Source organism: Streptomyces sp. NPDC048211, assembly GCF_043202315.1.
GTDB lineage: Bacteria > Actinomycetota > Actinomycetes > Streptomycetales > Streptomycetaceae > Streptomyces.
Genome location: NZ_JBIDAD010000016.1, coordinates 1 through 113642 on the forward strand (window position 1 = coordinate 1; position 113642 = coordinate 113642).

At 70.5% G+C, this 113642-nt stretch carries 73 protein-coding genes and 2 pseudogenes; 41 read left to right on the forward strand and 34 right to left on the reverse strand.

What is annotated here, in order from left to right; genetic code table 11:
* Positions 1-118: 118 nt before the first annotated feature.
* Positions 119-796: a TrkA family potassium uptake protein gene (locus ACGFZA_RS37100; protein WP_148021383.1), complete on the reverse strand. Its 678-nt coding sequence runs from the start codon at positions 794-796 to the stop codon at positions 119-121.
* Entirely contained in the window at positions 796-1464 is a 669-nt protein-coding gene (locus ACGFZA_RS37105; RefSeq protein WP_311309792.1) for a TrkA family potassium uptake protein, read from the reverse strand. Before ACGFZA_RS37105 ends, ACGFZA_RS37100 begins: the two co-directional genes overlap by 1 nt.
* Before the next feature lie 409 nt (positions 1465-1873).
* On the opposite strand from ACGFZA_RS37105, the gene ACGFZA_RS37110 reads away from it, so the two are divergent.
* The 3 genes from ACGFZA_RS37110 to ACGFZA_RS37120 all read left to right on the forward strand — a co-directional run bounded on the left by ACGFZA_RS37110 (position 1874) and on the right by ACGFZA_RS37120 (position 6306).
* Positions 1874-3922, forward strand: a complete 2049-nt coding sequence (locus tag ACGFZA_RS37110) for an APC family permease (RefSeq protein ID WP_385285591.1) — start codon at positions 1874-1876, stop codon at positions 3920-3922.
* A gap of 155 nt (positions 3923-4077) precedes the next feature.
* Complete coding sequence (locus ACGFZA_RS37115; RefSeq protein ID WP_393685010.1) at positions 4078-5511, forward strand: class I SAM-dependent RNA methyltransferase; 1434 nt, start codon at positions 4078-4080, stop codon at positions 5509-5511.
* A gap of 327 nt (positions 5512-5838) precedes the next feature.
* Positions 5839-6306, forward strand: a complete 468-nt coding sequence (locus tag ACGFZA_RS37120; RefSeq protein WP_393685012.1) for a hypothetical protein — start codon at positions 5839-5841, stop codon at positions 6304-6306.
* 464 nt (positions 6307-6770) lie between these two features.
* On the opposite strand, the gene ACGFZA_RS37125 is transcribed toward ACGFZA_RS37120, so the two are convergent.
* From ACGFZA_RS37125 to ACGFZA_RS37135, 3 genes are all read right to left on the reverse strand, one after another.
* Complete coding sequence (locus ACGFZA_RS37125; protein WP_393685117.1) at positions 6771-7007, reverse strand: helix-turn-helix domain-containing protein; 237 nt, start codon at positions 7005-7007, stop codon at positions 6771-6773.
* A 35-nt stretch (positions 7008-7042) separates the two neighbouring features.
* A complete protein-coding gene (locus ACGFZA_RS37130) occupies positions 7043-7810 on the reverse strand; it encodes a hypothetical protein (protein ID WP_393685014.1) in 768 nt (255 codons plus the stop codon).
* A 304-nt stretch (positions 7811-8114) separates the two neighbouring features.
* Entirely contained in the window at positions 8115-8273 is a 159-nt protein-coding gene (locus ACGFZA_RS37135; RefSeq protein ID WP_389216335.1) for a hypothetical protein, read from the reverse strand.
* Positions 8274-8542: 269 nt separating this feature from the next.
* On the opposite strand from ACGFZA_RS37135, the gene ACGFZA_RS37140 reads away from it, so the two are divergent.
* Positions 8543-11278 (forward strand): tetratricopeptide repeat protein, encoded by a 2736-nt coding sequence (locus ACGFZA_RS37140; protein ID WP_393685017.1) that lies wholly within the window; start codon positions 8543-8545, stop codon positions 11276-11278.
* Positions 11279-11308: 30 nt separating this feature from the next.
* Here ACGFZA_RS37140 and ACGFZA_RS37145 read toward each other — a convergent pair whose 3' ends face one another.
* On the reverse strand, positions 11309-12211 hold the full coding sequence (locus tag ACGFZA_RS37145; RefSeq protein ID WP_393685019.1) for a serine/threonine protein kinase: 903 nt from the start codon (positions 12209-12211) through the stop codon (positions 11309-11311).
* A gap of 39 nt (positions 12212-12250) precedes the next feature.
* On the opposite strand from ACGFZA_RS37145, the gene ACGFZA_RS37150 reads away from it, so the two are divergent.
* From ACGFZA_RS37150 to ACGFZA_RS37165, 4 genes are read left to right on the forward strand one after another with little or no spacing between them, the layout of a single operon-like run.
* A complete protein-coding gene (locus tag ACGFZA_RS37150; protein WP_393685021.1) occupies positions 12251-13813 on the forward strand; it encodes a PD-(D/E)XK nuclease family protein in 1563 nt (520 codons plus the stop codon).
* Positions 13814-13869: 56 nt separating this feature from the next.
* Entirely contained in the window at positions 13870-14955 is a 1086-nt protein-coding gene (locus ACGFZA_RS37155; protein ID WP_393685023.1) for a hypothetical protein, read from the forward strand.
* Entirely contained in the window at positions 14948-18457 is a 3510-nt protein-coding gene (locus ACGFZA_RS37160; RefSeq protein ID WP_393685025.1) for a hypothetical protein, read from the forward strand. The genes ACGFZA_RS37155 and ACGFZA_RS37160 overlap by 8 nt, the downstream gene beginning before the upstream one ends.
* A 31-nt stretch (positions 18458-18488) precedes the next feature.
* Complete coding sequence (locus tag ACGFZA_RS37165; RefSeq protein ID WP_393685027.1) at positions 18489-21257, forward strand: pPIWI_RE module domain-containing protein; 2769 nt, start codon at positions 18489-18491, stop codon at positions 21255-21257.
* A gap of 437 nt (positions 21258-21694) precedes the next feature.
* Here the strand turns inward: ACGFZA_RS37165 and ACGFZA_RS37170 are convergent, their stop codons facing one another.
* The gene (locus tag ACGFZA_RS37170; protein WP_393685029.1) at positions 21695-23281 is read right to left on the reverse strand and encodes a CBS domain-containing protein; all 1587 of its coding nucleotides are present in this window, start codon (positions 23279-23281) and stop codon (positions 21695-21697) included.
* 228 nt (positions 23282-23509) lie between these two features.
* Here ACGFZA_RS37170 and ACGFZA_RS37175 point away from each other — a divergent pair, with 228 nt between their 5' ends.
* The 3 genes from ACGFZA_RS37175 (at position 23510) to ACGFZA_RS37185 (ending at position 33897) form a co-directional block, all read left to right on the forward strand.
* The gene (locus ACGFZA_RS37175) at positions 23510-24898 is read left to right on the forward strand and encodes a protein kinase (RefSeq protein WP_393685031.1); all 1389 of its coding nucleotides are present in this window, start codon (positions 23510-23512) and stop codon (positions 24896-24898) included.
* A gap of 124 nt (positions 24899-25022) precedes the next feature.
* Positions 25023-28283, forward strand: coding sequence for an SNF2-related protein (locus ACGFZA_RS37180; protein ID WP_393685034.1), 3261 nt, complete (start codon positions 25023-25025; stop codon positions 28281-28283).
* A 73-nt stretch (positions 28284-28356) separates the two neighbouring features.
* Positions 28357-33897: an Eco57I restriction-modification methylase domain-containing protein gene (locus ACGFZA_RS37185; protein ID WP_393685036.1), complete on the forward strand. Its 5541-nt coding sequence runs from the start codon at positions 28357-28359 to the stop codon at positions 33895-33897.
* A gap of 74 nt (positions 33898-33971) precedes the next feature.
* Here ACGFZA_RS37185 and ACGFZA_RS37190 read toward each other — a convergent pair whose 3' ends face one another.
* Positions 33972-34160: a DUF397 domain-containing protein gene (locus ACGFZA_RS37190; RefSeq protein ID WP_393685038.1), complete on the reverse strand. Its 189-nt coding sequence runs from the start codon at positions 34158-34160 to the stop codon at positions 33972-33974.
* The gene (locus tag ACGFZA_RS37195) at positions 34157-35044 is read right to left on the reverse strand and encodes a helix-turn-helix domain-containing protein (protein WP_393685040.1); all 888 of its coding nucleotides are present in this window, start codon (positions 35042-35044) and stop codon (positions 34157-34159) included. Before ACGFZA_RS37195 ends, ACGFZA_RS37190 begins: the two co-directional genes overlap by 4 nt.
* 146 nt (positions 35045-35190) lie before the next feature.
* On the opposite strand from ACGFZA_RS37195, the gene ACGFZA_RS37200 reads away from it, so the two are divergent.
* The 8 genes from ACGFZA_RS37200 to ACGFZA_RS37235 all read left to right on the forward strand — a co-directional run bounded on the left by ACGFZA_RS37200 (position 35191) and on the right by ACGFZA_RS37235 (position 57427).
* On the forward strand, positions 35191-35691 hold the full coding sequence (locus ACGFZA_RS37200; protein WP_393685042.1) for an ATP-binding protein: 501 nt from the start codon (positions 35191-35193) through the stop codon (positions 35689-35691).
* A gap of 175 nt (positions 35692-35866) precedes the next feature.
* Entirely contained in the window at positions 35867-42958 is a 7092-nt protein-coding gene (locus tag ACGFZA_RS37205; RefSeq protein WP_393685044.1) for a DEAD/DEAH box helicase, read from the forward strand.
* A complete protein-coding gene (locus ACGFZA_RS37210) occupies positions 42955-45363 on the forward strand; it encodes a UvrD-helicase domain-containing protein (RefSeq protein ID WP_393685046.1) in 2409 nt (802 codons plus the stop codon). The genes ACGFZA_RS37205 and ACGFZA_RS37210 overlap by 4 nt, the downstream gene beginning before the upstream one ends.
* Before the next feature lie 610 nt (positions 45364-45973).
* Positions 45974-49051, forward strand: a complete 3078-nt coding sequence (locus ACGFZA_RS37215; RefSeq protein WP_393685048.1) for an AAA domain-containing protein — start codon at positions 45974-45976, stop codon at positions 49049-49051.
* Positions 49052-49225: 174 nt separating this feature from the next.
* Complete coding sequence (locus ACGFZA_RS37220) at positions 49226-50836, forward strand: TIGR02677 family protein (protein ID WP_393685050.1); 1611 nt, start codon at positions 49226-49228, stop codon at positions 50834-50836.
* The gene (locus ACGFZA_RS37225) at positions 50833-52065 is read left to right on the forward strand and encodes a TIGR02678 family protein (RefSeq protein WP_393685052.1); all 1233 of its coding nucleotides are present in this window, start codon (positions 50833-50835) and stop codon (positions 52063-52065) included. The genes ACGFZA_RS37220 and ACGFZA_RS37225 overlap by 4 nt, the downstream gene beginning before the upstream one ends.
* The gene (locus ACGFZA_RS37230; RefSeq protein ID WP_393685054.1) at positions 52062-56177 is read left to right on the forward strand and encodes a TIGR02680 family protein; all 4116 of its coding nucleotides are present in this window, start codon (positions 52062-52064) and stop codon (positions 56175-56177) included. The genes ACGFZA_RS37225 and ACGFZA_RS37230 overlap by 4 nt, the downstream gene beginning before the upstream one ends.
* Positions 56168-57427, forward strand: a complete 1260-nt coding sequence (locus ACGFZA_RS37235; RefSeq protein WP_393685056.1) for a TIGR02679 family protein — start codon at positions 56168-56170, stop codon at positions 57425-57427. The genes ACGFZA_RS37230 and ACGFZA_RS37235 overlap by 10 nt, the downstream gene beginning before the upstream one ends.
* 379 nt (positions 57428-57806) lie before the next feature.
* On the opposite strand, the gene ACGFZA_RS37240 is transcribed toward ACGFZA_RS37235, so the two are convergent.
* Genes ACGFZA_RS37240 through ACGFZA_RS37250 form a run of 3 tightly spaced genes read right to left on the reverse strand, consistent with a single transcriptional unit; the run spans position 57807 to position 60102 of the window.
* Complete coding sequence (locus ACGFZA_RS37240) at positions 57807-58475, reverse strand: hypothetical protein (protein ID WP_393685058.1); 669 nt, start codon at positions 58473-58475, stop codon at positions 57807-57809.
* Positions 58472-59626, reverse strand: a complete 1155-nt coding sequence (locus ACGFZA_RS37245) for a hypothetical protein (RefSeq protein WP_393685060.1) — start codon at positions 59624-59626, stop codon at positions 58472-58474. Before ACGFZA_RS37245 ends, ACGFZA_RS37240 begins: the two co-directional genes overlap by 4 nt.
* Positions 59572-60102: a hypothetical protein gene (locus ACGFZA_RS37250; protein WP_393685062.1), complete on the reverse strand. Its 531-nt coding sequence runs from the start codon at positions 60100-60102 to the stop codon at positions 59572-59574. Before ACGFZA_RS37250 ends, ACGFZA_RS37245 begins: the two co-directional genes overlap by 55 nt.
* Before the next feature lie 959 nt (positions 60103-61061).
* Between ACGFZA_RS37250 and ACGFZA_RS37255 the strand changes: the two are divergent.
* The 6 genes and pseudogenes from ACGFZA_RS37255 to ACGFZA_RS37280 all read left to right on the forward strand — a co-directional run.
* Positions 61062-61580 (forward strand): annotated as a pseudogene (locus ACGFZA_RS37255) (carbohydrate binding domain-containing protein); the annotation flags it as partial.
* Positions 61581-61622: 42 nt separating this feature from the next.
* Positions 61623-62666, forward strand: a complete 1044-nt coding sequence (locus ACGFZA_RS37260; RefSeq protein ID WP_393685119.1) for a chitinase — start codon at positions 61623-61625, stop codon at positions 62664-62666.
* A 642-nt stretch (positions 62667-63308) separates the two neighbouring features.
* Positions 63309-63863: a DUF6328 family protein gene (locus tag ACGFZA_RS37265; RefSeq protein WP_385285633.1), complete on the forward strand. Its 555-nt coding sequence runs from the start codon at positions 63309-63311 to the stop codon at positions 63861-63863.
* A gap of 159 nt (positions 63864-64022) precedes the next feature.
* The gene (locus ACGFZA_RS37270) at positions 64023-64190 is read left to right on the forward strand and encodes a DUF6411 family protein (protein ID WP_385285676.1); all 168 of its coding nucleotides are present in this window, start codon (positions 64023-64025) and stop codon (positions 64188-64190) included.
* Between the two features lie 29 nt (positions 64191-64219).
* Positions 64220-64427, forward strand: a pseudogene (locus tag ACGFZA_RS37275) (hydrophobic protein).
* A gap of 281 nt (positions 64428-64708) precedes the next feature.
* Positions 64709-65926 (forward strand): phosphatidylserine/phosphatidylglycerophosphate/cardiolipin synthase family protein, encoded by a 1218-nt coding sequence (locus ACGFZA_RS37280; protein WP_393685065.1) that lies wholly within the window; start codon positions 64709-64711, stop codon positions 65924-65926.
* A 596-nt stretch (positions 65927-66522) separates the two neighbouring features.
* On the opposite strand, the gene ACGFZA_RS37285 is transcribed toward ACGFZA_RS37280, so the two are convergent.
* The 3 genes from ACGFZA_RS37285 to ACGFZA_RS37295 form a co-directional block, all read right to left on the reverse strand.
* A complete protein-coding gene (locus tag ACGFZA_RS37285) occupies positions 66523-67701 on the reverse strand; it encodes an MFS transporter (RefSeq protein WP_385285636.1) in 1179 nt (392 codons plus the stop codon).
* 273 nt (positions 67702-67974) lie between these two features.
* Entirely contained in the window at positions 67975-70011 is a 2037-nt protein-coding gene (locus tag ACGFZA_RS37290; RefSeq protein ID WP_393685067.1) for a DUF1524 domain-containing protein, read from the reverse strand.
* Positions 69975-70547 (reverse strand): DUF262 domain-containing protein, encoded by a 573-nt coding sequence (locus ACGFZA_RS37295; protein ID WP_393685069.1) that lies wholly within the window; start codon positions 70545-70547, stop codon positions 69975-69977. The genes ACGFZA_RS37290 and ACGFZA_RS37295 overlap by 37 nt, the downstream gene beginning before the upstream one ends.
* Positions 70548-71046: 499 nt before the next feature.
* On the opposite strand from ACGFZA_RS37295, the gene ACGFZA_RS37300 reads away from it, so the two are divergent.
* On the forward strand, positions 71047-71907 hold the full coding sequence (locus tag ACGFZA_RS37300) for a hypothetical protein (protein ID WP_385285640.1): 861 nt from the start codon (positions 71047-71049) through the stop codon (positions 71905-71907).
* A 283-nt stretch (positions 71908-72190) separates the two neighbouring features.
* Here ACGFZA_RS37300 and ACGFZA_RS37305 read toward each other — a convergent pair whose 3' ends face one another.
* Together ACGFZA_RS37305 and ACGFZA_RS37310 are read right to left on the reverse strand one after the other, a co-directional pair.
* Positions 72191-73174: a polysaccharide deacetylase family protein gene (locus ACGFZA_RS37305; protein WP_393685071.1), complete on the reverse strand. Its 984-nt coding sequence runs from the start codon at positions 73172-73174 to the stop codon at positions 72191-72193.
* Positions 73175-73263: 89 nt separating this feature from the next.
* Positions 73264-74298 carry a glycoside hydrolase family 11 protein gene (locus ACGFZA_RS37310; RefSeq protein WP_393685073.1) on the reverse strand — a complete coding sequence of 345 codons (1035 nt, stop codon included), beginning with the start codon at positions 74296-74298 and terminating at the stop codon, positions 73264-73266.
* A 424-nt stretch (positions 74299-74722) separates the two neighbouring features.
* On the opposite strand from ACGFZA_RS37310, the gene ACGFZA_RS37315 reads away from it, so the two are divergent.
* The 3 genes from ACGFZA_RS37315 to ACGFZA_RS37325 all read left to right on the forward strand — a co-directional run bounded on the left by ACGFZA_RS37315 (position 74723) and on the right by ACGFZA_RS37325 (position 77552).
* Positions 74723-75304, forward strand: a complete 582-nt coding sequence (locus ACGFZA_RS37315; protein WP_393685075.1) for a TetR/AcrR family transcriptional regulator — start codon at positions 74723-74725, stop codon at positions 75302-75304.
* 118 nt (positions 75305-75422) lie between these two features.
* Positions 75423-76769 carry an MFS transporter gene (locus tag ACGFZA_RS37320; protein WP_393685077.1) on the forward strand — a complete coding sequence of 449 codons (1347 nt, stop codon included), beginning with the start codon at positions 75423-75425 and terminating at the stop codon, positions 76767-76769.
* A gap of 24 nt (positions 76770-76793) precedes the next feature.
* On the forward strand, positions 76794-77552 hold the full coding sequence (locus ACGFZA_RS37325; RefSeq protein ID WP_393685079.1) for an SDR family NAD(P)-dependent oxidoreductase: 759 nt from the start codon (positions 76794-76796) through the stop codon (positions 77550-77552).
* A 111-nt stretch (positions 77553-77663) separates the two neighbouring features.
* On the opposite strand, the gene ACGFZA_RS37330 is transcribed toward ACGFZA_RS37325, so the two are convergent.
* Positions 77664-79322, reverse strand: coding sequence for an acyl-CoA dehydrogenase family protein (locus ACGFZA_RS37330; RefSeq protein WP_393685081.1), 1659 nt, complete (start codon positions 79320-79322; stop codon positions 77664-77666).
* 32 nt (positions 79323-79354) lie between these two features.
* The gene (locus ACGFZA_RS37335) at positions 79355-79972 is read right to left on the reverse strand and encodes a TetR/AcrR family transcriptional regulator (RefSeq protein ID WP_385285651.1); all 618 of its coding nucleotides are present in this window, start codon (positions 79970-79972) and stop codon (positions 79355-79357) included.
* Between the two features lie 73 nt (positions 79973-80045).
* Here ACGFZA_RS37335 and ACGFZA_RS37340 point away from each other — a divergent pair, with 73 nt between their 5' ends.
* The 5 genes from ACGFZA_RS37340 to ACGFZA_RS37360 all read left to right on the forward strand — a co-directional run bounded on the left by ACGFZA_RS37340 (position 80046) and on the right by ACGFZA_RS37360 (position 86627).
* Complete coding sequence (locus tag ACGFZA_RS37340) at positions 80046-81566, forward strand: class I adenylate-forming enzyme family protein (RefSeq protein WP_393685083.1); 1521 nt, start codon at positions 80046-80048, stop codon at positions 81564-81566.
* 51 nt (positions 81567-81617) lie between these two features.
* Positions 81618-82220 (forward strand): TetR/AcrR family transcriptional regulator, encoded by a 603-nt coding sequence (locus ACGFZA_RS37345; RefSeq protein ID WP_385285654.1) that lies wholly within the window; start codon positions 81618-81620, stop codon positions 82218-82220.
* A 291-nt stretch (positions 82221-82511) separates the two neighbouring features.
* Entirely contained in the window at positions 82512-83441 is a 930-nt protein-coding gene (locus ACGFZA_RS37350; protein ID WP_393685085.1) for a TauD/TfdA dioxygenase family protein, read from the forward strand.
* A 112-nt stretch (positions 83442-83553) separates the two neighbouring features.
* The gene (locus ACGFZA_RS37355; RefSeq protein ID WP_393685087.1) at positions 83554-84849 is read left to right on the forward strand and encodes an MFS transporter; all 1296 of its coding nucleotides are present in this window, start codon (positions 83554-83556) and stop codon (positions 84847-84849) included.
* Between the two features lie 65 nt (positions 84850-84914).
* Complete coding sequence (locus ACGFZA_RS37360) at positions 84915-86627, forward strand: aldehyde dehydrogenase family protein (protein WP_393685089.1); 1713 nt, start codon at positions 84915-84917, stop codon at positions 86625-86627.
* Between the two features lie 338 nt (positions 86628-86965).
* Here the strand turns inward: ACGFZA_RS37360 and ACGFZA_RS37365 are convergent, their stop codons facing one another.
* Together ACGFZA_RS37365 and ACGFZA_RS37370 are read right to left on the reverse strand one after the other, a co-directional pair.
* Positions 86966-87880, reverse strand: coding sequence for a hypothetical protein (locus ACGFZA_RS37365; protein ID WP_393685091.1), 915 nt, complete (start codon positions 87878-87880; stop codon positions 86966-86968).
* Between the two features lie 44 nt (positions 87881-87924).
* Positions 87925-88335, reverse strand: coding sequence for a hypothetical protein (locus ACGFZA_RS37370; RefSeq protein WP_393685093.1), 411 nt, complete (start codon positions 88333-88335; stop codon positions 87925-87927).
* A 267-nt stretch (positions 88336-88602) separates the two neighbouring features.
* Here ACGFZA_RS37370 and ACGFZA_RS37375 point away from each other — a divergent pair, with 267 nt between their 5' ends.
* A complete protein-coding gene (locus tag ACGFZA_RS37375; RefSeq protein WP_393685121.1) occupies positions 88603-89163 on the forward strand; it encodes a response regulator in 561 nt (186 codons plus the stop codon).
* Positions 89160-89387 (forward strand): hypothetical protein, encoded by a 228-nt coding sequence (locus ACGFZA_RS37380; protein WP_393685095.1) that lies wholly within the window; start codon positions 89160-89162, stop codon positions 89385-89387. Before ACGFZA_RS37375 ends, ACGFZA_RS37380 begins: the two co-directional genes overlap by 4 nt.
* Positions 89388-89624: 237 nt before the next feature.
* Here ACGFZA_RS37380 and ACGFZA_RS37385 read toward each other — a convergent pair whose 3' ends face one another.
* The 4 genes from ACGFZA_RS37385 to ACGFZA_RS37400 form a co-directional block, all read right to left on the reverse strand.
* Positions 89625-90929 (reverse strand): BNR-4 repeat-containing protein, encoded by a 1305-nt coding sequence (locus tag ACGFZA_RS37385; RefSeq protein ID WP_385285667.1) that lies wholly within the window; start codon positions 90927-90929, stop codon positions 89625-89627.
* Positions 90930-91150: 221 nt separating this feature from the next.
* Positions 91151-92458 (reverse strand): ABC transporter substrate-binding protein, encoded by a 1308-nt coding sequence (locus ACGFZA_RS37390; protein ID WP_393685098.1) that lies wholly within the window; start codon positions 92456-92458, stop codon positions 91151-91153.
* Positions 92459-92530: 72 nt separating this feature from the next.
* Complete coding sequence (locus ACGFZA_RS37395; RefSeq protein WP_393685100.1) at positions 92531-93448, reverse strand: carbohydrate ABC transporter permease; 918 nt, start codon at positions 93446-93448, stop codon at positions 92531-92533.
* Positions 93448-94374, reverse strand: a complete 927-nt coding sequence (locus ACGFZA_RS37400; RefSeq protein WP_385285672.1) for a carbohydrate ABC transporter permease — start codon at positions 94372-94374, stop codon at positions 93448-93450. Before ACGFZA_RS37400 ends, ACGFZA_RS37395 begins: the two co-directional genes overlap by 1 nt.
* Before the next feature lie 432 nt (positions 94375-94806).
* Here ACGFZA_RS37400 and ACGFZA_RS37405 point away from each other — a divergent pair, with 432 nt between their 5' ends.
* Positions 94807-97107: an FAD-dependent oxidoreductase gene (locus ACGFZA_RS37405; RefSeq protein WP_393685102.1), complete on the forward strand. Its 2301-nt coding sequence runs from the start codon at positions 94807-94809 to the stop codon at positions 97105-97107.
* An 82-nt stretch (positions 97108-97189) separates the two neighbouring features.
* Here the strand turns inward: ACGFZA_RS37405 and ACGFZA_RS37410 are convergent, their stop codons facing one another.
* From ACGFZA_RS37410 to ACGFZA_RS37445, 8 genes are all read right to left on the reverse strand, one after another.
* Positions 97190-97978: an IclR family transcriptional regulator gene (locus tag ACGFZA_RS37410; RefSeq protein ID WP_393685104.1), complete on the reverse strand. Its 789-nt coding sequence runs from the start codon at positions 97976-97978 to the stop codon at positions 97190-97192.
* A 163-nt stretch (positions 97979-98141) separates the two neighbouring features.
* Positions 98142-99671, reverse strand: a complete 1530-nt coding sequence (locus ACGFZA_RS37415; protein WP_393685106.1) for a glycoside hydrolase family 43 protein — start codon at positions 99669-99671, stop codon at positions 98142-98144.
* Between the two features lie 182 nt (positions 99672-99853).
* On the reverse strand, positions 99854-101086 hold the full coding sequence (locus tag ACGFZA_RS37420) for a cytochrome P450 (RefSeq protein WP_385288605.1): 1233 nt from the start codon (positions 101084-101086) through the stop codon (positions 99854-99856).
* Positions 101087-101098: 12 nt separating this feature from the next.
* Positions 101099-102307, reverse strand: a complete 1209-nt coding sequence (locus ACGFZA_RS37425) for a cytochrome P450 (protein ID WP_385288602.1) — start codon at positions 102305-102307, stop codon at positions 101099-101101.
* Positions 102304-102930: an ATP/GTP-binding protein gene (locus tag ACGFZA_RS37430; RefSeq protein ID WP_385288599.1), complete on the reverse strand. Its 627-nt coding sequence runs from the start codon at positions 102928-102930 to the stop codon at positions 102304-102306. The genes ACGFZA_RS37425 and ACGFZA_RS37430 overlap by 4 nt, the downstream gene beginning before the upstream one ends.
* Positions 102908-103261, reverse strand: a complete 354-nt coding sequence (locus ACGFZA_RS37435; protein WP_385288597.1) for a DUF742 domain-containing protein — start codon at positions 103259-103261, stop codon at positions 102908-102910. The genes ACGFZA_RS37430 and ACGFZA_RS37435 overlap by 23 nt, the downstream gene beginning before the upstream one ends.
* Positions 103258-103686 carry a roadblock/LC7 domain-containing protein gene (locus ACGFZA_RS37440; protein WP_385288594.1) on the reverse strand — a complete coding sequence of 143 codons (429 nt, stop codon included), beginning with the start codon at positions 103684-103686 and terminating at the stop codon, positions 103258-103260. The genes ACGFZA_RS37435 and ACGFZA_RS37440 overlap by 4 nt, the downstream gene beginning before the upstream one ends.
* Before the next feature lie 2 nt (positions 103687-103688).
* A complete protein-coding gene (locus ACGFZA_RS37445) occupies positions 103689-105065 on the reverse strand; it encodes an ATP-binding protein (protein WP_385288591.1) in 1377 nt (458 codons plus the stop codon).
* Positions 105066-106081: 1016 nt separating this feature from the next.
* Here ACGFZA_RS37445 and ACGFZA_RS37450 point away from each other — a divergent pair.
* The 4 genes from ACGFZA_RS37450 (at position 106082) to ACGFZA_RS37465 (ending at position 111279) form a co-directional block, all read left to right on the forward strand.
* Positions 106082-107437, forward strand: coding sequence for a lipase family protein (locus ACGFZA_RS37450; protein ID WP_393685123.1), 1356 nt, complete (start codon positions 106082-106084; stop codon positions 107435-107437).
* Between the two features lie 332 nt (positions 107438-107769).
* Positions 107770-108423, forward strand: coding sequence for an RNA polymerase sigma factor (locus ACGFZA_RS37455; RefSeq protein ID WP_385288589.1), 654 nt, complete (start codon positions 107770-107772; stop codon positions 108421-108423).
* The gene (locus ACGFZA_RS37460) at positions 108420-109538 is read left to right on the forward strand and encodes a CU044_5270 family protein (protein ID WP_393685111.1); all 1119 of its coding nucleotides are present in this window, start codon (positions 108420-108422) and stop codon (positions 109536-109538) included. The genes ACGFZA_RS37455 and ACGFZA_RS37460 overlap by 4 nt, the downstream gene beginning before the upstream one ends.
* A gap of 562 nt (positions 109539-110100) precedes the next feature.
* On the forward strand, positions 110101-111279 hold the full coding sequence (locus ACGFZA_RS37465; RefSeq protein ID WP_393685113.1) for a macrolide family glycosyltransferase: 1179 nt from the start codon (positions 110101-110103) through the stop codon (positions 111277-111279).
* Between the two features lie 112 nt (positions 111280-111391).
* Here ACGFZA_RS37465 and ACGFZA_RS37470 read toward each other — a convergent pair whose 3' ends face one another.
* Positions 111392-113296 carry an alkyl/aryl-sulfatase gene (locus ACGFZA_RS37470; protein WP_393685115.1) on the reverse strand — a complete coding sequence of 635 codons (1905 nt, stop codon included), beginning with the start codon at positions 113294-113296 and terminating at the stop codon, positions 111392-111394.
* Between the last annotated feature and the right edge of the window lie 346 nt (positions 113297-113642).

The following is a 113642-nucleotide window of genomic DNA, read 5'->3' on the forward strand; positions in this document are numbered from 1 at the left end:
ATCGGCCCGTTCGGGCCCCCCCCGGCCTGGGCCCCGGGTTCCCTTTCTCCTCAATCCCCCCATATGGGGGGGCGGTCCCCCGCCCCCGGGTTTCCACCGCCCCCCCCTTTCTCGCGTCTCAGCTCTCCGGATCGCCCTGGCGCACCGACAGCAGGTCCTCCAGCTGCTCCTCACGCGCCTGGGCAGCCACGAACAGCAGCTCGTCCCCGGCCTCCAGGGTCTCCTCCGTGCTCGGCGTCAGCACCCGCTGCCCGCGGATGATCGTGACCAGCGAGGTGTCCTCCGGCCAGGCGACCTCCCCGACCTGGGTGCCCGCCAGCGCCGACTCCGGCGGCAGCGTCAGCTCGACCAGGTTCGCGTCCCCGTGGCTGAAGCGCAGCAGCCGGACCAGATCGCCGACACTCACCGCCTCCTCGACCAGGGCCGACATCAGACGCGGGGTGGACACCGCCACGTCGACGCCCCAGGACTCGTTGAACAGCCACTCGTTCTTCGGGTTGTTCACCCGGGCGACGACGCGCGGCACGCCGTACTCCGTCTTGGCGAGCAGGGAGACGACCAGGTTCACCTTGTCGTCGCCGGTCGCCGCGATCACGACGTTGCAGCGCTGCAACGCCGCCTCGTCCAGCGAGGTGATCTCGCACGCGTCCGCCAGCAGCCACTCGGCCATCGGCACCCGCTCGACCGAGATGGCGGTCGGCGCCTTGTCGACGAGCAGCACCTCGTGCCCGTTCTCCAGCAGCTCGGCCGCGATGGAACGACCCACCGCACCGGCCCCGGCAATCGCGACGCGCATCAGTGACCGCCCTCCTCGGGGCCCTCGGCGAAGGCCGCCTCGACCTTCGCGATCTCGTCCGTACGCATCATCACGTGGACGAGGTCGCCCTCCTGCAGCACCGTCTGCGACGACGGCAGTATCGCTTCGCCCAACCGGGTGAGGAAGGCCACGCGCACGCCCGTCTCCTCCTGGAGGGTGCTGATCTTGTGGCCGATCCAGGACGGCGTCGTGTGCACCTCGGCGAGCTGCACACCTCCGCTCGGATCGCGCCACAGCGGCTCGGCGCCCGAAGGCAGCAGCCGGCGCAGCATCTGGTCCGCGGTCCAGCGCACGGTGGCGACCGTGGGGATGCCGAGGCGCTGGTACACCTCGGCACGCCGGGGGTCGTAGATCCTGGCCGCGACGTTCTCGATGCCGAACATCTCGCGTGCCACGCGGGCCGCGATGATGTTCGAGTTGTCGCCGCTGCTCACCGCGGCGAACGCGCCGGCGTCTTCGATACCCGCCTCGCGCAGGGTGTCCTGGTCGAACCCGACCCCCGTGACGCGGCGGCCGCCGAAGCCGGATCCGAGGCGCCGGAACGCCGTGGGGTCCTGGTCGATGACGGCGACCGTGTGCCCCTGCTGCTCCAGGGTCTGCGCGAGAGCGGCTCCTACTCGCCCGCAGCCCATGATGACGATGTGCACCTTGCGCCTACCTCGCAGTCCTGGTCGTCCGGCTGACCTGCGAAAACACCCTGCTCATACTCATTCCTCGGCTGGCCGGGCAAACAATGGGGCAACGGTTCGTCCCGTTGCCCAGGATGAGCTTAAGCGGCGCCGGGTGCGTTGCCTCATTCGAGTGTGCTCATCTCGGGGGCACTGTGGCAAAGGCGACGTTCCCCGGAGTGTCCGAACGGTCCTTCGGTGCGCGTTCGAAGGACGTCCGGAGATTGTTCGAAGAGTGCCGGGGAGCTGTTCGAAAGGGCTTCCGGGCGGCCGCGGTGCAAGGATTCCGTTAAGGATTTCGTGGCTTTTCCTGCCGAGTGCAGGAGATTACGGGGCCATGGGGGTGGTGCGTGGGCTGCTCCCATACGGAACCCTTACGATCCTCAGCGTGTCCAAACTGACCGACGTGCCCAAACGGATCCTGATCGGCCGGGCCCTGCGCAGCGACAAACTGGGGGAGACGCTCCTCCCGAAGCGCATCGCCCTCCCCGTCTTCGCATCCGACCCGCTGTCCTCGGTGGCGTACGCACCCGGAGAAGTCCTCCTGGTGCTGTCCATCGCGGGCGTGTCGGCGTACCACTTCAGCCCGTGGATCGCGGTCGCCGTCGTGGTCCTGATGTTCACGGTCGTCGCCTCGTACCGGCAGAACGTGCACGCGTACCCGAGCGGCGGCGGTGACTACGAGGTCGCCACCACCAACCTCGGCCCGAAGGCCGGGCTGACCGTGGCCAGCGCGCTGCTGGTCGACTACGTCCTGACGGTCGCGGTGTCCATCGCCTCCGGGGTCGAGAACCTCGGCTCCGCCATTCCCTTCGTCGTCGAGCACAAGACGGCCTGCGCCGTGGCCGCCATCGTGCTGCTGACGCTGATGAACCTGCGGGGCGTCAAGGAGTCCGGCAAGCTCTTCGCCATCCCCACGTACCTCTTCGTGGCCGGCGTGTTCATCATGATCATCTGGGGTGCCTTCCGCGGACTGGTCCTCGGCGACACCATGCACGCCCCCACCTCGGAATACACGATCAAGCCGGAACACCAGGGCCTGGCGGGCTTCGCCCTGGTCTTCCTGCTGCTGCGTGCCTTCTCCTCCGGCTGTGCGGCACTCACCGGCGTCGAGGCGATCAGCAACGGCGTCCCGGCCTTCCGCAAGCCCAAGAGCAAGAACGCCGCCACCACCCTCGCGGCGATGGGCCTGCTGGCCGTCACCATGTTCTGCGGCATCATCGGACTGGCCATGGCCACCGACGTCAAGATGGCCGAGAACCCGGCGAAGGACCTGATCAACAACGGCACCCCGGTCGGCTCGTCCTTCGTCCAGGACCCGGTGATCTCCCAGGTCGCGGCCGCGGTCTTCGGCGACGGCACGTTCTTCTTCGTGATCCTCGCCGCGGCCACCGCCCTCGTCCTCTTCCTGGCCGCCAACACCGCGTACAACGGCTTCCCGCTCCTCGGCTCGATCCTGGCCCAGGACCGCTACCTGCCCCGTCAGCTGCACACCCGCGGCGACCGGCTCGCCTTCTCCAACGGCATCGTGCTGCTGGCCGGCGCCGCGATCCTGCTGGTCGTCATCTACGGAGCCGACTCGACGCGGCTGATCCAGCTCTACATCGTCGGCGTGTTCGTCTCCTTCACGCTCAGCCAGACCGGCATGGTCCGGCACTGGAACCGGCACCTGCGCTCCGAGAAGGACCCGCTCAAGCGCCGCCACATGATCCGCTCCCGCGCGATCAACACCTTCGGTGCCTTCTTCACCGGCCTGGTGCTCGTCGTCGTCCTCGCCACCAAGTTCACCCACGGTGCCTGGGTCGCCCTGCTCGGCATGGTGATCTTCTACGGCACGATGACCGCGATCCGTAAGCACTACGACCGGGTCGCCGCGGAGATCGCCGCCGACGAGACCCCGTCCGACGAGACCGTGCGGCCCTCCCGGGTCCACTCGATCGTCCTGGTCTCCAAGCTCCACCGCCCCACCCTGCGCGCGCTGGCGTACGCCAAGCTCATCCGTACGGACCATCTGGAGGCGCTCTCGATCAGCGTCGACCCGGCCGAGACGAAGGCGCTCAAGGAGGACTGGGAGCGGCGCGGCATCAACGTCCCGCTGAAGATCCTCGACTCCCCCTACCGCGAGGTGACCCGCCCGGTCATCGACTACGTCAAGGGGCTGCGCAGGGAGAGCCCGCGCGATGTCGTGAGCGTCTACATCCCGGAGTACGTCGTCGGCCACTGGTACGAGCACCTGCTGCACAACCAGAGCGCCCTCAGGCTCAAGGGCCGGCTGCTCTTCACCCCCGGAGTGATGGTCACCTCGGTCCCGTACCAGCTGGAATCCTCCGAGGCGGCCAAGAAGCGGGCCCGCAGGCGTGCCGACTGGAACGCCCCCGGCGCGGTACGACGCGGCCCCGTGGAGCGCAAGCCCAAGGAGCCGACGCACAAGGGCTGACGCGCGGCAGCCGTTCCCGCGGCACCTGTCCCTGCGGCACCCGTTCCTGGTAAGCGGCCGGACGACACCCACGTAGACTCGTAGGTTGTTGTCCGGCCGCTTTTCCTTCGCGCTCGTTCCCCCTGTTTCCCTTTGATCTCTGGAGCCACCCCCTCATGCAGAACGAATCCACTTCGCCGCAGGCCGGGGAATCGCAGGCCGGGGAAGCGCAGACACAGGTGACGCAGGCCGAGGAGACGCAGGCACGGGTCACGCAGGCCGAGGAGACGCAGGCCGGCGAATCGCTCGTGGGGCAGGAGTACGAGGTCGAGGTCGGCCCGGTCGCCCACGGCGGCCACTGCATCGCCCGCACCGCCGAGGGCCAGGTCCTGTTCGTACGCCACACGCTGCCCGGCGAGAAGGTCGTCGCCAAGGTCACCGACGGCGCCACCGACTCCCGCTTCCTGCGCGCCGACGCGGTGCGGATCATCGAGGAGTCCAAGGACCGCGTGAAGGCCCCGTGCCCGTTCGCCGGGCCCGGCAAGTGCGGCGGCTGCGACTGGCAGCACGCGAAGCCGGGCGCCCAGCGCCGGCTCAAGGGCGAAGTGATCGCCGAACAGCTCCAGCGCCTCGCGGGCCTCACCCCGGAGGAGGCGGGCTGGGACGGCACCGTCATGCCGGCCGAGGGCGACAAGCTCCCGCCGGGCGAGGTACCCGCCTGGCGCACCCGCGTCCAGTACGCGATCGACGAGGACGGCCGCGTCGGCCTGCGCAAGCACCGCTCGCACGACATCGAGATCATCGACCAGTGCATGATCGCCGCGCCCGGGGTCACCGAGCTCGGCATCGAGAAGCAGGACTGGCCCCAGATGGCCGCCGTGGAGGCCATCGCCGCCACCGGCTCCCACGACCGCCAGGTCATCCTCACCCCGCGCGAGGGCGGCCGCCTCCCCCTGGTCGAGCTCGACAAGCCCGTCTCGGTCCTGCGCGTCGACGAGCGCGACGGCGGCGTGCACCGCGTCCACGGCCGCGGCTTCGTCCGCGAACGCGCCGACGACCGCACGTACCGCGTCGGCTCCGGCGGCTTCTGGCAGGTCCACCCGCAGGCCGCGGACACCCTCGTCCGCGCGGTCATGCAGGGCCTGCTGCCCCGCAAGAACGACACGGCGCTCGACCTCTACTGCGGTGTCGGCCTGTTCGCCGGCGCCATCGGCCAGCGCATCGGCGAGAAGGGCGCGGTGCTCGGCATCGAGTCCGGCAAGCGCGCGGTCGAGGACGCCCGCCACAACCTCAAGGACCTGGACCGGGTCCGCATCGAGCACGGCAAGGTCGACCAGATCCTGCCCCGCACGGGCATCACCGAATGCGACCTGATCGTCCTGGACCCGCCGCGCGCGGGTGCGGGCAAGCAGGTCGTCAAGCGCCTGTCCGGCCTCGGGGCACGCAAGATCGCGTACGTCGCCTGCGACCCGGCGGCACTGGCGCGGGACCTGGCGTACTTCGCCGAGGGCGGCTACAAGGTGCGGACGCTGCGGGCGTTCGATCTGTTCCCGATGACGCATCATGTGGAGTGCGTGGCGATCCTTGAGCCGGTCGCGAAGGGCCTCTGACCTGCCGTTCTGCATTTCACGTGGTCAGCTCGTTCTGTTTTCGCTCGCGGAATGCGTCGACTGAGGTTCGCTTGTGCAGAACGCTCTGAGCTGCAGGTTCAAGGGCTGGCGTGGGTCTCGCGGCAACGTGGCGATGCGCATCTCTTCCCAACCAACACCCGCCGCTGCTTTCCCAGCGGTCACGGAACGCGCTGTCCGTGCCCCTCGCGCCCCCGTGCGCACTGAGCCGGTCCTCTCGCCTCCAACAAGTTGTGTCTGCGGTATACACCGTCCATGTCCACAGCGTGGAGGGGGGACAAGGCGCCGGAGTAGTGGATACGGGCTCTCGTGGCGGACTTCGGATCCGAGTGCAGGGAGTGCCTGCGGGGCAGCGACACGGAGGCGTCCATCAGCCTGCCGGTGGCGAAGCTGGTGGAAACATTCGGGGCGCGCTGGAAGCTGAGTCCTCGCCTTCATCCTGAGCATCCCTTGCCCGAGGCCCGGGTGCGTCCGGACTGCACGGTGGAGACATCGGGGCGCCTGAAACTGAAGGCGCCAGGGCAATACGTCACGCCCGACGGCTTCACGAAGCGGGACCGGGAGCAGTGGGAGCTGATGCGTGGACCGCGGTGGCCCGGTTTCTGCGGGCGCAACTCGGGCGCGCAGGTGCGCCTGGACGAGGGCTCGTGCGGCGGTGACGCGGTCGGGGTTCGCGTCGGCGGCCTCTGCAACGTCGAAGGCCGGGATGCCGCCCAGCCCGTGCTCCGCGTCGTCGAAGTTGTCCAACCTGGTCTCGGTGCGGGAGGCGCCGTGTAGGCGTCGCTTCCCCAGTCCTGCCGGTCGGAGAAGATTGGGTGGGTGCCAGTCCTTCGTGCCCACGACGTCGAGGACCTTCGGGGCCATCCCCTCGAAGGCGGTCGTGGCGAGCGGTGCGTAGGGCTGGGCTGCCGGGTCGTTCAGGATCCGCGCCCCGGCCGGGCGCGGCGATCATGACGCGGGCGCCGAAGCGTGCGTCGACGGCTCACCGGCAGGTTCGGGGTTGACGGGCCTGCTCGCCGTAGCTCGGGTCGGTGATCGCCGGCGGGTTCACGAACTGGCCGACGCACGCGGGCTGTCGGCCGCCGAACCGCTCGGCGAAGAAGGAGGGCATCCCTTCGCCCTCCGATTGCCGAGCAGCCGTGGAGAACTGTGCAGCGCACGTCGGTGGCGAACGGCCCGTCGTAGAAGGCAGGGCCGTGCTGCTCCGTGGCCGATGCCACGGAGCAGCACGGTGGTTTCCGTCAGAAGCCGACGCTCGGGTCGTGCGTGTCCTCTTCCGGCTCCACGCTGTACAGCGGGCGGTCCTCGATGCCCAGGGCACGCATCAGCTCGTTGGTCGGAATCCTGTACCTACGTCCGATGCGGAGGACGGGGCAGGGGAACTCGTGTTCGCGGATCAGCCGGTACGCGGTCGTCGAGCCGATTCCGAGTGCTCGGGCCGCCGTGCGCAGGTCCACTGCGACGGGCAGGTCGAACATCTCCGTGAAACTGAGGCGGCCCTCTGCCGGGTCCTTCACCCTCGCCTCCCCGCAGGGCGGACCGGCCGGGTGTCCGCGCGGCGCCCGGGCCGTCGCCTTTTCCCGGGGCTGTGACCCGCCGAACAGTCCGGCGACCCGTCGTCGGTGTCGATGAAGATTCCCTGTCGGCGCAGATGCTCCGGGCGCACCCGGAAACGCAGCGGTGCGCACAGCCCGTCCGGGCCGTCCGGACGGTCGACCCGTACGTCCAGGCTCTCCGCTGCCGGAGCGTCCGCCTCCTCGCCGGACGCAGTGAGAGCGTGCTCCTCGGTGATGCGTTCGATCTGGGTGGAGGGAAGCTCCCGCAGCCCTTCCCGGGCGAGATGCCACGCCCTGGCGCGCGCCGCGTGCAGCAGGGAGGAGTCGGTGAGACAGCTCGCGCCGTCCCGATCCGCCAGCTTCTCCAGGAGAGCCAGGACCATCTCGGCCTCCACGTCCGACCGGTCGGCCCGCAGGCGCGCGCAGACCCGGTGGACCGTCCCGGTCAACCGGGGCAGGGCCAGCCAGATCGCCAGGAGTTTCCCCGTGCTGTCTGGAGTCAGGTCGCTCTGCGCCGCGCGGATGACCTCCTTCCAGACCGCGGTGGCGAACTGCGGGTCGGAGTCCGGGCCGTACAACGCCTCGTGCGTCTCGGCGGCGGTCAGCCGGACCGGATCAGCCTCGTCGGCGTCCGTGGGGACGAGCACGAAGGTCGCGTCATTGGTCCGGGGATCGTCGAAGTGCCGCCTCACCGAGGCGAACGCACTGCTATGCGGTGGATACATAGGGAAATATCCTCTCTTTGGACTGCGGAAACCTGAGTCCGGAGGTGCTGGAGATACCGAGATGCTGGACGAGGTGGGTCCTGTAGTGGGGGCGTACCGCCTCATATCCGCGTCAAGCGGAGACGAGTCCCACCAGCCTCACTTTGATGCGTGAGCATGCGGTAGTGGTCTTCTCGACCAGGTAACGCCGCCTTTGGCCACGAGCGTGTAACAAGCGCGGCAGCCAGGCCGAGAGCTCGCCGGTGACGAAGTTCGCGAGGCTGGTGGGTGCCCGTGCAGAACGGGCACCCACGAACTGTTGCGCTCAGGCGGTCTCGGAGGGCGAGGTGTCCGGCGCCTCGGTGGGCGGGGTCGCCGGGGTGGCGTCCTCGCTTTGGACGGCCGCCCGCCGGCGGCGGCTCGGCGGCCAGTCGGGGGACTGGCGCAGACGGGCTGCGCGGCGGTTGCGCTGACGGTTGTTCATCGGATTCGCGGTTCCTCTCTGATGAGTTGATGGATGACTAAGCCGCCGTTTCGTGCTTCGGCGAGCGGCTGGTGCCATCGTGCCCGGGGGTGAAGCGGGGCCGCAGAGCGAAAACTGAGGGATAACTGAGTCCCCGGGGGGCGTGAAGAAGCAAGCGCGTGTGAAGCGGCACAGCGCGGCGCACAGATGAAGGAGCGCCGGCGAGGGGCCGGATCGCTGACTGCGGTGCGGTGAGGGAGAGGGCGATGGAGGGGTGTGTGCTGGGCCCGGTGCGAGCCGAAGGAGACGGCGGCAGGAGGGTGGTCGAAGGGTCGAAGGTGGCGGCCCTGTTCGCGCTCCTGGTGACCTCGCCAGGCTGCCGATGCAGGAGGAAGGACATAGCCGAAGTCCTCTGGGAGGGCGTCGAGGACGTCGGCGATCTGGTTAACCGCGTCGTCGCCGACCTGCGGAAGCGGCTGGGACAGGAGTCCGTGCCCCATAGCGGCAAGTCGGGTTACTGCACGCTCCGCGTGCCGGTGGGAGACATCGACCTGCTCCGTTTTCGCGAAAAGGTGAAGCAGGCTGAGGGACTGACCTGCAAAGCGCAGTTCGAGCTGCTCGGCGCGGCCTTGGAGGAGTGGGACGGCGAGGACGAACCGCTGCACGGACTGTCCGAGACCGGCTTCCACTTGCGTCGGGAGGGGCTACGGGCCGAGTTGATGGCCGCCGTGTACGCGCGGCTGGACGCAGCCTACAAGTCCAGGGAGGTCAAATGGCTGCGCGAGGAGACGGAGAAATGGTTCAAACGCGCGCCGGAATTGCCCCAGATCTTCCGGTTCTACCTGCTCGCCCACGCAGACCTGTCGGAGTCCCATCGTGAGCGGCTCATCGAGAGGTGGGAAAAGCGCAACGGAAGAGCGGATGTCGATGTACAGAGCGCCATTGACCAGGTTCGGGGAGAGAGCCGCCGACCGGGTGGGGTGCTTCTGCCTCCCGTTCCCGACCAGTTGCCCGGCGGCAGGCGCAAGCCGATCGGGCAGGACGAGCTGATCGGCGACCTCTTCGAGGCCGTGTGCGAGGAACAGGATGCCGGCAATCTGGCGCTGGTCCTGATCAGCGGCATGGCGGGTGTCGGGAAGACCACGGTGGCCGAGAACCTCGCCGGTCGGCTACGGGAGCGGTTTCCCGACGGGGTGCTGCGCGGCGAACTGAACGGATTCGCCGACGGAGACGTGCGGCCCGCCGAACCGGACGAGGTCCTGGACGGTTTTCTGGCCGCTCTGCCGCCCTACACCACGGTGACCGGAACGGAGAGCAGGAGCAACGCGTTCCGGTCGGCGCTGGCCCACCGGTCGGTGCTCATCGTCCTCGACGACGCGCTCAGCGCCCAGCAGGTGCTGCCGCTGCTTCCCGGAGACGGTACCTGCGCCGTGATCGTCACCAGTCGTAATGACCTCTTGCGGCTGCAGTCCGAGAGAAAGGTGCTGTTCCGCAAGATGGAGCCGCTGCACGCGGCGGACGCGCTGGAGGTGCTCCAGGAGAAAGTGTCGGCCGAGGACCGGGCCAAGCACGCTGTGGCCTTCAGTGAACTTGTCGACCTCTGTGGCCGACTGCCGCTGGCCCTTGTGGTGGTGGCCCGGCTCCTGGAAGGCGGTGCGCGTCCGCTGCGCACCCTCCCTCTCCTGGTGCAAGAGATGAAGGAGGAGCGGAAGCGGGCGATGTTGGACACCCTGGACCTGCCCGAGCATGAACTGTCGGTCCGCGCAGCACTCAACTGCTCCGTGCGCGTGCTGAATGAGGAATCCCGACTGCTGCTGTGGCAGCTCGCTGTCCACCCCGGGCCCAGCGCTTCCTGGGAGGCGGTGATGAATCTGGGACGGGCAGTGGACGAAGGGACGCGTACCGACCGGGCCCTGGTGGACCTCGTGGCGGCGAACCTCGTCGAACATCACGGCGACCGCTACGGGCTGCACGACCTCGTGCGGGCCTTCGCCCTTCGGCACGTGCGGCCGGTGTCGGACGAAGAGAAGGCGGAGATCGAGCGGGCGACCGTACGGCAGGTGCTGGAACACCAGTTGCACAACGTCCGAGCCTGCGACCGGGTGCTCGACCGCGAACGCACCCTGCCCACCGGCGAGCCCGGAGCGGTCAGGGTCACCGACCCCGCGGACCTCGCGGAGGCGATGGCGTTCCTGGACGAGGAGTACCCAGCCGTCCAGCGAGGCATTCGCTTAGCGATCAATCGGCGTATCGACCGGTACGTGTGGCTGCTTCCGATGTCCCTGGTCATTTACCAGTGGCGCCGTCGCCTGCTCGATGATGCGAGGCAGAACCTCCGGTACGCCGCCGAGGCGGCGGAAACCGTCGCCGGCCCGGTCGATTGCGCCATGGTCTACCGGTCGCTGGCAGGGACCCACTGGCGGCTCGGTGAGTACGACTTGGCTGTGGGCAACCTGCGCAGGGCCGTCCGGCTCAGCGAGGAGGACCGCAGCACGGAAGGCCGGCTGAGTCTGGCCCGTACGCTGCACCGGCTCGGACTCACCCTGCGCAAGCAGGACGACCGGACGGGAGCGGAGGAAGCGCTCGGCCGCGCACTGGAGTTGTGCAGGGAGCTGTCCGACAGGGTCGGGGAGGCGGCTGTTCTGAACGTCCTCGGCGTGATCGACCTCGACCGGGGGGAGCACGAGCAGGCGCTCCGTCGGTGCGCCGACGCCCTGGGCGTGGTGGAGCGTACGCCGGAGCGCAGCGGCCTGGCCGATGTGCTGTTCACCCTGGCCAAGGTGCACCTGGCCCGTTCCGAACGAGACGAGGCCATCACCCTGTACCGGCAGGCCTCCGACATCTACCGCGAACAGGAGAACTGGCCCAACGAGGACAAGGTACGGATGCTCTTCGCTGATGTCCTGGTGTCCGCCGGCGACACCGACGCGGCGGTGCGGGAGCTGGAGAGAGTCATCGCGCTGCGTGAGCGGATGGACGGTGAGGGGATGCGGGGGGTCCGAGAGCGGCTGGAAGGGCTGAGGTGACCTGCCCGGTCGGCGGCCGTCGGCTCACCGTCAAAGCCGGGGCGGATGCGTGCGGTAGTACTCGGTCGGGTCCGGGCGCAGGGGCTTCGATGGCCGTTGCGAGCCGAGCCGGGGTAGGTAGCAGCGGAGCCGATCGAACACCTCACGGACATCCGCGGGGCGTTCCGCCACCTTCCACCGGACCATCCACAGCGCCAGGGAGGCGAACTCCGGGGGCAGCTTGGCGAGCCGGTCGTCCGGCAGTACCGGGGTGCCCTCTTCCGCCCGCTCGTCCTGTCCGCCGTAGGGAAGGCGCATCACGGTCATCTCCAACAGGATGCAGCCGAGTGCGAAGATGTCCGCTTGCCGCGCCAGACCTGACGGGCAAGCGTCGGACTGCTCCGGGGAGGCCCAGCCGCGCGTACCGCGTGCGTATTCCGTCTTCTGATCCGCCACGACCGCGTGGCCCATGTCAATGAGCCGGAGACGGCCGTCCGGCTGCACGATGACGTTCTCGGGCTTGAGATCGCAGTGCACCAGATTCCGGTCGTGGACTTCGGCCAGGATTTCGCACAGTTGGCCGATGACGGCCGCAACGGTCCCAGGATCCTTAACGGGCAGGGCCGCCGACAGGACCTTCTGCAATTGGTGCCCTTCGACAAATTCCATGACCAGGCACCGGCGTCGCCGGTGTGTCCCCGTGGCGATGACCTCGGGAATCGCCTGGATTCCCGTCAGCATCATCATGCGTGATCCCTCTTTGAGGAGTTCATCGCCGGCCCAGTGGAAATCGCTCTCGGGTCCGAGGTCTCGGGCCTTCTGAAGCTTCAACGCCACCTTCTGCCCGCTGTTGCGGTCACGCCCGAGGAAAAGGTCGCCTTGGCCGCCGTCGCCGACCATGTCCAGCACTTCGTAGCGCCTCTCCACCGCGCCGACCTCCTCGATCTCCCTCACGGTCATCCACCTTTCCTCCGTTCGGAAATGGAGCATGAAATGTCACAGCCATGGCTGCCCCCCGACGGGGTGACCCGCACGTCCGACGTCATCACGGTATCCGCCGGAATGTTCAAGGGGGGAGAGTTCCGATGCCCCGCCGCTGACGCTCTCAAGACCCGCGGATACCACACCACCGACCCCGTACCGCGCCGCCGTGAACGGGTGGAGCACTTCGCTCTGGGCCCCTTCATGGCTGCCTGTGACATCCGTTCGGGACCTGCCGGCCACCCGCCCCGGACGCGTACCGGACCCTTGCACGACGGCCTGCGGACCTGGTCGGAGCACGGCGTGACGTTGTACGAGGCGGCCTTTCCCCTCGACCCGGAACGCCCCCTGCACGAGATGCCCGAGGCGTGGACGTACCGCTACCGGCCGACCGGTCCCGACCCGCGCGATGCCCAGGAGTACCGCCTCACCGTGTGGGGCCGCTGCCTGGCCTCCCCCGACGGTGCCTACCGCGAGCTTCGTCTGCCCGTGCACCGCCTGCGGGACCTGCCGCCCGACGGGTTCACTGCGGCCGTCGCCCTGGTGCTGGCCGAGGGCGCCCCCGGACCACCGCCGGAGCACGTACGGATCGTGGAGTTCGCGCTCTTCGACGGCCGTACGCGGGAACTCTTCGCGGGCAGCCGGGAAGAGGCGCGCGCCCGGTACCGCGAACACGGCCCCGCTGCCCTGGCCGGCGTACTGGACGGACGGGAATACCGCCCGGGGTCCGCCTGTGGCGGATGCCCCTACCTGTCGGTGTGCCCGGCCCTGCGTACAGCGCCCGGACTGCTGGGCATCGAGGCGCACGACCGGCCCCGCCGCACCTGGTCGGTCACCAACGGGCGGGCCTACCGAGCCTGCCCGGCACGTGACCATATGCGCCGGCTGCACCTGCCCACGGCGGATTCCGTCGAACGCGCGGTGACGGCCGAGCGCGGCCGGGCGCTGCACGCCTACCTCGCCGAACGGCACGCCCACGGATCGCCTCGGCCCTGCACGGTCGAGGTCTCGAAGGAGTGGGTACCGGAGGGATTCGATCTGCCCGCACACGAACGCGCACTCGGCGCCCTGCTGTTGCGGCGGCACGCCGCGGTCTGTCCGCTGCGGTACGTCGGGGACGGTACGGATGTGCGGACCGAGCCCCGGGTGGTGCGGCACGACACAGCCGCCGACGTGGTGGTCCTGGCCGCGCCCGACCTGCTCTACCGGGATGCCGGGTCATGGGTGTGGCGCGAGACCAAGACCTCCGTCACCGATCGGCGGTCCGACCGCCCCCTTCTGGAGCGCTATCCGCAGTTGGCCTTGGCCGTCGTGCTGATCGCCCGCGGCGACCTGGGCGGTGATCCGTTCCGCGCGCGGGTCGAGCTGGAGGTGCTGCGCCCCGGCGGCGCCGACCTGGAGATCATCGATCCCTTCGCCCCGGCCAATCGGGTCACCGCCGAGAAGGTACTACGGGCGATGGTGGCCGACTGGCACGGGGACGACCAGTACGCCGCCCGGCCCGGACGTTCCTGCGAGCGGTGCGAAGTGGCCCGCTGGTGCACGGCGTCGTCCGTCAGCGAGGCCGCGGCATGAGGGCGGGGTCAGCCGGCCGGGCCGATCGGCCGGACGCAGGCGAGGCGCCCGAGGGCGTGGGCAGTGACCTCTTCGGCGAACTCGCCCGCATGGTGGCGGCCCTCTCCGAGGTCCAAGGGCTCCGCTCCTTCACCCTGCCCTATCCCGGCCTCGCCCAGCGGGCGCTGGACCACACGGTGATGCGCTGCCTCGATGCGGGGGAGGCATCGCCGAGGAGTCTTCCGGAGCTGTGGGAGTGGTGCCGGACCAGGCCGTCCGACGACCCACTCTTCGCCGTCCCCTCCTCCCTGGTTTTGCCGGGCACGACGCTGGTGCACCGGGTCGGCCGGATGCCGACCCGGTCGTGTCTCGAGGTGGCCTCGCACGGACCGGACGGAGGCGTGGCGGCACACGCCCGCGCGCTCCTCGGGGACCTGCACGCGCGGAGTGGAACGGAGGAGCGCTACCGGCAGTGCAGGGCGTTCCTGGCGCGTCACCCGGTCGTCCACCAGCAGGACCGCTTCGCGCCGGGTTGGAACAGGGCGGTCTGGAGCCGGGTCAAGAACCTCTACGGCCCGTTGCCCGAGTTCCTGCTCGTCGACGGAGGTTTTCTGTACTGCCCCTCGTGCGGGCTCCCCGCGCTGCCCCGGGACAGTGCTGTGCCCGTACCCGGACCGTCCGGCACCGGCGCGGAAGTCTGGTGTGAGGGGGAGGACTGCCCGCGCGATGCCTCTCCGCGGCTCATCCGTGAGCCGGACCAGGCGTGGATCCTGCAGCGCTCGCTGCGGTGGTACCTCGTACTGCCGCACCGCACCGGCGAAGCCGCGCGGGAGGCACTGGAGCGCGCCGAAGTCGTGTACGAGACCCTGGCCGGTCTTCTGCCCGCCTACCGGCTCAGGGACACCGGCCCCCGCATCGTGGACATCCAGGTGTACGACCGCCTGCAGCCGGCGCTCCTCGCAGCCCATCTCACCGACAACACACCCCTCGCGGACCGCACCCTCGTCGTGGTCCCCGACGCGCTCGCCGGACGGGATGGCTACCGGCAGGCCTTCACCGGCGCCCTTCCCGCGCTCCTGCGGAACCGGCTGGTGCTCACCACCCCCACGGATCTCGTGCCCGACCTGGGACGGGCCCGGCGAGAGGAGAAGGACGATGCGTAGCCTCACCCCGCCCTTGACCGACGTGTTCAACGCGCTCAAAGCATTTCTGGGGTACTCCGTGCCCCAGCCCGCGCTGGAAGCCCTCTGCCAGGTCGAACTCGGCCTGTACCTCCAGCAGAAGATGATGCCGGGCAGCCCCGCGGGCAGCGCCTGGGTGCTGTTCAGCGGGTACGGGTTCGCCGAGGCGCACCGGGCACCGCTGCCACCCGATGCGGAGAAGACCCTCCGTATCGCCAGGTACTCGCTGTGGACGCTGCGCCGGAGCCGTACCTGGCTCGAGGCGCTGGACACCTACCAGAGGTTCGACGCCAGGGCGCGCGCCTACGACGTACCGGACGCCGAGACATTCGCTGCCCGCCGCGACCTCTCCGTCGCCGGCGACCGCTTCTCCGTCTACGAACAACTGCTGCGTGCCGCACCGCCGCTGGCGGGCAGGCGCCTGCGGGTCGCGGGTCAGGGCCCGCACGCCTTCCCCGTCAATCGCACCATGGCCGTCGTCGACCTGCAGCCGGTCCCCCGCATCCCCCTCGTCGCCCACGACATGGACCTGGAACCGGCCGGCGGCGGCGAGCCCCTGATCTTCACCAGGCAGAACCTGGAGCGCACGGCGGCGGAGATGGACGCCCAGCACGCTCGCTCCGGCAAGGGCCGGGCACCACGGTGGCTGGAGCGGCTACGGTCGTTCGACCTGTCCACCAAGTCGAACGGAACCTTCCACAAGGCGAGGAAGGACGAGGACTTCGCCTTCACGGTCGACGGCATCCAGCACCTGCTCGGCATCGTCGGCGCCGGCAAGAGCACACTGCGCGACATCATCGCCGTCCATCTCGCCAAACTAGGCAAGCGCACCACCATCGTCGTCACTGATGTCGCGGAGGTGCTGAAGCTCGTCCGGCTCTACGACCTCTACACCGATGGGGGTGCCGCACCCGTGCTCGGTTCCTCCGGCCGTGAGCGGCACGCCCAGCGGCTGCACCGCCGGCTGGCGGGCCGGGGCGAGCACCGACTGCTCGCCCACGATGACCCCGCCTTCGCCTACCTCGGCACGTCCTGCCTGCTCAACGTCAGACGGCAGGGCGCCAAGTTGACGACCGAACCACTCGCCTACGGCGAGGCACCCTGCTCCCGGCTCCGGCCCCCCTCGGCCCTGCGGAGTGACCCGAGCGACGGACGACACTCCGAGTGGCAGAAGAGGGTGACGAGCTGCCCGTACTGGTCCGCCTGTCCCCGTCACCACGGAGCTCGCACCCTGGTCGGCGCCCTGATCTGGGTGGCCACGCCGGCCGGGCTGATCGACGCCTCGCCGCCCCGCCCTCAGAACGGCGAGCGCATCCGCTTTCTCGAACTCGCCTGCCGCCGTAGTGACCTCGTGATCATCGACGAGGTCGACCGTGTCCAGATGCAGCTCGACCGGACTTTCGCACCCGCCGTGGTCCTCGCCAGCGATGAGGACAAGGGCCTCATCGACCAGCTGAGCCGGCACAAGATCCGGGAACTCGCGGCCGGCGGACGCATCCAGCTCTCCGAGCGGGACGTCGAGACCTTCGCCGCCGCCCTCAACACCGCAGGCGCGGCCACCGATCGATTGTACGCGATGCTCGTTGCCGGGTACGAGCTGCGCAAGTGGGTGCGGACGGGCTACTTCAGCGCCTGGAGGCTCCAGCTGGGGCTCCTCGACGAACGCTACGAACTCCCCGACGACAGCGGTCAAGACCACTCTCACCACGCCCCCCGTGAGGCTCTCGGGAAACTGCTCGACGCGTTCCGGGACAACCCCTTCGGTGACCGTCACCGCAGGACGGAGGAGGACTTCAGCCGGCTGACCGCTCTCCTCAACGAACTGCTCCACACCGGCAACCCGGAGAACACTCGGCGCCGCCTCACCGAGGTCATGGACGAGGTCTTCGCCATCGACCCGAAGTACATGGCTGCCCGGCAGCGGAAGTACCAAGAGACGTACGACGAGTGGCGGCGCGAGGAGGAGAAACAGGACAAGAAGTGCGGACGCCGCAGGAAGCCCAAGCCTCCGCCCCAGACTCCCGAGGAATGGCGGAAGCGACTCGCGGAGCGCTTCGAGTTCACACTATTGCTCAGCGCCCTGGAACCGCGGCTCGCCATGATCAACGCCATGTGGCCCCGCGTCGAGGCCGCCCTCAGCCTCGGCTTCAACACGATGTACCGCCGGCCGCTCGACTACGGTCCGATGGTGCCCGAGGCCCCGATGGGCAATGTGCTCGGCTTCCAGTTCCGGGTCCCGGGTGAGGACAAGGGCGGAGTCCGCAGCGGTGAACTGACCTTCTTCCGGTGCAGCGGCGTCGGACGTGAGCTGCTGCGCGCCATCCCCGATCTCACCTCCGTAGACCGACGGCCCGGTGCCCACTTGCTGCTCATGTCGGGCAGCAGCTGGGCGGGCGCGTCCAGCCGCTACCACGTCTGCGTCCCGGTCGGTGTGGTCATCGAACCGTCGGTCGAGGTGACCGAACGCATCGCCAACGAGAGCTCCATGCGCTTCGAGTTCATCGACGACGGCGACGAGAAACTGCGCATGTCGGGAACCCATCCGGACGACCGCCCGGAGAAGTTGCGCCGCATCGCGTGCTATCTAGGTGAGGGCGGAGACGAGTATGAGGTCACTGAAGGTGGTCCGCTTCAGCAGGAGTTGCTCTCTCTTCCTCCAGGGCGCGACCAGATCCTTCTGCTGGTCGGCAGCTATGCCGAGGCACGTGTGGTGGCCGACACACTGCACAACCTCAACGTCCGCTGGCGCAACAAGGTGCTGTGCCTGGTGTCGGACGACGAGGAGATCACCGCGGAGGACGAGGCGCCGTCCGCCTACCACGCCCGATCACTGCGCCGGGGCGACGTCGAGCACCTGAAGGACCTCGAGGCGGACATCCTGGTGGCGCCCCTGCTCGCGCTGGAACGCGGCCACAACATCCTCAACGAGGACGACGAGGCGGCCATCGGCACGGTCTACTTCCTGGCACGGCCCCATCCGCACCCAGAGGACCTCCACCTGGCCGTCAATGCAGTCAACGACTGGGTCGTCCGCGCCGTCACCGGCGGTGACTTCGCCACCCTGGTACAGGGACAACCCACCGTCGAAGAAGGAGCGGAGGAGTTCCGCCGCCTCGCCCGTTCGTACTGGTACCAGGTACTCGCCCGTTCGATGGCGTGGAGCCGTCTCGACGACGATGTACGGGAACAGGTCACCTGGGACATGCTGGTCCTGTTGTGGCAGGTGATCGGGCGACTGGTACGCGGTGGCGTACCGGCCCGGGTGGTCTTCGTCGACGCCGCCTTCGCCCCCAACCGCGGCGCCGTACCGGCGCGGCCCGACACCCCCGAATCCAGTCTGCTGCACAGCGTCCTCGCCGTCCTGGACCCGTATTTCGACGGCGGCACGACGACCGCGGAGGAGCAGTTCATCGTCCGCGCCCTGTACGCGCCACTGCGCAGCATGCTCACCCGCCTGCTCGCCGCCGTACCCGCCCACGCGTAAGCGCCGAACCCCTGTCCCAGGAGGTAATTCCGTGTACCACCACATTCGCGTCGCGGCCTACGAACCCGACCCGCTCCACGGACCCTGGCGGGAGGAGATGAAAGTGCTGCGGCTCGGCGAGGACCTGCACGCCGAGCTCACCGGGATGTATGCCGAGGCGGACAAGAACTCCGTCCACCCTCACCGGCTCCCCGTGCGCAGGCTCAACTCCCTGCTCCAGGCGATGGCGCCAGGCGTCATCGCTACCGGCCGCAACGCCGGGACGGATGGCCGTCTGCCGTGGCTCTACGCGCGGGAAGCCGTCCCGCCGGACGTGCTGGCCCCGGTGGTAGGAGCTTGGGCGGCGGGCATGCACCGGGAGGACGACGACTCGGAGGGCGCCGATTTCGAGGAGAGGCTCCGCTCCGGTGACCCGGCCGAGACGGTACGTCTGCCCCACTGGGAGACGGAACCGGTCGATCTCGCCGAGAGCGTGCTCTCGGCGGGCGGAACCGCCGAACCCGCCGCGCGGCTCTACAGCCTGCTGCCCGAGTGGATCGCCTTCCGGCTGGCCGCCCGGGCGTTCCGCACGGGCGGTACCACACTCCACTTCCGCGTCGAGAGCTCGGGTGACGGCGCGCGACTTGTCTCCTGGCCGCCTCAGCGATACGAGCGCCGACGACAGACCTGGTACTACTCGGCCTGCCTCACCATCACCGTCCACACCGTGCCGTTCGCCCCGAGGTTCCGCGTCCATGTGTCCACCCAGGTACGCCGGTGGGCCACCCGACTGGACGTACGCCCCCACCAGCTCGGCGGTACGACCGTCCTGCTCGACGCTCCACTGCCGTGGCCGGAAGGGCCGGACCGGGGCCACCGGCTGATGGTGAACACGCTGGGCTACGACCGGCGGTCGAAGGAACTGGCATGGCGCCGGCACAGCCCCGCACCGCTCGTGCCCGAGCTGGACATCGTGCGCAACTATCCCCGGCCCGAATCGCTCTTCTCCGACCCCGAACGCTGGATCAACGGTTCCGGGGACGTGGCCGCCGGCATTGTCTACCACCCGTCGATCGGCCCGCACGAGGTCGGACCCGGGCTGATGCCACGGGAGCGGGCCGATCTGGACGCCTGGATCGAGGAAGGGCTGCGCCCCCTGCTGACCCGGGTCCCCGACCTCACACGCGTCTCCCGGAGCAACACACCCTCCCTGCTGCCCCGTTCCGGCGCCGGACGCGTCCCGGGCGTCCGCGACGCCCAGCTGGCTCTGCAACGGCGGGCGGCGCTGACACGCGCACTGAACGGCCGCCCTCTGGAGATCGACGTCTTCTGGCAGTCCCCGGAAACCCGTGCGGCGCTGCTCGCCGAGCTGCCCAAGCTCATTGGTCTTCCCGCCGGGCAGCAAGTTAAGTCGGCCGACGGGGAGACCTGGCAGTGGCAGTGCGAGGGGGTCGACATCCGCGTCCGGGCCCGGCCCGCGGGACTCTTGGCCGACGCCCTGCCGACCACCCGAGCCCGCGGGCGCCTCAGGGCCGTCCGGCTGGCCGAGGCCATCGAAGGGCGCTGCGGGCTCGTGGCAGACCGGGCGGACCCGCTCCTCGGCGGGGCCGGAGTCGTGATCACGGAGATCGCCGGCAAGGAGCGCTTTGCCGCCGTCCCGGACTCCGACCCCAAGCACGCGCTGCGCATCGCCTGGGCACGGCAGGGACGGCTGACCCAGTTCGTGAACTCGCCCGACGACACCGACAGCGCTCTGGAACACCGGGCCAGGTGGACCTGGCTGGACGCCTTCCGGCAGCTGGGCGCGATCAGCCCGCCCGCCCATAGGGTGGGAGCCGGCATTCCGGGCGACCTCCAATACGCGGCGCTCTGGCTCGTACGCCACACCAGGAAGGGACCCACGCGATGCCCCGTCCACCGGCTGGTGGCGGTGCGGGTGCGCCCCGGGGACGGACCGGGCGTCATCGAGGGGTGGGACGCAGAACGAGCCGAATGGGTGCCGTATCCGAAGCTGTTGCTGCTGCTCTCCCAGGCACGGGAACCGGCGGCGAGCGGCGGGAAGGAGACCGGCAGGGGGAAGCTCGTCGATGCCTCGGCAGCCCCGGAAGGATCCCGGCCCGCTGCCCGCCCGGGCGTGGAGCAGGACAGGCAGCGGGAGACCGAGCGGCAGATCCGGGCACTGCTCTTCCAGCTCCGCGACCGCCCGACGCTGCTGCTGGCGGACGCCGGCAATCTGCGCCAGTGCTGGCCTGGCCTGCGCAACGGTGCACTGGACCGCGACACGCTCGGCTTCGGGGCCGAACCCGCCCAGCGGCACACGCTGTACGGCCACGACCTGCGGGTGCTGCTCGTACGGGACGCCAACGCCCGGGGTGAAGTGGCGGAGTGGTACGCCCACGACACCGAGGACGGGGTCGGCTTCGCCGAGGGTGTGTGGGGGACGGCGGATACGGGGGGCCGTGTCTTCGCGAGTACAGCATCGAAGCCGCACACGGTGGCGAAACTGCCGAAGGGGCTTATGAAGCTGGTGCCCACGGCGCAGGGCCGGACAGCGCCCGGGAAGACCGCGTGGAACCCCGGGCAACTGGAGATCACCGTGCTCGGCTGTCTGTCGGAGAATGCGCTGACGGACTCGGGGCGTGCGGGTGACCCGCCCGACCGGCCGGCGGAGTGGGCGACGCTCACGCACCAGCTGCGCTACCACGACGACTATCCGCCGCTCGCCCGGCCTCTCCCGCTGCACTGGGCGCGTCTCGCCGGTGAGTACGTGCTTCCGGTGGCCGGAACGAAGTCAGCGGGGAGTGCGTCATCCGCTTCCTGAGCGAGGTGCCGCCTGAATGGGGCGTCCCAAACGATCGACGCTTATAAGGGTCAACAATTCCCTCGTGTGAGCGCCGAAGCTTGAACCTGACCACGGGGACGGCGTCTGGTGCACTCCTTGCCGGGATCACTGGGCGTCCGCCGTGACGCTCGTTTGACGCTCTTCGCACCTGGTGGCCCCAAGACGGAGACGAGGGACGGACCTGACCTGCGGTTTTCTCTGAGTTTACCCGGGTGACATGCCTCCGATGACGCATCATGTCGAGTGTGTTGCGATCCTTGAGCCGGTCGCGAAGGGCATCTGACCTGTGATCCTTCGAAGCGTCCGGGCGAGCCCGCAACGCGGCAGTCGCTCTATTGCGTTGTCCCAGCACACCTCCCTTGCAAGGTGGCGCACGCGCCGGGCGCCACAGTCCGCGCCACCTGTTGACGCGCCGGTCAGCTGCGCGGATCCATGGAGCGCAGCAGCCCGAGCAGCCCCTGAGCGGGCTGCAGTTGGTCATCGGTGACGGGATCGGGACTGAAGTGCATAAGGCCGTTGCGGAAGTTCCGGCATTCCTCGAGTGCGGAGAGGAAGTGCTCCTGGTCGATGGCCCATCCCAGAGCCGACCAGTTTTCGGGCACCTTGAGCAGGTGACCGTACGCGCCGAACGTCAGGTTGGCGGCTGAGTTGACGCGGGAGGCGCGGTGCTTGGGCACGACGGCACGGATGCGCTCGATCGGAATGCTGCGGTCCACGATGCGCCGCAGGCGCTGCTCGATTTCCTCCACGAGCACGAACGGGCGTACCCGAGTGCCGAATTGCACGGTGAGGTCGGAGTCGGTGATCAGGCCGCACACCTTGTGGTCGTGATCGCGCACCAGGACATAGCCCGATTTCTGGATGGTCACGAGCCAGTCGAGCAGGTCGTCGGAGCGGTCCGCCTCCTGCGCCCGTACCGTGGCGGCGGAGAGATCGGCGCCGGGATCGGCCATGTGGGCACGTCCGATCGACTCCCAACTGACCACCCCGCGCAGCCGCCCGTCCGCGTCGAGGACGGGCAGTTGGCTGTAGTCGCGCAGGACCATGAGTGTCATCGCGGACCGGAGACTGTCCCCGACCCGTACGCACTCCGGCATGCGGTTGGCCGAATCGAGGTTGCTCACCCGGTACGCGACGGTGCGCGCCCGCAGGTCCTCCTCCGCCAGGTGACCCGCGGCGTCCGCCACGCTCTGGACCACGGCCGAAAGGCTTGTCGAGCCGGTGAGGCGACTGACGGCGCTCGTACCCGCCTCGTCCGGCTCCGCACCGCCCGCTACGACTGCGATCTGGCTGTCGAGGCTGCCCTCCGTGAAGGGCGGTACGGTGACGAGCCCACGGGTGTCCAGGTCGTTCTGAATCTGTTCGACGGCTGCCGGGTAACGGCGCTGGAGGCCCCAGACGGCGAGAAAGTCCCGCACGGACAGGGTGAGTGGTTCGGCCGCGCTCCTGCGGCGGACCTCCTCGAAGAGCTTGGCCGGCTCGGTCAGTGTTGCGGCGAACTCGTCGGCGTCCGGCCGGCCCGGGTCCGGCTTCCCCTCGGAGAGGGCGGCTATGCGTTCGGCCGCGCCGAAACGGCTGAGCTCGAAGACCGTCAGCAGGGATCCCATACTGTCCTGGAGATCCGACTGGATCGACTGGCGGTCGACATCCTTGACGAGCCAGTCGACGCGCCTGACATGGCGGACCCCGTCCGTTGCGCCCGCGCGGTGCTCGTAACCACCCGACACACGTCCGATTGCCACGAGCATCGACTTCTGGGGGAGGACAACGAGGTCCCCGGGCCGGATCTCGTGGACGAACCGGAACAGCTGCCCGGTCCAGTTCCCCACGGTGTAGGGACCCTCGTCGGGATACGCGGCGGCCACGGCCGCCTTGATGTCGTCCCGCGTGGCGGCGTCGGCCAGATCGCCGAGTTCCCACCAGCCGGCGATCAGTACGCCTTCCCCCAGAGCGGCTTGTTCCCGTTCGCCGTTCTCCCCTGCACGTACCACCCAGGCCCGCATGCGGCCCTCCCCTGAAGAACATGACTCGATCGTCCCGACCGGGTAGCGCGACTGTAGGCCAGGTGGGGACCGCCCGTCCCGGCAGGGGCATATTCGCGCCACTGCGGCTGCCCAGCGGGAACGTGGTTCTCCGACAGGCGCGGTAGGACTCGTCGCCGCAGTCGTAGACTGATCGACAGCCGCGTGGCCGGGGCGCGGGCTGCGACGAGCGTGTGGGGGAGTGCGTCGGTGGAACGCTTGGACCTGGATGTCGACCCGCGTGTGGTGGGTCCCTTCGAACTGCTGGCCCGGCTGGGCGCGGGAGGCATGGGCGTCGCCTACCTGGCGCGGGCGCTGCCGCTGGAAGGGCTCAGCGACGAACTGGCCGCCGCGTACCGGCTTTCCGAGCCGGACGGCGACGGGGATCCGGCGGACAGCCGGCTCGTGGTCGTCAAGATGATCCTGCCCAGCCTGCTGGACGGGCAGCCCACAGCGCTGGAACGGTTCGACCGGGAGATCGACGCGGTGCGCACGGTCGTTAGCGACCGGGTACCCGCGCTGATCGCCGCGGCTCCGCAGCACTCCTCACGTCCGTGGTTCGCCATGGACTACATCGCCGGATCCGACCTGCGCAGGCTGGTGGAGGCGACCGGGCCGCTTGCCCTCGGCCCGTGTGCCGCCTTCGGGCTGGCCCTGGTGGACGCCCTGCGTGCGATCCACGGAGCCGGACTCCTGCACCGGGACCTCAAGCCGGAGAACGTGGTTCTCGGGCCGGACGGTCCCGTGGTCCTCGACTTCGGGCTCGCGGTTCTGGCGGAGCGCCGTACCAGCCAGGCCATCACCAGACCGGGCGAGGCGTGGGGATCCTGGCCCTTCGCCTCCTACGAACAACTCCACGACTTCCAGAAGGTCAAGGAGCCGTCGGACGTGTACGCGCTCGGCGCGGTGCTGTTCTTCGCGTTGACCGGCCGCCCGCCCTACGCGATGCAGCCCCTCCTGACACCGCCCGACTGGGACGGTGTCCACACCGACTTCCTTCCCCTGCTCGGGCAGATCCTGGTGACCGCGGCCGGTCACCGCCCTGACCTCGACGGAGTCGAGATGGGACTGAGGGCCGTCCTCACCACGGCAGATCTGACCCCCGCGATCGCCGCGGAGCAGCTCGCGGCCGTGGTCGAAGCCGCCGGACTCACCCCCGAGCTCCCTCCCGAAGCGCTCACCGGGCAGGCCGACCCGGAGGTTCGGAAGCTGGCCCAGAAGGCGGTCGACGGCGGCGGCGCACCGGACGCGCCCTGGGCGGGAGACAGTCCCACCGTCCCGCCCGACATGGACCCCGGCTTCTACGGGCTCGTCGACACGGACGAGATCGAGTGGGCGGCCGAAAGCGAGCCCCCGGCGCAGGAAGCCGCACCCCGGGAGTACACCCCGACGCTGGTCGACCCCGCGCAGCCGGCCCCGCAGGAACCTGCTGTCGAGGTGATTGCGGCCCAGGGGAATCCGGCGCCGTCGCAGCCCACGAGCTACGTGATCGCACCTCCCCGGACGCCCCACCCGCACCGCCAGCCGGTCCTGCCGCGGGCGGCTCTGCAGGTCGCGGCGGAGCTGCGGAAGGCGTACGCGCACCGGGGCGACCTGTAGGAGGGCCCTCACGGAGGGCTCGCGGCCGCTCCGTGCGGGTGGACCCCGCGGGCCCGGCCTCCGGCATGGCGCGGACCGCCTACCCTTCAAGGACCCCATGACCCGAAAGGCAGGACCATCCCCGATGCCCGACGCAGTGCCCGGCGCCACCGAGGCCCGCACCGAAGCCCAGGCCATGCCGGCACCCGAGGGTCCTCCGCCGGCCGGCACGGTCATCGAGGTCCGCGACGAGGAGTGGATGGTCCGCAGCAGTCGGCAGGTCCGGCCCGGGGAGTACCTGATCGAGGCCGTCGGCGCCTCCGACCTCGTGCGCGGGCAGGAAGCCCGGTTCCTCGCGCCGACGATGGACCGGCCCCGCGTGCTGCTTCCCGAGAACACGAAGCTGATCGCCGATGGTTCGCCGCACTTCCGGCGCAGCCGTCTCTTCCTGGAGGCCGTGCTCCGCAAGACCCCGCTGCCGCAGACCGAGCGCCGCCTGGCCCTGGCCGACGGCTTCCTCCTGGACCGCATGGACTACCAGCTCCGGCCCGCCGCCAAGGCCCTCGCCAACCCGCTGCGTCCGCGCCTCCTGATCGGTGACGTGGTGGGGCTGGGCAAGACCCTGGAGATCGGAGTGCTGCTCGGCGAACTGATCCGCCGGGGCCGAGGCGAACGCATCCTCGTCGTCACGCCCGCACCCGTCCTGGAACAGTTCCAGCACGAGATGTGGACGCGGTTCTCCCTCCCGCTGGTCCGCCTGGACAGCGCGGGCATCGCCCGCATCGAGCGGAGGATCCCGGCCGGACGCAACCCGTTCACCTATTACAAGCGTGTGATCGTCTCCATGGACACGCTGAAGAACCCTCGCCGCTACCGGCCGTGGCTGGAGCACATCCATTGGGACGCCGTCGTCATCGACGAATCCCACAACCTGATCAACCAGGGCAGCGACCGCCGGGCGCTGGCCGACCTCCTCGCCGAGCGCACCGACGCCCTGATCCTGGCCAGCGCCACCCCGCACAACGGCGACATGCAGGCCTTCACCGGACTGATCCGCCTTCTCGACCCCATGGCCGTCAAGGACCCCCGCGACCCGAAGGCCGCCGAGCTGGAGCATCTGATGGTGCGCCGGACCAAGGTCAGCGCCGAGGTCGCCGGCCAGTTGAAGGACTGGGCACCGCGCGGTGACTCCCGCCCGGTCCGCCGCCGGGCGGGGGGCCTGGAGGAGGCGGTCTTCCAGGAGCTCGCCGACCACTGGCTGAAGCACCCCGGGGACAGTGCGGCTACGACGGCCGGTGCGGAAGCCCGGACGAGGGCCGGTGCGACGGCCGGGACGCAAGCCGATGCGACGGCCGGGACGGAAACCCGTGCGGAACCCGGGACGAAGGCCGGTGGGAGGGCCGGCGCCGAGGACCACCTCTTCCCCTTCGTCCTGCTGAAGTCGTTCCTCTCCTCCCACCGGGCCCTGTTCGCCACGGCTCGTGACCGGCTCGCCAAGACCGGGCACGCCCTCACCACCGCGCACAGGATTACCCATGAGCCCCCGGCCGGGATCGAACCCGTCACTCCGGAGGCGGCCTCGCTCCTGCGTCTCATGGAACAGGCCCGAGCTATCGAGCACGCGACCGCCGGGGGCAGCGCGCCCGAAGCGGCCTCGAAGCTGGCCGGCCTCGTCGACGAACTGCGCGCGATCGGCGTCGGAGCGGGCAGCCCCGTCCGCGCGGTCGTCTTCTCCGAACGCCGCGAGACCCTCGACTGGCTGGGCCAGGTGCTGCCGCCGCTGCTCGGCTGGAAGGACGCGGACGACGCCAGGGCGGCGGTCAAGGTGCTGCACAGCACCGGCGTCTCGGACCGCGTGCAGATGGAGTACGTCGACGAGTTTGCCCGGGCCGGCGGCGACGTCCGCCTTCTGCTTTCCGGCGACGGAGCTTCCGAAGGCGTCAACCTGCACCGCCAGTGCCACCATCTGATCCACTGGGACCTGCCCTGGAGCCTGATCCGGGTCGAGCAGCGCAACGGTCGTATCGACCGCTACGGCCAGACCGAGCGCCCCGAGTTCCGCGCCATGATCCTGGAGTCGGCGGTCGAGGGCGCGCTGGACGACACCCATGTTGCCGAGCGGGTCCTTGCCCGGGAACAGAAGGTGCACGCGATCCTCGGCGCCGTGGAGGCCGCGACCAAGGAGAACGACGGCGCTCTGGAGGAACGGCGCGTCATGGAGGCGCTGTTCACGGGTACGTCCCCGCAGGACGCCGTGGCCGGACTGGAGGCCGTACCCCTGGACGGCGAATCCGGGACCTCGCCGCAGGACCTGCCGCTCGCCCAGCAGCTCAACGCCGAATTCGGCACGAGCGGCGACCCGTACGACGATGCGGATTCCGGCTTCGCCTTCGACACCGTCTTCGACGACGAGAGCGGCTTCGACTTCGCGGACGACGGCGGCTTCGACTTCGACGACGCCCCGCCCGCCTCCTCCGGCGAGGCGACGACCGGTCCCGGACCCGCCCCGGACACCCACAGCTCCCTGGCACCGCTCCGGTTCGTCGAGGAACTGCGCCTGTTCGCGGATCGCCGCGACTACGTCCTGACCGGCCTGGAGGAGCTTGCCGACCTGGAGTCCTTTCGCCTCGACACCACCGTCGACGGCACCGACCTCAGCTTCGACACCCCCGACGACCTCGCCGACCGGCTCGATGTCCTGCCGCCCGGCTATCTGCGCGACCACGGCATCACCAAGCGCATGAAGCTGACCTTCAGCGGCAAGGACGCGGCGGACTCCCTCAAGCGAGCCCGTGAGGATGCCGACTCGCCCTCCCTCTGGCCGGACGCCCACTACGTCGGCGAGCTGCACCCCGTCCTGGAGTGGATCACCGACAAGGTCCTCGTCCAGCTCGGCCGCCAGCAGGCGCTCGTGCTCCAGGCCGACCGTGCCCGCGTCCCCGAGCCGGTGTTCCTGACCCAGGGCGTCTGGTCCAACCAGGAGGGCCGCCCGACCGTCGTGGCGTTCCTCGCCGTCGACCGGCTCGGCGGTCACGGAGCGGGACCGCGCGTTCGCAAACTGACCCGGGAACTCCTCACCGAGCTCGGACTGAGCCCGGACATGCCCGACCACTTCGCCCAGGGCGACCCGGCCGCTCTCCAGCAGTACGTGGCCGAAGCCGTGGCCGTCACCCGCCGCCGCATGACCGAGCTGCGGGGCAAGGCGGAGGAGCGCGTCGACCAGCCGCTCCGGGAGTACGAGGAACGCGTCGGCCTCTGGCACGAGCAGCCCCTCCCGGGCTTCAGCGGTGGCCGCAGCGCCCGCGAGCGGGCCGCGGAGAACCTGAAAGAGGCCGCGACCCGTCTCCGTACCGCCGGTGACGATCCGATGGTGCGGGTCCTGGCCGTCCTGGAACCGAGCTCATGACCCTGACCACCGCACAGGGCGCGGCCCGCGCCCCCCGTCCCACTCGTACCGTCATCCGGCAGGAGCGCCACGCGTGAAGTTCGACGCGCTGATCAACGAGGGCGAGTACTTTCCGCCCTTCTACCTGGACACGATCCTGCCCAAGCAGCTCAGGACGGGCCGCCTGAAGGAGTGGGCCACCGACGAGCGCCACGGCCGCCCCACCCCGCGGCAGGGCCTGCGCGACCTGAGCGGCCGCTACTTCGACGTACGCCTCACGGTCGGCGGCGAGGCGGAGAAGTTCAATGCCCTGCCCGATCCCGGAGCACAGGCTGCCCAGCGGCAGGCCGCCGAGCAGCTGAGGGAACACACCGGCCCGGACGAGCCGCCCGCCTTCCACCCCGCGCCCGGACCCCGTACCTACGGAGACGACCCGGAGGGGACGTGGCGGGCAGCCCTGGAGTCCTGGCACACCGCCGTCCTGACCGCCCTCGGCTTCACTCCGGCCCCCGGCCACCTCACCGTTCACGGCGCGGCCGGGCCGGTGGCCGTACCCGTCGCCCATCACGAACCCGGCATTGTCGTGCTGACCGGCGGTTTCGCGGACGACGTCTCCGCCGCGCGCGGCGACGGACACGCCAACCGGCTCACGGCCCCCGTCCGTATCGCCTCCGGCCGCACCCTCACGACCGTCACCGACCTTGCCGCCTGGCTGCTCGCCGCCGACGACGCCCCCCGCTACGCCCTCCTCCTTTTCGGCGGCGTCATGGTGCTCGCCGACCGCGAGAACTACTCCCGGGGCCGGCACCTCGCCGTCAGCCTGGAGGTGGCCCTGCCCCGCAAGGGTATGAAGGGCGCGACCGCCGGCGAACTCGACGTGATCGCCGCCCTCTTCGGCGCGCAGGCGTTCCGTCCGGCCGAGGACGGCGGTGACGACGACATCGCCCGCCTGGTCGCGGAGTCCCGCGACCACTCCGTCGGCGTGACCGACGCCCTGCGCGAGGGCCTGAAGGAATCCGTCCAGCTGATCGCCAACGAGGTCCTGGAGCGAGCGGACCGGCAGGACGTCACCCCCGGCGACCTCCCCGCCTGGCTCCCCGACACTCTCGCCGAGCCCGGCTCCCTCCAGCGCGTCCTCACGAAGGAATCCCTCCGCTACCTTTACCGCCTGCTCTTCCTGCTGTACGCCGAGGCCCGCCCCGAGCTCGACATTCTCCCGATGAAGAGCGAGGAGTACACCGCCGGTTACAGCGTGGCCCGGCTCCGTGAACTCGTTGTCCAGGAGAAGCTGTCCAGCGCCTCCCGTGACCGCTACCACTTCCACGACTCGCTGGCCCTGCTCTTCGAGAAGGTCTTCACCGGCCACCCGGTCGCCGGCACGGTCACCACCCGAGACCTTCCGGCAGGCCCCGACACCGAGGCCGGCGACCTGGCCGAGGACGACGGCCACGCCGGCGTACGCATCGAGGCCCTGCGCTCCCGCCTCTTCGACCCCACGTCGATAGAGCTTGTCGACCAGAAGATCGTCCATCCCGATGACCTGGATCCGGAGGGAAGGCCGCGGGACGGAGCCCGCACCCTCGACCTGCGGCTCCGCAACAAGGTCCTGCACCGGGTGCTGCGCCATCTGACCATCGCCGAAGGCACGGCACGCACCGGCCGGGGCGGCTTCATCTCGTACGCCAACCTCAGCATCAACCACCTCGGCGCCGTGTACGAGGGCCTGATGTCGTACACCGGCTTCATCGCCGACGAGCCGCTGTACGAGGTCGCCAAGGGCGGCAACCCCAGCGGCGGTTCCTGGCTGATCCGCCCCGATCAGGTCCGTTCCGGACGCTACCCCGACGGCCCCGGCGACAGCGTCTTCGTCAAGACCGATGTCGACCCGAAGACCGGGCAGCGGGTCACGGTCCCGCACAAGGTCGGCAGTTACGTCTACCGCCTCGCCGGCCGCGACCGTCAGACCAGCGCCTCCTACTACACCCCCGAGTCCCTGACCCAGGCGACGGTGGAGCAGACCCTGCGCTTCCGCCTCGACGAGAAGGGCGCCGTCGACCCGAAGGAGCCGGGGAACGCGTCGGTCGCCGCCGCCGACGTCCTGCGCTGGCGCGTCTGTGAACCGGCCCTCGGCTCCGGCGCGTTCCTCAACGAGGCCGTCAACCAGCTCGCCGAGCTCTATCTGCGGCTCGCCCAGCGGGAGCGCGGCCAGGACATCGAACCGGAGGACTACCAGGCCGAACTCCAGAAGACCAAGGCCTACATCGCCCTGCACAACGCCTACGGCGTCGACCTCAACGAGACCGCCGTCGAACTGGCCGAGATCTCACTCTGGCTGAACACCATGTACCGGGGCATGAGGGCCCCCTGGTACGGCCTCCACCTCCACCGCGGCAACTCACTCGTCGGCGCCGCCCGAAAGGTCTATCCGGGGAACAGCCTGCGCGACGGCGGCTGGCTGACCTCCAAGGCCCCGCAGAAGCCGAGGCACGCCTTGCTCGCGGAGAAGCTGAAGTCCCGGGAGGTCCACCAGTTCCTGCTGCCGGCGATGGGGTGGGGCTCGATCGGCGAGAAGGTGTCCGTCCGGACACTGAAGAAGGGCACCCCGGACGAGACCACCAAGGCCGTCGTCGACGGCGATGTCGTGGACTGGCTGGACCCGAAACTCGTCGAGGCGCTGCGGAAGTGGCGTTCGGCGATGCGGCGCAACCCGAAGGGCGACCCGAAGAAGACGGCAGGCGCGAAGCCGAAGAAGCGGACGGTCGCGGCGGCGCCGGAGCCCGAAACGGGTGAACTGACCCTGGACCTCGGCCTGGAGATCTGGGACCAGCCGATGCTCGCCGCCGCGGCTCCGGCGACCGGGTCCGCGGCCTCTGCCGCCTCCGTCGCCGACGAGGACCGGGAGCCCGGCGAGAGGACCGAGACGGGCCGCCTCATCCGGCTCGCCCGCCGCGTCGAGTTCCTGTGGGACCTGGTCGTCATGCGGCTCAAGCTCTCGGAGCAGGAGATCTCCCGGCACGTGGACGTGTGGGGGGCGGCGCCGGTGGCGGACGGTGTCGGCGTTCGCGCGCCGGTGGACCGGGACGCGGTCCTGGCCGCCCTGCACCGCCAGGGCCGCCCGTACTGGCGGCTCAAGCAGCTGATGGACACGTGGTGCGCGCTGTGGTTCTGGCCGCTGGAGAAGACCGGCCAGCTCGACGGCTCGGACGACTTCGAATACCGGCCGGGCGGTGAGGACCTGCGCGCCCTGCCGAAGGACAGCCACCGCCGCCGCGTCGCTCTCGCGGAACTCAAGGACTGGCTGGAGTTCGCGGAGTCGGTCGTGGGCCGCGTGGACGCGACGACGGAGAAGGGGAGGCAGGGGGCCCTGCTCTCCTTCGACGGGGTCCGGAGCCTGGAGGAGCTGGACGCGAAGGAGCGCGAACTCGACGAGCTGATGGGCGAGCTGGGGGCCTGGTCCGCTCCGATGGACCTCGGGTACACGTTCCCCTGGTACGAGACGGCTGCCCGGATTGCGGGGGAACGGGGGTTCTTCCACTGGGAGCTGGACTTCGCGCATGTGTTCGCGGGGGGTGGGTTCGACTTGATGGTGGGGAACCCGCCGTGGGTCAAGCAGGAGTGGAAGGAGAGCGGGGTCCTCGCGGAGTTCGAGCCGTGGTTCGAGCTTGCGGACAAGCCGAGCAACGAGGCCTGGGACGAGCGTAAGGACGAGGTGCTGGCCTGGCCAGGGGTCCGGTCGGCTTTCATGGGCGAGCTTGCGGACCATGCGGCGATGGGCGGGTTCCTGTCGTCGGTGGAGACGTACCCGGAGCTGGTGGGGACGCAGCCGGACTTGTACCGGGCGTTCATGCTGCTGGCGTGGCGGGCGGTGGGGGAGCGGGGGACGGCGGGGCTGATCCATCCGTCGACGCACTTGACGGGTGCGAAGGAGGGGGCGCTGCGCGCGGCCGCGTACCGGCACTTCCGGTTCCACGCCGACTTCACCAACGAGCTGCTCATCTTCGCGAACCCGGTGGGAAACAGCAGTCACTTCAGCGTCAACATCTATGGCAGGGACAGGGAGATTCACTTTCAGCACATGAGCTGGCTCCTGCACCCGAGCGTGCTCGTCAAGTCGGTACGCCATGACGGGAAGGGCCCCGTGCCCGGCGTGAAGGACGGGGGCAAGTGGGATCTGCGCCCACACAGGGACCGGATCGTCACGGTGGACGCGCACCGTCTTGACAAGTGGCGCGCGCTGGCGGGGGAGGCGAATCCGCCGTCTGTCGAGCGGACCAAGCTGCTGTATCCGGTGACGCAGGCGGAGGAGTCGGCCATTGCGGCGCTCGCGAACTGGCGACGCCGACTGGGGTCGTTTGACCCGCGAATGAGTGCTGGTTTTCATGAGAAGAACGATCGAACAGCGGGCTACTTCTCCTGGACGCCCGGCTGCGTGGCCGGCTGGCAGGAGGTCATCCTCCAGGGCCCACTGATTCACATTGCGACGCCTCTTCACAAGCAGCCACCCGAGGGTGGCTCGAAGAGCATGCGTGACTACGAGGCGTGGGATCACCTCAACCTGGCTGTGGACGCTGTCCCGCGCACGAACTACCGTCCTGCTGGTTCTCGGGCGAGGTTCGTGGCTGCACAGGACCGCTGGGTGGACCACAGCCGACTCGCGCAATTGCAGAGCGATCCGGCGGCGGTTGCCGCGGCGGAGGGTGAGGTCAAGGCTGACGATCCGAAGCTGGAGGGGGACGATCTGGGCAGGGCCGCCGTTGAGCTCTTGCGAGCGGCGAGTATTCGACCGTATTCGGAGTTCTATCGCGTTGCGTGGCGGGTCATGATTGCCGCGAACACCGAGCGAAGCCTCATCGCTGCGCTTCTACCCCGTGGGCCCGCTCACGTCGACCTGATCAACAGCATGGCCTTGCAGAGTAATCGCGCAACTGTTTTGATCTCGGGCGTGCTTGCCGCGCTTCCCAGTGACTACTACCTGAGAGTCAACAACGTTGGACATCTGCGCATCGGTGAGGCGGTGAAGTTTCCCGCCCCCACTCCAGGCCACCCCCTGGAACAAGCCCTCCTTCTCCGCACGCTCCGCCTCAACGCCCAGACCAATGCCTACGCCCCCCTCTGGGAAGAGCTCTACGACTCCACCTGGCAGCAGGACGCTTGGGCTGCAAAGGGGGAGTGGCCCGACGGCACCCCACCCCTCACCGACGGTGTCGAGCGCGCCTGGACCCGGGATACGCCCCTCCGGGCGGAGTTCGCACGTCGAGCCGCGCTCGTCGAGATCGACGCGCTCGTCGCCGTCTGGCTCGGGATCAGTGCCGATGAGCTGGTGGCCATGTACGACGCCCGGTTCCCCGTGCTCCAGCAGTACGAGGAGAACATGTGGTTCGACGCGGCAGGGCGGCGTATCGCGAAGGCGCATCAGCAGTACGGGTTCGGGCAAGCCAAGGAGGCGTGGAAGCAACTGAGTAAGCCCGAGGCGTTCCCGGTCGAGCACGAGGTGCCCGACGGTTACACCGCGCCCCTCTACCGAGCCCGTCGCAAGGACGAAATGAAGGCCGCGCACGCCGAGTTCACGCGGCGGATGCGGGCGGTCGGCTGGGAGCCCGGTGACACGAAGGCCCCGGGGGGTGCCGGAGGCTGACCCGCCCGCGCACACGGGAGCCCTGCCGTCGACTCGGACCGGCAGGGCTCTCGCGCGTACAAACGTCGGTTGTACTACTCGGCAGAGGCGAGTCCGACGAACCCTGCCCACGCCTCAGATGACACGCGAAGGACCGGCCCGGCTCCGACCTTCGAGTCACGGACGTGCACGGTTCCCACGCCTGCCGCGACCTCGACGCACTGGCCACCTTCAGTTCCGCTGTAGCTGCTCTTGAACCACATGAGGGGCTCAGCGTTATTCATAGCTCTCCCAGCAACTTCTCGATGAACTTCAGCGACTCTCGCGGGGTGAGAGCCTGTGAACGGATGATCCCATAGCGTGCGGAAGCGAGAACCGTCTGCGCTGGCTGGGTCTCCAACGAGCTGGTGTTCAGTGCCTCGACGTACAGGAACTTCTTGCCGTCCTTCCTCGTGACGACGGTGAACGGTCCGTTCACGCCTGCGTTGTCATCGCACTCGGTCGGCATGACCTGGAGTTCGACGTTGCGCTTCTGGCCGATGAGGAGAAGGTGCTCCAACTGCCCTCGGACCACGTCCTTGCCGCCGTATCGATGGCGTAACACTGACTCATCCGCAACGAAACTCAGCAGGGGCGTAGGGCGCCGCTCAAAGATGTCCTGTCGCGCTAGTCGCGCAGTCACACGCTGCTCGGTGGTCTCCTGATCCAGGGATGGCCGCCGCATGGCGAGCAGCGCCCGCATGTACTCCTCGGTCTGGAGCAAGCCGTTGACCATGTGCGTGTCATACATCAGCAGCTCCACCGCCTGCTTCTCCAGCTGAGCCATCCCCTGGAAGAACACGGGGTACTGCGCCCTCTCCACCTGTTCCTTCCACACCGACAGCAGGCCCCCCGCGTCCAGCACCTCGTCGGCCCGGTCGATCGCCCTCGGCGGCGGAATCCTCCGGCCCTGCTCGAACGACGCGATACTCGAAGCCGAGTACCCCAGTCGCTTCCCCAGCTCCTCCCGCTCCATCCCCGCCCGTAACCGCAGCGTCTTCAGGCTCTGCCCGAACGCGGCGACCACGCCCTGGCCCGCCTTGTCCGCCGCGGCCCGTGCGCCATCCGCCGTCCCGGCCTCGGGGCCGACCTCCACCTCGGCCTCGCGCTCCGTATGTTCCGCTGTCATCGCACCCTGCCTCCCCGGACGAACGCCCGCGCCCGGACCCCGTCACGCCGTGCCCCGTGTACCGGTGCCGGCACCGCGCGTACAAGAGGTTCGCGTCGGTGCGTCACTGCTGGTCACGCTACGCCACCGCGACGACGCTGGTGGTCATGACGAGCGACATCGGCAGTCTCACCCGAACCACCCAACCCACCAGCACCCCAGCGCACTTGAAGCACCCCTCCTTCGCCATGCGGTTCACCTCCACACCCCGGGGCGCCCGCCTCGCGCGGCGTCTGGTGGCGGTCCGGCTCGACGAATGGGGTGTGCCGTACGGGACGGAACCGCATGAGGCGGTCGTGCTGATCGCGGCCGAGCTGACCGCGAACGCCATCCGGCACGGGCTCGTTCCCGGGCGCGATTTCCACCTCTCGCTCCGGGTCACGGACCGGCCCCGGCCCGCTGCCCGGATCGAAGTGACCGACACCCGGGGTGAGCGTGTGCCGCCGCTGCCCGGACGGCTCCGCGCACCCGGGGTCGCGGACGACGGCCGGGGGCTGGTGCTCGTCGAAGGGCTCGCTGCCCGCTGGGGTTGGTACCCAAGGGCCAAGGGGCCGGGGAAGACGGTCTGGGCCGAGTGCGAGATCCCCGGCGCCGCGTCCGGCTGCTGACCGCGTCCGGCTCCAGGCCGGGCCGGACGGCCGGATTCCGTCGACGGGGGTGGGGTTGTCAGTGTCCCCTCGTAGAGTGGGGCGTGTGATCGATCCTGGTCGCCTGCGGTGATCCACCGGGGGCCGGGTCGTCCACCGCCACAGGACGGCAAGGAAGACGGGGGCCAGGCACGTCATGCGACCCACACTCGCCGCGCAGACACTGCGCGACACCACGGTCGAGTATCTGACGACGACGTTCGCGCTGGCCGAACCCGACACCCAGGAAGCTCTGGAGGACTTCCTCACCGATCCGTCCGACGGCCTCTTCCGCGGCCCCTACCTGCGGATCCGGCGGCCCTTCCGGCCCGCGGCTGACGGCTGGCAGGAGCGGCTCGACTGGTATCCGGACGACTTCCAGCCGTACGCCCACCAGGCCGAGTCCTTCGTGCGGCTCAGCAGCAAGGACGGGCGCAGGCCGGAGCCGACCCTGGTCACCACCGGGACGGGCTCGGGAAAGACGGAGTCGTTCCTGATCCCCGTGCTCGACCACTGCCGGCGGGAGCGGCAGGCCGGGCGGGCGGGGATCAAGGCGATCCTGCTGTATCCGATGAACGCCCTCGCCGGGGACCAGGCCGACCGCCTCGGTGATCTCCTCGACCGGGACACGCGTCTGAACGAGGTCACGGCGGGGCTGTACATCGGGGAGGCTTCCTCCAGGGGCACTTCGCCGTACGGGCGGGTGATGGTGGACCGGGCGGAGATCCGCCGCAACCCCCCGGACATCCTGATCACCAACTACAAGATGCTCGACCTGCTGCTCCAGCGGCAGCAGGACGCCCAGCTGTGGGCGGACGCCGACCTCACATACATCGTCGTCGACGAGTTCCACACCTACGACGGCGCCCAGGGCACCGATGTGGCGATGCTCCTGCGACGGCTCGCCGCCGTCGTCGGCGTCGCGCAGCGCGGGCGTCCGCTCGGCGGGATCTGCCCGGTCGCGACCTCCGCGACGCTCGGTTCCGCAGGCGGCGGGGACCCGGCGGCGGCCGGTCCGCGGGCCATGCTGGACGTGGCCTCGCAGGTGTTCGGGGTCCGGTTCCCCGACGACGCGGTGATCGGCGAGGACCGGCGGGATGCCGAGGAGTTCCTGCTGCCTGTCGACCACAGCCTCCCGCTCCCGTCGCCCGGTGAGCTGGCGGGCCTGCCCGACCCGGCGCGCACGCCCGACGGCATGGACGCCGTCGCGCGCGCCACCCTCGGATGCAACACCGCCGACCCGAGGGAGCTCGGTCGGCGCCTGCTCGCCCACCCGCTCACCCACGAACTACTGCGGGCCAAGGACGCGCCGCTGACCGCCGTGGAGACGCTGGAGGCGTTCCCCGGCACCTCCGCCCCCGGCACCTCCGACTGGCGGGCCGAGGCCGAGCGGGACCCCGGGACCGCCGCCCGCGACCTCGCGCGTTTCGTGGCGCTGATCTCGGTGGCGCGGGACCCGAAGCCCGGCCCCGACGGGCGGGACCGGCCGCTGCTGCTCGTGGAGAACCACCTGTGGTTGCGGGCGATGTCCAGGGTGCTGCGGTTCGTCACCCCCCGGCCGGTGTTCTCCTGGTCGGACGGAGACCAGGCCGCTGTCGCCCAGCAGGACCGCGCGGCGGCGGAGCAGGACCGTGCGGCGGCCGGGCGGCAGGCCGTGACGGTCGCGGCGCAGGCCGAGCGGCGACTCCATGTGCGGGGGGCCGGGCGGCTGCCAGCCGCCTACTGCCGGCACTGCGGACGCTCCGGCTGGGCCGCGATCTGCCCCGACCGCGACCCGCAGAACCTCAACCACTCCCCGGACGACATCTACCGCGCCGCCGCGGCCGGTGGCGCCGCGAAGGGGCGCGTCCGGGCCATGATCGCGGCCACCCCGGCCGAAGCGGCCGAACAGGCCCGTGCCGTGATCGCCCGCCGGGCCGCCCACCGGGCACGCAAGGGCGCCGCCCACGACGCGAGCCTGCTGGTCCTGGAGGACAACGGACGCGCTCTGCGCAGTCTCGATCCGGACGAGGTCCTGCCCGACGGCGACGGGGGCCGGGTCGCCCCCGCGCCGGAGAACGGCGTATACGTGTGGGCGTGGTTCGACAACCACCAGGAGAAGGCCGAGTACGCCCAGCAGGACCGCTGTCCGGCCTGCGGGCAGAACCAGGGCATCCGCTTCCTCGGTGCGGGCGTCGCTCCGCTCGCGTCCGTCGTCGTGACCCAACTCTTCACCGGCGGCGAGCTGCCGAAGAAGGACGAGCGGCAGCGGGACCGCCGCAGGACACTGATCTTCAACGACTCCGTACAGGACGCCGCCCACCGTGCCGGATTCGTCGCCAGCCGCTCCTGGAAGTTCTCCCTGCGCTCCCTCCTCCACGACCAGCTGGTGGCGGGAATCGACGAGAGCCCCGAGCACGCCGCCCACGGTGCTCCGCTCAACGAACTGATCGCCTCCCTGGTGACCCGGGCCGCCGAGCCGGGGCAACGGCTCCTCGCCGCCGTCGTCCCGCCCGACCTGGACACCATCGAACCGGTCAGGCGCCTCCTCGACGGCAAGAAGAACGTCACCAAGGCCACCTGGAAGCTGGTCGGTGAACGCCTCGCCTTCAACACACTCCTGGAGTTCGGACTCCACTCCCGGCTCGGCCGGACCCTGGAACTGACCCGCACGGTCGCGGCCGAGGTGTACCTGCCCGATCCGCAGAGCGCGGCCAAGGCGGCCGAGGCTCTGTTCGAGGTCCAGCTGAAGGGGCAACTGCCCCTGGCGCCCGCCGTGTCCGAAGGCGATGGTGAGGGCATCCTGTCTTCCACGCGGGCGCGGCAGCCCGGACCCCCCGCCGCCGGGGACCCCGGACGACTGCGCTTCTTCGAGGGATACGTACGCGGCCTGCTCGAACACATCCGGCAGTCCGGCGGCATACACCACCGGTGGCTGGACGCGTTCATCGACGACGGAGGCGGCAACCGCTACCTCCTCTCCTCGGCACGGCCCCCGGGCATGCCCGCGTTCGGACGCCATTCCGAGTTCCCGGCGTTCGTCCTCGTCGGAGCACGCGGCGGACGGACCCGGTTCGAGCGCGTCGACACCCGGGAGAGCTGGTACACCGACTTCACCCGCCGCTGCCTCGGCCTGGACCAGGAAGCCGCCGGGACCTACCTCGCCGCCCTGTTCGAGCAGCTCGCGGACAAGGGGATCGGCGCGCTGGCCCGGCGCCGGATCAACGGCGGGGACGGCCGGCCGGGACACGGGGTCTACGGACTCACCCCCGGGCACATCCGCGTCCGGCCCCTGACGGACGAACAGACCGGCCTCGCCGCCCTCACCTGCCCCGAGTGCGGCTGGACCCAGACCGTGCCGCCCGAGCGCGCCGCCGTCTGGCAGGGCACCCGCTGCCCGCTCAAGCGCTGCGAAGGAAGCCTGACCCGCCCCTCGGCGGACGCGGGCGGCCGGGCCGCCCGTGACTACAGCTCCGACTACTACCGGCGGCTCTACCGGGAGGCCGAACCGTACAGCGTGGTCGCCGCCGAGCACACCGGCGTCCTCGGCCGCAAGGAACGCGAAGAGGTGGAGAAGGGCTTCCGGCGCGGCGAGAAGCACACCGACCCCAACGTCCTGTCCTGCACACCCACGTTGGAACTCGGCATCGACATCGGCCAGTTGGAAGCGGTCATCCTCGCCTCACTGCCCCCGACCACAGCCGGCTACGTCCAGCGGGTCGGCCGGGCCGGCCGCTCCACCGGCAACGCGTTCATGGTCTCGCTCGCCGACACCAGCCCGCGCGCCCTGTACCACCTCGCCGAACCCCGGTACCTGATCGCAGGCCCGATCCTGCCGCCCGGCTGCTTCCTGTCCGCGGGCGAACTGCTGTGCCGGCAGTACACCGCCCACCTCATCGACCGGGCCGCCCGGGGAACCCTGGAAGGCGTCCCGCCGCTGCCCGACCGGGCCACCCAGCTCATGGGCCGTAACAGCTGGTTGAAGCAGTTCCGCGAAGCGGCGATCGCCCACGCGGACCTCGTCGAGGACTTCCTGCGGCTGTTCCCCGACATCGACGGTGTTCCCGGCTCAGGAGTCTCCCGCGACGCGCGCGCGGTCGTACGACGGTACGCCCGCGAGAAGATCGCCGACCGGCTGAACGCGGCAGAGGCCGCCTGGGAGGCCGAGCGCGCCGAGCTCGCCCGCCGCCGCCACCTGATCAACGACGCGGTCGAATCCCTCCAGGACGCCGTGGAGGACGAGGCCCGCGAGAAGCGCAACCTCGTCCGGGAAGCGGCCGGAGTCGCCTCACGCCTCCAGACGATGGCTCACGCCGGCGCCCAGGGCCTCCTCGTCGAGCACGGGCTGCTCCCCAACTACAGCCTCGTCGAGGACGGGGTACGCCTGGAGGCGATGCTCAGCCGCAAGGAGCCGGTGCGCAAGAAGCGCGGCCAGGACGCGGCGGCGGACGGCCCGGCAGAACGCTGGCGCAGCGAGCCCCGGGTCTACGACCGGCCCGCCGCCTCCGCCCTGACCGAACTAGCCCCGGGCAACGCCTACTACGTCCGCGGCTACCGGCACGTCGTCGACGGCTTCGATCTCGGCCCCGTACGCGAGGGCTCGCCCGACAAGACCCCCGTCGGCCTCCGGCTCTGGCGGGTGTGCAAGGACTGCGGCCACGTCCGCACCGGCGACCGTGCCGAACAGGACACCTCGGCCTGCCCGCGCTGCGGCGGCACCGGCATCGGCGGACGCACCGCCCTGCACCGGGTCGTCGTCCCCCACAAGGTCACCGCCCACGACAAGCGGGACGACGCCAGGATCGTCGACGACCACGACAGCCGCACACGCACGCCGTACACCACTGTCACCGCCGTCGACATCGACCCGGCCGGTATCAAGGAGACCTGGCGGCACCAGAAGACCACCTTCGGCGTCGACCACGTCCGCGAGGCCGTCATCCGCCGGTTCAACCTCGGCAAAGCCCGGCACGGGCGGCGCAACGACACCTTCTTCGCAGGCCAGGAGACGGTGATGACCGGGTTCACCGTCTGCCCGCGCTGCGGTGGCGCCACCGACCGCGAACCCGGCCACGGCCCCGCCCGGGAATCGATCAGCCAGTCCCTCCTGGGCCGCACCGAACTGGCGCACCACCGGCCCTGGTGCGTGGTCCGGCGCCGCGACAAGCAGGCCAGGCCCGACGACGTCCAGGTGATCACCGCCACCGAGCACCGCACGGAGGCCCTGCGCATCCTGCTGCCCGCGGCCACCCTCAACGTCCCCGAACGCCTGGCCTCGTTCTCCGCGACCCTCCACCTCGGCCTTGCCCTGCGCTACGGCGGCGACCCCGCGCACATCCGTTCCGCCGCCGCCACCGAACCCGACCGGGAGACCGGACTCACCCGCAACTACCTCGTCCTGTACGACGCCCTGCCGGGCGGTACCGGCTACCTCCAGCGCCTCGCGGACCGCGACGGCGAAGAGTTCCGCACCATCCTCGCCGAGGCCCAGAAGCGGCTGCGCGGCTGCCCCTGTAAGGACACCCCGCGCCGCGCCTGCCACCGCTGCCTGCTGCCCTACGCCCCGGAGCGCGACTACAAGGACGTCGACCGGCAGGAAGCCCTGTGGATGCTTGACCACCTGCTCGGCGCCGACGGCGGCAGCGACTGGGACGTCCGCAAGGAGGACCCGGACGCCCGGATCCGCTTCGTCGACCAGGCGGAGAGCGATCTGGAACGCCGCTTCATCGAATGCCTCGACCGCTGGCTCGCCGCCCCCGGCAACGCCGTCGCGGCCGGCCACATACAGACGCCCACCGGCAGGCACGGCAAGCAGATCACCCTGGCCCGGCCGGACGGTCGCCCCGTGCGCTGGGAGGTCGTCGCCCAGAAGGACCTCCACGGCTACCGCACCCGCCCCGACCTGCTCTTCCGCCCCGTCGCCGGGGACACCACCGGCGACGGGGCGCCACCGCTGCCGATCGCCGTCTACCTCGACGGCTACCGCTGGCACGCCTCCTCCCGTACCAACCGCATCGCCTCCGACGCAGCCAAGCGGGCTCGGCTGCGTGCCGACGGGATACTCGTCTGGCAGATCACCTGGGACGACGTCGCCGCATGGGACCACGCCCTCAAGGGCAGCCCCGAACCCGCCGCGGGCGAGCCCGCGGACCCGCTCGCCGCCGTCGTCGCGGGCCCCGCAGCCGACGCCGCCTGGCCGCCGTACGACGTGGCGGACCCGGCCGGTCCCGGGGCCAAGGTGCGGGAGCTGTGGCGGCAGCGGCGGCACGATCCCACCGATGTGGACGCCCTGTACGGCGGAGCCGTTCCCGCACTGCTCGCGTTTCTGCGCGACCCCAGGCCGGACAAGTGGCAGCTGCTGGCCACGCTGGCCGTCAGCGCGCCCGCGGCCCTGCGGCAACGGGATCTCGCCGGCGCCGACCCTGCCTCAGCGGCAGACTGGATCCAGGCCGCCGTACGCGACGAACCCCTGCCGGACGTCAGCGGGAAGGGGCTCAGACTGCTGCGCCTCAAGGACGGCTCCGGGCTGCCCCTCGTCCTTGTGGCCGCGGCGCGCACCGACGGCAAGGCGCTCCGGTGGAGCGCTCTCGCCGTGCTCGACGACCGGGAGGAGGCGGTCGCCGGCGACCGCGCCGAGCACCGGCGCCGCTGGAAGGCGTGGCTGTGCTGGGGCAACATCATCCAGTTCCTCGATCCCACCGGTGCGGGGCAGGCCGACGGGCTGGCGCTGGCCCGCACGACACTCGACGGCTTCGACGCCGCGCTGCTCGCGGCCACGGCGGGCCCGGCCACCGGGCTGCTCCCCGCGCTGCGCGCGCAGACGCCGGGCACCGGGCTCCACCAACCCGAACCCGAATCCGAACCTGACGAGGCGGCCCTGGATGCGTCTCCCGACGCGGTCCGGGCGGCGGCGGCCGATGCCCCGGGGGCATCCAAAGCCGGGAGGACCTCCGTCGAACAGAACCTGTGGCAACTGGTGCTGGGAGAGCTGTCCACGTACGGCGACCCCGACGTCGCGGAGTTCGCCGCACACCTCTCGGCCCGTGGCGACGTCCCCGCAGGCCGGGCCGGCTGGGACATCGACGGAGTGCCCCGCACCGTCGAACTGGCCTGGCCCGGCCACCGCCTCGGGATCGTGCTCGCCGAGGACGCCGAGGACCCGGAGTACATGGCGCGGTGCGCCGCGGCCGGGTGGCACGTGCGCGCACCACGGGAATGGGACGCCGACGAACTCGCCCGCATGTTGGGCGAAGAGAGGGGGACGCGATGACCCAGGCAGCAGGGCGGCCGGGAGGCCCGGCCAGGACCCGTGTCCGGGCGAGCCGTCAGGCCGGCGCCGACATCACCCGCCGGGGCGGTGCGGTCCGGGACGCCGTCGGGACCTTCGTCCGCCGCCTGCGGGCGGACCGTCACAACAAGGCGCTGAGCCTGGTCTTCCTGCGCGCCGCCGGCGACGGGGCCGATCTCCATCTCGGACGTGCGGACGCCCGGTGCATGGTCCTGCTCCTGTCGACCGAGGGCGGAGACGAGATGCAGCTCCTCGCGGTCCGGGACGGCTCCTTCGCCCGCGACGAACTCACCCGGCTCACCGTCGCCATCAACCCCGAGTCGGGTGCCGTCGAGGTCGTCGACCAGAGCGAGGCCACCGCCAACGTCGTCGCCCTCTCCACACGCTCCGACACCACCCCCGCGAAGGCCCCCGCCCCGAAGGTCCCTGCCCTGTCGGCCACCGACGGCACACCCGCCGCTTCGACAAGCAGCCTGCGCCGTCCGCTCTTCGCATCCCACGACGACGAGCTCCTGGTCAAGCTCGGTGTGGTGCGGTCACTGCTGCCCGCCGTCCGGAAGATCACCACGGACGATCAACTGGACAGGCTGCTCACCCACAACCTCCCCGAACTCACCCGCGACGTCCTGCTCGCCCTGCGCGACGGCAAGGATCCGGAGGATGTGGAACGCCTGATCACGAGCACCTGGCGTCCCGAGGGCGAGGAGGTCGATGTCCGGGACTGGGCGGGGGCGGCCCGGCGTGCCGTCTCCCAGGCCGAGACCGATGACGACGCGGTCCTCGAAGCCCTGGGTAACGGGTTCGACGCCTGGCGTCTCTTCCTCCACCCCGAACAACGCCGTCTCGCGAAGGGGGACTTCAAGGGATCGGCCAAGGTGACCGGCGGCCCCGGAACCGGCAAGACGGTCGTCGCCCTGCACCGCGTGAAGCACCTCGTTGACCGGCTGCCGCCCGGCCACAGCCGTGCCGTCCTGTTCACCACGTACAACACCAACCTCGCCTTGGAGCTGCGCGAACGGTTGCGCGACATGGGAGGCGAGGGCCTGCTGCGCCGGGTCGACGTGAAGTCCGTCGACGTGCTCGCCCGCGAGATCGTCCAGGAGTCCCGCACGGACATCGGCAGGCCGCTCGACGACGAGGCCGCGATGAACCTCTGGCACGACGTCCGCCTGGAAACCGGTCTGCTGCATCACGACGCCGAGTTCCTCGACAGCGAGTTCAAACACGTCATTCTCGCGAAGCGATGCGGATCCTGGGACCTGTACCGACGTGTCGGCCGCACCGGACGCCCTCGCATCACCCCACCGCAGCGCCATGAGGTGTGGCAGCTCGTCCAGGCGTACCAGGCTCGTCTGGCTGCCCCGCCGCGAAGGACGACGTACGCCGTCATCGCCGACCAGGCAGCCGGTCTCGAACAGCACCGCATGGCACGCGTCGAGGAGCAGGCCCGTTACAAGGACGAGCAGGGCGGCCGTGACCTGATCCACCGCGAGGCGGGGAGCGGCATGTGGCTCAGGCCCCGGTATCAGCACGTGGTGGTCGACGAGGCCCAGGACCTGTCCGGCTCGCACTGGCGCATGCTCCGGGCCGTGGTCCACAAGGGCCCCAACGACATCTTCCTCGTCGGAGACGCCCACCAGCGCATCTACGGCGGCCGGGTCGTCCTCAGCGACCACGGCATCGTGGTCCGGGGCCGCGCCTCACGCCGCCTCACCCTCAACTACCGCACCACACGCCAGATCCTCGGCAGTGCCAACGGCCTGATCGCCGGTGCGTCCTTCGATGACCTGGACACCGAGAACGACACGCTCGACGGCTACCGGTCTGTGCTCACAGGACTCGCCCCGCAGTTCTGGCGTGCCCCCGACCGTACGAGCGAGATGCGGGCGGTGGCCGTTCTCATCAAGGAGCGCCACGACGCGCACGGCACGCCCTACTCCGCGATGGCCGTCGCCGTGCCCGACGGCGGCTCCGCCCAAGAGTTCGCGTACCGGTTGGCCACCGAGTACCACATCCCGGTGGTGCCGCTCGGCAAGGACGGTGTCCGCTCCGACGAGGACGCCGTACGGATCGGCACCATGCACCGCTTCAAAGGCCTCGAATTCCAGCGCGTCTTCCTCACCTCGGTCGGTGACGGGCAGGTGCCGCGCCAGAACATCGAGCAGTACCGGCTCTCGAACCCCGACCGCTACCGGCTGGAGGAACAGCGAGCACGGTCTCTGGTCTTCGTCGCCGCCACCCGCGCCCGGGACGAGCTCGTCGTCACCTGGAGCGGCAGGGCCAGCCGCTTCCTGCCGCACGACGCGGACACCACCGCGCTCCGGGCGACCGACCTGCTCACCCCGAACGGTCCGTCCTCCGGATCGCCCCCGGCGTCCGTCGCCTGACAACGCTCCGTCCAGAGCAAAGCTCTCGGCGCCGGATCGGGACTCGCCCTGCACTACTAATCCGGTCATAGCGGTGTGAATCAGTCAGATGGTTTGATCCCTTTCCGTCGTCGCCGCGCCTCAGAGACAAAGGTGGGCGATGATCGATATCGGGCGTAGCGCGTACCGAACCCGGGTGCTGCTCAACCACTTCACGGGCGACCTGGTCCACCTACCTGACATCAAGTCTGTGTACGAGTTGAGTCACCGCCGAGCCGGTACAGGTGCTCTCTCAGGTTGGCGGCGAGGTTCGTGTTGCACGTGGTCAGGGGGCCTCGGCATGGGTGGTGATCGTGCTGGACGGGGCTCAGGCCGCCGGGGACGAGGCGGTGCGGCGGTGGCATTCGGGCCGGGCGCCGGATTACTACTACGGCGCCAGTCCGCGGCCGGTATGCGTCACTCCGTCGAACTGTCGTTCCTGATCGCTGAGCGTCGCCCCGCTCCAGGCAACGACTGATCGGGAATGATTCCGGCCACTGACTGGCCAGTGGCTGTCGAGTTCACCGCTCGACGGCGGCAGACTCACGTACAGTCTCCGGACCTGTGGGGCGATGTTGGGGGAGCGGTGAACATGACCGGTGAGGGGCATCCTTATCCCGTCGAGGAACTGTTGACTGCGGTCCATGCCGAGATCCTCGCCGAACAGCGGAGCGACGCCGACGGCGCGGTGAAGGTCGCCCTTTCCAAGGGGCGGCTCCTCTCGCAGTCCGGGGGGACCCGCGAGTATCTCTTCGCGTGCCGCACCTGGCAGGACAGCCTGGACGGTCTTCCCGTCCTCGCCAGGCCGTCACATTCCCGGAAGGCATGGGATCCGGCCGAGGCCACGCGTGCTCCTGACGGAACCGTACGGCTCGTGACGAAAGCCGATTTCGGGGCGACGCCCGCGCACATCCAGATCCGTAAGGACGACTCCGCGAACTGGGCCGTGCTGGCCGAGCGTCTGGAGACGGCCGGCAGCCAGGACAGCCCCATCGACGCGGACCACGCGGGCTGGCTGGTCGGCCGGGGCACCCCGCGCACCGGCCGTGCCGGGAACCCGGGCCGGTGGGTGGCGAACTGGACGGGGCTCCAGCTGAACCCACGTCAGCGTGACGCCGTCGCACAGGCCCTCGCCAGTGAGGTGCTGTTCCTGTGGGGGCCGCCCGGCACCGGGAAGACGGATGTCGTCGGCCACATCGTCGAGGGCAGTTTCCGCCAAGGACTCAAGGTCCTTTTCCTGGCCCCCACGAACGTTGCGGTGGACCAGGCCCTTGAGCGGATGTGCTCCCTGCTGGAGCACGAGGAGGGCTTTGCCGAGGGGATCGTCCAGCGGTCCGGGAGCATCGTCCTGCCGTCGCTGCGCAGCCGTTACGGCGACCAGGTCGACCCGGCCCGGATCGCCGCCCTGCTCGTGGAGAGCATCGACCGGCAGATCAGCACGGCGGCCGATCAGCTCAAGGGCGCGCGGGCGGCGCTGGTCCTGCACGACCGTGTCAGGGACCTGGAGTCGGACCTGGCCACCGGCACACAGGAGACGGCTGGGGCCGGCCGCGATCACGCCGCAGCGGCGAAGGCGGTGGCGGCCGCGGACACCCTGACAGCGCAGCTGCGGCTGAAGATGGAGAAGGTGGGGCAGCCGACCGGACTCTTCGCGGAGCGCAGAGCGGCGAAACTGCGTGACCTCCAAACCGCTCTGGCTCATGAAGAGGACGAGGCGACGCGGGCCAGGGAGGACGTCTCGCGCGTGGCTCGTCGCCACACGGCGGGCGAGAAGCAGGCGGCCGAGGCCCGCCGAGCCCTCCCCGCGGCCTATGCCGCTGTGGCGGGGATTCCGCCCAGGCAGACCGTCGTCGAGTCCGCCGCCTTTCTCCAGGGGCGACTCGACGAACTCGGGCGGAAACGCAAGCGCATCCAGGACGAGGTTCGCTCCCATTGCCGAGTACTCGGAGCGACCGTGGCCAAGGCCGTCCAGTCGAGGAAGCTGCTCGACGAGGTCGATGTCGTGGTGATCGACGAGGCTGGCATGGTCAACCTTCCCTCGGCCTGGTTCGCCGCCGGACTCGCCCGCAAGAGGCTGATCGTGGCGGGCGACTTCCGGCAGTTGCCCGCGGTGACCAAGGGCGACAGCGACCGGGCGGCGAGCGAGGAGGAGCGCGCCCATTCCCGTGAGTGGACGGCGCGGGACGCCTTCCACGCCGCAGGCCTGGTCGATCCTTCCGGTCGGGTACGCCAGGACCCTCGGCTGGTGGCGCTCGACACCCAGTACCGGATGCGGGAGCCTATCTGCGCGGTCGTCAACGAGGTGGCGTATCCGGACGCCCCGCTCAGGACCGGGCGCGGAAACACCAGCCGTCTGCCGTTCGCCCCGCTCATAGACTCCCCGGTGATCCTGATCGACACGTCCGGCCGCCGCATCCCCGGTGGCGGCCGCAAGCCCCACATGACGAACGCCGTCCACGCCGTAGTGATCCACGAATTGGTCCGAGGACTTCAGCACGAGGGCATCCTGCCCGGCCGCAAGTGGCAGGAGGTCCCCGAAGGGGAACGGGCGACCGACCGGCTCGCCGTCATCTCCCCGTACCGGGAGCAGGTCAAGGCCCTCAAGAGCAGCCTGGCCCACCGCTTCGGGGAGGACTACGACGGCCTGGTCGACACCGTCCACCGGTTCCAGGGCAGCCAGCGCCCCGTCGTGCTCCTCGACACGGTGGCGGGCGCCGGCAAGGATGCCGGCTTCTTCTACAGCGGAACGGGGCTGTCCTCGCAGACCTGCCGCCTCCTCAACGTCGCTCTCAGCCGGGCCCAGGACCACCTGGTCGTCGTCGCGGACGTCGCCTTCCTGCGCAAGCACCTGGCCCCGCACAGCGAGGCGCTGGCGATGGTCGACCATCTGGAGGCGCACGCGCAGACCATCTCCGCCGACCAGCTGATCCCGATCCGTGACGCGGACCAGTTGGCCACCATGTCGGCGGAGGAACTGGCACGGCCCGCCTTCTTCGAGCACAGCGAGGTCCTGGAAGCGGTGGAGTGGGACGTGGAGCGAGCGCAGCGCAGCATCGAGCTGTATTCGGCGTTCATGGACGCGACGCCGGTTCGCCGGTGGGCCAGAATGCTCGGGCTGAAGACGGCTGCCGGCCTCCAGGTCACGGTCTTCACCCGCCGGCCGGAGGAGCAGCAGGAACCCACCCGCGTGGCGCGGCACCGGGAGCTGGTCGGGCAGCTGGAGGCCGTCGGCTGCCGGGTCGAGTTCCGCGACCGCATGCACGAGAAGGTCCTGATTCTGGACGGTTCGGTCCTGTGGCACGGCTCGAAGAACCTGCTCGCGAACATCGGACCGACGGACCTGATGATGCGCTACACCGACCCCGCCTCCTGCGACCGCGTACGGCGTCTGATGGAGCACACCCGCATGGAACGTCCGGCGCGCGCACAGTGGCGCCCCGCCGGAGAAACCGCCCCGGTGTCCGAGGTGCCTGCCCAGCGAGCCGAGGCGCGGGACGAGAAGGTGTATCCGGGGCTGGAACGCGACGGCCGGCTGTACCTCAACGTCTCGTACGAGCAGAGGAACGAGGCCAAGCGCCTGCTCAGGGCCCAGTGGGACAAGGAGGCCCGGCACTGGTGGGTCGACGCGGCCAGGGTCACCCGGGAACAGGCGGCGCGCTGGCTGCCGTAGCCGTAGTTCACCACGAGCTGCGTGGGGTCCGTTCATCCTGGCGCTTCGGGTCGATATAGCCAATAAACGGAGCAGCCCCGGGGCTGAACGCCCGAGCCGATCAGGACAGGGCGAATCAGCCAGGTATTTCTGTCTCTTTCCGCGTTCGCCGCGCATCAGGGACAATAGTTGGCGATGACCGATACCGCCCCCAGCGCTTCCCCCGGCCCGCCTTCCGAGCCGTCGGGCTTCGGCCCCTTCGCTCACCTCACCGTGCCGAACACCCCGCTCTACCGCCACGTGATGCGGGCGTTCCTGGCGGCCAAGGAACGGTTCGCGGTCCACCTACGGCCCGAGGACGTGCACACCGCGCTGCCGGCGGACATCCGTCCCGCCGAGCTGGACGCCGTTGCCGGCGCGCTCGACAAGCTCGTCGGCTGGGGCAATCTGCGGGCGGATCCCGACACCGCCCGGGTGACCGCGGTCGAGGACTTCTACCGGAAGCGGTTCATCTACCAGCTCACGCGGGAAGGGGAGGCCGCCGAGGAGGCGCTGTCCGCCTACGACGAGGCACTCGGGCGGCGCGGAGCCCTCCAGGCCGTGGCCCTGCACGACATCGTCACCCAGCTTCGAGCCCTTCTCGTCCTGGCTGCCGAGGAGGAGCCGGATCCTGCCAAGACGCATCTGGCGCTCGACGCGCTGGCCAGCCGGTTCGCCGCGCTCGCCGACAACGCCCGGGCCTTCATGGGATCGCTCCAGCAGACCATCGACCTGCACGATGTCGAGGAGGCGGTCTTCCTCGCGTACAAGGACCGGCTCATCCAGTACCTGGAGCGGTTCATCCAGGATCTGATCACACTGGGCGGACGAATCGCGCGGCTGATCCTGGAGTTGGAGGAGGACGGGAGGGTGGAGCCCCTGCTCCGGGCAGCCGCCGGGCGGGAGGCCGCCGACGCCTCGCCGGAAGAGGCCGCGAACGCGGAGCGGGAGATGTACGAGCGGTGGGCCGCCCGCTGGTCGGGGCTCGGCGCGTGGTTCATCAGCAGGGGCGGGCGCGAGTCGCAGGCCAGGCTTCTGCGCGGCCGGGCACTCGGCGCGATTCCCCAGCTCCTCGCCGTCGTACGAGCGCTGAACGAGCGCCGGGCCGGCCGCTCCGACCGGTCGGCCGACTTCCGTACGATGGCGCGCTGGTTCGCCGAGGCACCTGACGACGACGCCCGGCACCGGCTGTGGCGCGCCGCCTTCGGCCTCTATCCGGCCCGGCACCTCAGCGTCGACGCCGATACCCTCGCCGTCCGCGCGGCGCGGCCCGTCCCGGCCGCCACGCCGTGGGCCGAGGCCGAGCCGTTGCGCATCAGCCCACAGCTGCGCCGCACCGGCAGCTACGAGCGGCGCGGCAAGCCCCGCAAGGTCGAGGACCGGGAGGAGCGGCGGCGCTCGCTCGCCGAGACCGCCGCCAAACAGACCGCCGAAACGGCCGCCGCCCGCGCCCGGCTCGTCACCCATGGCGTCACGCGCCTGTCCGGTCTCGGCGAGCTGGACCCGGCCTCCTTCGGGCTGTTCCTCCAGCTGCTCGGGGACGCCCTGGCCACCTGGCGGCCCGGTATGCGGCACACCATGGCCACCAGCAACGACGGCTGCATGGAGATCAGACTCACCGCACTCGCCGACGGCACGACCGCCGAGGTCCGCACCCCCGGCGGAGTCTTCAGCGGCCCGGACCACCTCATCGAGATCGTCGACCTGATGGCCGGAGACAGTCCGGCTGCCGGAGACGGCCTCACGGACGGAGACCCCGGACCATGACCACCCCACTCGCCGAGGTGCTGGACGGCCAGCACGCCGCCGAGCTGCGCAAGGCGGCCCGTGCCCTGCTCAAGCAGCCGCTTCTGCTCGCGCGCGGCCGGTACGCCGACGAGTTCCGCCTCGCTCGCCGGCACGCATCGGAGCTACGGGAGTGGTTCGACCGCAACACCGGATGGGCGCTCCAGGTGGACACCGAAGCCGCCCGGCTGCGCAAGAGCCCCGGTGTCCTCACCGACCCCACTCATCCCGCGCGGGACACGACCCGCGGTGCGGCCCCCTTCACCCGCCGCCGCTACGTCCTGCTCTGTCTCGCGCTTGCCGCCCTCGAACGCGGCGAGGCCCAGATCGCCCTCGGTCGCCTCGCCGACCAGATCGTCCTCGACGCCGCCGATCCCCGACTCGTCGCGACGGGGATCGAGTTCGCCCTGGAGCGCCGCGACGAGCGCCTCGATCTCGCCGCCGTCGTACGGCTGCTGCTCGACCTCGGGGTGCTGAGGCGGGTCGCGGGCGAGGAAGAGGCCTACGTCAGTGGGGCGGGCGACGTCCTCTACGACGTCGAACGCCGGGTCCTCGCCGGACTCCTGGCCTCCCGCCGCGGCCCCTCCACCGTCCAGGCCGAAGCCTTCGATGACCGGCTCGCCGAACTCGTCGCCGAAACCGCCCTGGACAGCGACGAGCTGCGCTTCCGCGCGATGCGCCGCTCGCTGACCCGCAGGCTCCTCGACGACCCGGTGCTCTACTACGACGATCTGAGCGACGCCGAACTCGGCTATCTCACCCGGCAGCGCGGCTTCCTCGCCGCCCGGATCACCGAGCTGACCGGACTGGTCGCCGAGGTGCGGGCCGAGGGGATCGCCATGGTCGACCCCGAAGACGATCTCACCGACCTCCGCATGCCCGAACAGGGCACCTACGGCCACATCACCCTGCTGCTCGCCGAGCACCTGGCCGCAGCCCACGGCCCCGTCGAACTCGACGAGCTTGCCCTCCGAGTCCGTGAACTCGCCTCCCAGCACGGCGGATTCTGGTCGAAGTCGACCCGTGAACCAGGCATGGAGGCCGAGCTCGTCGAACAGGCCGTCGCCCGGCTCGCCGCGCTCGGCCTGGTCTCCCGTACTCCGTACGCGGTCGTGGTGCGCCCCGCCCTCGCCCGGTACGCGGTCGGCGAGACCATCATCCGCGAACCCGGCTCCGCCCCCGTGCCTCCGCAGCGAAAGGCCACCTCGTGACCCGCCTCCCCACCCCGCGGCGTTCCCGCTGGCAACCCCTGCGCATCGGGCTCGTCGATCTGTTCCACTACGACGTGGAGGAGTTCCACTTCCGGGACGGGCGGCTGTTGCTGCGCGGCAACAACGGCACCGGGAAATCCAAGGTGCTCGCCCTGACCCTGCCGTTCCTGCTCGACGGCGACCTCAGCCCGCGTCGTGTCGAACCCGACGGCGACCCGGGCAAGCGGATGGAGTGGAACCTGCTCCTCGGCGGCGAGCACCCGCACTCCGAACGGCTCGGCTACACCTGGATCGAGTTCGGCAGGCTCGACGACGCGACCGGCGAGCAGCACTTCCGTACGCTGCTGTGCGGGCTCAAGGCCGTCAGCGGGCGGGGCATCGCCCGGCACTGGTACGCCGTCACCCGCCAGCGCGTCGACCACGGCTCCACCGAACGCACGGAGGAGACCTTCCGGCTCCTCGACGCCACCGGCACAGCCCTGTCCAGGGACCGTCTCGCCGAGGCCGTCGCCGGGCACGGCATGGTGTACGACCAGGCCAAGACGTACCGCAGAGCAGTCGACGAAGCACTATTCGGCCTCGGAGAGCAGCGCTACGCCGCCCTGGTCGACCTGCTCATCCAACTGCGCCAGCCCCAGCTCTCCAAGCGGCCCAACGAAGCCGCTCTCTCCCGCGCCCTCACCGAGGCGCTGCCGCCCGTGGACCAGGCCGTCATCGCCGACGTGGCCGAGGCGTTCCGCTCCCTGGACGAGGAGAAGGAAGAGCTGGCCGCCGCGTCCGCCGCCGAGCGGGCCGCCTCCGCCTTCCTGGAGCACTACCGGCGGTACGCCCGGATCGCCACCCGGCGCCGCGCCCGGCTCCCGCGCGCCGAGCACTCCCGCTACGAGCGCGTACAGCGAGATCTGGCCGAGGACCAGGAGCGCCGGACCCGCGCCGAGGAGAAGCGAGCGGCGGCCGAAGAGGAGATCAGCTCCCTGGCCGAGACCGGTGAACGTCTGAGGGCCCAGGAGACAGCGCTGCGCGAGGTGCCCGAGATGCGCGACGCCCGAGAGCTGGAGCACGCCGCCCAGGCCGTGACGCGAACCGGGCAGGCGGCGAACCGGGCGCGGGAGGACCAGCAGCAGGCGGACGCCCTTCACACCAAGGCCCTCGGGCGGCTCGGCACCGCCGACAACCGGCTGCGTGCGGCGCGGGGCCGGACTGAAGAGACCTGTGCCCACGTGCGGGAGCAGGCAGCCGCCGCGCACGTTGCCCTGCCGGCGGACGAACCGCTGCCCGCGCCCGAATCGCGGCAGGCCGTCGAGGAAGCCACGGACCGCGCCCGGCGGGCGCTCGACCACATCGAGGGCCGCCTCGAATCGTCCGAGCGGGCCGCCGCCGCGCACCGCCGGGCGTCGGGCCGTCTCGACGAGGCGGAGACCGACCTCGCGCTGGCCGCCGAGACGCACGGCGAGGCGGAGGAGAACGCGGCGCGGGCGGGCCGGGCCCTCCTGGACGACGTACGCGAGCGCGCCCGCGCCTGGAAGGAGCTGGCCTACCCCGACGCGACGGGCCTCCTGGACGAGCTCCAGGAGTGGACCCGTCACCTCGACGGCCCCTACCCGGCGCGGGTCCGTGCCACCCGGGCGCACACCGCCCGCTCCGTGGACCTTGCCGATCAGGCGGCCGAAGCCGCCCGCGCGACCACGGAGCTGGCAGAGCGCACCACCGAGGCCCGCCGCGAGCTCGCCGCACTGGAAGCCGGCACCGGACGCGAACCCCAGCCCCCGGCGACGCGTACCCCCGGCCTGCGCGGAACGATGCCGGGCGCGCCGTTCTGGCGCCTGGTCGACTTCCGTGACGAACTGCCTGAAGCCGACCGTGCCGGGCTCGAAGCGGCGCTCGAAGCCTCCGGTCTCCTTGACGCCTGGGTGCTGCCCGACAGCTCCGCCCTCGCCGCGGACGGACACGATGTCCTCCTCTCTCCGTCGAACGGACCGGTGAGCGGCCCCTCGCTGGCAGACGTGCTGTGCCCGGCCATGGACCCCGGCGATGGACAAGCCGCTGTCCTGGACGAGACGGCGGTGACCGGACTGCTCGCCGCCATCGGCCTCGACGGTGTGGGAGGAGCCGCGACCTGGGCGGCACCCGACGGGCGCTTTCGGATCGGTGCGCTCACCGGTACGTGGGCCAAGCCCGCCGCCACGTACATCGGCGAGGGCGCGCGCGAGGCCGCGCGCCGGGCCCGTGTCGCGGCGCTCGGCATCGAACTCGCAGCCCTGCGTGAGGAGTCGGAGAAGCTCGCGGCTCGGTCCGAGGCGATCGCGGCACGCCGGCGCACGCTCGACGCCGAGCTCGCCGATGTCCCCGACGAGTCGTCGCTGACCAGGGCACACGCGCTCGTGAGCGCCGCCGCCGAGACCGTACGCAAGGCCCGAGCCCGGTACGAAGGGCGTGCCACCGAGGTCATCGAGGCGGCTGAGCTCGCCGAGCGGGCTGCCGTCGAGCTCGCCGAGGCCGCCGCTGATCTGGGGCTGCCCGCCGACCGGGCCGGACTCACCGCCGTGCGTCACGCCCTCGGGGACCTCGCCACCGCGCTGGCGGCTCTGTGGCCCGCGCTGCGCGAACAGGGGGAGGCTGCACGGCAGGTGGACGACGAGCGTGCCGAGGCGGGCGGGGCGGAGCAGCGGGTCGTCGGCCTCGCCCAGCGCGCCGAGGAGGCGGCGCGCGAGGCGGCGGCGGCCGACGAACGGCACCGGACTCTGCGCTCCACCGTCGGTGCCGCCGTTGCCGAACTCCAACGGCGCCTCGCCGAGACCGACGAGGCCCGGCGGAACTGTGAGACTGACCGAAAGAATGCCCGGCAGCGTTACGCCCAGGCGGACCGGGAGGCGAGCCGGGCCGAGGGGCGGATCGAGCAGCTGGAGAAGGAGCTCTCCGAAGCCGTCGACGCACGTGCGGAGGCCATCGCCGCGCTCCAGCGCTTCACGACCACCGGCCTGGTCGCGGTCGCGCTGCCCGAGGTCACCGTCCCCGCCTCGGACGACGGCCACTGGGCCGCGACCCCGGCCATCGCGTTCGCCCGCGCCATCGACTCCGGCCTGTCGTCCGTCGACGACACGGACGCCGCCTGGGAACGCGTTCAGCGCCGGCTCAGCGAGGAACTCAAGACCCTGCAGGACACCCTGTCCCGGCACGGGCACAGCGCGTCCGCCCGTATGGTCGAGTACGGCATGGTTGTCGACATCGTCTACCAGGGCCGTGAGCGTGCCGTACCCGAACTCGCCGAAGCGCTCGCCACGGAGGTGGGCGAGCTCACCCGCATCCTGTCCGCGCACGAACGCGAGATCCTCGAAACCCACCTGATCACCGAGGTTGCCGGCACCCTCCAGGAACTCATCGGTGCCGCCGAACGACAGGTGCGGGACATGAACACCGAACTGGAAGACCGTCCTACCTCCACCGGCATGAGACTCCGGCTGGTGTGGCGGGCCTCGCGCAAGGCCCCGTCCGGACTGGCCCAAGCCCGCGAGAGGCTGCGCCAGTCCGCGGACGCATGGACTTCGGAGGACCGTGCGGCGGTGGGCGAGTTCCTCCAGGCCCAGATCGCCCGCCAGCAGTCCGACGACGGCTCGGGCAGCTGGCTCGAGCACCTCACTGCCGCGCTCGACTACCGCTCCTGGCACGAATTCGGCGTCGAACGCCACCAGCACGGACGCTGGGTACCGGCCACCGGCCCGGCCTCCGGCGGTGAACGCGTGCTCGCCGTGTCCGTACCGCTGTTCGCTGCCGCCTCCTCGCACTACGCCAGCGCTGGCAGCCCGTACGCGCCCCGCCTGGTCACCCTCGACGAGGCGTTCGCCGGAGTGGACGACGACTCCCGCGCCAAGTGCCTCGGCCTCCTGAGCGCCTTCGACCTCGATGTGGTCATGACCAGCGAACGGGAGTGGGCGTGCTACCCGCAGGTGCCCGGCATCGCCATCGCCCAACTGTCCCGGATCGACGAGGTGGCGGCGGTTCTCGTCACCCGGTGGGAATGGGACGGCACGCGACGGCAGCGCCGCGAGGACCCCGCACGGCACGCGCTCCAGGACGCGCCCGGTGTAGAGGAGCCCGAGCCGCTGTGGAGCTGAACCACGGGCCCGAGACCGGTGCCGAGGCAGTCGACAGTCCGCGGCTCGCCAGGCTGCTCGGCACACCGGACCTCTCCTGGCTCGTCGAACGAGCGCGCCGACGATTGGTGGCCGGGCAGCCCCTGATGGGTTCCGTGTCCCTGGCCGATCCCACTCCGGCCCAGCGAGCGGCGGCCGAACGACTTCTCGCCCGGGCCCCCGGTGGCGGCAGGTCCCTGATCGTACGGCTGGAAGCGGTCGACGCCGTACTGCGCCGTTCGGGCGCAAGCCCGAACGGCCTCGCCGCCGCGGTCGCGGTGCTCACCGGGCCTGTCACGTCGCTTGCCCAAGCCCGTCGAGAGGAGGAGGACGCCTGGAGGCGGGCGCACACCCCGCTCGACGAGCTTGTTGCCTCGGTCCCCGCGCTTGCGGAGTGGGCGGCCCGGATACGCGCCGACGGCCTGGCGCGGCGCCTGGGGCGCACTCCAGACGTCACGTTCCGTCTTCTCACCGGCGTGTGTACCGCCCTGCGCGAACTCCCCGCCGTCCCGGTCGTCTCGCTCCCTGCCTTCGCCGCCCGGATCCTCGGCTGGGCCCACGCCCTTGACGACGGCACACCGCTGGCCACCCTCATCCTGTCCGGGGCCCGTGCCCTGAGCGGCTTCCGCGACGGCCAGGGCGCCGAATGGCGACGGGAGGCCTGGGCATCGGTGGGACTGTTGCGGGACGAGCTGTCCTCGACCGTCCTGACCCTGAACCTGCGCGGCACCCCGGCCCTGGACCGCCTGGCCGAAGACGGCGAACCTTGTGTGCTCACCCTTCGCCAGCTCACCCGCAGACCTCCGGCCGTCGCCGATCCCGTGGTGCGGATCTGCGAGAACCCGACCGTCCTCGCGGCGGCGGCTGACATGCTCGGCCCTGCCTGCCCGCCCCTGGTCTGTCTCCAGGGCCAGCCTTCCGCCGCCGCCCTCACACTGCTCCGGGGTTTGCACGACCACGGAGCGACCCTGTACTACCACGGGGACTTCGACTGGGGAGGGCTCCGGATCGCCGGCGGCCTTCGCCGCCGCGTCCCCTGGCTGCCCTGGCGCTACACGGCCGCGGACTACCGCGCCGCCGTGCTCCGCTGTGCCCAACCTCCGTTGTCACCGCTCGTCAGCGCCCCGACGGAGACCCCCTGGGAGCCCGCACTCGCTATGGCCGTCGCCGAGCTCGGTGTTCGTGTCGAGGAGGAGAGGGAGCTGGAGCTGCTGTTGTCCGATCTCACGTGACGATCGTGACCGTCCGTCTGGACAGGGGCAGTTGAGAGTGAACAGTTCCGGGTTCGGCGGAGACATGAGCAGGGGAAGTGATGGGGTTCTCCCGGTGCAGCGCGAAGTCGTTGGCCTCCGAGACTGAGGAGTTCCTCCGCCCGGGTGCGGGGCGTCGTCGGCCGGCGGGCCTGGCCCATGATGTCGGTCGGAAAGTTGGTGCGGGGCATGACAGGCGAGCTGGCCTCCGGAGCCGGTGGGGGTGGACCCGATGGGTGACATGGCTTCGGCTGCCTGTTCGCCGGCTGTCGGCGATGACGCTCGTTTGACGCTCCAGGCCGCTACACGCAGGACGGCGAGCTGAGAAATGGTCTCTGGCCTGGTCTTTTCCATCACGTGCTCAGGCCGACACCTTTCCGATGACGCACCCCGTGGAGTGCGTGGCGATTCTGGAGCCCAGCACAAGGCGGTTCCCGCTGTGCTCCGGGTCGGCCGACCAGCCCTCGCCCGCCCGCCAGCTGATGCGGAGCGGCGAGGCGTCCGTGTCGGACCCGAGGACGTCGACCGTTCCGTCGGGGCCCGTGAGGTGAAGGCCGCGTCCGAGCGCGCTCGCGTAGAGGTCCAGCAGGAAGCGCGCGGAGTCGTCGATGGTGAAGGCGACGGGCGTCGACCGGCCGGGGCGGGGCTGGGCCTGTCCGCTGATGTAGTCGTCGAGGCTGTGGTCCATGGGGTGGACGCGTCCGGTGAACAGCCGGGTGGTCAGGTCTTCGACCGTAAGTCCGTGCCGTGCGGCGTTCGCGAGCAGTCCCCTTGCGGCAGGGGTGGTGGTGTGCTGCTGGTGGAGGTCCACGAGCATCTGCCGCACGGTGTCGCTGAGGGGCGCGGGGGAGGCAGGGTCCCGCTCTGCTGTCGTCGGGGTGTCGGGGTCCAGCGCTTGCGTGAGGGCGGTGAAGAACGGCCCGGGCCGCGTGGTCAGGGTGTGGCCACCGGTCGGGGTGAGGTAGGTCAACACGATTTCGTGGAAGCTCCGCTGAAGGACTCCCGAGTCGGTTCCGTACAGCAGGTTCATCGCGTACGCGTACGCGTTCGACCGGCCCGTCGGGAGCCCGGCCCGCTGGTCGCCCGTGACCGGCAGCGGCGTCGACAGCCGTGCCAGCAGGTTCCGTTGGGCGAGGACGTCGAGGATCGTCTCCGTCCGGTTGACGTTCTCGGAGGAGGGCGGGTCCGTGAGCGGCCTTCCGGACTCGCGCAGCGTGGCCAGCTCCCCGTAGATTTCGGCCTTCGACTTGGTCGGCCCGGCCGCATGGCCCGGCTCCTGGAAGAGCTCCCGTACGGGACCGGGTTGAGGTGGCTCTGCGGAACGCGCAGCAGGTGCCGGTCGATCTGCGACTCGGTTAGTCCGGGTGGCAGCTGTCGCACCGTCTCGCGCCGGGACTGGAGCATGCCGAAATACAGCCGTGACAGGTCCGTCTGCGTCGCGGCGTTCTCGACGTCGATGACGAACGCGGTGCCACGCACGGCGGGACGCAGCAACTCGGCGGCATTGCTCAGTGACGTACTGGGCTGTGCCACCTGGTCCTGGACGATCTCCCAGGCCGCGAAGTGCATCAGTGACAGGGCCAGACCGTTGAACTCGGCGCTGCCTGGACTGAAGCGGACGAGGGGCGGCGTCGGCCCGTCGCCCTCCACCAGCGTGGCCAGACCGTCGACGAAGAGGTTCGGTTCCGGTGAGTAGGCCTGGAACGGCGCCTGGCCGGCCATACGGGCCCTGGCCCGCATGTCCTCCCTGATCTCCAGGTCGAACTCGTCGACCATCTCCGCCAGGTCCGCGGGAGGTTCCCCGAGGCTCTTCTTCGGATTCTCCTCGTTGTACCGCTGCCACCGGCGGCGTGTCTCGCTGACGAGCTGGTCGCGCCCCGTGGTGTCGGTTCGGTCGGGAATGCGGTAGCCGCCCGACATCAGCAGGGGCCGCAGCGGCGACGTCGCGTCGTGGGAGTCGGCGGCCGTCGTGGGCACCTGGAAAGCGAGCTCGCGCGCGAAGTGGTCGAAGACGTGCCGGCCGGAAGGCGTGGTGTGGGGGTAGTCGTCGAAGTCCATGAAGGACAGGTACGGGTGGGTGTCCCGTCCGACGAGGCCGTGCAGAGCCTGCCGGGTCGCATCGCTCGTCAGGGTCGTGTTGCGCGCTTCCCCGAACGGGAACGCTTTGGAAGTCCACTGCATGGGTGTTGATCTGAATGGTGCAGTCGCCGGCTCGCCGCGTTCCGAACGCGACGGGTCCGTCCCCGTTCGGCGAGCAGTCCGAGGGCCTCAGGCGAGGCGGCAACGAGTACGACCGAGGCGGTGCGCTGGAACCAGTCAGATGCGTGGGTGAGGTCCTCGTCGGTCCATGGCTCATCCAGCGCGACTGCCCTGAGCAGGGTCCACTCGCGCAGTCGGCGGGCGAGGAAGGGACGGTCTCCGATTACTGCGGCCAAGGTCTGGGCCCAAGCGGGGAACGCCGGGTCGGTCAGCAGGCGGGCTGCCTGACGCTCAAGGTGGCGGTTGACCGCGGCCTCCGCCATCGACACGTTCGGATCTTTCAGGACGGTGGCCACCAGGGCGGCCTCGTCCGCCTCCGGGACATCTTCCAGTTCCTCCAGGTACCCGCGGTAGCGGAGGTGCTCGGGAGGTTCCTCGTCGAAGGGCTGGTCGGTCATGCGGCGAGTCCTTCCGGTCGCTCCACCGGTTGGCCACGTTCGAAGCGTGCTCCGGCGCCGACCAGGGTAACCAAGTGGGGTGCGTTCACGGCCCGCCAGAGGGCCTGGGCGGACTCGGCCGCGGGCTGGGCCGACTTCGGGAGGCTGTCGGGACAGTTGGCCGTTGGCCGTGATTCTAGAGGCCGCGTGTCGATGGGCTTTGCCTAGGGATGAGCGAGTCGAGTGGGTCGGATCCTTCGCCGGTGTGAACAGCGAGGCACGGACAGGATCCCGGGTGCGCGGCCCGGAGTTTCGCTGTCCGGGGCAACAGCCGCTGAGGCAAGCGGGGCGAGGAGAAGCCCTCTTCCGGCCGTCCCGGTGGTCGCCCCGCACGTCGAGGAGATCCTCGACGTCGGTGTCGCGTCGGCCTGCCCCGCGGTGATCCTGGCCGTGGCCGCGGACTGCACCGGCCGCACCCTGCCCCCTCACCTCCGGTGAGGGGGCGCAGACCCAACCCTGTCGCAGCGTCTGCGACCGCCGCGACCCGGCCGACCCGCGGGCACCCCGAATCCGGCGACCGGCAACTTCACCAGCACCAGGGCTCCTTGTGAGCGGTGATGGACACCGGTGCGCAGCTGTCATGTGTATGGCAATGACAACGTCCCTGCGGGGAAACGGAGTTGTCGGGACGCACGCTCGCCCGAACGGCATTTCGTTCTGCCGGCAGGGGGCACTCTCGCACCGGACCGGGCCCACATTCAAGCGATTCGCCTGGCGGTGTCCGGTCTGTCAAGTTCCGGCAAGTGGGGGCACCCGGCAGTCATTCGCCTTTGGTCCAGACCTATTGACGGGCCCGGTCACCCCTCCTACGATCCGGTCGACCGCCGCACCGCATCTCTCCAGTTCATCCGGGGCCGTGCGGCCACGCCCCCCCTCACGCACGCTCACGCCCACGGCACGTGGCGAGAATGGAGCACAGCATGTTCCGTCGGAGGATTCGTACTCTGCCCGAAACGGGTGACGGGCACTCGACCGCCGTCCGGACCCGGCGCAGCTCGGCCGTCCTGACCCGTACGATCGCCGGGGTGAGCGCCGCCGCCGTCATCGGCGCCTGCGTCACCCTGGTCGGTTCCGGCTCGGCCGGCGCCGCCGACGCCGCCAACCTGGTGACCAACTCCGGCTTCGAGAGCGGGCTTTCCGGCTGGTCCTGCACCAACGGTTCCGGTGAGGTCACCAGCAGCCCGGCGCACTCCGGCTCGTCCGCGTTGAAGGCCACGCCGTCCGGCCTGGGCAACGCCCAGTGCACCCAGACGGTCAGTGTGCAGCCCAACTCGAAGTACACGCTGAGCGCCTTCGTGCAGGGCAGTTACGTCTACCTCGGTGCCAGCGGCACGGGTGCGGCCAGCGAGCCGCAGACCTGGACGCCCAGCGCATCGTCGTACAGCCGGCTCAGCGTCGATTTCACCACCGGTGCGAGCACCACATCGGTGACGGTCTACCTGCACGGCTGGTACGGGACGCCCGCGTACGTCGCGGACGACGTGTCGCTCACCGGCCCCGGGGGCACGACACCTCCGCCCACCACGCCGCCGCCCACCACCCCGCCGCCCACCGACCCTCCGGGCGATGCCACCTGTGCCACGAAGCCCAAGCCGGCCGGCAAGGTTCTGCAGGGGTACTGGGAGAACTGGGACGGCGCCTCGAACGGTGTCCACCCCGGAATGGGCTGGGTCCCGATCACCGACACCAGGATCGCCCAGCACGGCTACAACGTCATCAACGCCGCCTTCCCGGTGATCCTCTCGGACGGAACCGTCCTGTGGGAGGACGGTATGGACGCGGGTGCGAAGGTGTCGACCCCGGCGGAGATGTGTGCGGCCAAGGCGAACGGCGCCACGCTCCTGATGTCCATCGGCGGTGCGGCCGCGGGCATCGACCTGTCGTCGAGCAAGGTCGCCGACCGGTTCGTGGAGACGGTCGTCCCGATCCTCAAGAAGTACAACTTCGACGGGATCGACATCGACATCGAGACCGGTCTGTCCGGCAGCGGGAACATCAACACGCTGTCCGCCTCCCAGTCCAACCTGATCCGCATCATCGACGGTGTGCTCGCCAAGATGCCGGCGGGCTTCGGCCTGACGATGGCGCCGGAGACCGCGTACGTCACCGGCGGCAGCGTCACCTACGGGTCCATCTGGGGCGCGTACCTGCCGATCGTGAAGAAGTACGTCGACAACGGCCGGCTGTGGTGGCTCAACATGCAGTACTACAACGGCAGCATGTACGGCTGCTCGGGAGACTCGTACCAGGCCGGCACCGTGGAGGGCTTCGCCGCTCAGACCACCTGCCTCAACAACGGCCTGACCATCCAGGGCACCACGATCAAGGTGCCGTACGACAAGCAGGTCCCCGGCCTGCCGGCCCAGCCGGGCGCGGGCGGCGGCTACATGGCGCCCAGTCAGGTCAGTCAGGCGTGGAACACGTTCAACGGCTCGCTCAAGGGCCTCATGACGTGGTCCCTCAACTGGGACGGCTCGAAGGGCTGGTCCTTCGGCAACAACGTCAAGTCCCTGCAGAACCGCTAGGGCCCTTCATCCGGACCGGGCTGGATCAGGAGCGGGGTGTGGTGTGCGTGCCACACCCCGCGAGCCAGCAGGAAACGAACGTGAGGCCCAGGCGCGATGCGTCCGGTCCACCGGGGCCGGACGCGCCAACCTGGCACACTCCGGCAGGGGGCTGGCTCGGCACCGCTCGGCGTCGAGCCAGGCCTGATGAAGGTGTCGTTCTGTGCAGGGCCCGGCACGTGTACGCACGAACCGCGCCGCACTCCGACAAGGAGTCTCAAAGGGAAAGCCGGTAGGTGTGTTGTGGTCGGGGGCGGGTGCGGTCGTGCGTGGCGGAACCCGTGCAACCTCCCACCGCGTCCCGCCCCGCCTCACCTCAAGCCACACAGGGCAGGCCGACGGAAGTGGGCGGAAGCAGACCGTCCGCTCAACCGCGCCCGCTCCTCGCACGTGCTGAGTGTCGTCGGCGGAGGCACGACGACTCGCAAGGCCGCCGACTGGGGCGCGGGCGCCCTCCCAGAGCGCTTCACACTGAAGCCCGCTCGCCGATGCAGGGAGACCACGGGTCGGTGGCACCGGGCCAGGGCATGCCGCTCTTTGTCCGACGGACGTGAAATCGCAGAAGGCGGGCATTCGGATATTCCCCGAGAAGAAGAGGATGCCATGGCCATGACCGACGAGTTGCTGCCCAACGAGCCGGAGACCGGCTGCCCCTCTTGCCGCAGGGCGGGAGAGAACAGAACCCCGGAGCCGCAGGAACCGGAACGGGAACGTCTGAATCGCAGGTGGAATGAGATCCTGCAGGAGACGAGGGTCGCGCAGACCGGCGTGCAGATTCTCTTCGGCTTCCTGCTGAGCGTGGCGTTCACTGCGCACTTCCACACTTTGGAAACCTTCGATCATGTGGTCTACGTGATCACCGTGATACTCGGGGCCTCCGCTACCGGGGCGCTGATCGCGCCGGTGTCCATACACCGACTGCTGTCGGGCCAACGCATGAAGGACCACATCGTCAGTGTCGCAGGCAGGCTGATGGTGCTCGGAATGGTGCTTCTGGCGTTGACGATCGGCGGCACGCTTCTGCTTCTCCTCCACGTCGTCGTACCGAGCCTCCTCGCCGAATCGCTGGTCGGCGGGATCATGCTGTGGTTCGCCATGTGCTGGTACGGATTGCCCGTCTGGCTTCGACTACGCTCTGCACGCGACGACCAGGCATGAAAACGCGGCGAGTTCGGTAGTCTGCCCATGGAGCACCCGGGTGCCCGGCTTGGACATCTGCTCGTCAGCGGCATCGGCACCTTTCCTCAGCCGTCGCGCTTGATCCCGCGCCCTGAGGGCAACCGACAGGCACGTCTCACGTTCTGGAGTTGCACGACGATGATCGCCGGTGTCGTCGCGCTGCGCGTCGTTCTTGCGCTTGTCGCTTTCCTCGTACCGCGCCTGTCACACCATCCGCAACGCGGCACTCAGCGCTCACAGGCTCATACACCCACGAGCGGAGTTGGTCGCGGTGAACCCACTCGCGTCCCGTTCTTCCCTTCATAGAGAAGGTGCTACGCGGGAGTGGGTGGTGAATGTTCGGGCAGGTGGAGGGACATGAGGTTGTTAATACGGTTCCCCTGCTTCTTGTTCTGATTCTCGCGGGAATCCTTTTCGGATCCGGCTTCGCCGTCAAGATCCTCTGGTGGGTGGCTCTGGCCGTTCTGGTGGTGTGGCTGCTGGGCTTCGTGATGAGATCCACCAGCGCCGACGGAGGCCGCCGGCCGCTGGTATCGATGGTGACCTGACTTCGCGCACGCGCTGTGGACGGTGCTGAGCTCACCGACGATGCGGCTATCAGCACCCTGTTGCGCAGTCCGATTGCGTGGGGGAACTGTGGTGTGGGGCCCGTCCAGAGGGTCGTCCGTCTGATCGGTGACCCGTCGTCCGGACCGGTGACGGGCCGCGGAATTTTCGGGGACGCAGAGGGTAAGCGGTGGCTGCACAGCCATTACTTCCCGCCCGGCAAGCTGTTCTTGCCGGGCGAACGCCGACGCGACTCGACACACATACTGAGGTGGAGCATGTCTCAGACAACCGAACGGACCGTGCTGGATGGTCAGGATGGTCTGACCGGGGAATCCTGCGAGGAGCGTTCCCTGCGGCTGAGACGCAGGCTGGAGCGGCTGATCGGTATCGCGGCCACTGAGGGGAATTCACTCGTGCCGTTGCGCAACGGCGATGAGATCTTCAGCGCGATGCTGGATGCGATCCGGGGCGCTGAGCACACCGTGGACATGATGACGTTCGTCTACTGGCGTGGTGACATCGCGCACAGGTTCGCCGAGGCCCTCGCCGAGCGCGCCCGTGCCGGAGTGCGGGTCCGGCTCATGCTGGACGGCTTTGGCAGCCGGCTCATCGAGAAGGATCAGCTGGATCTGATGGACGAGGCCGGGGTGGACGTGGCCTGGTTCCGCAAGCCGCTCTACCTCTCGCCGCTGAAGCAGAACCACCGCTGCCACCGCAAGGTTCTGGTCGTCGACGAGTCCACCGCGTTCACCGGCGGCGTCGGGATAGCAGAGGAGTGGTGCGGCGACGCCCGCAACGAGAACGAGTGGCGCGACACCCATGTCCGGCTCACCGGGCCCGCGGTCGACGGCCTTGCCGCGGCCTTCGCCCAGAACTGGGCCGAGTGCCACGACGAACTCTTCGACGAACGCGACCGGTTCGTTGCCGGCGAGCACCACGGCGACGCCGTCGTCCAGGTGGTGCGCGGCTCGGCCTCATTCGGCTGGCAGGACATGCAGACCCTGATCCGCGTCGTCCTCGAATCCGCCGAGGAACGCGTCCGCCTCACCACCGCCTACTTCGCCCCCGACGCCTACTTCACCGGGCTGCTCTGCGCCGCCGCCCGCCGCGGGGTGGAGGTGGAGATACTGCTGCCCGGCCCGCACACCGACAAGCGGGTCTGCCAGCTGGCGGGGCAGCGCTACTACGAGGACCTGACTGCCTGCGGTGTGAAGATCTACCAGTACCAGCCGACGATGATGCATGCCAAGACCATCACAGTCGACAGGATCGCCTCGCTGGTGGGCTCCACGAACTTCAACCGGCGCTCGCTCGACCACGACGAGGAGGTCATGCTCGCGGTCCTGGACCAGGACTTCACAGCGGTCCTCGACGGCCACTTCGAACAGGACCGGGAGGAGAGCGTGCTGATCAGCCACGGCCGATGGAAGCGCCGCGATCTCATGCAAAGGGCACGGGAAGCGGCCGTCATGCCGATCCGTCGCTTCCTGTGAGCACTTGCCCAAAAGGTAGGGCAGGGGTCCGTTTCACGCGGCGAGAGGGCGGTTGAGCCACGTGAGAGTCCGTTGTCCACAATCATTCAGGGGCCGGACCTTGGACTGCCCCCTGAACGCTTCGGCCATCTCCTCGAAGGAGCAGCGCCCTGTACTGCCCAAGCCGGTGAGGACGAGCCGCACGACCGCGGCCTGCCCCTCCTATGACGAGGCGCTCGGGCGGAGCGGCGCCCTCCAGGCCGTGGCCCTGCACGACATCGTCACCCAGCTTCGCGCCCTTCTCTTCGTGGCCGCCGAGGAAGAGCCGGATCGTCGTCACCGAGCACCTGATACCGGGTCTCGACGGAGAAGGCGTGATGTACGCAGGGGAGGGCGAATACCCTGTCCGTGCTCGACTCACGGACAGGCGTGCCGTCATCAAAGCGCGCTTGGACCGGATTTGCCTTCTCCTGGCAGGTGGCGCCGAGTGGACGGTGAATGCCCCGAATGCGGTCAACTGGCAGTGGTGGTCGGCCGCGGTCCTCTTCACTCCGGCCAGGTTCGAGCCCTCGGCCGCCGTCGTACCCCCTGAGACGGAGGAGAGGGGCTGCGCCGGATCAGGCGTCGGCCCTCCTGCCGAAGGCCCGCATGGCGAGGGCGCCCGCCAGGGGTCCGGGTGCCAGGAGGAGGAAGGCGTACCGCCAGCCGACGGCCTCGGCCAGGAGCGGGGTGAGCTGGATAGTGACGACCGTCAGGGCGAAGCCGATCGCTGTCTGGGCGGTGAGGGCCGTTCCGATGTAGCGGTGGTCGGCGACCTCGCTCAGTGAGGTCGAGAACACCCCCGAGTCCGCGATCACCGCCGCACCCCACAGCGTGCAGAAGGCGAACAGCGGCAGCGGGGAGGAGTGGAAGAAGAACGGGGAGACCAGGCAGCACAGGCCGCTGACGAGGAGAGCCGCCATGGCGGCGGGCGGGCGGCCGAAGCGGTCCGCGCCCCAGCCGCCGATCAGGCAGCCGGCGGCTCCGCCGAGTCCCATGGTGAGGAACACCGTGATCTCGACCGAGCCCGGAAGCCCCTTCGAGGCGGAGGTCGCCAGCAGGAAGGTCGGGATCCACGTCCACAGGGCGTACAGCTCCCACATGTGCCCGAAGTAGCCGAGGTTGGCCAGCCGCGGTCCACGCTCGGTGAACATGGTCAGCGCGTACCCGGGATTGCGGGCAGGAGCGGACTTCGCCGCGTAGGGGCCGGGCCGCACGAGGAGCAGCGCGATGGCGGAACCGGCGAACCCGGCAGCCGCGGCGGCGATCAGAACGGCGCGCCAGCGGAGTGATCCCACCCCGGCGATCAGATGAGGAAGCGTGGAGCCGAGAGTGAGGGCGGCGATGAGGACGCCCATGGTCCTGCCCCGCCCGGCACTGCCGGCCCAGGAGACCATCAGCTTCATACCGGTGGGGTAGACCCCGGCCAGGAACATGCCTGTCATGAAACGCAGCGGAATGGCTACGGCCAGCCGGTCGGCGACGAGGGCGAGTACCACGGTGCAGACGGCGGCTGCCGCGGCGCTGGCGGCGAGCAGGCGCTGGGGCGGGATACGGTCGGCCAGATTGAGGGAGGCCGAGGCCACCGCCCCGGCGACGAACCCGATCTGCACGGAGGCCGTCAGCCATACCGCACCGCCGGCCGTGAGCCCCCATTCGGTCCGGAGACTGGGTACCACCGCCGACATGGAGAACCACACGGCGAGGCCCAGCACCTGCACCGCGGCGATCGCACCGCGTTGCGCGACGTTGTTCACGAGTACCCCCTTGGGCCGAGCCCCTGCTCCGCCGGACATGCGCGGTCGCGCGGTGGCCGAAGGCGACCCTAATGCCAACGGTCCCGTGCGTACCGGAGGGGGCGCCGCCGGAGGCCGGGGCGCCGCCGGCTCCCCGGGACCGGCGGCGGTGCGTGCTCGGGCGGGGGCTGCCGGGCCGCGTCCTGCCTGCCCGGGTTGCAGCAGCCTGCTCGGCCGGAGCGCTTCATGGCATGTGGGGCCATGAGCGGGGAGCCCGGCCGGGCTCCCCCGGGCTCAAGCGGTGTCCCGGCTCTCCCAGCGCCCCCGGAACCACGCCAGGGCCTCGATGAGCCGTGCGCGGTTGTGGTCCTTCTCCAGCAGTGACAGCCGGAAGTTGGGGCGCAGATCCAGTTTGCCCTCCGGGACGTCGACGCCCTCCAGAGCGTTGAGCCGCCCGAGGAAGGCGGCGCGCAGTCCGCGGTCGGTGAACGGTTCGCGCGCCGCCAGATGCTGGAACACGATCTCCGCCGTGCCGCCCCGCCCGCCGCCCGGGTAGAGGGTCAGCGGCCAGATCCCGCGGCCTGGTGCCCCCGCTTCCCCGAGCATGAGGAAGGCGCTCGTGGTGACGTGGCCTCCTCCGTGCCCGATCCATCCGCCGAGCTCCTCCCAGTGGGCGAGAACAGCACGCACCGCTTCCACCGTCTCGGGCGAGTCGTCCGCCTCCAGCTGACGGAAGAAACGCTGCGCGCGCGTCACGTCGCCCTGGCCGACAGGTGTGTGCTGCGCGCTCTCCTGCTCTGCCGCATGATCGCCGTCCTCGGCGGCCAGCAGGGCGAGCTCGTCGGCCGTGAGACGCTGAGCCGGGTCCGCGGCTCCGTGCGCCGTGAAACGGATGCCGTCGGCGCTCAACCTGGTACGGACGTCGTCGCTTCCCTGGCCCCCGGGTGTCCAGCGGAAGCCGTCGGAGACCTTGCCCTCCGAGGTGAGCACCCGGTACGCGTTGACCACTCCCCGCGTGTTCGCCAGGTGGTTGCCCACGGCCTGGGCACCGGAGCCGAGGAACGCGGCGAGGTCGCCGTAGGACGTCCACGTCCCGCGGGGCAGTGCGGCGAGGGCCTGATGCGCGAGGGACCAGTCGCGGCTGCGTTCCGCGCGGCCGACTCCACGCAGCGGGGCAGGCCACAGTGCGATCGCACGGTCGGCGAGCTCGTCGGCACGGGCAAGGATCTCCCCTGCGCCCCAGCGCTCGGTTGCGGCGATGCGACGGTTCATCTCCAGGTGGCTGGCGTGCAGCAGGCCCTGCTTGCGCTCGTAGGGATGGTTCGACAGCTCCGAGTTGACCGCGGTGAGCGTCAGGTTTCCGAGCGTGTGCTGCAACCGGGAGTGCAGATCCTCCGGGCTTTCGCCGTCGGCCGTATCCGCCCTGAGCATGTCGGTCCACTCGTCGCCGGGCGACTGCGGCATGACGTGCTCGATGGTGAGCTGCGCGGCGCCGAAGTCGACCGGTTCGGGATGCTCGTAACTCTCCTCCAGCCGCTGCAGCACCATCTTGCGCTGGTGCCAGCGTCCGAACTGGTAGAAGGGCGCTGTCCGGACCTTCTCGCGCAGTTCGCCGTCGGCGGGCCAGAACCGGTTGTCGGCGGAGAGTAGTTGGTGCAGGCCGTCGGCGACGGGGACGCCGAGCGGCAACTGCCCGGGCATGGCTTGGAAGACTCTGTTGAGGTTATTGGTCGGCACCCGGCAGATCATCCGGCGCACCAGGAAGCTTTCGATGTACGACATCGCGCGGGCCGTGTCCGAGGAGCTGAGCTCCGCGCGCTCGCGGCGGTCGAGCAGCAGCATCAGAGCAGGGTAGGTGACCTGCGCCTGCCAGGAGTTCAGCTGGTACAGCCGGGCGCGGACGGACGCGTCCGGCTCCTCCTCGGGATGGAGCAGCCGGCGGAAGAGAGCGGCGCGTCGGTGCAACTCCGCGATGTACGCCTCGATCTCCGGCTCGCTCGCCCCGTTCCGCTCGAAGCGCTGCTGCTGGGCTGTGTACAGGTCCTGACGGCGCACTCGGTCATCGCCGTCGAGGACCAGTTGCAGCCACATGAGCTGTTCCAGCTCCTCGTTGCTGAGGCTGTCCTGAAGGGGAAGCCAGAAGGTGTCGTACACGTGCTCACCACGAGTGGGCAGCCGCATGAACAGGTAGTTGCGCAGCAGATCCGCCTGGCTGAGCTTGAGCCCCGTGTTGTTGAGGGACTCGAAGATGCGGTGCACGTTGTCACCGCGCTCGGCGGTCACCGCCACCAGCGTCAGCCTGGAGGTGATGGCCTGCTCGATGCGGAACACGTCCTGTGTGCCGGTGGGGCCGGACGTCTCGGCGAGCTTGCGGCGGAAGAAGTGGTAGGCCGCCCCGACGTTGCCGTCGGCGGCCGCTCCGCGAGCGGGCCGCGAACGTGGCGGGCGAACTGCGGCCGGTCCGCCTGGGTCGGCAGGAGCCGGAAGTGGTCGTTCCCGCTCTTGCGCTTGTTGACCAGGTATTCCTCGCCGATGCGTTCCGCCTCGTCGGGCTCGCTGTCCCTGACGTGATCCCGGATCGCGGTCAGGGCGAGGGAGAGCGTGGTCAGCCTCTGCTGACCGTCCACCACCAGCCAGCGGGGGAACGTCGCCTCGTTCTGCGGCGACGGTGCGAGCACGACGGACCCCAGGAAGTGCGTGTTCGCCTTCTCTCCGCGCTCGACCAGATCCGCCTGTTCCCGGATGTCGCTCCACAACTGCTGGAGCTGCTTCTCCGTCCAGGAGTAGGTCCTTTGATAGAGCGGCACCTGGAACTGCTGTGCCCTGCCCTGCACGAGATCGGCAAAGATCGTCTCTTTCGCCTGCATCGCGGCCCCCCTCGGCGATTGATGCGGTCGTGGTGTGGAAATGACCTTATGGCCTCCCGAAGAACGGCGGCGGACTACGTCGGAGCCCGTCCGGGTGGACACACCACGGGGTATGAGCGCGAACTTCGGGCTCCCTGGCGGGATCGCGGGCCGACGGACAGCCGAGCTGTCGGCGGCTCCACGCAGCGTTCCGCCGCCTGCTCGATCCGCTTGTCCGCCGGCAGCGCCCTGTCGAGCCGGCCCTGTCCACGCGCAGCCTCCGGCCCCGGCTCTGTCCACGCGCAGTTCCGGCCCCGGGTCCTGATCGCGATGTCGTGCGACCAAGCGCCCCTACCGGACGTGCGGAGGCGATGTCTCAGCGTACGGGCGACGCGGTCCGCGAGTGCTGGAGCTCGCTCTCACGGCTGAGTGCGGCGGATCTGCGATCCGCGCCACAACACCAGCCCCGGAATGACTGATTGGAGGGATACGGGTCACCTGTCCGGAGTACGTTCTCGGCATGGCTACAGGAAAAATGATGGAGAATCCGGAGTCGCGCTTCTCCGCTCTCCTCCTCGGTGCGGCAAGGCTTCCGGGCGTGCGTGTCGACAGGGAGGCGTACCTTCGGACGGCGCTGGCCCGCCATTGCTCGGAGGACCAGGTCCGCATGGCGACAGCGGAGACCCCCGCAGCGGCCGGTGTCTCGCTCGACGTGCTGGACAGGGTGGCCAATGAGTCCATCCGCTACGAGACCGCCAAGGTGAGCGCCCTCTCCGCGGCGGCCGGTTTCCCCGGGGCCCTGGCCCTCCCCGCGACGGTGCCGGCCGATCTCGCCCAGTACCTCGGGCACATGCTGCGCATCTCGCAGAAGCTCGCCTACCTCTACAGCTGGCCCAATCTGTTCTCCGACGACGGCGATGACGAGCTCGACGACGCCACCAAGGGAGTTCTCACCCTCTTCTTCGGAGTGATGTTCGGGACCCAGTCCGCGAACGCCGCCGTGGGGAAGGTGGCGAAGGCGATGTCCGAGCAGGTCATCAAGAAGCTGCCGCAGAAGGCCCTGACCCAGGGCGTCGTCTACCCGGTCGTGAAGAAGGTCGCCGCGTACCTCGGTGTCGAGATGACGAAGCAGACCTTCGCCAAGTCCGTCTCGAAGGCCATCCCCGTCGTCGGAGCCGCCGTGTCCGGCACGCTCACCTTCGCGACCTTCCGTCCCATGGCGCGACGGCTCAAGACGCACCTCTCCGGCCTGGACCTCGCCCGGCCGGCCGGGCCGGTCATCCCGGGGGACGTCATCCAGGACGAGGCAGGCCCGGCCGAGGACCAGGTGAAGGTTCCCCGTCCCGCCCGTGACTGGCGCATCGTCAGGCGCCGCCCGTGAGGTGACGGACGACTGGGGCGGGCGACTGGGGCGGACAAGGGGGCACGGGCCCGGTCCGCCCCCGCAGCCCCGCTCCCGTACCGCGAGGCCCGTCCCGGCTACGGCAAGCAGTCCGCCCCCCGGCCAAGCCGCTTCCGGCGCTGCCGGCTTCGCCCCCTGCTGGAGCGGGAGCGGTGACATGGCCGGCCCTGTGGTCCGAACGAGCGCACCGGCCGGGCCGTCGGAGGGTGCGGCGGCCGCGGGGCCGCCGCACCCGGGGAACGGTGCTGTGCGCTGTCGGTGGTCAGCCCGTGGTGCACGACACCGTCGGCCAGGTCCAGGATCCGTTGGTCTGAATCGTCACCCCCCAGGTGTTTCCGCTGCCGTTGGGCTTCGCGGTCAGGACCTGGGCGCTGGGGTAGGTGGTGCTGACGTTCCAGGTGGAGAGGATCTTCTCGGGGGCCGGCACGTTCATCGTGACGGTCCAGTTGCTGGAGCCGGTGACGGCGACGTTGAGGTTGTAGCGGTCGCTCCAGCTCTGGCCGACGGACAGGGTCGCGGTGCAACCGCCGGTTCCGCCGCCTCCGCCGGTGCTGCCGTCGGGTGCGACGGCCCGTCCGGTCTGCGGCGAGATCATGCCTGAGCAGAGGCCTCGGGAGGCGAGCGACTGAGCGATGCGCGGGATCGCGGCGAGGGTGTTGGCCGGCCACTCGTGCATCAGGATGACCTGACCGTTGGTGAGTCGCCCCACGGCCTGCACGATCGCGTCGCTGCTCGCACCGTTCCAGTCCTGCGAGTCGACGTCCCAGATCACCTCCGTCAGACCGTACTTGGCCTCGACGGCCTTCAGGGTGGAGTTGGTCTCGCCGTACGGCGGCCGGAACAGCTTCGGCGTGCCTCCGCCCGCGGCGGCGATGGCCTGCTGGGTCCGGGAGACCTCCGAGTCGATCTCGGCCTGGCTCTTCTGGGTGAGATGCGGGTGCGTGTAGCTGTGGTTGCCGACCCACATGCCGGCATTGATCTGGGCCTGCACCTGGCTCGGGGCGGAGGCGGCGAACTGCCCCTCGTTGAACATGGTGGCCCGCAGGCCGTTCTGCTTGAGGGCGTTGAGCAGGGCGGGGGTGTGGTCGTTGGACGGGCCGTCGTCGAAGGTGAGGCCCACGTAGCCGTTGCAGGCGGCGGCCTGCGCGGGAGCGGCGGCCGTGGCGGTCATGCCCAGGGAGGCCGTCGCGGCGAGCGCGAGTCCGGTGGCCAGGGCGGCCGGCCGACGGCGGGGAAGCAGATGCATGGGGGTTCTCCTGGTGGCGGAGGTCCGGCCACGCCGAAAGCGCGGCCGGACGCGTGGTGGAGGTGGGGGTTGCTGCGGGCCCGGTGGGATCAGCCGGCGCTGCAGGTGACCGTGGGCCAGGTCCAGGAGCCGTTGGTCTGGATGGTGGTTCCCCAGCTGTTGCCGCTGCCGTTGGATTTGGCCACGAGGGTCTGGCTGTCGGGGTAGGCGGCGCTGACGTTCCAGGTGGACAGCACCTTCTCGGGCGAGGGGACCTTCATCGTGACGGTCCAGTTGCCGGCGCCGGAGACGGAGACGTTCAGGTTGTAGCGATCGCTCCACTTGTCCCCTGCGGAGAGCGTCGCGGTGCAGCCGCCGGAGCCACCGCCCGTATCACCGCCCGTACCGCCACCGGTTCCACCGCCGCCCGTTCCTCCGCCGGAACCGCCCTCACTGACGGTGATGTTGGAACTTCCGCTGCTCTGGTAGCCCTCGGTCGCCATGATCATGTAGTTGAAGGAACCCATGCTCATGCCGTGGCTCGACCAGGCGTCGAAGTGGTTGCCCGTGGTGATGGTGCCCCCCGTCCGCTTCGACTGGCGGACGCTCCAGTACTGCTTGAAGGTCTTGGTTCCCTCGATCGAGGGCTGGTTCACCCGGGTCGTCTCGTAGATGTCGTACGTGCCTCCGTCGCTGGTGACCGTCCCCTTGAAGGTGCCCGTAGGGCGGTACGTGCCGAAGTTCTCGACGACGTAGTACTCGACCAGCGGGCTGGTGGTCCAGCCGTAGAGGGCGAGGTAGGCGTTGCCCGACGGGTTGAAACTGCCGGAGTAGTTCACGGACTTGCGTCCGCCGGTGCTCCACCCCTTACCGCCGACGAAGTTGCCGACGTTGCTCCACTGGTAGCCGTACGTCCCGCCCGAGCCCAGCGTCATCGACACCGAGCCGCCGCCGTCACTCCAGTGCGAGTAGTAGTAACCGTTGTTGGTGCCGGTCTGGTTCGAGTTGATGACGGTGTCGGCGCTGGCGGCATTGGGCAGCAGCAGCACGGCGACCGCGGCCAGGGCGATCGCCCAGGAGCTTCTCAGCAGGGTCATGAAGCGGCCGGATCTGCGTCTGCGAGGTGATGGCACGGGTGCGCTCATGTCGGTTCCTCCGCGGGCGGTGATGTAGGAGTGATGCCGGACGGCCCCTTCCGCCGCCCCAACACAGGCGCCCTGACGCGTGGTTGGGCTCACACGGCAGGGGTCGGCGGTGGTTGTCCGGCCCGGTCACGGAGTCTTGATCTGCCCCCGACAACTGTCAATAGTTTCGGCAAGTGTTGCGAAACCTTCGGTCTCGCCCAAGGGGCGGCCTCGGTACTGTCTTCACAGGTCAAACCGCACGTGGGAGGTGGAGAATCGGATGGCGGCGGATCTCGGTGACTCATAGGATTCATCCTGAATGATGGATTGCTTCGAAACTTTCGAGATTTCACGCATCACGTTGCCGGGATTGGGCGGGTCCGCGAACCGGCCTTAGTGCACGATTTATTTGACCGAACGTTCCAGATAGGGCTAGGGTTTCGACGTGGCCAGGACCAAGGAATTCGATCCGGACGCCGCGCTGCAGTCGGCCCTTGAGCTGTTCTGGCGGCGCGGGTACGAAGCGACGTCGGTGGCGGACCTCGTCGAGCATCTCGGCATCGGGCGCGCCAGCATCTACGCGACCTTCGGCGGCAAGAACGAGCTGTACCTGAAGGCCATGGACCGGTACGCCGAGATGCGTGACCCGCTGCTCCTGGCCGAACTCTCCCAGGCCGGCCCCGCGCTTCCCGCGGTACGGGCGGTGGTGCGCCGCTTCGCCGAGGAGGCGGCCTCCCCGGATGGGGTGAACGGCTGCTTCGTCACCAACACCGCGGCCGAACTGGCTCCGCACGACCCCGCGGCGGCCCGCCGGGTCGAGATCAGCTGGGAGCGTCTGGAGGCTCCGCTGCACTCCGCGCTCGTACGGGCCCAGGCTCAGGGCGAGCTTCCCGGGGGCCGCGACCCGCGTGCGCTGGCCCGCATGCTGCTCGTCCTGATGCAGGGCATCCGGGTCGTCGGCAAGGCGTCGAACGATCCGGCCCGGGTGCGGGACGCGGCCGAGCAGGCGCTGGCACTGCTGGACTGAATCACGCTCGACGGGGCGGGTGGGCGCCGCCGGGTGTCGTCGAGTGCCCCTGGGTGTCTCCATGGCGCCCTTCGCATGCCCGAATAATGGACTGATCGGTCAAATATCAGGGGGAGATGTGACCGCCACACGCGCCGACCGCGTCGTCGGCCTGCGGTACCGACACGCCTTCGTGCTTCTCGGTGTCGTCCAGATCACGCTGATCTTCACGCTCGCCGCGATCGCCGTCCCGCTGCCCCGCATCGGGCGCGAACTGGACCTGGAACGCGCCGACCTGATCCTCCTCAGCGCCGCCTACGGGCTGACCTTCGCCGGTCTTGTGCTCTTCGGCGGCCGCCTGGCGGACCGATATGGCGGGCGGCCCACCCTCACCGCGGGCCTGGTGCTCTTCGCGGCCGCCTCGGCCGCCGCCCCGCTCGCCCCCGGCATCGGGGCCCTGCTCGCGGCGCGCTTCGCCCAGGGTGCGGGTGCGGCCCTCGTCGCGCCGGCCGCCATGGCCGTGCTGCGCGCCGTCTTCCCCGCCCCGCCCGAGTACCGCAGGGCGATGGCCGCCTGGGGCGGGCTCTCCGTGCTCGGCGCGACCGCCGGCAATCTGCTCTCCGGGGTCATCTCGGCGCTGCTCTCCTGGCGTTGGACGTTCGCCGTACCGATCGTGGTGGCGATCGCCGCCCTCGCCCTCATGCGCGGACTGCTGCCGGACACCGCACCGGACCCGGGCCGGAGTCTCGATCTGCCGGGTGCTCTGCTCGCCACGGCCGGGATCACCCTGGCCAGTTACGGGCTCGTCGTCACGGACGCCCGGCCCTGGTCATCGGCCGGCGTGCTCGTGCCCTTGCTCGGGGGGACCGCGCTGCTGGCCGCGTTCCGGTATGCCGAGCGCCGGGCCCGCGACCCGCTGCTGCCTCCCCGCTTCCTGCTCGACCGGCGGCGGGCCCTCGCCCTCATGGCCATCGCGCTGAGCGCCTGCGGGACGGCGATGACCAGCGTGCTCCTCTCGCTCCACCTCCAGGAGGTGCGCGACTGGTCGCAGGTGCGGACCTCGGCCGCGTTCGTCCCGTTCGCCGTGGCCCTGATCGCCTCGGGCCGGGCGGCGGGCCCCCTGATCGGCCGGTACGGACCCCGGGCCGTCACGGCCGCCGGGATGGGCACGGCGGCGGCCGGGCTCGCCCTCCTCGCGGTCACCGGGCTCCACGCGCAGACCGGCTACGCATACGGGCTGCTGCCGGGCCTCGTGCTGCTGCCCGCCGGCGCGGCGGCCTCCTTCGCGGGCGCCTCCGTCCTCGCGACCGAAGGCGTATCGCCGGGGCGGACCGGGCTCGCGGGCGGCGTACTGAACACCGCGATGGAATGCGGCCCGACCGTCCTCCTCGCGGTCCTGCTCACCCTCGGCAGCGACGCCGCGGCCCTGGCCGCGACAGGGGCAGCCCTCGTCGTCGTGGCCTTCCTGAACCACCGCACCCCGTAATCCATCACTCAGGGAGTCACCGAAATGAACCGCTTCACCGGCAGGACCGTCCTCGTTACCGGCGCGGGCTCCGGTCTCGGCCGCGCCATCGCGCTCGCCTTCGCCGCCGAAGGCGCGTCCGTGGTCGCCGCGGGCCGCACCGCGGCCTCCCTGGAGGAGACGGCCGGCCTCATCGAGGTGGCCGGCGGCACGGCTGCCGCCGTCACCGTCGACGTCACGGACTCCGGCCGGCTCCGGAACCTCGTACGCGAGACCGTCACCCGCTTCGGCGGACTGGACATCGCCGTCAACAACGCCGGGATACTCCGTGGCACCGTGCCTGCCGCAGACGTGAGCGAGGCGGACTGGGACGCGGTGCTGCGGACCAATGTCACCGGCGTGTGGCTGGCCATGAAGCACGAGATCGACCATATGAGGGAGAACGGCGGCGGCACCATCGTCAACATCTCCTCCAACCTCGGCGCACACCTGAGGATCCCGAACGCCGCCGCGTACATCACCTCGAAGGCGGCGGTCTCCGCGCTGACCCGCGCCGCCGCCCTCGACCACATCCACCAGGGCATCCGCATCAACGCGGTCAGCCCCGGAGCCTCGGCCGCCCCCATGTCGCTGCGTCCCGGGGAGACCGATGCCGACCGGGCCGAGCGGGTGAAGACGGAGAACCCCCTCGGCAGGGTCGCTGAGGCCGGGGAAGTGGCGGCCGCCGTGCTCTACCTCGCCTCGCCCGCGGCCGGTGCGGTGGTCGGCACCGATCTGGTCGTCGACAGCGGGTCCTCGGCCTGACGGGCTCGCCGCCGGCGAGCGGACGGTCGTCCACCTACGAACTCCGGTCCGCGCGCCCCTGTGCGCGGCGCACGCCCAGTACCGCCAGGGGTGTGCGCCGCGCGCGTTTGGTCAGACGGGCAGGCGGTCGAGCAGACCCGTGAAGTCCGTCGCGGCCGGCAGGGTTCCGAAGGCCAGTCCGCGGTCGCCGGCCAGCCGGGAAGCGCAGAACGCGTCGGCGACGGCGGCCGGTGCGTGGCGTACGAGCAGGGAGCCCTGGAGGACGAGCGCCGCGCGCTCGATCACGCGACGGGCCCGCAGAGGGGCGTCCTCGGTGAGGGCCAGCTCGCCCTGGAGCTCCCGCCAGGCCGAGTCCAGGCGGCGGTCGCCCCCGGCGGCGGCCTCGATCTCCGTGCGCAGCGCCTGGAGTGACTCCGGCTCACGGGACAGGGCGCGCAGCATGTCCAGGGCGTTGACGTTGCCGGAGCCTTCCCAGATACCGTTGAGCGGCGCCTCGCGGTAGAGGCGGGGCAGGCCCGACTCCTCGTCGTAGCCGTTGCCGCCCAGGCATTCGAGGGCCTCGGCGACGGCGGCCGGCTGACGCTTGCACACCCAGTACTTGCCGACCGCGGTGGCGAGCCGGAGGAAGGCGCGCTCCTGGGCGTCCCCCTGCTGCGCGCGGTCCGCCGCCCCGGCCAGACGCAGGGCCAGCGTGGTCGCCGCCTCGGACTCCAGCGCCAGATCGCCGATGACGTTGCGCATCAGCGGCTGGTCGATGAGCTTCGCCCCGAACACGGACCGGTGGCGTACATGGTGCGCGGCCTGTGCGAGTGCCGCGCGGGTGCCGGCGGCGGAACCCAGGACACAGTCGAGGCGGGTCATGGTGACCATGTCGATGATGGTGCGCACGCCCCGGCCCTCGTCCCCGACGAGCCAGGCCACGGTGTCGTCGAACTCGGGCTCGCTGCTGGCGTTGGAGCGGTTGCCGAGCTTGTCCTTGAGGCGCTGGATGCGGAACGTGTTGCGGCTGCCGTCAGGCAGGATCCGGGGCACCAGGAAACAGGACAGACCGGCCGGTGCCTGGGCGAGCACGAGGAAGAGGTCGTTCATCGGGGCGCTCGTGAACCACTTGTGCCCGCGCAACCGCCAGGTTCCGTCCGCCTGTTGGACGGCGGTGGTCGTGTTGGCGCGCACATCGGTGCCGCCCTGCTTCTCCGTCATGCCCATCCCCGCCAGCAGCCCGGGCTTCTCGGCCGGGGTGCGCAGGCCGGACTCGTACACGCGGCTGGTCAGCAGCGGTTCGTACGTCTTGGCGAGGTCCGGGGAGTGACGCAGGGCGGGGACGGCCGCGTACGTCATCGACACGGGGCAGCCGTGGCCCGCTTCCGCGCTGCTCCACACCATGAAGCCCGCCGCGCGCGCCACATGGGCGCCGGGCCGGTCGTCCGCCCAGGCGGCGCCGCCGAGCCCTTCGCCGATCGCCACGTCCATGAGGGCGTGGTACGAGGGGTGGAACTCGACCTCGTCGACGCGGTGGCCGTAGCGGTCGTGGGTGCGCAGCCGCGGTTCGTGGCGGTTGGCCTCGTCCGCCCAGCGCTGTACCTCCTCGCTGCCGGCGCGGCGGCCCAGCCGGTGCAGGTCGTCCAGATACCACGGGGCACCCTCACGGTGCAGCCCCTCGATGAGCACCGGGTCGTCGGCGACGTCGTGGCCGGTCAGCGGGGGCGGCTGGTTCGTCACCTCGTGCGTGGTCGCGGTGGGACGGCTGCGGGGCGCTGGGGTGGCAGGCATGAAGGCCCTCCTGGGCAGGGGCGGTCGGCGGATCAGGGACGAGGGGCGGGGGCCGCGCCCGCGCAGCGCAACGCCATGGCGGTCAGTTCGGCGAGGAGTTCGGCAGCGTCGTCCTCCTCCGGGGCGCCGAGCGGAGCCACGAGGACCTCGCCGATGGCGCCGGTGAGCGCCGCGGCGGTGACTTCACCGTTCTGGGGCGGCAGCAGTCCCTCGGCCATGGCCTCGCGGATCACTTCGGCGAACAGCGCGCGGTAGCGGCGACGGAAGGCAAGACGCTCCGCGCCGACCGCCGCGTCCGCCGGTGCGGCGAGCAGGGCGTAGGCGAGGCCGCGGTTTTCGAGGGCGCGGCGGGCGAAGACCCGGACGCCGTCGGTGAGCCGGTCGACCGGGGTCCCGGAGCCGTTCAGTACGGATTCGAGGACGTCGACCTCGTGTCCTGCCGCCCGCCGGAAGACCTCGACGGCGAGGGCCGCCTTCGACGCGAAGTGCTGGTACATCGAACCTGCCGCGATGCCCGCGGCGTCGGCGACCGCGGTCACGGACGCGCCTGACCAGCCCACTTCGGCGACGACGTCGGTCGCCCGGGCGACGAGATGCTCACGTGCCGATTCGAGACGTCGAATCTCGGCTGGGGTCTTGCGGTAGGCCATGAAAGAAGTGAACCATCATTCATAGTTTCCCGACAAGGGCCGGACGCCCCGGCCCGCGATCCCAGGAGAAGGCGTGCACCTCAGTGCCATGCTGGACAGCGTCGTCCGAGCGGCCGGCCGCAAGGAAGCCCTGGTCTACCGCGACCGGCGATGGAGTTACGACGAGTTCGGCGCCGCCGTCCGCCGGACGGCGACCGTGTTGCGCGAAGCGGGGCTCCGGCCGGGGGACCGCCTGGCCGTGATGACGTACAACACCCCGGCCTTCCTCTTCGCGGCGTTCGGTGCCTGGCTGGCCGGTGCCACGCTGGTGCCCGTCAACCACAAGCTGCAGACCGCCGAGGTGGAACACCAACTGCGGCACTGCGGTGCCCGGCTGGCGCTCTTCGACCATGAGATCGGTGACCGGACCGCCGCCGCGGCCGTCGGGATTCCCCGGCTGGTGAGCCATCCGGACGCGACCGGGGACGAACTCCCGGCCGGCTCCTTCGAGGCGCTGACCGCCGGGGCGGCGGAGTGGCGGGGCGGGCCCGGACCCGACACCGACATCGCCCAGATCCTGTACACCTCGGGCACGTCCGGCCGCCCGAAGGGCTGCGTGCACACCCACCGGGGCATCGCCCTCACCGCCATCTGCACGGCGGCCACCGTCCCCCTCCGGCGCGACGAGCGGTTCCTCGTCTGCATGCCGATCTGGCACGCGTCCCCGCTCAACAACTGGGCGATGGGGACCCTGTTGCTGGGCGGCACGGTCGTCCTCCAGCGCGAGTACGAGCCCCGCGTCATGCTGGAGACCGTGCAGCGCGAGCGGATCACCGCGGTGTTCGGTGCGCCGATCGCGCTCATCGCCCCGGTGCAGGCGGTGCCCGACTTCGACGCGTACGACCTCTCCTCGGTCCGTTCCTGGATCTACGGCGCGGGGCCGATGGACGCGGACACGGTCCGCAGGCTGATGGAGGCGTACGGCTCGGAGAACTTCCACCAGGTCTACGGCATGAGCGAGATGGGTCCGGTGGGCGCGTCGCTCTCTCCCGGAGAGCAGATGGAGAAGGCGGGCTCGATCGGGCGCGGCGGCATGGTGGGCGTCGACCTGCGCATCGTGACGCAGGACGGCACGGACGCCGCCGCGGGCCGGACGGGGGAGATCTGGCTGCGCTCGGACACCCGCATGGCCGGGTACCTCGATGACGAGAAGGCCACCGAGGAGGCCTTCGTGGGCGACTGGTACCGCACCGGCGACCTCGGCAGGGTGGACGAGGACGGCTTCGTCACCGTGGTGGACCGCCTCAAGGACATGATCATCACGGGCGGGGAGAACGTGGCCTCGCAGGAGGTGGAGGGTGTCCTGCGCGGCCACCCCGACATCCTCGACGTCGCCGTCGTCGGCCGTCCGCACGATCAGTGGGGCGAGACCGTGGTGGCGGTCGTGGTGCCGAGAGGCGGTGCTCCGCTGGACATCGAGGGCGTACGGGAATGGCTGGAGCCGCGACTCGCGCGGTACAAGATCCCGCGCGAACTGGTTCTGCGGGCGGAGCTGCCCCGGACGCCCTCGGGGAAGGTCACCAAGCACGTGCTGCGCAGCGGTCTGACCGGCTGACCGCCGGGCCCCTTCGACGGGTGGTCTGCCGGGCCCGCGTAGGGTCACGGCATGGCCGAGCACAGGATGAAGCAGCCGCGCAGGGGGCCGGGCCGGCCCCGGGAGGAACGCGTCACGGGGGCGGTCCTGGACGCCGTCGTCGACCTGGTGGCGGAGCGCGGGATGAGCGCCCTGACCATGGATGCCGTTGCCGCGCGCGCGGCGGTGAGCAAGCCCGCCATGTACCGCCGCTGGTCCACCAAGCAGGATCTGATCATCGCCGCCGCCGAGTCGCGCATCGGGCCGTTGACCGTGCCCGACATGGGGGACTTCCGCGCCGAACTGCGGGCCGTTCTCACGGCGCGCGCCGAGGCGTACCGGCAGCCGGGGGTCGGCCGTCTGCTGGCCGGGGTGATCGGCGCGGCGGCGGAGACCGAGGCGGAACCCGGTGCCTACCGGGCGTACACGGCGCGGGTGACGAGTGAGACCCGGCATCTGCTGGAGCGGGGTGTGGCCCGCGGGGACGTGCGGCCGGACGCCGACCTGGCCGCCGCGACGACGCTGGTCGCCGCGTCGCTGCTGTTCCGGCTGGTCGGTGAGCAACAGGTGCCGGACGACGCGCTCGTTGAATCCGTGGTGGAACTGATCGGACGCGCGGTCGGGGTGCCGTCGTGAGCCGGTAGGGCCGCTCGCCCCTGTCCCTCTGCTCGGGGCCGCCCGCCCGCTCCTGTCTCCCTGTTCGGGGGCCGCCCGCCCCCGTATCCCGGTTCGCCGCCGTACGGGCGGAGAGCCGGCGCCTTGGTGCGCCCATTTCCGGCGGCGCCGGGCCCTCGCCGGTGAAGTGCCGTGCGGTTCGGCCGCCGTTGGCCGGGGCTCAGAAATCTTTCTTCTCAGACCCCTTGCCCCGGCACGACGCAATATCGATACTTCCGGTTACGTAATCGACGTCGATCGTGGGAGGAACCCATGGCCACCACCGTCACCACCGAGGGTCCGAGGCCCGTACTCGACAAGCCGCTGATGCGCTACGGGCGCCGGACACTGGAACGCCTGGCGCCGGGCGCCGACGCGCCGCAGTACCGGATCCTCGGCATCAGCCCGCTGACGCCGCACATCGGGGCGGAGGTCGAGGGTGCCGACCTGTCCCGGCCGATCGACGAGGCACTCGCCGAGGAACTGCGTCAGGCACTGCTGGAGTGGAAGGTGATCTTCTTCCGCGGGCAGACGGGCCTGGAGCCGCGGCACCACCTGGACCTGGCAGCGGTCTGGGGGCCGCCGGAGGCCAACCCGTTCTTCCCGAAGTCCGGGACGGCGGGCGTGTCACGACTCGCCAAGGACGCGATGGCCGTGGGCAACGAGAACATCTGGCACAGCGACCACTCCTTCATGGCCGCACCCGCACTGGGCTCGGTCCTGCGCTCCGTCGAGGTACCGGCCGCCGGGGGCGACACCATGTGGGCCGACATGGGCGCCGCGTACGACAACCTGTCCGACGCGATGAAGACCCGTATCGAGAACCTCACCGCCGTGCACGACTGGGTGCCCAGCTGGGGTTCGACCATGACCGGGGAGCAGATCGCGCACTTCCGCCGGAGCCTGCCGCCGGTCGAGCACCCGGTCGTGGTGCGCCACCCGCGCAGCGGCCGCAAGCTCCTCTACGTCAACGAGCCGTTCACCACCCGCATCGTGGGTCTGTCCGACGCCGAGAGCCGTGAACTCCTGGACGAACTGGTGCTCCAGGCGCGCGTCCCCGAGTTCCAGGTCCGCTTCCACTGGGAGCAGGACTCCGTGGCGGTCTGGGACAACATCGCCACCCAGCACTACGCGATCAGCGACTACTACCCGCAACGCCGGGTGATGGAGCGCATCGCCGTCGCCGGAGTACCGCTGTCCTGAACGGCCGGGATCCGCGCGGCGTGGTGACCCCCACGCGCGGCCCTCCCGCCAGCAGTCCCTTCCGCCCCGATCCGCAGCTCCCGCTGCCCGAACGCCCCTTCACGGAGGACCCATGACTACGGCACCGTCTCTGTCCCAGCGGTCCTCCGGGACCGCCGACTCCCACGGCGGTGGCGCCAAGGCCTGGACCGTGACCGCTCTGCTGGTGGTCTTCATGATGGTCAACTTCGCGGACAAGTCCGTGCTGGGCCTGGCCGCGGACGAGATCCGGGCCGACCTCCATCTGAGCGCCACCCAGTTCGGGCTCGCGAACAGTGCCTTCTTCCTCCTCTTCTCGCTCTCGGCCGTCGTGGTCGGCCTCGTCGCCGACCGGGTGTCACCGAGGCTGTTGCTCCTGGCGATGGCGGTTCTGTGGTCGGTGGCCCAGGCGCCCGCGGCGTTCGGCGGCGGTCTGGCCGTACTCGTCGCCTCCCGCGTGGTTCTCGGCGCCGCCGAGGGGCCTTCCTTCCCCGTCGCCCAGCAGGCGACCCTGGCCTGGTTCCCCAACCACCGGCGCAACCTGCCCGGGGCCCTGATCACCCTGGGCGTGACGCTCGGCGTCATCGTCTCCGCGCCCGGCCTGTCCTGGGTCATCCAGCACCACGGCTGGCGAGCGGCGCTGTGGGTGCTCGCCGCCGCCGGTCTCGCGTGGGCCGTGGCGTGGAAGCTGTTCGGGGCGGACGGCGGACATCGCACCGAGGAGAAGCAGGCGCTGCCCGGTGCCGCCGCGGCGGCACCTGTTCCTTACCGGCGGATCCTCGCCACACGTACCTGGACAGGGGCCACACTCGCCTACTTCACGAGCTACTGGTCGGTGGCGCTGATGCTGGTCTGGCTGCCGTCCTACCTGCGCAACGCCCTGGGACACCCGGCCCACACGGCGGCCGTCCTCGTGGTCGTCCCCTGGGCCGTCGGCGCCGTGGCACTGCTCGCCCAGGCCGGCATCACCGGACGGCTCATGCGCCGCGGCGTCGGCAGCCGCCGGGCGCGCGGCTGGGTCGGCGGGTGGCTGCTCGCTCTGGGCGCGGTGTGCCTGCTGGCGCAGACCTTCGTGGACGGATCCACGGGCAGGACCGTGCTGGTGGCCCTGGGATTCGGACTCGGCGGGTCCTACGCGACGATCGCGGCCACCACGGTCGCCGAACTCGCCCCCGCCGGCCGGAGCGGCGGATCGCTGGGCGCGATGAACGCGGTGGTCACGGCCGCCGGCCTCGCGGCACCTGCCGTCGTCGGTGCGCTGGTCGACGCCCGGGGCAATGACGGCTACCACCTCGCCGTCACGCTCTCCGGCGTGCTGCTTGCGATCGGAGCGACGGCGTCCTTCCTCCTGATCGACCCGGCCCGCGACGCCGCCCTGCTGACACGGTGACCCCCACCGCCGCACACGGGGCCGACGAACCGCCCGCCCCTACCCCCCTACCGAGGAGCCCTTCTGTGAGCGCCGCACCGGTACTCGACACCGCACCGCTGGACCACGCCGTCACCGCATTGCGCGAGGGCATGGAGACCTGGACCCGGACCGGTCCGGCCGAACGCATCCGCCTGCTGGAACGGATGCTGCCCCGCATCGCCGAAGGCGCCCCCGCCATGGTGGCCGATGCGGCGCGCGCCAAGGGCTACGAAGCGGGCTCGCGCTGGGCCGCCGAGGACTGGGTCACGGCGCCCTGGGCACTGGCACAGACCGTCGGCGCGTACCTCCACGTGCTGCGCAGGCTCGTCGACGGGCGTGACCCGGTCCCCTCCCGGGCCGTCCGGGAACGGGGCGGGCGCACCGTCGTCGACGTCTTCCCGGCCACGGGCACGGACCGCCTGCTCCTCAGCGGTTTCTCCGCGCAGGTGTGGACCCTGCCCGGCACCACGCCCGAGCAGGTCCTCGCCAGGGCGGGCGGCACCTACCGTGGCAGGGCGGGCACACCCGCCGTGGCGCTCGTCCTGGGGGCCGGGAACGTGGCGGCCATCACCCCCCTCGACATCGTGCACAAGCTCTACCTGGACAACCAGGTCGTCATCGCCAAGATGAACCCGGTCAACGACTATCTGCGGCCGCACTTCGAGAAGGTGTTCGCCGAGTTCGTGGACCGGGGCTGGGTCCGCTTCGTGGACGGCGGCGCCGCCGAAGGCGCCTATCTGACCGGGCACGAGGGGATCGACACCATCCATGTGACGGGGAGCGAGCGCACTCACGACGCCATCGTCTGGGGTGCGGACGAGCAGGCGGAACGGCGTCGGCGCGAGGACACACCCCTGAACGACAAGCCGTTCACCAGCGAGCTCGGGGGAGTCAGCCCCTGCATCGTCACCCCGGGCCCGTGGACGGACGCGGACCTCCGCTTCCAGGCGGAGCACATCGTCACCAGCAAGATGAACAACTCCGGCCACAACTGCGTCGCCAGTCAGATCCTCGTGGTACCGCGGGACTGGGGCGGGACCGGGCGACTGCTCGACGAGATCCGCAGGGCCCTGCGCGAGCTCCCGGCCCGCAGCGACTACTACCCGGGCGCCGCCGGACGGCTGTGCGACGTCGTCGAGGCGCACCCCGGGGCCGAGTTCCTCGTCGGGGAGGCATGCGGGGCGCTCGTGCCCGACATCACGCGCCCGGACGACCCCATGCTCACCGACGAGGTGTTCGCCAGCGCGCTCGGAGTGGTGCGCATAGAGGGCCGGGACCCGGCCCAATTCCTGCGCCGGGCAACCGACTTCGTCAACGACGCCCTGCCGGGCACCCTGGGCGCCACGCTGCTGGTCCACCCCCGGACCGAGCGCGCGTACCGCGACGCCGTGGACACCGCGATAGCCGAACTGCGCTACGGCACGCTCGGGGTGAACTGCTGGTCGGCGTTCGGCTTCCTTCTCGGGTACACGCCATGGGGCGCCTTCCCCGGGCACACACGTCAGGAGATCGGCAGCGGAATCGGCTTCGTGCACAACGCGTTCATGCTGGAGGACGTGGAGAAGACGGTGCTCCGCGCCCCCTTCGCACCGGCGCCGCGTGGGCTGTTCAGCGGCTCTCCCTCGCTGTCCCCGCGGCCTTCGTACTTCGTCACCAACCGGACCGGCCGGACGACCATGCGGCGGCTCACCGGCTTCGCCGCCGCACCGAGCGTCTGGAAGCTCCCCGCCATCTTCCTGTCGGCGCTGCGCGGCTGAGGCGCTTCTTCCGAGGTGCGGCATCACCGTGAACGTGGCGCGCGCTGCCCGGCCACCCCGAGCGGCCGCCGGGCGCGGGCCGGCGCACTCACCCATCGTCAGGCGAAGCGGAGGCACCGGACACCGATGGAGCCCACGAACCACCCCTATCGGCCCGGGTCTTGTTCAAGCGGCAGATCGCGGGCCGCCCCCATGGTGCAGGGGCGACCCGCGATCAGTTCCCGTCGTCGGCCTCGGCTACCGCGAGCGCCCGGGGCCCGAGGGCTCTGCCGCGAACACGCTCTGGCGACAGGACGCTCGTTGCTCCGGCGCCACCGACCACGTGCCGGAATCCCCGGTCAGCCGGCGGCAAGCACGGTCGAAGCGTTGCCGAGTGCGGTCAGCCGCGTCTCCTTCATGGGGGCGAGCTCGGCGTGCCGGTCCTCGATGAGTGACGCCTGGATGTCGGCCTCGGCCCGGAACCAGGTGTCCACCAGCTGGGTCGAGTCCTTGCAGGCGACATCCGCGGTGGCCGTGGCGATCTCGGCCGCCGTGGCGGTGCGGCTGCTGCCGAACGCGGGATCGTCGTTCGCCTGCATCGGGTCGCTGTAGGTGAACCCCTTGCCCGCCATGCACGTCGACCAGGCGGCGAACACCGCCCGCACGCCGGGTGCCTCCTTCGCCTTGAGGTAGCTCTGGCCGTTGATGTCCTGCGGGAGGTCGGGGTACAGCTCGTCCGATCCGCCGGTCAGCTGCCGAGTCGACTGTCCGATGCAGCCGCCTGCCGGGATCGCGACCCCCTTGAACGACTTCGGTGCCGCCTTGAGGGCCGCGGCGTCGCTCTGTCCGGCAGGCAGGCCCGTCATCACGAGTTCCTGGTCGTCCGGGAGCTCCGCGTCGGGGGCGGCCTTGGCGAAGGCCACGAGGGCGGGGGACGGGTGGTATCCGTACTTCGCGGCCTCGGTGGCGTCCTCGATGCCGTAACGGTCCGCGGTGAAGGTGTCCCGGGGATCCGCCTGCGGCACGCTCAGCGCTTCGAAACCGGTGAATCCGAAGTCGCGCATGCACTGTTCGTCGAGCTGCACACGGGCTTTCGTGATCTTGACGTACTCGGCCGACGAGGGGAGATAGTCCTCGATCGGCAGAGTGCGTATCTTCACCTCGTCGGAGGCGGGGTGGATGGAGTTTTCCTTGGCGGAGTCGGCGGAATGGCCACTGCTTGAGCAGCCGGTGATCACCAGCAGGCCCACGGTGAGGGCGGTGCCGATTCCCATAATCCTTTGACGGCGTGTTGAACTCATTGAATGGGCCTCGATACTCAAGAAGGGTTGGGGTGGTAGTTCCACGAAGCGTTGTTGTTGTAGGTGACGCTGAGATTCCGCTTCGACTGCGCCGCCACCACGTCGTACGGCCCCTTGTACCAACTGTTGTAGTGCACCCGCACGGCCTGGGTCTTGTAGCGGCTGTCCGCGGACGCCGCGTTGTTCTTGACGGTCACCCCGGCTCCGTTTCCGGTGCCCGGGTTGAAGACGTAACCGAAGTCCCAGGACGGCATGCCGTCGACGTGGGCCATCGCTGCTACCGCGCCCGCCTGGTTGGAGTTGTAGTACACGCACGCCAGGCCGTCGTAGCACCGGGCGGTCGGTGCGGCGGAAGCCGGTGTGGGCAGGGCCACCAAAGTCAAACCAAAGGCGGCGGCCATGAGCAGCGCGCCTCGTACGAATCTCATTCTGAATTCTCCTGACCAAGAGTTTCCGGAAGCGAGTACGGCGATCGGGGGCCGAAATCCGAATCGGGAATCGACCCGTATCTTTTTGCGTGCAGGCGCAATTAAAGCACTCCCGCAACGGGCCCAAGGGGGGATATTGAGCCGAAACTGGCGGGTTTTCTACTGAATTCCGGTGCATGTGCGCATGAGGGGTCCGAAGAGATCGGGGCAGGGGGAACCGTGTGGGCCGACCTGCTCACCCCCGCCGACCGGCGCGGACCGACGCCGCTGTTCCGGTCCCACGTGCGCCCTTACGGGACAGTCAGGGAACTCCGGCCCGACGTCGTCGTGATGGACATCCGGATGCCCGGCATGGACGGCATCGAGGCCACTCGGATGATCACCTCCAACGCCCCGGCGCCGCGCGTACTCATGCTCACCACCTTCGACGACGACAACAACGTCTACGCCGCGCTACGGGCCGGGGCCAGCGGATTCCTGGTCAAGGACATGGCGCTGGACGACATCCTGACCGCGACCCGCGTCGTGGCCGCCGGCGACGCCCTCATCGCGCCGAGTGTCACCCGACGCCTGATCGAGGAGTTCGCGAACCGTCCCGCGGCCGCTGCCCCTCCGCAGCGACTCGATGGCATCACCGAGCGGGAACACGAGGTGCTGACACTCGTCGGGCGCGGCCTGTCCAACAGTGAGATCGCGGCCGAGCTGTTCATCGGTCACGCCACCGCCAAGACCCATGTGGCGCGGCTGCTGACCAAACTCCACGCCCGCGACCGTGTCCAGCTTGTGATCATCGCTTACGGAGCGGGCCTGGTGTCGCCCTCACCATGACCCGGCAGCAAGCAGGGTCACCCCAGGTCTGCGATCTGGCCCACCGCCGCTTACGACAACGAGGACGCCTGCGGGCCTGGCTGTTCTCGATCGCCCCGGCCACCGGGGACCTCTCGCGCAACACCATCTACAACTACGTGCCCGGACTCAAGGGCGGTCGCCTCGCACTCGCTCGGGCGACGAGCACGCCGGAACTGCCCCGACCCGCCAGGTCAGAGGGCTGATCACCGCCGTTCGCGGCTGGTGACGGCGTTCTTACCGGCACCCCGTGACGCGGATCAGAAGGCGCGGGATTCCCGGACCGTGTCCTGGTCGACGTCCGTCCAGCGCAGCCAGGCCTCCTGGAGGCATCCTCGGCGTCGGCGGGGCGGTCCTCGGTCGCACTGACCGAGGACCGCCCCGGCGGCGGGGTCACCGGTGCGCCGCCGCGCACACCGCGTACCCGTCGAGGGCTCGGTGACTCAACGGAGCCCGTAGTACAGCGAGTTGTGCGCGGTGTCCGGCAGGTACAGGACGTCGTTCCCGTCCGAGTCCCGTCGCACCGCGAGCCGGTCCGCGCTCACGCCCGGAGCGGCGGACTGCGAGGTCCATGCCGTGCCCGGCCGGGTGGCGGCGAAGACGCGGTCGGTGCCGGAGCCGGTCACGTAGTAGACCCGACCGGCCTCGGTCTCGTCCCAGGTGATGCCGAGGGCCGCGGTGGTCGGGCCGCCGGCGTACACGGTCTGGCGGATCCAGTCGCTGCCGCTCGGATACGCGTAGTACACACGGAAGTTGCCGCCGCTGTCGGCGGAGCGGTAGCGGTAGGCGACCTTCGGGGCCGAGCCGTCGAGGGTGAGCTTGGCACTCTGCACCGCCGGTCCGGTGTACGCGTTGTCGATGCTCCATTCCTCACCCGTGGTGAGTTCCTGGATCACGTCGGACGTGGCGGGTGTCACCGGCGTGGTGACGGCCGCGCCCGTGCTGTCCGCGAAGGCGCCGGTTGCCGGGTCGTAGCGGAGGTAGGAGAGCTGGTGGCGGAACGCGGTCGCGGGTGCCTTGGCCCACTCGTAGAGGAGGTGTACGCGCCCCGCGCTGTCCACCGTCAGGTCGTCGGGGTACACGGAGCGGTTCAGCGCGACGGCGAAGGTGGCGACCACGCTCCAGCGTGATGCGGCGTTGTCCCACCGGTACAGCTTGCCGGGCCGCTGGTCGGAGCCGGCGCCGACACGGGCGGCCAGGTACAGATCGCCGTTGGGCGCGGTGGTCACGACCGGGTAGGTGATGGCCTCGCCCTGGTCGGGCAGTTCGGCCGCGTGGTCCGTGACGTCCCCGCCGGGGGCCTCGGTGCGGAAGTAGCGCCACGGGTTGGCGTGCATGGAGGTGAACACGTGCAGGCGGCCGCTGCCGTCGCGGGCGACGGACGGCTGGTTGTGACCGTTGTCGTCGGGGAATTCGGCCTGCTGCCCGCTCGTGGTGAGCAGCGGCAGACGGCTCCACACGCCGTCCGGGTCGCGCCGTGCGATGGCCGGGCGGTGCGTGGCGGCCGTCGAGCCGGGTTCGTTGAACGCGAAGTACGTGTACTGGCCGCGGCCCTTGTAGGTGGCGGCGGGCGTCCACCAGGCGGCCTGGTTCGACGAGTCCATCGCGTACGGGACCTTCTCGATCACCGTTGCCGCGGCCGCTGCGCGGTCCGTGCCGGTGGCCTGGGCGGCCGCCTGGCCGGGCGTGAGCAGGGCGGCCAGGGCCGCGGCCGAGGCGGCGTACGCGCGTGCCGTGGGACGTCGCAAGGTGAGCTCCTTCGCGGGCGTGATGGTGGGGGTACGGGAGAGGCCCATGGGGTCGGTCCGTTCCTCCGCTGCGCCGGAAATTTACAACAGATCCCACATCGTGAATAGAGATTGCACAATGAGGATTCGAGATACCTCAGAGGGAAGTTGGATGCGGCACGGCAAAGGGCCCGGTGAAGGCTGATCCGCCTTCACCGGGCCCCGGGCCGCCGCGTGTTGTCTCAGCGCTTGATGAGCGCGGCGACCTCCTCGCCGACCTTCTTCATTGCGTCCTTCGGCTTCGACTGGCCGACCAGGACGGCCTGGACCTGCTTGGCCACGGCCTCCTCGATCTGGGCGTTCTGCGCGAACTGCCAGAACGGGCTGCCGGTCGCCGTCTTGGTGATCTTCTCGGTCCACTCGGTGGTGAACGTGTCCTTGGCGACCTTCGGGTCGGCCAGGCCCGCCGTGGTGGACGGCGGCAGGGCCCGCGTCGCGAAGTACTCCGAGGTGGTGGCCAGGTCGGAGGTGGTGTGCAGCGCGAACTGCGTGGCCGCGTCCTGTCCCTTGCCGTTGACGATCGCGATCACCCCGCCCCACAGCAGTGCCTGCGAGGTGTCGCCGGACCGCAGCACCGGACGCCGCATCGGCTGCATCGCGTCGGCCAGCGTCTTGTCCTTGGACTGGGCCGCGGTCACGCCCTTGCCGATGACGGCGTCGTCGTAGAAGGCGGCCTTGCCCTGGCCGAACAGGGCGCGCGCGTCGAAGCGGTCCACGTCGGCGGCGATCAGCTTCGCGTCGTGCATCTTCTTGTACCAGGTGACCGCGTCGACGGAGGCGTCGTCGCCGATGGTGACCTTCTCGCCGTCCATGAGCGTGCAGCCGAAGGTCTGCATCCAGGGGAAGATGTCCTTGAGCTGCGCGACCTTCGTGGCCGCGGCGTAGGGCACGATACCGCCGCCGAGCCCCTTCACCGCCCGCAGCGCGTCCTCGAACTCCTCGATCGTGGTGGGGTGCTCCTTGACGCCGGCCTTCTCCAGGATCTTGGAGTTGGCGATCACGCCGATCGAGCCGGTGTTCCACGGCAGGCCGTACTGCTTGCCGTCGTACACGCCGCTCTTCAGCGCCACGTCCGTGTAGCCGCCCTTCGGGGCCACGGAGCCGAGGTCGGCGAGCTTGCCCATCTGCGCCACCGCGGCGAGCCAGGCGATGTCGAGGTGCACCGCTCCGGTGGTCTCCCCGCCGCCGAGCTTGAGGGTGAGCTGGCTCAGGTACTCGTTGTACGGGTACGAGACCGCGCGGACCTTGGACTTCTCGGCCTTCTCCCACGCCGCGATGATCTTCTCGATGGAGGGTCTGGCGGCCTCCTCGTTGAGCGACCAGGAGGTGAAGTCGAAGTCCTTGGACTTCGTGTCGCCTCCGTTGGAGGCGCTGCCGGAGTTGGACGGGGACGGTGCGCAGGCACCGAGCGCGCCGACGCCGGCCACACCGAGGGCGCCGATGCCGAACATACGCAGCGCGCCGCGGCGGCTGATGCCAGAGGTGGTCATGGTTTCTCCATGGGGAGTGGGCGGAAGGGGAGGAGCGTGGGGGAGCGGGCGGGAGGATCCCGTGCGGCTCGGTTACTTCACCGAGCCGGCGGTCATGCCGCCGACGAGGTAGCGCTGCAGGAACATGAAGGCGACGACGACCGGGATGGACACCACGAGCGAGGCGGCCATCAGCTCGGGCCAGGCGGCCTGGAACTCGCCGATGTAGGTGGAGACGAGGCCGGGCGGCAGGGTCTGCTTCTCCTTGTCGGCCAGGGTCACCGCGAAGATGAAGTCGTTCCAGCCACGGACGAAGGCGAACAGCCCGGCGGCGATCATTCCGGGCGCGGCCAGCGGCGCCACGATGGAGTGCAGCGTCCGCCACCGGGACGCGCCGTCGATGGACGCCGCCTCCAGCAGGGCGTCCGGAATGGTGTCGAAGATGCCCTTCAGCATCCAGACGCACAGCGGCATCGTGAACGTGGTGAAGGACAGCACCAGGGCGGTGTACGTGTTCAGCAGGCCGAAGCTGGAGAAGACGGCGTACAGCGTCACCAGCAGGAGGGCCTGGGGGAACATCTGGGAGGCCAGCACCATGTGCATCAGCGAGCGCCGCCCGCGATAGCGGAACTTGGAGAACGAGTACCCCATGTACGTGGCGACGACCACGCTCAGCACGGCGGTGATCGAGGCCACGACGAGCGAGTTGATCATGTACTTGATCAACTGGTCGTTGTCGGCGAGCGCCGTGAAGTTGCTGAAGGTGATGTGCGTGGGTATCAGCTTCGGCGGGAACTGGAACGCGTCCTCGGGGCTGCTCAGGGCGGTGGCCAGCAGCCAGTAGACCGGCAGGAGGCCGAAGGCGCCGATCACCAGGATCGCGGTCCAGGCGGCGACCCGGGAGCGGAGCAGGTCCTTGCGCATCCGGCGCCGCGAGGTGTTCTGGGCAGATGTGGCGGACTGCTTCAGCACGCCGGTGCCCGACAGCGGGGTGGAGGTCGTGGAGGTCATCAGGCGTCGCCCTTCCGCTCGGTGATCCTGAGGTAGACGGCGACCAGGAGGAGCAGGAGCAGCATCCACAGGCCGCCCAGCGCGGTCGCCCGTCCGATGTCGAAGCCCTTGAAGGCGGTCTGGTACACCGCGGTGGCGAAGGTCTCGGTGGCGCCCGCCGGCCCGCCGCCGGTGAGCACGTAGATGGTGTCGAAGTGCTGGAAGTTCCAGATGAACTCCAGCAGCAGCACGATCGAGGCGACCCCGCGCACCTGTGGCCAGGTGACGGCGAAGAAGCGCCGGATCGAGCCGGCCCCGTCGATCGAGGCGGCCTCGTGCAGTTCCTTGGGCACGGTCTGCAGACCGGCCAGGAGCATCACCATCATCCAGGGGAAGCTCGCCCAGGTCTTGGTGATGATGACGGCGAGCATCGCGGTGCCCGGCCGGCCGAGCCAGGACACCGACTCGTCGATGATCCCGGTGTCCATGAGGATGCCGTTCAGCACGCCGTAGTTCGCGTTGAAGATCCACATCCAGAGGAAGGAGACCACCACACCCGGGATCACCCACGGGAACAGGAACAGGCCGCGCATGAAGCCGCTGCCCTTCAGGCCCGAGTTCAGTGCGAGGGCGAGCGCGAACCCGAGCACGAAGGGGACGAGCGTCGCCCCGACGGTGAAGACCAGGGTCTGCTTGAGGATGGTGAGGAAGTCGCCGTCCAGCCAGTAGGTGAAGTTGTCGAGGCCGACGAACTCGCGTCCCGGCAGGCGCAGGTCCTGCTTGAAGAAGCCGGTGAACAGGGCCGACACCAGCGGATAGATGATGATCGTCGCGAACAGCGCGATCCCCGGAGCGGTCAGCAGCAGTGCGAACGCGCCGTTGGAGAGGCGTCCACCGGACCGCTCACGACGTGGAGGGGCCTTCCGTGGAGGTGCGGCCGTACTCATGGATCAGTCCTCTCGAACGGGGCGGGAGCGGTGGTGCAGGGCGTGCCACGGTGGCTGCGCTCCGCAGGGCGGAGGCGATGCGGCCGGACGTGAGCCGTGAGCCGCGCCGTCCCGTGCGCCGGCCGAGGCCCTGTGTGAAGGTCATGCTGCCGCACTGAATGCAAGTTGCAACATGCGGGATCGTTCTCCATATCGTGCGAAGACGTCAACCCTTTTGGTCGGTGAATCGTCGGTTCTGTGCGGAACCGTCGAGGTCGGTGACCTGCCGCGAATCGGGCGACGGCCCTCGCCGACGGCATCGTGGGCTGCGCCGGAAACTTACAACACATCCCACTGACTGAACAGTAGTTGCACAATATGGATGTGATGTACGTTCATGGTCGCTCCGCTACGGCGGAGAGAATCCGTGCTTCACACCGAGGAGGCCGCCCCGTGCGGGAAGAAGAGGTCCATTACGACATCGCCGTCATCGGCGGCGGCCTGGCGGGGACCTGCGCAGCCATCGCCGCGGCCCGGCTCGGCCGACGCGTCGCCCTGGTCAACAACCGCCCGGTACTGGGCGGCAACGCCAGCAGCGAGGTCCGGGTCTGGGTCTGCGGAGCCTCCGCCCACGGCGTGCACCGCTGGGCCCGGGAGACCGGCATCATGGGCGAGCTGTACACCGAGAACCAGTACCGCAACCCCGAGGGGAACCCGTACTACTGGGACCAGGTGGTCCTCGACGCGGTCCGGGCCGAACCGAACATCGACCTCTACCTCAACACCGACGTACGGGAGGTCGACGCGAGCGGTCCGGACGACGCGCGCCAGGTGCACTCCTGCACCGGCTGGATGATGGGCTCCGAGCGGCGCATCACCTTCCACGCCCGTCAGTTCCTCGACTGCACCGGCGACGGCCTGCTCGGCCACCTCGCGGGCGCCCACTACCGCATCGGCCGCGAGGCGCGCGCGGAGTTCGACGAGCCCTGGGCGCCCGAGGAGGGGGACCGGGCCCTGCTCGGGTCGACGATCCTGTTCCACACCAAGGACACGGGCCGGCCGGTGAAGTTCGTGGCGCCCGAGTCCGCCCGCGACCTCACCACCACGCCCATCCTGCGCAACCGCGTGCTGCGCACCGGCGACAACGGCTGCGACTACTGGTGGGTCGAGTGGGGCGGCGAACTCGACACCGTCCACGACAACGAGCTGATCCGCGACGAACTGCAGGCCGTGGTCATGGGCATCTGGGACCACATCAAGAACTCCGGCGAGTTCCCGGATGCCGAGAACCTGACGCTGGAGTGGGTCGGCAGCCTTCCGGGCAAGCGCGAGTACCGCCGCTTCCTCGGCGACCACATGCTGAGCCAGCAGGACGTTCTGGAGCAGCGGCAGTTCGCCGACCGTGTCGCCTTCGGCGGCTGGTCCGTCGACCTCCACCCGGTGCAGGGGATGTACGCCGACGAGCCCGGCGCCCGCCAGCGCTACGCGGACGGCATCTTCCACATCCCGCTGCGCTCCCTGTACTCGGTGAACGTCACGAACCTCCTGTTCGCCGGGCGCAACATATCCGCCACCCACATCGCGTTCGGTGCCACCCGCGTGATGGCCACCTGCGCCACCCTCGGCGAGGCCGCGGGAACGGCCGCCGCGCTGTGCGTGGCCGAGGGGATCGGCCCGCGCGAGCTCGCCGCCGAGCACCCCGAGCTGGTGCGCCGCACCCTGCTGCGACAGGACGCCTCGGTGATCGGTCTCTCCGACGACGACCCCGGCAACCTGGCCCGCGCGGCGCGGGTCAGCGCCTCCTCGCACCTGGGCCGGCTGGCCGCGGAGCCGACCCCGGACGCGCCCGGCGAGCCGTATCCGCTCACCCGCGACCTCGGGCTGCTGCTGCCGGCCGACCCCGCGCTCGACACGGTGGACCTGCTGGTCCACGGCGCTCCGGGCGAACGGCCGAGCGAGCTCACCGTGGAGCTGTGGAGCACCGGCCGCCCCGAGAACGCCGTCCCCGTCGACCACCTGCTCACCACCACCGTGGCCGTGCCGGCCGGCGGCCCCCACTGGGTCACCGCCCGCCTGGGCCACCGCCCGGACGCCCCGGAGAACGTCGTCCTGATCGTGCGGGCCTGCCCGGGGGCGGCGCTGGTCCTCCTTCCGGTACGCACCGACGGCGTTCTCGCGCTGCGCAGCAGGGCCGAGGGCGACGTGGCCGTCGACCACGACATTCCCGAGGAGGACGGCCAGCTGGTCCTGGAGTGGCAGGCCCGCGGCCTGCGCCGCCGGACCTTCGGCTTCCGCGCCGCCCCGGACACCGCGGCGTTCCTGCCCGAGCGGGCCGCCGGCGGATTCCAGCGCCCCTACGGCGGACCGCAGATGTGGTCGTCGGAGCCCTTGGCCGCCCCGGACCGTGCGGCGCAGTGGCTGCGCCTCGACTGGGACGGGGAGCGCCGGCTCACCGAGGCGCGCGTGGTGTTCGACGACGACGTCGACGAGTACCTCAACAACCTCCACCGCCACCGCACCCCCTTCGAGGTGATGCCGGAGCTGGTCCGCAACTACCGCCTCCAGAGCCGCGAGCCCGACGGCACCTGGCGCACCCTGCTGACGGTGACCGGCAACCGCCGCCGCCACCGCGTGCACGACCTGCGCGGTGCCGACGGCGGACCTGTGAGCACCGACGCCCTGCGTCTCGTGGTGGACGCGACACACGGGGCGCCGCACGCCCACGTGATCGCGTTCAAGGCGTACGGCGCGTAGGCGCGCGGCGAAGGGGGCCCGGTACAGGTCGGCTGACCTGTACCGGGCCCCCTTCGCCCGTTTCCGGCTTACGGCGTAGGACTCAGACCGCGCCCAGCGCCTGGCTGATGGCGTCCGCGGCCTCGATGACCTCGCGGGTCAGCGCGAGGCGCTGCCCTTCCGCCTCGGTGTGGCCGCCGAGGAGGGAGGTGGGACCCCAGAGGGAGATGGCGGCCACGACGTCGCCCGAGGCGTCGCGGACCGGTGCGGCGAGGGAGGCGCGGCCCAGGGCGCGCTCCTCGGCTTCGATGGCGTAGCCGGTACGGCGCACGGTGTCGATCTCGGTGTCGAGGAGGTCGTGGCTGGTGGTCGTGTAATCGGTGTGTGCCACGAGCGGTTCGGGAAGCAGTGTGCGGCGCTCCTTGGGGGAGAGGCCGGTGAGGAGGCATTTCCCGATGCTGGTGGCGTGCAGCGGGGCGCTGTGTCCGGCCTGCGTGTACGACTTGGGGGCGCGCGCTCCCTCGAAGTTGCACAGGAACATCAGCTCGGTCCCGCGGCGGACGGCGACGTTGGCCCCCAGCCCGGTGCGGGTGGCGAGGTCCTGGAGGACCATGCGGGCGGCCCGGTGGACGGGGTGCCGGTTGGTGGCGGTGGCGGCGAGGGGGAGGATGCCGAGGCTGAGGCGGTAGAGGTTGCTGACGGGGTCGCGTTCGACCATGTCGAGCCGTTCGAGGGTGGACAGCAGGCGGGAGGTCGTGGAGGAGCCCAGCCCGGTGAGTTCGGCGACGTCGGAGACGCGCAGTTCGGCGCGGCCGGAGTCGAGTGCGCGCAGCACCGAGACCGCTCGTTCGACGCTCTGGTTCGTCCCGGCGTCGGTCGCCCGAGTAGCCATGCCCCTCCTCATTTTGCAAACCACTTGCACTATCTGCATCAGCATATCGCGTAGATCCGAGGCATGGCCGATGAATCCGTCGGCCCGCAGTGGCGAGGACGCGGGCCGCGTGCGTGCGGCGGGGACGCGCACCGTCTTCCGGTGCGCGTCCCCGCCGCCGGCGTCAGGCGGGGCGCAGGCCGAACCAGTCGAAGGCCGCGCTGCCCCGGGTCGCGTACATGCCGATGACCCGGCCGGTGAAGCCCCCGGCCACCTCCGTGGTGAGGTAGCGGCCGTCGAGCGAGGCCAGGATCTCGAAGTCGCCCTCGGCCGTCTCATACCCCAGGTGGAGGGTGTCGGGCCCGCCGACCCGGAGGCCGGGCGGGACCGTCGCCCCCGGGTCCGTGACGGAGGGCGGCAGGACCACGGTGGTGGTGACGTCGATCCGCAGCGTCACCGGGCCCGGCGGCACGGTGCGTTCGGCCACGGTGTGGCACAGCGGGCCGATCCTGGCGACTGCGCGGACCGTGCCCGAGCCGTCCGTCTCCACCTGGTAGTGGTGCGCCTCGTCGAGCCGGACTGCGAGCCCGCCCAGGCCCCCGGCAGAGACCTCCACCTGTGTACGGGCGGTGCAGTCGGGGTCCCGCTGGCGCCGCCCGACGAAAAGGGCGTCGGGCAGGTCGAGGCTGTCCGCGCGCGCGTGCAGCACCAGGTGCCCCGGCCGCTCGTCCAGGCGCGCGGCGGCCGGGTCGTGCCGCCTCGGCGACACCCAGCACGGCGCGATCGCGGGGGAGTCGAAGTCGTCCCGCTCCGGCTCCTGCGGCCACGGGTGCGGCGGCAGCGCGGGGGCCTCCGCCCGCAGGTCCACCGGTCCCGGCAGCGGCCACTCGTCCTCCCAGCGGACGGGCGCCAGGAACGTCTCCCGGCCCAGACCGTGGTACTTCGGGGTGTCGCCGCGGGGCCGGGTGCCGAGCAGGACCATCCACCACGTGTCGTCCCGCGCCTGCACGAGATCTCCGTGGCCGACGTTCTGCACGGGGTGGCCGGTACTCCGGTGGGAGAGCACGGGATTGTCCGGGTGGGGTTCGAACGGCCCCGGCAGGCTGCGGGTCCGGGCCACCGACATCGCGTGCCCGCGTTCGGTGCCGCCCTCCGACAGCAGCAGGTACCACCAGCCGCCGATCCGGTACAGGTGCGGCCCTTCGGGGTACTGCAGCCCGCTGCCCGACCACAACGCCACCGGCTCGCCCAGCGTTTCGCCCGTTTCCGGGTCGATGCGCACCCCGTGGATGCCGTCGTCCGAGTACACGCACCAGCAGGTGCCGTCCTCGTCCCAGGCCAGATCGGGGTCGATGCCGGGAATGCCGACCGCGACGGGGTCCGACCAGGGGCCGGCCGGATCCTTCGCGGTGACCAGGACGGTGCCGGCGTCGGTGACCACGGTCGTGATCATCCAGAAGCGGCCGTCGTGGTGCCGCAGCGTCGGTGCGTACACCCCGCACGATGCCGGGACCGTATCCGGCAGTTCCAACTGGCCCGGACGGTCGAGCGCGTGGCCGATCAGCCGCCAGTTCACCAGGTCGCGGCTGTGCCACAGGGGCACCCCGGGTACGTACTCGAAACTGGACGTCGCCACGTAGTGGTCATCGCCCACCCGGCAGATGCTCGGGTCCGGACTGAAGCCGGGTATCACGGGATTGTCGAAGAGCGCCATGTCCGTCCCAGGGTGTGGATGGCCAGGTGGCGGATACGGCTGCCTGCCGCACCGCCACGGTCGTCGAAGCGCTTCGAAAGTCGCATGGGGGTGGTGCGCTGTCAACGGCCGCCGAGCGGGTCCGCCCGTCCCGGGGCGCTCCGTTCGGGCCCCGCCACGAGTGCCGGGGCCCGAACGCGGGATCAGCCGGCGGCCGGGCGCAGGCGGACCGGGAGGGCCTGGTGCCCGTTGCTGATCAGCGACGGCAGCGGCTGCAGTTCGGCTGCGGGAACGGCGAGTTCGGCGTCGGGGAACCGTTCGAAGAGCTGCTGGAGCGCGGTCGCGATCTCCATACGGGCGAGCGGGGCGCCGAGGCAGAAGTGGACGCCGTGGCCGAAGGCCAGGTGCTCCTTCGTCGGACGGGTGATGTCGAAGAGGTCCGCGGACGCACCGCGCGTGCCGGGGTGGCGGTTGGCTGCGGCGTAGGAGGCGAGGATCGGCTCGCCCCGGGCGATCGTCTGTCCGTCGGGCAGGGGGATGTCCGCCAGGGCGAAGCGCATGGGCAGGTGCTTGATGGCGGGCTCGTGCCGCAGGGTCTCCTCGACGACGCTGTTCCAGTCGGCGCGGCCGGCCCGCAGATGGGCCAGCTGCGCGGGGTCGGCCAGCAGAGCGGTGATGGCCTGGTCGATCACGTTGACGGTGGTGTCGTATCCGGCGGAGATCATCAGCAGGAGCGTGTCCCGCAGTTCGTCGTCGGTGAGGGCGCCGCCGTCCCCCTCGTCGTCGCGGGAGGCGATGAGGAGCGTGGTCATGTCGTCGCCGGGATGCGCGCGCTTGGCCTCGATCAGTCCGTCGAGGGCCTCGTACAGCGCGGCCGTGTTGGCGGTGGCCTCCTCGACGGTGAGGGTGGTGTCGAAGACGCCGTCGACCAGGGCGCGGAAGCCGTCGAGCTGGTCATCGGGGACACCCATGAGCTGGCCGATCACCGCGATCGGCAGCGGGTAGGCGAGGTCCCTGCGCAGATCGGCCACCTCACCGGCCGGCCGGGCTTCGAGATCGTCGAGAAGCGTGGCGACCACCTTCTCGATGGATGAACGGAGGTCCTGGATGCGGCGGGTGTTGAACGCCGGGGCCACCATCCGGCGGAGCCGTCGGTGGTCGCCTCCGTAGGCGGTGAACATGTTGCTCACGGCGACCCAGAGGGCGAGGGGCCAGGTGGCCACGGTCTCGTCGAAGGCCGGCCAGTGGGCGCGGGCGTCCTTGGAGACGTCCGGGCTGGTGAGGAGCTCCTTGAGGAGCGCCGGGTCGGTGACCGACCACGCGGTGACTCCGAGAACGTCCACACGGGTGGCCGGACCGCGGTCGCGCAGGGCCTGGTACTCGGCATGGCGGTCGGAGCCGCTCGGATCGAGGACGAGCACGGGCTGATCGGACATGGTGTCTCCCTTTTAGTGAGCGGTGGAGAAACGGACGGGAAGGGATTCCAGGGCGCGGTGGAAGGGGCCCGGCCGCCAGCGCAGTTCAGCGGCGGGTACGGCGAGATCCATCTCCGGCAGGGCGTCGAGCAGACAGGTGACCGCGGTCTCGGCGATGAGGTAGGCGTGCGAGCGGGCCGGGCAGGTGTGCGGGCCGATGCTCCAGGCCAGGTGAGCGCGATTGCCCGAGATCCCGCCCGGCCCCTGGGTGAGTTCGGGGTCGTTGTTGCACGCCGCCATGGAGATGACGACGGGCTGGTGGGCCGGGAGCAGGAAGCCGTCGATGTCCGCGGGATACGGCGGATAGGTGATGCAGTAGTTCGCCATCGGCGGGTCGGTGTACAGGACGGTGTCGAGCGCGTCGCGCACCGTGGACTGGCCCGCGTGCAGCCCGGCGGCGAATTCCTCGTCGGTGAGGATCTTCAGCTGGGTGTTGGCGATCAGGTTGGTCAGGGGCTCGATGCCGGCGCCGTAGAGAGTGACGAGCTGGTGGATCATCTCCTCGTCGGTCAGCTCCGCCGGGTGGGCCAGGAGGCGCGAGGTGATGTCGTCGGAGGGATCGCGCCTGCGCAGGGCGACGAGGTCGATGAGGGCCTGGCCGAGGATCGCGTTGCCCTGCGCGGCGTCGGTGGTGTCGAAGATGCGCGCCATTCCGTCGGCGATACGGCCCCCGATCTCGTCGGGGCAGCCCAGCAGCGCACTCAGGACCCGGAAGGCGATCGGCCAGGCGTACTGGGTGAGCAGATCGGCGCTGCCGGCGGCGAGGAAATCCCCGACGGCCTCCGAGGCGATCCGCTCCACCTGGGTGCGCAGGCGGTGCTGGTCGACCGCGTTGATCCCGGCGGTGTTGGCCGCCCGGTAACGGGCGTGCTCCGCACCGCCGTTGCGCAGGGCGTTGGGCCGCCACTCCATCATCGGCCGCACCGGGCACGAAGCCGGTACCTGCTGCTCCCAGATGCGCGGGTCCGGCGGGAAGTACAGGGGGTCGTTGAGGATACGGCGCGCCTGGAGGTAGCCGATCACCAGCGTGGCCGGGATGCCGGGAGCCAACTCCACGGGCACCAGCGGGCCGTAGGTCTTGCGCATCCGCTCGTAGGCGGCGTGCGGGTCGGCTGCGAAGCCCGGATCGTACAGCGAGACCCTGCCCGGTGCGGCCGTGGGCACGGAGCTGGTGAAGGTCATGACGTGGGCTCCAGGGAGAGGGCTGCACGGTGCGAGATCAGGTACTCCGCGAGCGTGATCAGGGCTTGGAGGGACGAGGTGCGGTCGCGGGCGTCGCAGGTGGTCAACGGGGTGTGAGGTTCCAGGGCGAGGGCCTGGCGCAGTTCGCCGGGGTCGTAGACGGGCGCGTCGGGGAAGGTGTTGATCGCGACCGCGTAGGGGATGCCCTCGCCCTCCAGCAGGCTCAGGGCCCCGTGGCTCGCGTCGAGGTCGCGGGTGTCGGCCAGGACGAGGCAGCCGAGAGCGCCCTGTGCGAGGTCCTCCCACAGGGGCTGGAAGCGGACCTGCCCGGGGAGCCCGAACAGATACAGGGCGAGGGCGCCGCCCGCCATGTGGATACGGCCGAAGTCCATGCCCACGGTCGTCGTCGTCTTCTTCGGCGTGCCGCGCAGATCGTCGATCCCGACGCTGTCCTCGGTGATCGGCTCTTCCATCCGTAGCGGCCGCACCTCGGACACGCTGCCGATGAACGTCGTCTTGCCGACACCGAATCCGCCGGCGATCACGATCTTGGCAGACCGGGTCACCGTGGCCGGCACGTACGAGACGGCGTTCGACGTGTCAGACCAGTTCTCGGAGTCCATCAAGCACCTTCTGCAGGAGGTCGTCTTCGGGCTGATCGTTCACAGCGGCTTCGGGGCTGGCCAGATGGCCGCTGTCCATGAGGGAGGAGACGAGGATCCGGATGGTGGAGGGCGGCAGCTGCAGCGCGGCAGCGATGTCCGCGACGGCCAGTCCGCCGTGGCCCACGGAGAACAGGCTCATCACCCGGCGGGTATCCGGCCCCAGCTCGCCGGTGGGGCTGGGCGCGGCGATGACCACGCTCTCCAGCAGGACGTTCCGGTGCGGGCGGACCCGGCCGCCCGTACGGACGTAAGGCCTCACCATGTCCGGGTCACGCCGCGGACCCGTCATGCCGCGGTGCCTCCGTCCGGCTGGAGGACCGGCCTGCGTTCCGTGGTGCCGAGCTGCTCGCCCAGACGCACCACGAGCAGGGCCATGTGGTGGCTGATCAGGCCGACGTCGGCGTGGGGCCCCGTGGTGACGACCGAGAGCATCGTGTTCTGACCGGCCGCCGTCGTCAGGCCGATCCGCTCGACGCTCTCGATCAGCTGCTGGCGCACGCCCTGCCCACCGGTGAAGTCGTCCCACGCCCGGCCCGAGGCCCGCAGCGAGGCGGTCAGGGCGGCCAGCTTCTCGCCGTCCTCCTGGCCGATGGTCTCGGTCCGGGCCTTGAGCAGGCCGTCGCCGCTCATCAGCACGGCGTACCGGACGCCCTCCACGGATCCCAGCTGCTCGTCCAGCAGCCAGCCCAGGGCGTTCGAGTGGGTGTCCGACATGATCAACGTCCTCCGTCAGTGCTGGCGGTGTTCTGGTCGTCCCGGCTGCGGCGGCTGCCCGCCATCCATGCGGCGGCCACGGCGGGGGTACCCGGATCCGGATCCACGGTGCCGGGGGCCGGCCGTGTCCCGGCGGCGGGGCCCGTCCCGGTGGACGGGCGCGGGGTGCGCCGGCGGACGGTGAGGCCGCTCGCCGTGGTGGACGTGGCCGGCGGTGCCGGCGCGGGCTCCGCATCCGGCGCGGGAGCGGGGAGGGCGGCCGGCCTGCTGTGCATGGACGACGGCCGCGAGGGCTGGGGCGTCGTCAGCAGGGCCTGTGGGAGCACGATGATCGCGCGCGTGCCGCCGTACAGGTTGGGAGCCGTCAGTTCGACGCGGAAACCGTACTGGTCGGCGAGCACGGACGCGACGCGCAGTCCGGTCTGCGGGTAGGCGCCGAGCTGTGTGATGTCGTCCCGCCGGTCGCCGGACATCACCTCACGCGCCCAGGTCAGCCGCTCGTCCTCGATCCTCAGTCCGGCATCGTCCACGACGAGGAAGGCCGCGTTCGCCCCGTGCTCCAGGGAGACGTGTACCCGGGCGTTCGGCGGCGAGTACCGAAGCGCGTTGTCCAGCAGCACCGCCAGGGTGTGGACCACGGCTTCCACGGCCCGGCTCTGGACCGCGAAGGACTCCAGATCCGTGTGCTGGATGCGCTGATAGCCCTCGACCCGGCCCATGGCCGTGCGGACGACGTCGGTCAGTGTGGTCGCCGGCCAGCGTCGCGACAGCTTGTCGCCGGCCAGGACGCCGTACCCGGACGCGGTGAGCAGCATCTGCTGGGCCAGGTGGTCCATCTCGACCAGCGTGGCGTACGCCTCGTCCGAGACATGGCGGCGCACGCCGGCGCTGATCGCGCTGCTCAGCTTCGCGGCCCGCTGCACGGTGCTGGAGGCGAAGGCGCGGACTGCCGCCCGGGCCACGTCCACCGACTCCTGCCGCGCCTGGGCGATGCGCTGCTCGGCTTCCGTCCAGACCTGCGCGACCTGGTCCTGCGCTGCGTTCTGGGCCAGTTGGCCGGTCTGGCCGATGGCGGCGCAGGCCTGTCCCGCGAGAGCGCCGAGGGCACTCGCCATCTGGGTGTGCACCAGCTGGGGCGGCACGGCCAGGTCGGGCCGGTAGGCCTGTCCGGCCCGGGTGTGCGCGGCAGCGGCCGGGACGACCGTGTGCGTGATGTATCCGGCGAGCTGCTCGGCGGCGCGCATCTGCTGCCCGAGCTGTTCGATGTTCTGCTGGAGGCCGTCCGCGCGGCGCTGCTGGGCGCGGGCCTTGCGGTGGAAGTAGAGCGTCGCACCGGCGCCGGCCACCAACGCGGCCGCGATCAGGATCAGTTCGGTCATCAGGCCCTCACGAGAATCGGGGGGACGGCTCCAGTGCGTATGCCGTCGGCAGGGCCGTGCTGCTCGATACGGGGATGCGGTTCCATCGTTTCTGTACTCCGTAGTGCCCGGGTTCCGGGTTCTGTTGACTGCCCGGGCCGGCCGAGGGGGAGGGGGGCGGCCGGCTCCGGGCAAGGGATCAGGAGTCCGCGGATTCCCCTGCCGCCGTGCGGGCGGGAGGGAAGGGGGAATCGGCGAGATGGCGAAATTCGGCGCGCGCGCCGGTTTGCGCCGGGACTGGCCCGGGGCGACTCCGCGTGGTCCGGGGCGGCGCCCGCTGTGCACGCAGGAGGCTTCGGGGAGCTTCCGCGAGGCCGTGCGCTGCCGTTTCCGGCTGGACCGGAGGTGTCCTGCGGGGCAGGACAGGCGGAGTCGGCCGACTGCCGGCGATCTGAGCGTAAGGCCGGCGAGGTGGGCATGACAGAACTCTAGTTGGAATGAGCCATGTTGCGCACGAGGCCCCTGTGCCTGATGGGAGGCGTTGTTGTGAAGTCCGTTACGAATCAGCCGTGTTGAGGGAATTGCGGAATGCGGGGCCGCCGGTACGCGGGGGGTCACCTCTCTGTGCGTCCCGGATGGCGGAATGTCCAAGGCGGTTGCGCGGTAAGGGGGTTCGGCGGCTGCTTCCGCTCCCCGCATCGCGACTCCTGCCGGGGCGCCGGTGACTCCGATGCCCGGGTGCGGTCCGGCTTCGGTCTCGGCGTGAGGGTGGCGCCCGGCCGGACGGAGGGCGGGCTCCGTGGGACCGGTCGGCGCGTCCCGGTGGCGGTCACGTCGCTCCGGGTGAGCCGGAACGGGTGTGCTGCCGTCGCTGACCAGGTCCGATCCGGCAGTTACCACAGCGTAACTTACTGACGGGTTACCTTCGGTAAGTGCCGCTGCTAGCTTGCGTTCACCCGCATTCCGAGCAGAGCGAGGAGTGAGCTGTGAGCCGCAAGACCACCCGTTCGCCGTCCGCCTTCCCCACGACCTCCCCCATGGTTTCCCCCGCCCGCGGGCCACGCCCCGGTGGCATGCGCGCGGTAGCCGTCGCCGTGACGGCAGCGGCCTGCGTGGCCGCGTACGCCGCACCCGCGTCCGCCACCGACGGGTCGCAGCCCGTGGTGTCCCGAGGGGTCACCATCCCCGACTTCTACAACCCGCCGGCCGGACTGCCCTCCGCCAACGGCGCGGTGATCCGCCACGAGCCGCTGCCGCTCGGCCTGAGCCTGCCGGGTCTCGACGGTCGCCCGATGCCGGGTACGGCGACCCGGCTGATGTATCGCTCCACCGACTCGGGCGGACAGGCCGTCGCGGTGACCGGCGCCTACATAGAACCGTCCGCCACTTGGAAGGGGTCCGGTCCGCGCCCGCTGGTGGCGCTGGCCTCGGGCACGGTGGGCCAGGGCGACCAGTGCGCCCCCTCCATGACCCTCCAGTACCCGCTGACCCTGAGCGGTGAGACCGTGTCGGTCGGCTACGAGACCCTGGCGATCTACCGGCTGCTCTCCGCCGGCGTCGCCGTCGTGGTCACCGACTACGTCGGTCTCGGCACGACCGACCGGCTCCACACCTACGTCAACCGGCTCGACCAGGGCCACGCCCTGCTGGACGCGGCCCGCGCCGCGCACCAGCTGCCCGGCACCTCGATCACGCCCGACTCGCGCACCGGCCTGTACGGCTACAGCCAGGGCGGCGGAGCCAGCGCGTCCGCGGCCGAACTCCAGCCGTCCTACGCACCCGACGTCAAGCTCGCCGGCACCTACGCAGGTGCGCCGCCCGCCAACCTCACCGCGACCATGAAGGGCATCGACGGCAGCGCCCTCGCCGGCGCCCTGGCCTGGTCGATCAACGGCTTCGCCCAGGCCGAGTCCGACGTGAGGGACGTCGTCGAGGCCAACGTCAACGACGCCGGACGGGCCGCGCTGAAGGACGCCTCGACCATGTGCGTCGGCGACGCGATCTTCGGCTACGGCTTCACCAAGAGCTCCAAGTGGACCACCAGCGGCAAGCCGCTCGGTGACGTCATCGCCGCCGAGCCCAAGGCGCAGGCGGCCCTCGACAGGCAGCGCATCGGCACGCTGAAGCCCAGCGGCCCGGTGCGCCTGGCCACCGGCGTGCAGGACGACATCGTGCCCCACGCCCAGGCACGCCAACTGGCCGTGGACTGGTGCCGCAAGGGTGCCGACGTCACGTACGACGCCATCGTCCTGCCCAACCTCGGCGACAAGCTCCTGACCAACCACCTGGTCCCGCTGATCACCGACCAGGGGGACGCGATCTCCTGGATGACCGACCGTCTCTCGGGCAAGGCGACCGGCTCCAACTGCTGGACGATGCCGCTCCAGCCCTGACGGCCTGACGTTCGACGCCCCGAAGCCCCGCCGCCCGGACGGCGGGAAGCCCCGACCCCTGACGTCCGGAAGACCCGACGCGTCCGTAAGTCTCGACGTGCGGACGTCCCGACGCCCTGACGGCTACGAAGCCCGACCCCGGACAGCCGGGCGGACCCTCCGGTCCGCCCGGCTGTCGCGTTTCCGGTGTGCCCGCCCCCGCCCCGTACGGGCACCGCGCACCCCCTCCCCGGCCCTCCGCGTACGGGTGAGACCGTGGGGCGGAGCCCTCCCGGCGCGGGTGTGCCGCAGGTCACGGGAACCCCTTGCCTCCCGCGGAGAGGTAGAGAGGTGTGAGACACACAGAGGACCCGGGCGAGCTCCGCCGGCGTGTACGGGCGGGGGACCGTCAAACGTTCGCCGACCTGTACGAGGACTACGCGCGCACCGTCTACAACCACGCCCTGCGCCTGACCGGTGACTGGTCGGCCGCCGAGGACGTCATGTCCGAGACCTTCCTGGCCGCCTGGCGGACGCGGGACCGGCTGGAGCCGGAGGGCGGATCGCTCAGACCCTGGCTGCTGGGCATCGCCACGCACAAGGCCGAGAACGCCAACCGCTCCCGTCGCAGACGGCTCGCCTTCCTGGCCCGGCACCCCGACCCGCCCCAGGTGGCCGACTTCGCGCCGGAGACCGCCGGACGGATCGACGACGCCCGCCGCCTGGTGGCGGTGCACGCGGCGCTCTCCCGGCTGCGCCGTCACGAGCGCGAGGTGCTGGCCCTGTGCGTGTGGTCGGGGCTGGACTACGCGGAGGCGGCGCAGGCCCTGGACATCCCCGTGGGCACCGTGCGCTCCCGCCTGGCCCGGGCGCGGGCGCGGCTCAGCCGACTCAGCGACGAGGACCTGGAACCCGGCGGCGGAAGAACGGAACCGCGGGGGGCCCGCGGAGAGGTAAGAAGCAGGGCCGCGTTCGCCGCCCTGCCCGTGCGGGAGGAGACCCCATGAACGACGCCACACCGCCCCGGTCGCTCCCCGAGAGCGCCGGGAGAAACGGGAGTGCCGAGGCCGTCCGACTGGCCCGGATGCTGCCGTCCCCGGCCGAATGGGACCTCCCGCCCGGGCGCCATCTCCACCACAAGGAAGCCCTGATGCAGCAGATCGACCACGACCGGGCAAGCTCGACCCCGACCCCGACCCCGGCGCCACCCGCCCGGCGCCGCCTGCTCCGCCCGGCCGTGCTGGCACCGCTGACCGCACTGGCCCTGGCCGGAGCGCTGACCGTCGGCCTCGCCCCGTGGGACGGCGGGGGAGCCGTCGACCGGGCCCGCGTACAGACGCCGGGCGGCTCCCGGCAGCACCCCGTCGCCCTGCTCGACCGGCTGTCGGCCGTCGCGCTGGCCCGTGACGCGCAGCCGGTCGAGGACAGCCAGTTCGTGTACGTCAAGAGCATCGGACGCGGCGCCGATCTGACGAGCGGGAAGGCGGTGACCGGTCCGCTGAAGGGCCGAGAGGTGTGGTTCTCCCAGGTGCGCGGCCCCGTCAAGCGCCTCGGCCTGATCCGGGAGGACGGCGAGAGCCTGCCGGTCAACGCCGGGCTGGGCGACACCGGCGCCACCCCGGCGGGCATCGGCCGTCCCACCTACCGCTGGCTCGCTGCCCTGCCCACCGACCGGGACGCCCTGCTGGCGTACCTCTACGCCAGGACCCCGGCGACGGACGGACAGGAGCAGGACCAGGCGGTGTTCGACCGGATCGGCGACCTCATCGCCGAGCAGGTCATGCCGCCCGGAACGGCGGCGGCCCTTTACCGGGCGGCGGCCGCGGTCCCCGGTGTGACCGAGGTGCCGGACGCGACCGACGCGCTCGGACGGCACGGCCTCGGGATCGCCCGCACCGACACCAGGTACCGGACGCGTTCGGAATGGGTCTTCGCCGAGCACGGCCTCACCTTCCTGGGGTCGCGCACCTTCCTCGCCGAGGAGACCCCGGCCGGGCCGGCCGGCACCCTGCTGTCCAGCAGGGCAGTTCTCCAGCAGGCGGTGGTGGACCGGGAGGGCGCGCAGCCCACCCGGGCACAGCTGCGCACCGCGTCCGGCCGGCCGGACGCCGAGGAGAGCTGAGCACCTCCGGAGACCGACCCGCTCCCGCCCCGCCGCCGTTCGGTGAACCGGTGTCGCGGCGGGGGCGGCGGCGCGATCACGGGACGCGGTCCCCGCCCGCCACCCGTGCGGGGATCCGCAGCCCGTGCCCGTACCGGCCGATCCGGCCGTGTTCCACCCGATGCCCGGTCGGCCGCGGGTGGTGCGGATCGGACCTCTGGTGATCCTTACCGCGACGACGACCAAGACATCGCCCGGCTGCTCGCGCCGGCCCGGTGGGACCGGCCGGCGGAACACCTCACCGACCACGTGCGCACGGTCGTGCCGGGCACCGGTGCCGCTCCGTCCCCGTGAGCGGCACCGGTGCCGGGTCCGCCGAAAACCACGTGCGGCGGCCCCGGAAGCCGGTTAGGTTCTTCCGCATGTTCTTCCGACAGCTCTACGGCTGACGCGGGACGGGGCAGCGCCCCACCTCCGTCCGGCATGCCCTGTGCGCGCCCACGACCCGGACTCCGGGCCGGAGCGGCCGACGCACGGGTTCGCCGTGTCCTTCTCGCCGCAGACCTGAATCGAGTGATCTTCCATGTCACGTCGCCGTGCCCACATCGCCATGGTCGGCATCCCCGCCGTCAGCCATGTACTGCCGAGCCTCGAAGTCATCCGTGAACTGGTGGCCCGCGGCCACCGGGTGACGTACGCCAACGACCCGGCCGTGGCCGACCGGATCGAGGCCACCGGGGCCGAGTTCGTCCCCTACCGCTCCGTCCTGCCGGTCGCCGACAACAACTGGCCCGACGACGCCATCGGCGCGATGGGCCTCTTCCTCGACGACGCCGTCCAGGCGCTCCCGCAGCTCCGCGCCTTCTACGACGACGACCCCGCCGATCTCTACCTGTACGACATCGGCGCCTACGCGGCGCGTGCGCTGGCCGAGTCGCAAAAGCGCCCCCTCATGCAGCTGTCACCGGCCATCGTCGCCTGGGAGGGCTACGAACAGGACGTGGCGGCGCAGCTGTGGGCCCTGCCCGGCGCCGACGCGTACCGCGCGAAGTTCACCGGGTGGCTCGCCGGCTGCGGCGCGTCCACCACGGACATGGACGCCTTCTCCGGGCGCCCCGCGCACACCCTCGCCCTGGTCCCCCGGGCGATGCAGCCGCACGGCGAGGACGTCGACACCGGCACGGTGACGTTCGTCGGCCCCTGCTTCGGCGGGCGCGGAGCCGAGCAGAGCTGGACCCGCCCCGCGGACGCGGAGCGCGTGCTGCTGGTCTCGCTGGGCTCGGCGTACACCAATCGGCCCGAGTTCTACCGCCGGTGCCTGGCCGCGTACGGCGACCTGCCCGGCTGGCACGTCGTACTCCAGATCGGCCGGCACACCGACCGGGACGAGCTGGGCACCATCCCGGACAACGTCGACGTGCAGTCCTGGGTACCGCAGTTCGCGATCCTGGAGCAGGCCGACGCCTTCGTCACCCATGCCGGGATGGGCGGCAGCGCCGAAGGGCTGTACACCGGAGTGCCGATGATCGCCGTCCCGCAGGGCGCCGACCAGTTCATGAACGCCGACCAGCTCGTGGCCCTGGGCGTCGCGCGCCGCATCGACACCGCCGACGCCACGGCCGAGACGCTGCGCACCGCGCTGACCGAACTCGTCGGCGACCCCGAGGTCGCCGGGCGCTCGGCGCGGCTGCGGGCCGAGGTGCGGGCCGAGGGCGGCACCCCGCGGGCAGCCGACCTCGTCGAGGAGATGCTGCTGGACTGATTAGTCGGCGAGGGCGGAGCCGGGTTCCCGGTGGTCGTCGCCGCCCCTGCGTGGTCGGGGCCCGCGGGCATCGTGGGCCCCGGCCGAGCGTGTCAGGAAGGGAGTCCGGCTGTCACGGTGTGACGACGGGGAAGTCGGGGTCGAACTCGTCCAGCAGACCGGCGAGCGTCTGCAGAGCGGCCGCGTCGCCGTCGAACGTGATCTTCCCGCCCCTGGCCAGATCCGGTGCGGCCGCAGGCTTCAACAGGGCACCGACCAGCGCGGCCTTGGGGCCGGTGACCGTGAGACGGGTGCCGGGGTGCGCCCCGCGGCGGGCGTTCAGGACACCGCGGGCCACCCACATCGTCCAGGTCTCGTCGAGATCGGTGAAGCGGAAGTCGATGCGCAGGTCGGCATCCGCAGCCTTCTCGCCGATCAGATGCACGGCGGCGAAGTCGAAGAGGATGCCGATGGGCATGGCCATGATGGTGTCCGGACTGGCGGTGGCGAATGTGGCCGGCTGGATTCCCTGACGCAGCTCCATGGCGGCGGTGAGGAAGATGCCGCGCCACTGCGGTCCCTCGGCCTGGTAGCCCATCTGCTCGTAGGCGTCGGCCTGGAGATCACGCGCGGCCTGGTTCTCCGGCTGGGCGAAGACCAGGGTGTGCAGGATCTGCGCGGCCCAGCGGTAGTCCGCGGACGCCAGGGCGCGCCGCCCCTCATCCATGATCTTCTCGGCGCCGATCAGGGCGACGAAGCGGCGGGCGGACTCGACCGGTGGGTGGGGGTGGAGCGAGACCGGGTCGCCGTCCCACATGCCGAGTTCCTTGGTGAACACGGCACGCACGTCGTGGTGCAGGGTGCCGTGATAGCCGCGGTTGAACCACTTGCGCCCCAGCTCCTCGGGCAGCTCGATCTCCTCGGCCGCCTCAAGGGGTGTGTAGCCCTTGTTGGCCAGCCGCAGCGCCTGGTCGTGGAGATACTTGTACGTGTCGCGCTGCGACTCCAGGAACGCCGTCACCTGGCCGTTCTCCCACACCGGCCAGGTGTGCGGGCCGTAGTGCACCTGCACGTCGTCGCCCCAGCGCTCCAGAGTCTCGTCGAGGTAGCGGGCGAAGTTGCGGGCGTCGCGGGTCCGCGCGCCGCGCAGCGTCTGGATGTTGTGCAGCGAGTGGTTCGCGTTCTCCGCGCAGGTCAGCGCGCCGAGCTGCGGGATCCAGATGTGCATCTCCTCGGGCGCCTCCGTGTCGGGGGCGTACAGGAACTCGAACTCGAGGCCGCCGAGATCCCGTTGCGTACCCGTCTCGGTGATGGCGTCGGTCGGCGAGATGTACGAGATCGTCACGCCGGGCACGGTGGCGATCCCGATGCCGCAGGTGACGCAGCCGCCCGGACCGGGGTCGAGGAGGCTGTTGAACGCGTACGAGGCGCGTCGCGACATGGCGTTGCCGGCGATCACGTTCTCGCCGATCGCGTGCTTGTCGAACGAGGCGATGGTGCCCGGGGCGATGACCGGGACCTTGCCCGAGGCCACGTCCTCGGCGCTCACCACACCCTTGACGCCGCCGTAGTGGTCGATGTGGGTGTGGGTGTAGACCACGGCCGCGACGGGCTTGTCGCTGACATGCTCGCGGATCAGGCCCATGGCCTGGCTCGCGGCCTCGACCGAGGCCATGCAGTCGACGACCACCAGTCCGGTGTCGCCCTCGATGACCGTGAGGTTGGCGATGTCGTTGTTGCGCACCTGGTAGACGCCGTCCACGACCTTGTACAGGCCGCCCTTGCGGATCAGCTGCGACTGACGCCACAGGCTCGGGTGCACGGTGTCGGGCGCGGGGGCGTCGTCGGCGAGGTAGTCGAACCGGGCGGCATCGAAGATCACTCGCCCGTCCGTCGCGTACAGCTTGTCGGGCAAGGGGGCGATGAACCCCCGGTTCCGGTCGGCGAAGTCCTGCCGGTCGTCCATGTCGTAGCGGGCCACGGCCGCCCCGTTCGCCGCGGCGGTGGCGGGCGTGGCGCCCTTGGGCGTGTAGGTCATGGCGAACAGCTCCCGTCCGTCGCGGCCACCGGCCGGCCAAGCGGGACCGAACGGGCTGCGAGCATGGTCGATTCGCCCTCAGCCTCGTTCGGCTCCCGTCACCCGACTAGGCGAGCGGGGCCGAACGGGTGACGGGCGGGAAGGCGGCGGACGGGCGGTGCGACGGGGAAAGGCCGCGGGGCCGCACGGTGGGTTTCACCGTGCGGCCCCGTACTGCGGGTCCCGCTGTCGTGCCGTGTACTGCCCGGCGAGGGGTCAGCCCTTGCGGGCGGTGACCTCGTCGGTGAGCTGCGGGACGACGTTGAAGAGGTCGCCGACGACGCCGTAGTCGACGAGGTCGAAGATC

Coding starts and splice junctions, on each gene's coding strand:
- ACGFZA_RS37100 (WP_148021383.1), bottom strand. CDS start 796: ATGCGCGTCGCGATTGCCGGGGCCGGTGCGGTGGGTCGTTCCATCGCG.
- ACGFZA_RS37115 (WP_393685010.1), top strand. CDS start 4,078: ATGCAGAACGAATCCACTTCGCCGCAGGCCGGGGAATCGCAGGCCGGG.
- ACGFZA_RS37125 (WP_393685117.1), bottom strand. CDS start 7,007: ATGTTCGACCTGCCCGTCGCAGTGGACCTGCGCACGGCGGCCCGAGCA.
- ACGFZA_RS37130 (WP_393685014.1), bottom strand. CDS start 7,810: ATGTATCCACCGCATAGCAGTGCGTTCGCCTCGGTGAGGCGGCACTTC.
- ACGFZA_RS37135 (WP_389216335.1), bottom strand. CDS start 8,273: ATGAACAACCGTCAGCGCAACCGCCGCGCAGCCCGTCTGCGCCAGTCC.
- ACGFZA_RS37150 (WP_393685021.1), top strand. CDS start 12,251: ATGTCACAGCCATGGCTGCCCCCCGACGGGGTGACCCGCACGTCCGAC.
- ACGFZA_RS37160 (WP_393685025.1), top strand. CDS start 14,948: ATGCGTAGCCTCACCCCGCCCTTGACCGACGTGTTCAACGCGCTCAAA.
- ACGFZA_RS37170 (WP_393685029.1), bottom strand. CDS start 23,281: ATGCGGGCCTGGGTGGTACGTGCAGGGGAGAACGGCGAACGGGAACAA.
- ACGFZA_RS37180 (WP_393685034.1), top strand. CDS start 25,023: ATGCCCGACGCAGTGCCCGGCGCCACCGAGGCCCGCACCGAAGCCCAG.
- ACGFZA_RS37190 (WP_393685038.1), bottom strand. CDS start 34,160: ATGAATAACGCTGAGCCCCTCATGTGGTTCAAGAGCAGCTACAGCGGA.
- ACGFZA_RS37195 (WP_393685040.1), bottom strand. CDS start 35,044: ATGACAGCGGAACATACGGAGCGCGAGGCCGAGGTGGAGGTCGGCCCC.
- ACGFZA_RS37200 (WP_393685042.1), top strand. CDS start 35,191: ATGACGAGCGACATCGGCAGTCTCACCCGAACCACCCAACCCACCAGC.
- ACGFZA_RS37205 (WP_393685044.1), top strand. CDS start 35,867: ATGCGACCCACACTCGCCGCGCAGACACTGCGCGACACCACGGTCGAG.
- ACGFZA_RS37210 (WP_393685046.1), top strand. CDS start 42,955: ATGACCCAGGCAGCAGGGCGGCCGGGAGGCCCGGCCAGGACCCGTGTC.
- ACGFZA_RS37215 (WP_393685048.1), top strand. CDS start 45,974: ATGACCGGTGAGGGGCATCCTTATCCCGTCGAGGAACTGTTGACTGCG.
- ACGFZA_RS37220 (WP_393685050.1), top strand. CDS start 49,226: ATGACCGATACCGCCCCCAGCGCTTCCCCCGGCCCGCCTTCCGAGCCG.
- ACGFZA_RS37225 (WP_393685052.1), top strand. CDS start 50,833: ATGACCACCCCACTCGCCGAGGTGCTGGACGGCCAGCACGCCGCCGAG.
- ACGFZA_RS37240 (WP_393685058.1), bottom strand. CDS start 58,475: ATGAACCTGCTGTACGGAACCGACTCGGGAGTCCTTCAGCGGAGCTTC.
- ACGFZA_RS37245 (WP_393685060.1), bottom strand. CDS start 59,626: ATGCAGTGGACTTCCAAAGCGTTCCCGTTCGGGGAAGCGCGCAACACG.
- ACGFZA_RS37250 (WP_393685062.1), bottom strand. CDS start 60,102: ATGACCGACCAGCCCTTCGACGAGGAACCTCCCGAGCACCTCCGCTAC.
- ACGFZA_RS37265 (WP_385285633.1), top strand. CDS start 63,309: ATGGCCATGACCGACGAGTTGCTGCCCAACGAGCCGGAGACCGGCTGC.
- ACGFZA_RS37270 (WP_385285676.1), top strand. CDS start 64,023: ATGATCGCCGGTGTCGTCGCGCTGCGCGTCGTTCTTGCGCTTGTCGCT.
- ACGFZA_RS37280 (WP_393685065.1), top strand. CDS start 64,709: ATGTCTCAGACAACCGAACGGACCGTGCTGGATGGTCAGGATGGTCTG.
- ACGFZA_RS37295 (WP_393685069.1), bottom strand. CDS start 70,547: ATGCAGGCGAAAGAGACGATCTTTGCCGATCTCGTGCAGGGCAGGGCA.
- ACGFZA_RS37300 (WP_385285640.1), top strand. CDS start 71,047: ATGGCTACAGGAAAAATGATGGAGAATCCGGAGTCGCGCTTCTCCGCT.
- ACGFZA_RS37305 (WP_393685071.1), bottom strand. CDS start 73,174: ATGCATCTGCTTCCCCGCCGTCGGCCGGCCGCCCTGGCCACCGGACTC.
- ACGFZA_RS37310 (WP_393685073.1), bottom strand. CDS start 74,298: ATGAGCGCACCCGTGCCATCACCTCGCAGACGCAGATCCGGCCGCTTC.
- ACGFZA_RS37325 (WP_393685079.1), top strand. CDS start 76,794: ATGAACCGCTTCACCGGCAGGACCGTCCTCGTTACCGGCGCGGGCTCC.
- ACGFZA_RS37330 (WP_393685081.1), bottom strand. CDS start 79,322: ATGCCTGCCACCCCAGCGCCCCGCAGCCGTCCCACCGCGACCACGCAC.
- ACGFZA_RS37335 (WP_385285651.1), bottom strand. CDS start 79,972: ATGGCCTACCGCAAGACCCCAGCCGAGATTCGACGTCTCGAATCGGCA.
- ACGFZA_RS37345 (WP_385285654.1), top strand. CDS start 81,618: ATGGCCGAGCACAGGATGAAGCAGCCGCGCAGGGGGCCGGGCCGGCCC.
- ACGFZA_RS37350 (WP_393685085.1), top strand. CDS start 82,512: ATGGCCACCACCGTCACCACCGAGGGTCCGAGGCCCGTACTCGACAAG.
- ACGFZA_RS37355 (WP_393685087.1), top strand. CDS start 83,554: ATGACTACGGCACCGTCTCTGTCCCAGCGGTCCTCCGGGACCGCCGAC.
- ACGFZA_RS37365 (WP_393685091.1), bottom strand. CDS start 87,880: ATGGGAATCGGCACCGCCCTCACCGTGGGCCTGCTGGTGATCACCGGC.
- ACGFZA_RS37370 (WP_393685093.1), bottom strand. CDS start 88,335: ATGAGATTCGTACGAGGCGCGCTGCTCATGGCCGCCGCCTTTGGTTTG.
- ACGFZA_RS37380 (WP_393685095.1), top strand. CDS start 89,160: ATGACCCGGCAGCAAGCAGGGTCACCCCAGGTCTGCGATCTGGCCCAC.
- ACGFZA_RS37390 (WP_393685098.1), bottom strand. CDS start 92,458: ATGACCACCTCTGGCATCAGCCGCCGCGGCGCGCTGCGTATGTTCGGC.
- ACGFZA_RS37395 (WP_393685100.1), bottom strand. CDS start 93,448: ATGACCTCCACGACCTCCACCCCGCTGTCGGGCACCGGCGTGCTGAAG.
- ACGFZA_RS37400 (WP_385285672.1), bottom strand. CDS start 94,374: ATGAGTACGGCCGCACCTCCACGGAAGGCCCCTCCACGTCGTGAGCGG.
- ACGFZA_RS37410 (WP_393685104.1), bottom strand. CDS start 97,978: ATGGCTACTCGGGCGACCGACGCCGGGACGAACCAGAGCGTCGAACGA.
- ACGFZA_RS37415 (WP_393685106.1), bottom strand. CDS start 99,671: ATGGCGCTCTTCGACAATCCCGTGATACCCGGCTTCAGTCCGGACCCG.
- ACGFZA_RS37420 (WP_385288605.1), bottom strand. CDS start 101,086: ATGTCCGATCAGCCCGTGCTCGTCCTCGATCCGAGCGGCTCCGACCGC.
- ACGFZA_RS37425 (WP_385288602.1), bottom strand. CDS start 102,307: ATGACCTTCACCAGCTCCGTGCCCACGGCCGCACCGGGCAGGGTCTCG.
- ACGFZA_RS37430 (WP_385288599.1), bottom strand. CDS start 102,930: ATGGACTCCGAGAACTGGTCTGACACGTCGAACGCCGTCTCGTACGTG.
- ACGFZA_RS37435 (WP_385288597.1), bottom strand. CDS start 103,261: ATGACGGGTCCGCGGCGTGACCCGGACATGGTGAGGCCTTACGTCCGT.
- ACGFZA_RS37440 (WP_385288594.1), bottom strand. CDS start 103,686: ATGTCGGACACCCACTCGAACGCCCTGGGCTGGCTGCTGGACGAGCAG.
- ACGFZA_RS37445 (WP_385288591.1), bottom strand. CDS start 105,065: ATGACCGAACTGATCCTGATCGCGGCCGCGTTGGTGGCCGGCGCCGGT.
- ACGFZA_RS37450 (WP_393685123.1), top strand. CDS start 106,082: ATGGTTTCCCCCGCCCGCGGGCCACGCCCCGGTGGCATGCGCGCGGTA.
- ACGFZA_RS37460 (WP_393685111.1), top strand. CDS start 108,420: ATGAACGACGCCACACCGCCCCGGTCGCTCCCCGAGAGCGCCGGGAGA.
- ACGFZA_RS37465 (WP_393685113.1), top strand. CDS start 110,101: ATGTCACGTCGCCGTGCCCACATCGCCATGGTCGGCATCCCCGCCGTC.
- ACGFZA_RS37470 (WP_393685115.1), bottom strand. CDS start 113,296: ATGACCTACACGCCCAAGGGCGCCACGCCCGCCACCGCCGCGGCGAAC.